This is a genomic window from Sphingobium sp. CR2-8, from assembly GCF_035818615.1.
Taxonomy (GTDB): Bacteria; Pseudomonadota; Alphaproteobacteria; order Sphingomonadales; family Sphingomonadaceae; genus Sphingobium.
Genome location: NZ_JAYKZY010000002.1, coordinates 347,879 through 462,370, shown reverse-complemented (window position 1 = coordinate 462,370; position 114,492 = coordinate 347,879). Strand labels below are relative to the sequence as shown.

Here is a 114,492-nt window from a genome sequence, read left to right as displayed (position 1 = left end):
TGCGTCGGGATTCTTCTGGTGAAGGAAGCCGGGCAGCCGCATGATGCGTGGCAGGTCGTGGATGCTCTTGTCCGACCCAAACAGGGCAATCAGGCGCTTCTGGACGGCAGTGAATTGATTCAGTGTGATGCCGATCACCCGCCAATAATAGTGGCGCTTGCCGGGCGACGTTTCCACGATAACGTGCGGCGCGATGCCAAGCCGATGCACGTTCTCCAGGGGGGTGCCGTCAAAGTCGGCAAAGAAGCAGGTGGCGGCGGTGATGTTGGCGGCGGTCACCCCCTGCCCGTCCGACGCGTTGACTTGGACGAAGATACCATAGCCCGCGTCGTTCCAGCGGCGCAGCTTCTGCATGGCCTGGTCGAACGGCGCTGTCATCTGTTCCACGCCCATGCCCTTGCGGGATTTGTCGTCCATGATGACGCGGAAGGATAGAGGGCCATTGCGGCCGATGGCAGAGAAGAAGGCGATGGCCTGCGCACTAACCTGGCGCGGCGAATCGTCCATTTCGGTGGGAGTGGTGGGCATTGGGCATAGCTCTGGCTGCGCGCGAAGCGGGGTCGCGCGGAATGAAGAGCCCCTGTTGTGCGGGGCGAGCTTGAGTCTTGGACAAGGAGAGGCCAGGCGGGCTCTGGGTCCCGCCCGATCAGGGCCGATTAGAAGTCGATCTTGTAGCTCCAGGCCAGCGGGTCGGCGCACCATTCGGCGATTTCCGAAGCGCGCCAAGCCACGCGGCCCGTGGACACGCGGACGGCGGGCGGGAAGGTGCCGGCCTTGATGCCGCGATAGATGCTGCTGCGGGAGAGCGAGCTTTCCCGGACGACCTCATCGATGTCGATCAGGCCGTCGCGGGGCTTAGGGGAAGTGGCGGACTGCATTGCGTTGGGCCTCCGTGCTATTGCTTGGTATAGCCAATGTGTAACATCCACAGATTCAGCCCGCCGGGACGAAAAATATTGAGGCTATTTATTGTCGTCAGGGGCCACGATCTCATCTGGATCGAATATGCCTCGGTTTATATCGCTAAATCTTAGGGCGCGCGTATCTTTGCTACCTTTGAGACTGCTTCCTATCGCCTTGTACATCTCATTTAGCCGCTGCTTCACACGACCGTGCTCATATTCCAGGTCCAATGCGTCGCATAACGCTTGCGCCATCTTGATAACCGGGTCGAGCTTCCGCCGGTCTCCCAGGTCTACCTGTTGCCCCTCCGGGTGGATGAAACGATAAGCTATCCCGATCAAAAGCCGGAGGTCGGCATCGTCCTTTTCCTTGGGACCGCGCCTCGTCGATTTCTCTGGCCGGATTGACCTGAAGCGCGGATCGCCCAGCGCGTCCCGGACCCTCACCCCAGCTGCACGGATCGTCGCGATCAGGTCAAGCCTCTGCTCGGCGTTTGTGTCTGGCGGCAGATCGAACATATCGTCGATGGCGGTGGTCAGGGGATCGAGATCGCGCCCTTCTGGTGGCTGTGCAGGCATGGTCGCAACGGTGCGCTCAATCCAACGGATGAAGGCTTCGCATTGAGCCACTTCGTCAAGATAGCTTGCGCGATCCACTTCATAGAAATCTTCGGCCTGGGCAGGGTGGTCAGCATCAGCGTTCATGCGCCGGGCCTCGTTGGCGCGCTTGGCCAGTTCAGCAGCCCGCCCGACATATTCATCCGCCCCGCGAGCCTTCAGCGCTTGCGCCAACCTCACAGCGTCAACATCCATCATTGTCATCTTCCCTCAAAAGAAAAAAGCCGCCGGCCTGTTGGCCGACGGCGATATAGGTGTTCACTTCACGATGCGCAGCTTGGGCGGTTCGTCCGGCTCTTCCCAGATCGCGCGATGCTCCTTGAGAAAATCCTCGCCGATGATCGGGGACGCATGCCTGGATTTCCTCGGGCCAAACCTCGTGGACGCGGGTGATGCAGTACATGATGAACTCGATGGCGGACCTCTTGACCGGCATGAGTTCGCCGTCGACCATTACGAAGTCGCATCGAAAACATTTATCCATGTATTCCAGCCACAGTTCGGCTGCGCTCACCATCATATACACGTAATCAGCTTGTGTCGCGGATCGACGGTCTCCGACACCAAGGGCGCGGCAGCTTTCGTCACCACGGTCTTGTAAGCCGTGTCGATCATGACGGCGTCACCTGCGGTGTTGATATCGAGGATGGCGGCCAGCGTATCGGTCGAGATGTGCATGCCGCGTAATTCCTCGATCACCATCAGTAGCCTTTCGGCGATGGGCCGGATGACTGCCCCGCGCGCACGAGCGATGAGGGCCTGACCTTCATCAGGCAGCGAAATGCGCTGATAGTCCTCTATCAGCTCTTTAGCGTCGTCCAGCGGAATGTCGTGCCAGTAGGCCACGGCGATCGCTTGCTCTTCCGGATCACGACGGCGCCGAATGAGGGCATCGAAATCTGTGTTCATACTGTTCTCCATGTTCGGCAGGCGCAGCTCACCCGGTCATGCCGAAGCATGTCAGGAAGGCTGCGGCTTCGGGGTGAGGTTAGGCGCGACCCACACGGCTCGGGTTCGGAACGTCGACTTTGTACGACACCTTGCTTTCGCTGCCGTCTGCGCGCACCCACAGCGTGATGATGGCCTCGCCATCATGGATCGCCATGAATTCGGTGACATGCATGACCATGTGCGGGTCAATATCGAACGGCTCGCCGCTCCAGTGCCCGGTCACGCAGTTGAAAGTGCTGCGATTCACCCAGCGAGCCTTGCGGCTGGCATAGTTGCGGGGCTTGTTGGAATCGGTAGAGCGCGAGCCGACGGTCGGCGCGATGGCGCGTGAGGGCGGGTTGGAAATGTAACGCTGCATAATATCTCCTGAAAGACAGCAATTGACGTGTTCGCCCGGGCGATTTCCGGTTCATCGTGCCCCTTCACCCGGGGGTGACGGGGCCTTTGCCCTGCTTGCTTGACTTGATGAGCGCGTCGGCCGCCGCTACTCTGCCGGCTGATCAACATCGGCGTCACCGCCGCTGTGTCTTCGAACCGGCATTCGCATCTCGAAGAAGAGCGACGTCCTTATGATCGCGCGCAATCGGCTTTCGGCTGAGAGAAAGAATTCCGCTGATTTATTTATCTCAGTCGGCGTTCAAATTTTGGATGATAGGATTGGAAGCCAATTCCATAATGTGTGCGGAGAGACGCAGCGGCGCCGCACGCTTGGCCGGCTCATGCGTGGCTCTATCGTATGTTTCGTCCAGGAAGTCGCCTGCATGACCGATGATGCGACGAGCCGTGTCGCGGTCGATGCCTATTTCAGAGAGCTTGGTGCGGGCCGTTCGCCGAAGGTCGTGCAGGGTCCAGCCCGACGTGCCGCTAGCCTCGTCCAAGGCGCGCTTGTTCTTTGCAAAGTTGCTAGCGGGCTTTTCGCCATTCGTGGTGGTGAACACAAAACCGTCTGCTCCATGATTCGGAAGGCTGGCCAATATGGCCATGGCGACCGGCGGGAGCGGCAGGACGGCCGGCAACGTTCATATGTCGCCCAACGCCTCCGACCGTCGCATCTGCGCCACTTCGTTGCGGCACTCAACTTCAACGGGCCGAATCAGCCAGCTTGACGTGCGCGGCAAGTGCGGCCTCGTCCTTGCCTCTCTTGTGCCCCGCCATCGCCGCACGCTGCGCGACCCGCGCAACGTCGTCGGCACGCGCTCCCCAAGCCGCCGCAAGCTCCGGCGCAGCCGCTATCTGATCTAAATCCGACGACCGCGCGATGACCTCACCGCTGATGCTAAAACGGAACGCTGCAATGCCCCCTGCCAAGACGACAGTTACATGCTGGTGGTGCGCGTCGAACGCGATTCCGTCGATAACGGACCGCGCCGCTTGCTGAGCCTTGAGGCGGATGGCAAGGCGCTCTGGTCCATCGCGAATTATCGACACCCTCGCTTCCCGAAGCCGATCCGCATGCTTATCGAGGGGGAGCTCGACTTGCGCCAGTCGCAGGTCTTCACGCACAACCTTCACCTTGGCTTGCTTCGCGTCCAGCTCTTCGCCTAAGTAGCGATACAGTTGTTCGGCCTGTTCGTCTGGCCCGCGAGATAACAAGTCCAGCAGTCGCGTGCGACGATCGCGCAGATCTTGTGCGCCATGTTCCAGTTGGGCCACCTGCTCGGTCAGGTGCCGCAGTTTGTCGCTAACCACGGGCCCTTCTAAATCGGCGATCAGATCTAACGCCTCATCCAATATCGTCCGCTCAAGGACATTGTAATTCCAATGTGAGCGGCGGTCGCAGCCGCGACCGCGTAGAGCGCTGTCGCAAACTAGATATTGTTCGTTTTGACGTCCTTTATCTCTGTAGGTCATGGTGCTGCCACAACCGTGACATTTGACCAGCCCAGAGAAAAGATTGGAAATGCGAGTGCCTCTCCGCCCAGGCATGTTTATCCGCTCGCGCATGGCCGACTGAGCTTGCCGATAGAGCTGGAGAGGCACAATCGGTGGATAATAATTGGAGAGGGGTTCGCCGTCTGGAATGCGTTTTCCATCCTCCAATCTATAAAGCTGCAGCTCGCCTATCACGGCTGACCCCTTCAACAGCTTCTGAATATAAGAGGGGTGCCAGCCTTTCGCACGCGGACTCGGGGACGGCACACCTGCACGATTAAGCGTCTTGGCTATCAGCCCACGTCCGTGCCCGGCCGCAGCCATTTCAAAGACGCGTCTGATGTGCGCGGCTTTTTCTTCTATAACGACGTAGCAGTGCCCATCATCGCTCTTCTCCAGCCATGCTGGGCACATAGCTGTTAATGGTACGCCTTGAGCCGCAAGACGCCGCTTCCGGGACCATGCGGCCCGAAGCCTATCACTCTTCTTTTCGGATTCCTCGTTCGCTAGCCGTGCCGTCACAACCATGTCGATCAATTGATCAAAAGGCACATCGCCGGAATAGATGCGATCATTGCTTGCCACTGCAATGGTGATGCGCGCTTCCAGAATGCTGGAAACAAAACGCACAACGGCATGGGGCGACTCGCGGCTTATGCGATCTAAACGCTCGACAACCAACACGCTGTCTGGCGGAATCTCGCCATCATGCGCCATGCGCTCGAATTGCGCCAGGGCACTTTGGCCAGCGCGATTTGACCCGTCATAAGCAGAGACGCCTTCATCGATTAGCTCCCGTGCGGCGGCATGATGCCACCCCTTTTGATCGCAATAATCGCGACAAATCTGCAATTGTCGCTCCAAGGAACTGCCCTTGGATTGCTCCGCTGAGCTGTATCGGAGGTAGAGGTAGGCTTCCATGTCAACGGCATAGCGCGCTGTGTTATGTGCTACAATATAATGAAGTTGGGCAGGCCCGGCACCAGTTGGCACTGCACCTCCACGGCGCGCGCCTCCAGCCCCAGATAGGCCACCGTCGATACCGTTGCGACCAAAAATGCCCCCGCCCTGTCCCGCTGCCCCGTCGACCCGATGCGGGCCTAATCGTCTATTTGCTCCCCGTCCCGGCCCCTCGCCGGTTCATCGGCACGCCCCTTGAACCCCTGCGCCACGACATACCATTCGACGCTGCCCTTGCGACTGGCAGGCGGCTTGGCATGTTTGATCGTCGTGAAATTCTTCTTGAGCAGGACCAGCAGTTCGCCATCGGTGCCACCTGCAAACACCTTCGCGACGAAGGTGCCGCCCTTGCGCAGATTTTCGACCGCGAACCAGGCTGCCGCCTCGACCAGCGCCATGGTGCGCAGATGGTCGGTCGCGGCATGGCCGACCGTATTGGCGGCCATGTCGGAAATCACCAGATCGGGCGCATCGCCCAGCGCGTCGCGCAGCATCTGCGGCGCCTTGTCATCCATGAAATCCATTTCGAACAGGGTGACGCCCGCAATATCGTCTGTCGGCAACAGGTCGATGCCGACCACGGCGGCCTTGGGCGCCAGCTTGCGCACCACCTGCGCCCAGCCGCCCGGCGCCACGCCTAAGTCCACGACCGCGCGCGATCCCTTCACGAAATGGAATTTCTCGTCCAGTTCGATCAGCTTGAAGGCGGCACGGCTGCGCCAGCCTTCGGCCTTCGCCTTTTTGACATAGGGATCGTTCAGATGCCGTTCGAGCCAGCGCACCGATTGCGCCGTGCGCCCCTTGGCGGTTTTGACCCGCACCTTGCCGGCGCCAGCACCCCTCACATCACTCTCCCGTCGCGGTCCATCAGGCCGCGCAATATGCCTTCTCTGATACCCCGATCGGCCACGCCCAGTCGCACGGCAGGCCAGATGTCGAGGATCGATTCCAGGATCGCACACCCCGCCACGACCAGGTCGGCGCGTTCGGTGCCGATACAGGGCAGCTTCTGCCGCTCCGCCAACGTCATGGTCGACAGCCGTTCCGAAATGGCGCGCATCGATTCGCACGGCACGATCAGCCCGTCGATCGCCTGCCGATCATAGCGCGGCAGATTGAGATGCAGGCTCGCGAGCGTCGTCACCGTGCCCGACGTGCCGAGCAGGCGAATACCCTCAGCCCCTTTGGGCAAGCGCCGCGCAAGCGGGGCGAAGGCATCGCTGACACGCGCGCGCATGCGGTCATAGGCAGCCAGGCGTTCCGCCTGGCTGCCATGGTCGAACGCCTCGCTCTCGGTCAGCGATACGACGCCCCAGGGCGCGCTGACCCAATCCACGATCCGCGGCGCGCCCGTCGTACCGTGCGAATCGACCAGCACCAACTCGGTCGACCCGCCGCCGATATCGAAGATGAGCGCCGGGCCATCGCCCGGCTCCAGCAGCGCATGGCAGCCCAGCACCGCGAGCCGCGCTTCTTCCTGCGCGCTGATGATGTCGAGGACGATGCCCGTTTCGCGATAGACGCGCTGGATGAAGTCCGCGCCATTGACCGCGCGGCGACAGGCTTCCGTCGCGACCGACCGCGCCAGCGTCACATGCCTGCGCCGCAATTTGTCGGCGCAGACGGACAGCGCCGCGATCGCGCGCTCGATCGCGGCGTCGCTGATCCGGCCGGTCGAGGCCAGTCCCTCGCCCAACCGCACGATCCGGGAAAAAGCGTCCACGACGATGAAGCCATCGGCGGACGGCTTGGCGATCAAAAGACGGCAATTATTGGTGCCCAGGTCGATCGCGGCATAGGAACGACGGTCGCGCGCGCTATGGGGCGAAAAACCCCGTTGCGTCGACGGGGGAGGAATGGCCGCAGCCTTGCTCCCATCGCCCTGGCCGGAACGGACACGCTTGCCCGCGAAACGGCCGGTCGGGCCGGAACTCTGCGGCGATGGGCGGCTCTGCTGCACCATGCCGTAACTCACTTCTATATTCGCCAGCGCCAAATGGCGCCGGAACTTGCCCTCATGCTTAAGCAGATATGCCGCGATGTGCAAGGCGTGGGCCGTCAGCCAGGCCGCAAGTGGACGATGCCGCGCGTTCGGTTTGGTAAATTTGATCTAAAGCAATTTACCGACCATGGCGTGATACGATTTGAAGATGCTGCACTGCGTCAAGACAATCGGACAAAACGGACATGCTGTGTCCTTTTTGTGACATAAAATAACTTTCGCATATCGCCCGATTGTCTTGTCGTTATTCGCCGCCTAGCCTTCCCATCGGTCTTTGGGGAGAGTTATAATATGCGCATTCGCAAGAATGGTGCACGCCTGCTGGCGCGCGCCGGTCGTCCTGGTCTTTTGACATCGGTTGCGCTGGGGGCGCTGGCGATCGCACCGGCTGCACAGGCGGTCGTTCCGAACGACACGAAGACGCCGACCCAGATTCTCGACACGGGCGTCAATGGCGTTGGCATCATGTATCGTGCCGACGGATTCGTGTGCACCGGCACACTCGTCAATCCGCGCACGGTCATCTTCGCGGCGCATTGCGTCAACGACCGCAACCCCGCCACCTATTCCACCGTCAACAATGGCGTGCCCGTCGCCTTCGCCTTCCAGGCGGACGCCCGTCCGGGCCTGGTCAACTGGCTGAACAATAATTACCGGACCAACACGGCGCTCAGCGTCTATAATGTCAACAACATCGCCTATCATCCCGACTCGCTCGATCCGCCAGCGCTCAGCTTCCTCTATGGCGACGTCGCCATGGCGACGCTCGACACCCCGGCCAAGGGCGTGCCGACCTGGACGATGCTGTTTTCCGCGCTGCCCGCGCCGTCCAGCATCAGCAACACGACCGGCACCAACTATCATGTGACGCTCACTGGCTATGGCCGCACCGGCAGCGGCACCGCAGGACAGAATATCGGCGTCGATTTCCGCCGCCGCGTGGCGGAAAATTTCCTGGGGCTGCTCGGCTCGCTCGACGATATCGACACTGTCCTGTTCGGCGAAGGCGGCGGCTACAATCAGAATCTCTACCATGTCGATTTCGACGATCCGGCAAACAGGAACCAGTACGAATTCAACGTCTTCAAGGACGAAGCCCTGCCCAATGAAGGGATCACCGCCAGCGGCGATTTGGGTGGTCCGCTCATCCTGGACCGGACGTTCGCCGAAAAGACGGTGCTGGGCGTCCTATCGGGCGGCAGTCGCTATTTCGCGGCGCAACCGCAAAGCTCCTATGGCGGCTCGTCCTTCTACCAGCCGCTCTACCTGTTCTGGGACTGGATCGCCGCCAACAACCCCTATCGCTACGCCACGGCCAAGGCGGGCGATGGCAAGTGGAGCGACGCCAGCCACTGGGTGACGGCGCTCGACCCCAATTACCGGGTCATCGACAGCGGGGGTCGACTGGTGAACGGCGTACCAACCGCAACCGGCGCGGGTGCGTTCGGCACGGACGCCGCCAGCAAATTCGGCCAGATTTGCTATCAGCCGAACGGCGCGCCGTCCGAAGGCTGCTATGACGTAGGCACGAAGAGATTTTCGGCCAATGGCGAGCCGGTAGCGACGCAGGGCATTGCCAGCGGCACCGGTCTGACCAGCACCGTGGCCAATAATCTGGGCAAGGTCGAAATCGTCGATCGCAGCCCTTCGCCCGAGCAGGTCAGCCTGACCGACGCCGATCCCAGCGCCGCCGTCCTGGCCGACGGTAGCATCAAGGAAGCCCAGGCCAGCGTCCCCGTGCCGCCCGCCAGCCTTGCCAATGGCCTATCGGGCGCGAGCAATTTCATCCCCAATAATATAGCGCCGGTCGCCTCGCGCGGGGTCGTGGGTCGCTATTATGATGTCACCTTGTCGGCAGCGGGCCGCACCACGCTGGACACCGTCGCCACCGTCGATCGCTTCGGCATCGCGGGGGCGGGCGCCACGCTGGACGTGACTTCCACCGGATCGCTGACTAGCCTCATGGAAATCGCGCAGCTGGCGGGTACGGTGAACGTCAACGGCTCCGTCAACACGCCGGGCGACTATTTCCTGATGACTGGCTTGTTGTCGGGTTCCGGCACGGTGCGCACGCCCTTCCTCACCAACATGCTGGGCGTGATCGCGCCCGGCGGCATCGGCACGATCGGCACGCTCAGCGTGGAGGGGAATGTCGTCCTGTCTTCGGCCAGCACGCTGGCCATCGACCTGGGCGCCAATGGCGTGTCCGACGTGCTGGCCGTGCGTGGCACCGGCGCGGGCGCGGCCAATGTCGGCGGGACGGTCGCCTTCGCCCCCACCAGCGGGACGCGCCTGCGCTTCGGCAATCGCTACACCTTCCTCACCGCCACGGGTGGCGTCACCGGCAGCTTCCGCACGGCCACCAACCTGACCCCGATCCTGCGCCCGGTGCTGAGCTATGCGGGTAATGCCGTGTCGGTCACGATCGACGCCGGTCGCTATGCCGACGTCGTCAACGGCGCATCGCAGACGCAGGTCTCCTTCGCCCGGCTGCTCGACCAGAATCGCGGCCTCTATGGCAGCTATGCCGGTCTCTATGGCGAAACCGATGTCATGTCCGTCGCGGGCATCCAGGCGTCGTTCGAAGCGATGGCGCCCCGCACCGAAGCCCTGCGCACGTCGATGGGCGAAACGCTCACCGACAATATGGCGCGTTTCTACCGCGATCGGCTGACCAAGCTGGACGGCGGGGCGATGGGCGGCACGCTGACCATGGTCGGCCAGCCGATCCAGCTCGCCGCATCCAGCCTCAACAATATCGACCTCGGCATGGATCAGGGGGGCGGACAGCACCACCCGTGAAGGCGTGCTGCCCGAAGATGTCAGCGCGTTCCTGGCGGGCGGCTATATCGACGGCAGCGCCGCACCGATGCGCTCGATCGCACCGCTCGGCCGCGACCAGTTCGACGGCTGGTATGCGGCGGCGGGCGTCGAAAAGGCGTTCAACGATGATGGCGTGATCGGCCTGTCGGTCGCCTTCAGCCAGTTGAAGGGCGACACGGCCGTGGGCGACACCAACCGCGCCCGCCTTTATCAGGGCACGGTCTATGGCGCCTTCAACCTGGGCGGGATAAAGCTGGACGCGGTCGGCAGCGCCGGTACGCTCGCCACCAAGGCGCGCCGGGCCTTCACGCTGGGCACCACACCCTACACCCTCTATGGCAGCGATCAGGAACTGGCGCTGTCGGGCGAACTGGGCCTCAGCAAGGCGCTGGGGGATGACGCCTTCAGCATCGTGCCGCGCGCCTCGATCCGCGGCGCCTATATCAGCGGCGGCAATATCGCCGAATATGGCGGCGACGCGGCGCTGGTGATCAAGCGGCATGCGATCCAGAGCGCACAGGGTCGACTGGGCGCGACGGCGAAGATCAATAGCGGCGGTTTCCGCCCCTATGTCACCGCCAACTTCGTCCATGAATTCCGCGATCAGCCAGCCTTCTTCCTGGCCAATCTGGTCGGCGGCAATGGCGGTCTGGCACCCTTCGCGCTGGGCGGGTCGGACAAGAATTGGGGCGAGTTGGGCGGCGGCCTGACCCTGACCACCGGCACGATCGACCTGACCCTGTCGGCCGACACCACGGCCTGGCGCAAGGACATCAAATATCAGAGCTATCGCGCCGCGGTGAAATTCCGCTTCTGATTTCCGGCTCCCAGCCGAAAGGAAAGGGCCGCCCCATCCGGGCGGCCCTTTTCGTTGCCTGCGGTATAAGGATGTCCATACGCCAGAGAGGGGGCATAATCGGCCGGTCAGGACCGGCGACGCCCCTCAAAGCGGCAGCAACGCCGCCACGATCTGCCGGTCTTCGGCGCGCAGTACACCCCAGGCCCGGGCGGCAGCGCGGCTGTCCATCGCCTCCACGCCGATCCCCAGCGCTTCGACGGCGCGGACGAAAGCGCGCGGCGGCTGGCGCAATCCAGCGCCGGTGCCCAGCAACAGAAATTCAGGCCTGGATTCGGTGGCGAACAAGTCGCCCAGCGCCGCCACCGTCAGGGCGTCGACGCCCGGTGCATCGGCCCAGGCCAACGCCCGCACCGGGCTGAGCAGTAGGCCATCGGGGAAGACATCGTCCTTCACCCGGAAACCCCGGCCCTGAAAGCCGGTGACGATCGGCCCCTGCCCGCTATCGTCACGGCGAAGCTTGATGCCCGCGTCGCTCAGGGCTTCGCCCCATTGTCACGACTCGTTTCGCGGGGACCGACACGCTCCGCCTGCCCTGCATAGTCGCCCTTCTTCTTGGACGCCTTCAATTCCGACGTCTGCGGGGTCAGGCCCAGCGAGATCAGCAGCGAGGACGACACATAGACCGACGAATAGGTACCCACGATAATGCCCAGCATCATGGCGGCGGTGAAGCCACGCAGCACATGGCCGCCCAGTAGCAGCAGCGCGCCGAGTGCCAGCAGGATCGTGACGGACGTCATCACGGTGCGCGGCAGCGTTTCGTTGACCGACAGGTCGATCAGCGACTTCATGTCCATCTTGCGATATTTGCGCATATTCTCGCGGATACGGTCGTCGATCACCATCTTGTCGTTGATCGAATAGCCCACGATCGTCAGCACGGCGGCGATGATGTTGAGGTCGAATTCCAGCTGGGTGATCGCGAAGAAGCCCAGCGTCATCAGCACGTCGTGCACGATCGCGACGAAGGTGGAGACGCCGAACTGCCATTCGTAGCGGAACCAGCTGAACACCGCGATACCCAGGATCGCCAGCACGACGGCCAGCACGCCATTCTGGATCAGTTCGCCCGACACCTTGCCCGACACCGTGTCGTAGCGGGAGAAAGTGACGCCGGGGAATTGCGCGACCATCGCCTGCCGGGTCTTTTCCACCACGGCGTTGGCCGCGCCCGCGCCGCCCTGATCGGGCAGCGGCAGGCGAATCTGCACCGTCTTGGGATCGCCGAACTGCTGGAGCGAGCTTTCGCCCACGCCCAGCGTGCCGATGGTCGCGCGCACCTTGTCGGTTTCGACCGCTTGGGGGAATTTCGCCTCGATCATCAGGCCGCCGACGAAATCGACGCCCAGATTGAGGCCCTTATGCGCGGTCGCGCCCACGGCCAGTACCGTCAGCAGCGCGGTCAGGGCGAACGCCCATTTCCGCACCGCGACGAAGCCGATATTGGTGTTGTCGGGGACGAGCTTGAGAAGTTTCATGGGTGTGTCCTCCCGCCCCTCTTAAATGTGAATGTCGGTCGGACGGGTGCGGCGCACCCAGTTCGCGACGACCATGCGGGTGAAGGTGACGGCGGTGAACACGCTGGTCGCGATGCCGATCAGCAGCACGATGGCGAAGCCCTTGACCGGACCGGAGCCGAGCGCGAGCATGATGCCCCCGGCGATGGCGTGGGTCACGTTCGCCTCGAAAATCGTGCGGCTCGCTTCCTTATAGCCATGTTCGATCGACTGGACGACATTGCGCCCGCGTCGCCGCTCCTCGCGAATACGTTCGTAGATCAGCACGTTGGCGTCGACCGCCGTACCGATCGTCAGCACGAAACCGGCGATGCCCGGCAGCGTCAGCGTCGCGCCCAATATGCCCATGACGCCCAGAATGACCGCCACGTTGATGGCGACCGCCAGGTTCGCATACATGCCGAACCGGCCATAGCTGACGAACATGAAGGCGGCGACCGCGACCACCGCGACGATCGACGCGATCAGGCCCGCCCGGATCGAATCCGCGCCCAGCCCCGGCCCGACCGTGCGTTCCTCCACCACCGTCAGCGCGACCGGCAGTTTGCCCGATCGCAGCGCGATGGCGAGCTGATTGGCGCTTTCCACGGTGAAGCTGCCGCTGACCTGTGCGCTACCGCCCAGGATCGGTTCGTTGATGTTCGGCGCGGACAGCACCTGATTGTCCAGAATGATGGCGAAGGGGCGGTTGACGTTCTGCGACGTCACCTGCCCGAATTTGCGACCGCCCGAGCTGTTGAAACGGATGTTGACGATCGCCTGGTTGCTCTGGTCATAGCCCTGCGTCGCGTCGGTCAGATCTTCGCCCGACACCATCACCTGACGCTTGACCGCGATGAAGGGGACGCCCGACGGGTTGTTGGGGTATTTCAGCACTTCGCTGCCCACCGGCGCGCGACCCTGCGCGACTTCCGACGGGTTGGCGGTCGTATCGACCAGCTTGAATTCCAGCTTGGCGGTCTGGCCCAGCAGATCCTTCAGCGCCTTGGGGTCCTGCAACCCGGGCACCTGCACGACGATGCGATTGTTGCCCTGTTGCTGGATCGTGGGTTCGCGCGTACCCATTTCGTCGATGCGCTTGCGGATGACTTCGGTCGCGACTTCCATCGCGCTCTTGACCGCGCTCTTGATCCCCGCATCGGTCGGCGTGATGACGATGGTGGAGCTATTGACCACCTCGACATTGAAATCGCGCTGCCCGGTCAGCCCCGCGCCCTGCGTCAGCGGGCGGATACGCTCGACGGCGGCATCGACCTGGGCAGGCTCGCGGACCATGAAGCTGAGCTTCCCGTCGCGGCTCGAAATGTCACCGATCGCGATCCTGGGATCACCCCGGCGCAATTCGGTGCGGACCTGCTCTTCCATATTGGTCAGGCGCTGCTTGGCGACATCCTGCGTCGATGCTTCGAGCAGCAGATGGCTGCCGCCCGACAGGTCGAGGCCCAGATTGACGCGCGTCTGCATGAAGCGCGGCAGATGCGCTACGGTCGCGTCGGGCAGGAAGCTGGGAATGGCGCACAGCACGCCGATCGCCAAAGGCAGGATGATCGCGAAGACCGCCCAGCGCGAAAAGTTCAGCATGGGGTCGCTCAGTCGTTCGCGGGCTTGGCGGTGGTCGGATCGATCACCTCGGTCAGGGTCGACTTGACCGCCTTGACCTTCAGGCCCGGCGCCAGTTCGATATCGGCGTAAATCTCGTCCACGCGCGCCACCTTGCCGACCAGGCCACCACCGGTGATGACCTGATCGCCCTTCTTCACGGCGTCGATCTTGGCCTTATGCTCCTTCATCTTCTTTTGCTGCGGACGGATCAGCAGGAAATAGAAGACGACGAAGATCAGCACCAGCGGCGCCATCTGCACCAGGATTCCGGCGCCGGAAGCTTGCCCGCCCGCGGTCTGGGCAAAGGCTGGGGTAATGAACATGGGTGGGACTGCCTTGTTGTCTGTCGTGCGCGCACGCCGTCTCGGCGTCCACGGATCAAGCGCGGGCGGCTAACACAGATGGGGGCGCAGAGGCAATATGATTAGGGATTGGGGCAAATCGTTCGAACAGCTGCGATTGAGCGCTTGCGCTTTTAATCCGCTGCTTATATTGGGCGCCCTCCGGTCGGGACGTAGCGCAGCCTGGTAGCGCATCACACTGGGGGTGTGGGGGTCGGAGGTTCGAATCCTCTCGTCCCGACCAAATTTTCGGAAGAAGAATGGGTTTAAGTAGGCGTCGCTGTATCTAGCAGCGCCACCCATTTGCGTCTTCTAGCGCATGTCTAACAGCGCCGCTGAAAGCTAGCACTTATGTGTGACGAGTCTCGGCGCTTTCGGCCCCAGCTTTTACCGTGCGACGTTTGTTCCGGCACCAGACGCCCAGAGCCGAGCTGTGAAAGTGGACTTATCGCCGGGTGGATCGCCCAAATCATCGCGTATCTCCCAGACCAAGTGAGACCATAACTGATCGTGCCTCTCCTTGGTCATGCCCGGTGAATTGGATTCCGCAATTTCATCGGTGAAGGCATGGAGCGCGCGGATCACGTTTGCCGATCCAATCAAATGCAGGTTATTGACGGCAGTGGCAAATCTGATCTTGGCGGGCACAGGCGCGTTCCCGACTATGCCGCTCGCCGCTCCAAAGAACTCTTCATAATATGCGAGCTTCTTTGCACGCCATGTTGCTTCCCGCTCCTGCCACTTGGTCAGGAGAATTGCACCAGCCGAACCTACGAGCGACTAGCGCCGTGATGATTGTAGCCCACATGAGGCCGTTTACCGTGAAGGTCTCAACACAGCAACGCCTCGCACCGGAAAGCACGAGGCGTTGCACAGCTTCACGCGCCGGGTCCGCCCGTGCGCGAGGCCGATTTTGAGCGAGCCGCGTTCAATCGACATCCTCAAGTCATCCCTGTTGACAGCACTTAATCTCATTAGTAGATTTAGTCATAAGGAACACCGAGCATGCTGCATCGACGTTCGTGTACGGGGAGAGGGAATATGAAGATCAAACACTGCGCCTGTGTCTCGGCGTCCGTAGCGGCCCTGCTGGCAGCCACGAGTGCCTATGGCCAATCAGAGACCCCTGCGGCGCAAGCGCGAAGCGACAAATCCCCTAAAACTGATGAGACCCGGCCAGTCGCCGACGCGGCGGGCCAGGCGGATATCGTCGTCACGGGCGTCACCGAAGGCACCAAGAAGCTTGATGCGACTTTCTCGATCACCACGATATCGACGAGCGACATTACGCGGCTGGCGCCGATCAGCACCGCAGACCTGCTCGCCAACATACCGGGCATCTACTCGGAAGGGAGCACGGCGGGCGAGGCCAGCAACAATATCACGGTCAGAGGCCTGCCAGTTACGGGTGGATATCGTTACGCACCGCAATTGATCGATGGGCTTCCGGTTTTCGAGGAGCCGGAAGTCCCGTTCATGAACAACGACATCTTCATTCGCGCGGATTTGATGACCGAGCGCGTCGAAGTGGTGAAGGGCGGCCCAGGCGGTATCCTCTATTCCAACGGCCTCGGCGCCACCGTCAACTATGTGACCCGCACGGGAACGCAGGAGTTCAAGGCGGGCTACAAGGTCGAGGTCGCGGATTACGGCTTCCTGCGCAACGATGCCTTCATATCAGGACCGATCAACAAGAATCTGACCTTTGCGGCCGGTGGCTTCTATCGCATTTCGGACGGTATTCGCGACACCGGCTACACCGCCGATAAAGGTGGCCAAATTCGCGCCAACATCGTCTACACCAGCGACGACGGCAGCACCGTGATCCAGGGCCAGGGGCTCTACATCAACGACCGAACGGCCTTCTATCAGAATATCCCGTTTACCGTGCCTCGGGTCGATGGTCCCGGCACTGCCGAAAACCCCATCAAGCTTGATCAGAAGACGATCGAGCCGCTTGGCATCGATTTTGGCAGCGGCACCTTTGCTTCCAAATTCAATCGCCGTTTCACGCAGACCGGCGAATATGGATCGCGCGATGTCGATTTCGCAGACGGCATTCACCCCAATTTCGGCATTTTCACCCTCAAGGGGTCCAAAGAACTGGAGTCTGGCTGGAAGTTCACGGCCGGTGCCCGCTATACGACGGGCAGCAACGGCTTCAACGGCCTGTTCACGGGCAACGACACGTCGACCGCCACGAATTTTCTGAACGTGCGGCTGCAGAATGACGTGATCAACCCGGCCTATAACGCGGCCCGCGCCTGCGATCTTGGCAACGCCAAATTGATCGGCTTCTTCAATGTGCCCGCTAATGGTTGTCAGGCGTTCGCGACTATCAGCCAGCAGGATTTCGTCAGCCGATACGCCAAATATACGCGTATCTCGGCCAACCGCACGAATGATGGTGTCGCCGTTGGTGGCTCGGACTATCTCAATTTCCTGATCCCCTTTATCGCGCGAACAGATGCGGAAAGCGCCTCGCTCGATCTGCAGGCGCAGAAGAGCTTTGAGCTCCTGGGCAAGCACCAGATCACGGCCGGCTTGTACGGCGCCCGGTATAAGTGGGACGTCAATTTCCAGCAGAGCCTGCTGGTATCGGACGTAGGTAAGGACGCGCACCTCGTCGATCTGACTTTGGTTGACGCGGCGGGCAATCAGGTAGGCCCCTCGTTGACACGCGGCGGCGCGATTCTCGAAAGCCTGGGCGGCTTCGTCACGACCTCCAAGTCGCGCAACCTTGCCGCCTATCTTCTGGATCATTGGGAAACTTTGGACGGACGGCTGAAGCTGGATATCGGTGCACGCTATGAAAGCCGGAAGATCGACCTGGTGCGTCGCGATCGCAACGTCATCACCAATCTGACGCCGGCCGGCACGATCGTGGGATCAACGCAGGACACGACTGCGGACAACGAAGCCGCCTTGCCGGGCGCGAACCGCGTTTTCAACGGCACCTATGATGCGGTCGGATGGTCGATCGGCGGCAACTATTCGATCAGCAACCCGCTGGCGGTCTATGCTCTTATATCCAGTTCCTTCCGGCTGCCGAGCCTGCAGGATGCCAACGACCTGGGCCTGAGCAACAGCGTCGTCGTGAATGGCGCAGCGGTCGATGCCAGCCCTGTCGAGCGCATCCTGCAACTGGAAGGCGGCGCGCGCTATTTTACGCGCGAACTCGATATCTCGGCTGCCTTATTCTACAATAATTTCAAGCCACGCGAGTTCGTCAACGTCTATCGCGATTTTCAAAGCGCGTCATGCGCGCCTGCCCCCGGCGCGGTGGTCCAGATCAATCAATGTCCCGAAGTGGCCGAACGCTATCGCAGGGGCATCCGCAATGTCGGCACCGAAATAGAGGTCGCATGGCGCCCGGCAGCGCTTGAAGGTCTGGAACTGCGCGGCAACGTCGTTCTCCAGAACCCCAAAATCCGCGATGCCAATTATACGCTTACCCAGGAAGTGCGCGATACCGCCAACGTCCTGACCGGATATCGCTTTGTGACCGTGGGCGAAGACGGCCGCCGTCCGCGGCGACTGCCGACCGTGATGCTCAACGTGCGCCCGTCGTTCGACTTCAAACCGACGACCGGCGTTCCCGTATCGATCTTCGCGCAGGGCTTCTATTACGGCAAGCGCTACTCGGAATCGACGGACTTTAACGTCACGCAACTCCAGTCCTACTATATCATCAACGCCGGGGCGGCCGTCGCGATCAACAAGAATGCGTTCCTGCAAATCAATGTCGCCAACCTGACCAACGAGTTGTCCTTCACGGAAAGCGATCCGGTCTTCTTCGACCTCTATTCGCCGGACGGGACACGCAACCGTGGCCTGGGTCGCCCACTATTTGGCCGAACCTTCCGCGCCAGCCTGAACGTCAGCTTCTGAGACTGCCGACCGGCAGAAAGGGTCATCTATACATGGATCAATCGGGACAACTGCTGGGCGGTATTGAAGCGGGGGGAACCAAGTTCCTGTGCGGCGTGACGGACATGGACGGCAATATCGTATCGCAGACGCGGATCAGCACGACTGATCCCGTCACCACTCTTGGATTGGTCGATGCCTTCTTTGAAAATGTCGGGGATAGGCATGGCCCCATAGCAGCCCTCTCGATCGGCAGCTTTGGCCCCTTGTCGCTTCAGCCGACGGCCAGCGATTATGGCGCGATCACATCCACGCCCAAAAAGGGGTGGCAGGACGTTCCCCTCGTCCGGCACTTTGAAAACACGCTCGATGTGCCGATCGCGATCGACACCGATGTCAATTGCGCGGCTGTCGGTGAACATCTTTTCGGCAGCGGTAAGGGTCTCGACACATTCGCCTATGTGACGGTCGGGACAGGGGTGGGCGTCGGCCTGTTCGTGAACAGCGCCCCTCATGGCGGCGCCAATCATCCCGAAGCAGGGCATATTCGCCTGCCTCGCGCGAAGGGTGACACCGATTTCGCGGGCATCTGTCCTTTCCACGGCGACTGTCTTGAAGGCATGACGAGCGGACCGGCCCTGGCCGCACGATGGGGACAGCCGGCAGAATCTCTACCCTATGATCATGACGGCTGGCGCATCGCGGCGGACTATATTGCAGGCCTCTGCGCGACGTTGACCTATGTCGTACGTCCTGATCGCATCATTCTGGGCGGCGGCGTGATGCAGTCCGCCAGCATGCATGAGCGGGTGCGACACGCTCTGATCCATCAATTGGCAGGCTATGACGCGAGCATAAGGCAAATCGATATGATGGAATATGTTGTGCCGCCGTCCGCAGGATCCTCTGCGGGACTGACGGGTGCGCTTGCGATCGCATACAGGAAGCTGACCCGGCGTTGGCCTGCCCATTGGCAGATATCGTCCTCGACGGCGTCCGCCATGGAGCATTCGGTCGATGCATGAGGCGCAGCACCCGGAAAACCGCGTCACCCTGGCGATGATCCTCACCGCTGCGGGCGCAGCGCTGGGCGGCCTGCTCTTCGGCTTCGATACGGCCGTCATCTCGGGGACCACATCCGCGCTCCAGGCGCAGTTCGCATTGAGCGATCAGGCGCTGGGTTTCACCGTCGCGTCGGCGCTGATCGGGACGGTAATCGGATCGCTCGCAGCAGGTGCGCCAGCCGACCGTTTCGGACGGAAGCCCATGCTGCTGACGGTCGCCATCGCCTATGTCGTTTCGTCGCTCGGCACGGGTCTCGCGCCTTCCTGGCCGACATTGCTTCTGTTCCGCTTCCTGGGCGGCCTGGCGATCGGTGCCGCATCCGTCGTCACCCCCATCTACATCGCGGAGGTCGCGCCAGCCCAGTATCGGGGCAGGCTCGTCGCACTCAACCAGTTGAACATCGTGCTGGGCATCGTCCTCGCATTCTTGTCCAACTATGTCATCGCTTCGCTGTTCGAACCATCTATCGCCTGGCGGTGGATGTTCGGTATCGTCACCGTTCCTTCGCTTCTTTTCCTGATCGTGACGATGCTTCTGCCAGACAGCCCCCGCTGGCTGGTGGGGCATGGGCGGGAAGAGGTCGCGCGCGCGGTCATGACGAAGCTGGGCTTTGCCGATCCCGGCCGCGAGGTCGCCCACATAAAGGCCGCATCGGTCCGTGCACCTGCATCGATCGCGCCCCGCCTGTTCCAGCCCGCCTATGCCGCGCCGGTGGGATGCGCGATCGCGATCGCCATGTTCAACCAGTTGTCGGGCATCAACGCCCTTCTCTACTATGCCCCGCGCATCTTCGAGCTTGCAGGAGCAGGCGCCGATTCCGCCATGCTACAGTCGGTGGCGGTCGGCGGCACGAACCTTGTGTTCACGATACTCGCCCTCTTCCTGATTGATCGTTTCGGGCGCAAACCGCTACTTTATATCGGCTCCATTCTGACCGCCGCCGCGCTTATTCTTGTGGGTGCACAGCTGGAAAGCCCATCGCCCGATGGCACACTCGTGCTGATGGGACTGCTTGGCTTCATCGCCGCCTTCGCCGTTTCGCAGGGCGCCGTGATCTGGGTCTTCATTTCTGAAGTCTTCCCCAGCGCCGTTCGCGGCAAGGGACAGGCCTTGGGCAGCACCACGCACTGGGTCATGGCCGCAGCCATCACCTGGGCCTTCCCCGTCTTTGCCGCGCGGCTTGGCGGATGGGTGTTCGGTTTCTTCGGCGCGATGATGCTGCTTCAGTTTATCTGGGTATGGAAATTCATGCCGGAAACGAACGGCGTCGCTCTGGAGGATATGGACCTGGGGAGGATACATTGAAACGCATCACCGCGCTCGCCATCGCCGCCGCCATAGTCCTGCCGTCCAGCGTTGCCGCCCAGCCCGGATGGAAAGCAGCACCGGCATTCCATTTCGCGCCAGCACGCAACTGGATGAACGATCCCAACGGCCTCGTTTATTATGACGGCGAATATCACCTCTTCTACCAGTATAATCCCTATGGCGATCGCTGGGGACATATGAGCTGGGGACATGCGGTCAGCCGCGATCTTGTCCGTTGGACCGAATTGCCGGTTGCCCTGGCCGAAACCGATGTGATGGCATTTTCAGGCAGTGCTGTCATCGACTGGGCCAACAGCAGCGGCTTTGGTCGAAACGGCAAGCCGCCGATGATCGCCTTCTTCACAGGCTTCGATCCCAAGACGAAGAATCAGTCCCAATATCTGGCGTACAGCAACGACAAGGGACGGACCTTTACACGCTACGGCAAGATACTCGACATAGGGTCGACCGAGTTTCGCGATCCCAAGGTCTTTTGGCATGCGCCGTCCCATCGGTGGATCATGTTGGTCGTGCGGGCGGTCGAAAACAAGCTGTCCATCTACACATCCACGGATCTCAAGGCATGGGATCATGCCAGCGATTTCGGTCCGGCGGGCGCGCGTGGAAAGAATTGGGAATGCCCGGATCTTTTCGAACTGCCGGTAAAGAACGGAACGAGCGGCGAAAAGCGCTGGGTCCTCGGGATCAATCTGGGTGACGGTGGCGTCGGGGGCGGCTCGGGCGGCCAGTATTTCGTGGGCAGTTTCGACGGGCGTCAGTTCACACCCGATCCGACGTGGGGAAGCGCGCCGCAGTGGATGGACTATGGCGCAGACTTTTATGCTGCGGTGTCATGGAACGATCTTCCCAAGGATGACGCCCGTCGTATCTGGATCGGCTGGGCGAATGACTGGCGCTATGCGAACAATATTCCGACCTATCCGTCGCGCGGACTGATGTCGTTGCCCCGGACGGTTGATCTGATCCGGACAAAGGATGGCTATCGGATCGCCCAGGCGCCGGTGCGAGAACTCACGAAGTTTCGCGGCCCCCGGCGGATCGCCAGCAATCTGTCGATAGGCCCGACTCCGGTGACGCTGCCGGTTCAGGGTGGGCGGGTTGAGGCGATCTTCGATATCGACGCGCATGCGGCCGAGCAACTGGTCATCGCCCTTACCGATGAAGCCGGATATGAAACACTGATCGGCGTCAATCCGGCGGTCAATGAAGTCTTCGTGGATCGAACCAGGTCCGGCCCGCACTTTCACGATGCGTTTCCAGACCGGCACATCGCCCCGGTCGACCTCAGTTCCGGAAAGGTCAGGCTCCACGTCATCGTCGATGAATCCATTCTCGAACTCTACATCAACGATGGGACGAAGGTGATCACCGATCGGTTCTTTCCGGCAGGGAGCAGCTTGCGGTGGTCCGCCCACGCTCGCGGCCACGCCACTATATCGTCGCTCGAAGGATGGGAGTTGTCGGTCCGCACCCCATGAGGCAGTTGGGGGTGCATCGACAGCTTCTCATCGCTTTGGCAGTGGCGAGTTTTGCCGCTGGATCAGGCTTCGCGAAGCCCGCGCCAGACCAGGATCGCGCATGGCGCCTCGACTTTGATGACAATGCCCCCGTCGACGCCACCTTCCCTGGCGCCACAATCCATAGCCAGTTCCCGCAACCCGAACGGGTGCCTGGCGTTCACGGACAGGCTTGGCGTTCCGACGGTTTTTCCAGCTGGATATCCGCGCCTCTAAAATTGTCGGCTAAGGCGGGGTTTACGGCGTCCACCTGGGTCGCACTGGAAAGCTATCCGTCCGATCGCGAAGTGCCGGCCGATCAGTTGACGCCAGCTTCGATCATCAATCAGGCAACCCGAAGTTCGGGTTTCGACATCTTCATCGATACGTTCGGCCGCTGGGGCATGCGCGTGTCCACCGACAGGGGGCAATTGACGCTTCAGGCGCCTGACGTTTTTCCACTCTCGCACTGGGTTCATGTCGCGGCCACCTATGATCCTCGCTCAGGATCGGCATCGCTATATCTCAATGGCGCATTGCAAAAGCAGGATTCGGTTGGCATGCCGGCCGCCTTTGTGTCGGCCTCAACCCCGCTACAGATTGCCCGTAGCTGGCAAGACGCCACAGCAGCGGGCTTTCGCCTGAACGGACTGAACGCCGCCTTCGACGACATCGCGGTCGTTGATCGTGCGCAGAGCGCGGACCATATCCGCAGCATAGCCTCCGACATCAAACCGCCGCCCGTATCGCAGTCACTGATCGTCCCGCCCAGCCGGTTCGCGGGCGACCCGGATCGGCCTGTCTATCATGCGATGCCAGCGGCGAACTGGACCAACGAACCGCATGGCCTCGTACGTCGAGGGCGTTGGTGGCACCTGTTCTACCAGCGTACGCCCAACGGCCCGTTCAAGACGATGATGCACTGGGGGCACATGCGCAGCCGCGACCTTGTAAACTGGACGCACATGCCGGACGCGCTCTGGCCGACGCTGGATGGCGCAACGACTGGCTCGGACATGAAGGGCATCTGGTCCGGATCGGTCGTCTTGCCGCCAACCGGACCCGCCTATGCGTTCTACACGAGCGTCAATCACGATCCCGACGGCTTCAACCCCGGAATCTCCGTCGCGACGAGCATCGATCCTGATTTGCGGACATGGCGCAAGGCTGGGCCGATACTGAACACGCAAGGCGTGCGGGATTTTCGCGATCCGGTCCTTTGGCGGGAAGGTGGGGCGTGGCACATGCTGATCGGTGCGAGCCTGCCGGACGGCACGGGCGGCCTCGTCCATTATCGCTGCCGCGCCATGGCAGACCTGCATTGCTGGCACCGGCAACCGCCTATCGCGCCTTTTGCGCAAATGGATATCGGATCGCAGATTTGGGAGATGCCCATATTCCAGTCGCTGGGTGACGGACGGTACATCCTCCTGGTTAATCCCATCGGTGGGCGGGTCAGCAAAAACGGTGATCCGGCGACACGCGCTATCTACTGGATCGGCACATGGGACGGTCGTCAGTTTCGACCCGATCACCCTCTCGCCAAGCCTCTGGATCTGCTGCCCGGCCACCTCAGCCCCACGGTTGCACGGGATGCGCAAGGGCGTCTCACCGCTATTGGCATCGTCGATGAACGGCGTTCGGCAGAGGCGCAAAAATCGGCGGGATGGGCCCATCTCTTTTCATTGCCGCGCATATGGTATGTGATGAAAGACGGCACGACGCTTGGCCAGCGTCCTTCCTCTCAATTAACGCAGCTCAGAAATGCGGCCCATAGCCGTAGGATGAAGTTCACGAATTTTGTGGGCCGACGCGAAGGCGGCGACCTTGGCCCCGCTTTCGAAATGGACGTTGATTTTGGTCGTCGCCCACCTCTGGGACGCTACGGCGTCTGGCTCGCCGGCTCCCCGACCGGCGACCGGCAGATCAAGATCGAATATGATCCCAAGAGCAGCACCATCACGCTCGATGGCCGATTGATGCAAACCGATGGTCATGATGGGGAAGCAAGCGTTCTTGAAGGGGCCTATGACGCAAAGGCGTTCGGCCCTCCGCGCCGCTTCCACGTCTTTGTCGATCATTCCGTCGCCGACGTCTTCATCAATGGCGCGGCTGCCTTTTCCTTCAGGCTATATGCAGGCCCCACGCCCGCCCATCAGTTTGGCCTGTCGTCCACGTCACCTGCGAACGCGACGTTGAAAGCCTGGGCCATGGACGGCGCCAGGTTTCGGTACGACCTCGATATGCCGCCCGTTTCCGTGACGCCGCCGACAGGCGCGGCCCGGACGGTCCCGTCGCCGCGCCAGGCGAAAGGTCATTGACCTGAAGCGGGGCTTGCTGTCGAAGACCCGGAGTTGAAGAGCGCCGTCAGGTTGGGAGAATAGGTAGCGTATAAAGGTATCAAGCCTGCCCCTCGCGCAGGCGCACTCGCACCATTTTCGCCCTCCAGCAATTGCGGGTGGAAGAAGTCGCGCGGGGCGTTCTCCTTTATCCTTTCCGTTATTTGATGCCGCAGTTGTTCAAGGTGGCTGACTGGCAGCACGCCACCCAGGATGACCGCTTCCAGGTCGAGCAGACTGTTGACGTTGATGATCGTGAACGCGAGCGAATTGACGCAAGCCGCATCCCAAATATCCTGTGGCACCGGTTGCCCGTTGCGCTTGGCGTTCACCGGATAGAGCGATGCGGTGTGAAGGAGATAATCGACTCCACCGCCAACGGGTACGGACATCGATGCCAGGGCGCCCGCGTTGCCATTCTTGCCGCGCACGATTTCACCGCCCAATATCAGCCCGCCACCCACGAAATTGCCGATATGAACATAGAGAAAATTGTTCAGACTAAGGCCTGCGCCGCACATGAGTTCTGCAAGAGCGCCGGCATTCCCATCATTTTCGAAATAGACCTGGCCGCTAAGCTGGTCTCGAAAGACGCCTTCAACATCGGCGGCGGACCACGCTTCGGCCTGCTCGGCTTTGATACCTGCTTCTTCCCGCCACTCACCGATGAACCATGGCATCGCGATACCGAAACCCAGGAAATTTTCGCGCTGCGAAGCTGAAAGACGGTGGGTGTTTTGCTCGGTAAAGGCTCGGATCGTCTGCGACGCGCCTAGCGGATCGGGAAAATCGATGTCCCAGCTTTCCTTCGCGATGATCGCTCCATCGAAGTCGAGCATGATGCAATGCAGCCTGTCACGCCCGATTTCGGCACCGATCGTGTACCCATTGCTGCCATCGATGCGATACAGGATCGAAGGCTGCCCCATGCCGCCCAGACGCTTGCCAGACTTTATCAGCATGCCGTCAGCGGCAAGGCTATCGACGATGCGGACCGTTGCCTGCGGTGAAAGGCCCGTCAGCCTGGACAAATCGGTCTTGGACGTTTCACCCCGTCTTCTGATCGTGGCAAGGATAAGCCGTTCATTGTAGCGGCGAACGCCTGTCGCATTGCTCCCAAGCTTTTCCATGCTGATCGCCGAAGAACCCTCTAGAATTTCCACGCAGTGATGGCGATCAGTAGGACCATCATACAGTTTGAAAGGCAAGCTACGCTTTCCCGTTGACATACTAAATCACATTGATAGATTTAGTTCGTGTCCTGGGTTCCGGGGCGCAGCATATCAAACGACACAGTCATCCAACTATCCAGTCTGCACGCTGGCAATTGAGGAAGGACAGAGCTTGCAGCTCCTGCCTTCCTCAATTTTTTCAAGATTGCGAACGAGCCGTTCCATGTCGTGCCGGAACCCGCGCGGCGGGTGGCACGGATCGAAGCTATCGAGGCGTTCCTTTCCAGCATCCCGGCAAAAGTGAGCCATTGCGGCGATGAGGCATAGTATGTGCCGTCAGCCGACCGCATCCAGTTCCCGTCCCTCACCGCCTTCCATAATGCCCTGCCTATGTTGAGATCGACAGCAGGATCAGCGGCTTTACATGAACGGTCACCATGACCGCGGGCAGGCTGGACAGTGACATAGCCCCTTTCTCGCGGGTGTGGATCGCGGCGCGGGATATCTCGACCCTAGCCAGTGGATGGGTTACCCACCATTTCACCCTGTCCTACAGCGAACCATATCGGATAAATGACTCGCCTCTTTACGAACCGGAGGCGGCCCATGGATATTCAAGACCTGATCGACGAAGTGATTGCGCGCGAGGGTGGCTATAGCCATCACCCGGCCGATCGCGGCGGCCCCACCAATATGGGGATCACCCACGCCGTCGCGCATGCGAACGGCTATGCCGGGGACATGAAGAAACTGCCGCGCAGCGTGGCGGAGGCCATATATCGCCGCCTCTACTGGGACCGGCCCGGCTACGCCTTCATAGCGGAAATGAGCTGGCCGATCGCCGCCGAACTGTTCGACACCGCCGTCAATATGGGTGCCGCGACATCGACCGGTTTTCTCCAGCGCGCGCTCAACGCCCTCAACCGCAATCAGACGGATTATCCCGACCTGACCGTCGACCGGGTCGTCGGCGCGCGCACGCTGGGCGCGTTGCGCGCCTTTCGCGCGCTGCGGGGCGCAGCAGGGGACAAGGTGCTGCTCAAGGCTTTGGAAGCGCTGCAGGGCGAACGCTATGTCGCGCTGGCGGAGCAACGCCCGGCCAACGAAGCCTTCCTCTATGGTTGGCTTGCCAACCGCATCGGTTAAGGGAGGATGACGATGACACAGGATGTCGACACGGAAGCCACCGACCCATGGACAGCGCGGGCGCGCCCGGCCTTTCTTTACGTCATCTATATATTGCTGCTCTGGTCGGTGCCCATGGGCCTGATCGCGGGGGTAAGGCCCGATATCGCGGCCGCGATCACGACGGGTATGCGCGCCTATTTTAACGCTCTACCCGAACCGCTCTACGCGCTCTTTGGGACGGCCTATCTGGGCTATACTGCCGCGCGTGCCTGGGGAAAGGCGAAAGGATCGGAGCGGTGACGTAGCGGACCGCAGGGCCTGCCCCGCCGGGACCATGCACAAAATGAGAGGGGCCGCCGGGACCAGCCCGACGGCCCATCATTGACATGGTCAGCGGCCAGAAGCGCCGCCCATAGGGAATATATATCGCGCTATCGCCCCGTCGACAGACAGGATCTGAGATAAGAGCCTGTGTGTCGGCGCTCAGTATCTGTGACGGAGGATCGACGCCACGGCGTCGCTCAGCGGCGTATTCCCCGAATGGACTTGACCGACCCCATTGCTGAACCATGAGACATCGGATCACCTCCTTTCGCTATGTTGAAGCCCGCGTGACCGACTTCGAAGCAACCTTTGATCGGCCACGAGATGGAATGTGAATCAGACGGGCCGCACGATCAAGACTTGTAATTTTCTTTTTTGGAATCATACTTTCGCGTCCCGGCTCGAACCGCGTCGAAGGCGCGACGATCAGCCCCGGCAATCCTCGATCACGCGCGACACTTCGGCCCAGGCCGGAACGATCAGCGCCTGCTGCCCCGCCACCTCGACCGCGAACTTGCCCCGGCTATAGGCGATCTGATCCAGCACCGTGTCGGACGCCGCGCGGAAGGCTACCAATTGCGGCACGCCGCCGCCGGATGTCGTCGCGGGCCAACTGGTCGCGCCATAATTCGTCCGCACGATGATCGCGCCCTGCCCTGCGCCTGCCTGCGCCGATACCGGACGCGCCAAGCTGATGCGCCGACTCGCCCGATCGCAGCGCAGCGTCAGACGCACATCGGCGACACTCGGCCCGAACGTCGCGACCGCGCCGGCCGCCTCCGGACGATAGCGCCACTCCCCCGGCGACGCAGGTCGATATTGCCATTCGGTCGCGACCGGGGCTGGCTGCGTGGGCGGAACGGCCGCAGGAACGGGCCGCGTCGGCGGGGCGGAGCGCGGTGGGGCCGCGCGCGGGGGAGCGGTCGCGACGGACCGCTGCTGCCCAGGCCCGACGCAGGAACCCAACAGGACCAGAAGAGGGGACAGGGCGGCAAGGGAAGAGGTAAGGCGCATCCCTCACTCATGGCCGACGCATCGACCCTGCTCAACCCGAAAAGGGGCGAGCCGCCGACAAGACGCGTCCGGCCGCTCGGCAATTGACTATTTTTCCCCGAATCGCTAAAGGCCCCCTTCCCCTGTACGTGGCGAGCGGCGGTGCTTTTGGCACTGGCCGTCTTTTTTGCGTCCAGGGGTCATGTAATTGGCCGCTTTTCCTCGCCAGGGAAATCCGGCTCGGACGCTTTGAGATAGGGCAGCGAAAGCCGCCCTGTGGAGCAGGAGATTCTATTACCATGGCACGTATTGCGGGTGTAAACATCCCGACCAACAAGCGCGTAATCATCGCGCTGACCTACATTCACGGCATCGGTCGTAAGACCGCGCTCGACCTGGCCGACAAGCTGGGCATCGACCACAGCCGCCGCGTTCAGGACCTGTCCGACGCCGAAGTGCTGCAGATCCGCGAAGCGATCGACGCCGACCTGACGGTCGAAGGCGATCTGCGTCGCGAAACCGCGATGAACATCAAGCGCCTGATGGACCTGGCCTGCTATCGCGGCCTGCGTCATCGTAAGGGCCTGCCGGTTCGCGGTCAGCGCACGCACACCAACGCGCGCACCCGCAAGGGCAAGGCGAAGGCGATCGCTGGCAAGAAGAAGTAATTCGTCCGGGGGACGAATTACTCCGCCGGAGGCAGCTCTCCCCAAGCGAGACGCCTCCAGCGCAATCAGATTTTTGTAGGATTACAGCAAAATGGCACGCGAACCCCAGCGCATTAAGCGCCGCGAACGCAAGAACATCTCGGCCGGCGTCGCGCACGTCAACGCCAGCTTCAACAACACCATGGTGACCATCACCGACGCCCAGGGCAACGCGATTTCGTGGTCCTCGGCCGGCATGATGGGCTTCAAGGGCAGCCGCAAATCGACGCCGTACGCCGCCCAGGTGTGCGCCGAAGACGCCGGCCGCAAGGCCGCCGAACATGGCGTGCGCACCCTCGAAGTCGAAGTGAAGGGTCCGGGTTCGGGCCGTGAATCGGCTCTGCGCGCTCTGCAGGCCGTCGGCTTCCACATCACCTCGATCCGCGACGTGACGCCGATCCCGCACAATGGCGTGCGTCCGTCCAAGCGTCGTCGCGTCTGATCGCAACGCCGTGTGAATGACGGGCGGCGGACGCGCCGCCCGTTCACCCGTCTGCATCGCCGTAACGTCCTGTCGGGTTCAGGATTACAAGCGTTCCGGCCTATCCCCAGGGGAAATACATGACTGTCAACATGAAGAACTGGCAGGAATTGAAGAAGCCCAACGCGCTGGAAATCAAGCCGACCAGCGACGGCAAGCGCAAGGCGACCTTCGTCGCCGAGCCGCTGGAGCGTGGTTTCGGCCTGACGCTCGGCAACGCGCTGCGCCGGGTTCTTCTGTCCTCGCTTCAGGGCGCGGCGGTCACCTCGATCAAGATCGAGAACGTCCTGCACGAATTCTCGTCGCTCGCCGGCGTGCGTGAAGACGTGACCGATATCGTCCTGAACATCAAGCAGGTCGCGCTCCGCATGGAAGGCGAAGGCCCCAAGCGGCTCCAGCTTTCCGCCACCGGCCCGGCCGTCGTCAAGGCTGGCGACATCAGCGTCGTCGGCGACATCGAAGTGATGAACCCCGACCTGGTGATCTGTCACCTGGACCAGGGCGCAACGCTGAACATGGAACTGACGGCTGACATCGGCAAGGGCTATGTCCCCGCCGTCGCCAACCGTCCAGCAGACGCCCCGATCGGCCTGATCCCGATCGACGCGCTCTACTCGCCGGTCCGTCAGGTCGCGTACAAGGTGGACAACACCCGCGTCGGCCAGGAACTGGACTATGACAAGCTGTCGCTGACCATCGAAACCGATGGCACGGTCACGCCGGAAGACGCGGTGGCTTACGCCGCCCGTATCCTGCAGGACCAGCTCCAGCTGTTCGTCCACTTCGAAGACGCGCTGCCCGCCGCCGCGCCTGCTGCGGGTCACACCGCCGCCGCCGCATCGGAAGGCGAAAGTGACACCAACCAGATCAACCGCTATCTTCTCAAGAAGGTGGACGAACTGGAACTGTCGGTCCGCTCGGCCAACTGCCTCAAGAACGACAACATCATCTATATCGGCGATCTGGTCCAGAAGACCGAAGCCGAGATGCTGCGCACCCCCAATTTCGGCCGCAAGTCGCTGAACGAAATCAAGGAAGTGCTGTCGTCCATGGGCCTGCGTCTGGGCATGGACATCCCCGGCTGGCCGCCGGAAAATATCGAGGAAATGGCCAAGAAGCTCGAACAGGAGCTGCTGGGCTAAGACCATTTATCCGTTCGGTTCGAGCAGCTTCGAGCTTGTCGAGAAGCGTCTGTCGAGAACAGTTCTCGACAAGCTCGAACCGAACGGAGGTTGGTCAAACGGGGTTATGGGCGGCGCCCCTTATCGCTGCCTGGTCTGGGATACCTTGCACGGTCCCTTAACGAACGAAGGAAAGACATATGCGTCACAGAATGGGTCAGCGTAAGCTGCAACGCGCCACCGGCCATCGTACTGCGCTGCTGCGCAACCTGGCGGCTTCGCTCATCAAGCATGAGCAGATCATGACCGGCGCGGTAAAGGCCAAGGCCCTTCGTCCCTACGTCGAAAAGCTGATCACCCTCGCCAAGAAGGGTGGCCTGTCCAACCGTCGTCTGGCCGATTCGCGCCTCAAGGACGATGCGCAGCTGGCCAAGCTGTTCGAAGTCCTGGCCGAGCGCTACAAGGATCGCAACGGCGGCTACACCCGCGTGATCAAGGCCGGCTTCCGCGCTTCGGACGCGGCGCCGATGGCGATCATCGAACTGGTCGACCGCGACGTCAGCGCCAAGGGCCAGGATAGCGGCCCGGTCTACAGCGCGGAAGACGAGCAGGAAGACGCCTGATCGGACCGGTCCTGATCGACAGGACCGATCAAGCCGAACTGGTGCTTTACCAACAGGCCGTGGCTCTTTAGGAGCCACGGCCTGTTGTCGTTTGGATAAAAGACGTTGGAAGAGAGGATGCGCGCCGCTGCCCTGACCCTGCTGCTGCTGGCGGCCACCCCCGCCCATGCCGGGCCGGACGCCGCCGCGATCGATGCGGGCAGCGCCAGGCTCGGCGGCGCGCTGCACTATCCGCTCGCGAAACGCCTGGATCTGGTGGAGGATCATTTCGGCGTCAAAGTCACCGATCCCTATCGCTGGCTGGAAAACGACCTGCGCGCCGATCCTGCGGTGCGCGACTGGGTGGCGCAGGAAAATGCCCTCACCCGCCGCTATATCGACGACCTCCCCGGCCGCGAGCCGCTCAAGGGGCGGATCACCGCGCTGCTGTCCCACGGTCGCTACACCGTGCCGCGCAAGGCCGGTGGCCGCTATTTCTACGGCTATAACAAGGGGCTGGAAAATCAGACCCCGCTCTATGTCCGCGATGGGCTGAACGGGCCGCAGCGGCTGCTGCTCGACCCCAATGACTGGGCGAAGGACGGCGCGAGCGCGCTTGCCGAATGGACGCCCTCGCCCGATGGCCGCATGCTCGCCTATGCGGTGCAGGACGCCGGCAGCGACTGGCGCACGCTCCGCCTGCTGGACGTCGACAGCGGCAGGAGCCTGGACGACCGTATCGACTGGGTGAAATTCTCCCAGATCGCCTGGGACGGCCGCAGCGAAGGCTTCTTCTACTCCCGCTTCGCCGCGCCGCAGGACGGCGAAGCCTATCAGTCCGCCAATGAAGGCCAACAGCTTTTCTACCACCGCGTAGGCACGGCGCAGACGCAGGATCAGCTCATCTACGACACGCCCGACCGGCCGACGCTCAGCCATCAGGCGCAGGTAACGAGCGACGGCCGCTGGCTGCTCATCAGTTCCTATCAGGGCATCGACCCCCGCCGCGAACTGCATGTCGCGGCCCTGACCGGCGGCCCCGTCAAGCCTCGCCTGCTGGTGAAGGGGCCGGCCCATGACTGGCGGCTGATCGGCAGCCGGGGCGACACCCTCTTCTTCCTGACGGACGATCATGCGGCCCATATGCGGGTCGTGACGCTCGACGCGTCGAAACCACGCCGGCGGCCAAAGCCGCTCGTCCCCGAACGGCCCGAGACGCTGGCCGGGGGCGCGCTGGTCGGCAACCGCATGATCCTGGCCTATATGAGCGACGCGCAGTCCGTGGCCGAACTGGTCGAGATGGACGGGCGCAAGGTCGGCGACGTGCCCCTGCCCGGCATGGGCACGGCGGCGGGCTTTGGCGGGCGGGACGGCGACCCGGAAACCTTTTTCAGCTTTTCGGGCTTCGTCACCCCGGCCAGCATCTACCGCTTCGATACCGGCACCCTGCAAAGCCAGCTGTTCGCTCAGCCCGACCTGCCCTTCAACCCCGATGATTACGGGATCGAACAGCGCCTCTATCCGTCGAAAGACGGCACGATGATCCCCATGACGATCCTGCGAAAGAAGGCGCTGGCGGATCGCGCGATTGCCGCACCGACCATCCTCTACGGCTATGGCGGCTTCAACATCAGCCTCACGCCCGGCTATTCGGCGACGCGCATGGCCTGGCTGGAACAGGGCGGCGTCTATGCCATCGCCAATCTGCGCGGCGGCGGCGAATATGGGAAGGCGTGGCACGAAGCCGGGCGCGGCGCGAACAAGCAGAATGTGTTCGACGATTTCATCGCCGCCGCCGAATATCTGAAGGCCAACGGCTTCACGCCCTCCGACGGCCTCGCGATCGAGGGCCGCTCCAATGGCGGCCTGCTGGTCGGCGCGGTCGTGAACCAGCGGCCCGACCTGTTCGCCGCCGCGCTGCCCGCCGTCGGCGTCATGGACATGCTGCGCTTCGACCGGTTCACCGCCGGGCGCTATTGGGTGGACGATTATGGATCGCCCGAAAGCGCCAGGGACTTCCCCCTGCTCTACGCCTATTCGCCCTATCATAATATATTGGGGGGCAAGGACTATCCCGCCATATTGGTGACCACGGCCGACACCGACGACCGCGTCGTCCCCGCGCACAGTTTCAAATATGCCGCCGCGCTCCAGGCCGCGGACCTGGGCGCGCGCCCCCGCCTGCTGCGCGTCGAAAGCCGGGCGGGCCATGGATCGGGGAAGCCGGTGGACAAGCTGATCGAGGAATATGCCGACAGCTACAGCTTTGCGGCCCATTTCACCGGCCTGAAGATCAAGGCCAGGCCATAGTCATTCTATTCACCCTCCCGACAGCCGATCCCGGCTATACCCCCTTTCATCGCAGGGAGACGCAGGCATGATCGGGACCAAGACACGCTGGATCGCAGGCACGCTGGTGAGCGCAGGACTGCTGCTGGGCAGCGTCAGCGCCGCCGAGGCGCGGCCCCGCTATGGCTATGATCGCGGCGGCAACTGGGATCGCGGCGGCTGGAACCGGGGTGGCTGGGATCGGCAGCATCGCCGGGGCGACGGCTTTGGCCTGGGCGATGCGATCGGCGTGGCCGCGATCGTCGGCGCCGTGGCGATCGTCGCCAACTCGATGAACAAGGACAAAAGGGTTCGCGACCCGAACACCGGCGGCGAATATGACGCCCCGCCGCCCGGCGACGGCACCGATTATGGCGCGGACGTCCGCAACGACTCGCCCGTCCGCGACGACGCCGACTTTTCCGACATCGCCGTGCAGGATGCCGCCATGACCGACGCCTGCGCCGTTGCCGCCCGTGACGAAGCGCAGAACCGCGAAGGCGGCTATGCCGAGGTTCGCCATATGGAAACGCCCCTCGCCACGGCGGACGGCTATAATATCGACGGCTATGTCGAAACCCGGACCAGTTACCGCGCCAATGACGGAACGTCGCGCCGCTTCACCTGCGCCATGAAGAACGGCCGGGTCGCCGACGTCTATCTCAGCCGCGACGTGGCGGCGCGCTGACGGCCCTCTTTCCTATCGGACTATTCTCTGCTCCCATCCGTCCGATGGACATGCTCTTGCCAACCGGCATCCCCTTATTCCCAGCCGCGCGCCTGTCGCCCGCACGGCGCGTGGATGGCGCGTCGGTGTCGCGTGACGATGACCTATCGGGCGCGTGCCTGTCGCCTTGCCGTCGCTTCGGGGACGCTTCGCGGGCGCAATTCCCGCAAATTGGCGCACGACACTGTGAACTTCGGTCCGTGACCCTTGGCAACCCCGCCCCGTCACGATAGCCATCCGCCATGGCCCTCGCCCCTCCCCGCCGCACCGCCGCGATCACCTTCATCCTCATCACGGCGCTGCTCGATGTCATGTCGATGGGGATCGTCATCCCGGTCCTGCCGCAACTGATCGAGACATTGTCCGGCTCCAACACAGCGGCCGGGATGTGGAACGGCCTGTTCGTGGCGCTATGGGCGGCGATGCAATTCCTCTGCTCGCCGATCATCGGGTCGCTTTCCGACCGCTACGGGCGGCGACCGGTGATCCTGATCTCGGTCGCGGGACTGGCGCTCGACTATGTGCTGATGGCGCTCGCGCCCAATCTCTGGTGGCTGGCGCTTGGCCGCATCCTGGCGGGCGTCACCTCGTCCAGCTTCACCGCCGCCTTCGCCTATATGGCCGACATCACGCCGCCGGAGGGCCGGGCGAAGGGCTATGGCCTGATCGGCGCGGCGTTCAGCGCGGGCTTCGTCGCCGGGCCGCTGATCGGCGGCCTGTTGGGGGAAATTTCCCACCGCGCCCCCTTCTGGGTCGCCGCCGGGCTTTCCGCCCTCGCCTTTCTCTACGGCCTCATCGTCCTGCCCGAATCCCTGTCGCCGGACAAACGCATGACTTTCAGCTGGCGGCGCGCCAATCCCTTCGGCGCGCTGCGGCTGCTGCGGTCGCATCCCGAACTGTCCAGCCTGGCGGTCGGCAATTTCCTGCTCTATTTCGCCCATCATATCTTTTCGGCCATCTTCGTCCTCTATGCGGGCGACCGCTATGGCTGGGGCGCGTGGCAGGTGGGCGCGCTGCTGGCGCTGGTCGGCCTGCTCGACATGGGGGTGCAGGGGCTGCTGGTCGGGCCGATCGTCAACCGACTGGGCGACCGCACCACCATGGTGATTGGGCTGTGCTTCGGGGCGATCGGCGTGGCGGCGATGGGGCTGGCCCCCACCGGCTGGCTGTTCGTCGCCGCCATGTTCCCCAACGCGCTATGGGGCTTGGCGATGCCGACCATCCAGTCGCTCATGACCCAGCATGTGTCGGAATCCGAACAGGGCCAGTTGCAGGGCGCGAACAACAGCGTCGGCGCGATCGCGGGCATCATCTCTCCGCTGTTCTTCGGCACCATCTATTCGCTGTCGATGGGCGCGCACCCCGTCCTGCCCTTCATCGGCAGCGCCTTCCTGATCGCGTCGGCGGTCCTGGCTGGGGCCGCGCTGATCGGCTGGCGGGCGGGGCAACAGTTCAAGCCGCAACTGGACATATCGGGGCCGGGCGACTAACCGGGCGCGAATCCCTTCCCACGCTCGACATAAAGGCGATTTCGATGACGCTGCCCCTTCAGGATTCCATCCTCATCGTGGACTTCGGCAGCCAGGTGACCCAGCTCATCGCCCGGCGCGTCCGCGAAGCCGGCGTCTATTCGGAGATCGCGCCCTTCAACACCGCTGCCGAAGCCTTTGATCGATTGAAGCCCAAGGGCGTCATCCTGTCGGGCGGCCCCTCCTCGGTCATGTGGGAAGACAGCCCCCGCGCCCCGCAGGCGATTTTCGATGCGGGCGTGCCCGTGCTGGGCATCTGCTACGGCCAGCAGACGATGATGCAGCAGCTGGGCGGCAATGTCGAAGGCGGCGAGAGCGGCGAATTCGGCCGCGCCTTCATCGAAGTCAAGCAGGGCTGCGCCCTGTTCGATGGCCTGTGGACCACTGGCGAAAAGCATCAGGTCTGGATGAGCCATGGCGACAAGGTGACGAGCCTCGCCCCCGGCTTCGAAGTCGTCGCGACCAGCGAGGGCGCGCCCTATGCCGTCACCGCCAACGAAGCCAAGCGCTTCTACGCCACCCAATTCCATCCGGAAGTCGTCCACACCCCCGACGGCGGCAAGCTGCTCGCCAATTTCGTCCGCCATGTCTGCGGCCTGGCGGGCGACTGGACCATGGCGGAGTTCCGCGCGACCAAGATCGCCGACATCCGCGCGCAGGTCGGCGAAGGCCGGGTCATTTGCGGTCTGTCCGGCGGCGTCGACTCCGCCGTGGCCGCCGTCCTCATCCATGAAGCCATCGGCGACCAGCTCACCTGCGTCTTCGTCGATCATGGCCTGATGCGCCTGGGCGAGGCCGAACAGGTGGTCAGCCTGTTCCGCGAGCATTATGGCATCAAACTGGTGCATGTGAACGCGGAAGACCGTTTCCTGGGCGGCCTTGCGGGCCTCACTGACCCGGAAAAGAAGCGCAAATTCATCGGCGGCGAATTCATCAAGGTTTTCGAGGAGGAAGCCGCGAAGATCGGCGGCGCGGATTTCCTGGCGCAGGGCACGCTCTACCCCGACGTCATCGAATCGGTCAGCTTCACCGGCGGCCCTTCGGTGACGATCAAGTCGCACCATAATGTCGGCGGCCTGCCCGAACGCATGAACATGAAGCTGGTCGAACCCTTGCGCGAACTCTTCAAGGACGAAGTGCGCGTGCTGGGCAAGGAACTGGGCCTGCCCGACATTTTCGTCGGCCGTCACCCTTTCCCCGGACCCGGCCTTGCCATCCGCATCCCCGGCGAAGTGACCAAGGAGCGCTGCGACATCTTGCGCAAGGCGGACGCCGTCTATCTGGAGGAAATCCGCAACGCCGGGCTGTATGACGCGATCTGGCAGGCCTTCGCCGTGCTGCTGCCGGTCCGCACCGTGGGCGTGATGGGCGACCACCGCACCTATGACAGCGTCTGCGCCGTGCGCGCCGTCACCTCGACCGACGGCATGACCGCCGACATCTACCCCTTCGACGCCGCCTTCCTCAGCCGCGTCGCGACCCGCATCATCAACGAGGTGAAGGGCATCAACCGCGTGGTCTACGACTATACGTCGAAGCCGCCCGGCACGATCGAGTGGGAATGATGCCTCGAACAGGGCGCAGCCGATAGAAGCTGCGTCCTGTCAGGCCAGATATCCTTGGGGGTATTTTCAGGCATTGCTGGTCGAACCCAGCCTTGGTCAGTTCGGCGTCAAACCGGCAGAATGAACTCGATGGGGGCGGTAAACTCCATCCGCTCCCCCGGCAGTTCGACCGGCGCGCGCGGGTAGGGAGAGGCGCGCCGCAGCATGGCCGCCGCCTCTTGATCCAGCGCCGCATTGCCCGACCCGTGGATGACGCTGCCTTCCAGCAACATGCCGGCACGGTCCAGGACGAAGCGCACCTGCACCCGCCCTTCTTCCCGCCGCATGCGCGCACGGCGGGGGTATATTTTATGCGCGTAAAGCCAGGATCTGACCTTGGCCGCGTAGCTGCGGCTGGTGCCGGGTGGCGCCTCGACATCCAGTCCATCGGCTGCGCCCCGTCGAGCGGTAGACGCCGCAGGTGCAGCAGCAGCGACCGAGGCCTGCCGTACGGGCTGTGACGAAGGGGCGGCGGGACTAGCAGGCAGGTCCACCGATGGGGCAGACATGGCGATGGATATGCTGCTCGGCACCGCCACGATCGGTGGGGCAGCGGCGGCGGCTACCACCGGCTGCGGCGTTGGCAACGGTTTCGATTGCGACGGCGGAGCGGTTTCGACGGGCGGATCGACAACCGCCGCCTCCGCCTTCTCCTGGCCCTGCTCCGTTCCTTTGAGCAGAGCCAGGGACATGACCGTCAGCGCCGGCGATTCCGTCCGGCGACCGACATGGCCCACGCCAAGATTGAGCAGCGCCACGATCAGCAGACCGTTGACCAAAAGCGACGCCGCTGCCGGTCCCCCGATGCGGAAAGGATGCGCTGCCCGTTCCATCGCGTCAGAATGTGTTCGCAACGGTGAACTTGAAGCTCTGCCCTTCCGCCGCGAGCGCCGAGAGGTGACGGCGATATTGCTTGTCGAAGACGTTATCCACGGCGATGCGGAACTCGAACCCCTTCGCCGCCCCGCTTTGCGGCTTGAACGCGAAGAACAGGTTATGGACGCTGTAGCCCGGGGTCGGAAGGCCCGATCCCGCAGAAGAAAAGGCGCCGGTCGTCACCTTGGCCTGTCGCTCCGCAAATTCGCCGGTCCAGCCGCCAGACAGGCCGGTGCCAGCATCGGCATAGCCCAGCGTCAGGCGATAGTCGTTGGCGGGAATGGTGTTGAGATAATCGCCCGACAGCCAATTCTTGCCGTCGATGAAGGACGCGTTGCCGCGTGCGAAGAAGCCCGCGATGCCATATTCCGCCTCGACCTCCAGCCCCTTGAAACGCGATCGGTTGACGTTCTGGAAATAGGGTGTGCCGGTCGGCGCCGCCACATTGACGATCAGATCCTTCACGTCGTTCTGAAACAGGGTCGTCTTGGCGCGAAACCGGTCACCATGTCCGATCGCATCGTCGAAGGAGACGGTGAAGCCGACTTCATAATTGTCGGATTTTTCCGGCCTCAGGTCGGGATTATTGGGCCGGGTCGCGGAGCGGGTGAAGATTTCGTCGATGTTGGGCATGCGCACCGTGCGCGCGACCGATCCGAACAGGCCGAACCACGGCGTCAGATTGTACAGCGCAGCCACCTTGGGCGACACCCCGCTATCCTTGACATTGTCGGTCAGGCGCGTGCCGCCGACGACCGTCGCGCCGGGCTTGAGGTCGGTCCAATCGACGCGGACCCCCGGCATGATGGTCAGCTTGTCGGACCAGACGATTTCCAACTGACCGTACAGGCCGTAGCGGGTCATGTCGCCTTCGGGATGGGTGCCCGCACCCGGCGTCACCGTGCCGTCAAAGGCGACGCGCGGGTTGCGCCGCTGCTGCTTGCTCCACTGCCCTCCCAGGATCAGGAAGGTGGTCCAGTCGCCGCCCATTTCGAACTCGCTGGTGTTCTGGACCTTCGCCTGCCAGCTTTCATAGGAAAAATCGGAATATTCGAGGTTGGCGCCTAGAAAGGGGGTCTCGGTCTGATGCACTTTCGACAGCGAATAGGCGGCCTGCGCCTCGACATTGAAGATCTTGCTGCCGTTGAAGTCGTTCACATAGCCCAGAACCGCGGTCTTGTCGTGGACGCGACGCCGCATCAGGCTCGCGCCGGTGGCGGCGGACACCTGATCATAGACTTGCGGCGCGTCGCTGATCCAATCCTGGTAGCTCGCCCAGATCGCATGCTTCTTGTTGCCGCCGATGGCGACGCGCCCCTTCACCAGCCAGCTGTCCGACAGGGTGGCGGAGGCCGCGACGGTGTCGCCATTGCCGCTCTTATAATCGTCGCTGCGGCGGTAGTTGTAGCTCCCCAGCAGTTCAACGCCGTCGACCGGCTGCACGGCCACGATGCCCGACAGGGTGCGCGCCTCCGCATTGGTTTCGGTCGCCGCTTTCAGCCGCACGGCGAGCGGATCGCCGTCGCTCAGAAAGTCGGACGCGTCCTTGGTCGTGAAATTGATGACGCCCGCCAGCGCGCCCGCGCCATAGAGGGTTGACGATGCCGGGCCGCGCAGCACTTCGACCCGCTTGTAGAGCTCCGGTTCGCTGAAGAGCGCGCCCATGCGATATTGTTCGTAGAATTTGGTGACGCCATCGACGGTCAGCAGAATGCGATTGTCGCTATCGCCGATCGCCGTGCCCATGCCGCGAATGTTGAAGCCCTGCCCCAACTGGCCGACGCCGCCCTGCACGTTGACGCCCGGCATGCCTTCCAGCAGGTCGCCGATCGTCGTTGCCTGGGTCTGGTCGATGTCGTCCTGATCCAGGGTGCTGACCGCCTGCGGCGTGTCGATCGCAACCTTCTCCGTACCTGCGGAAATGACCATGCGGTCGAGCGTCATGCGTGTGGTTTCAGGCGCATCGGCATCGTCCTGCGCCCGGCCCTGGGTCGGTGCGATGATCAGTGCGGTTCCCAAAAGCAGCGATAATCTGGTCTTCATCATGATGTGCGGCCCCCATTGGCAATGTGATGTGAGGCCTGGATCGCCTCGAACGCCGTCGCCCCTAACAGCAATAAATGATATTGCAAGTGAGTATCATTACATATAACTGCTAGTCCAGAAAGGGGTATTCATGACATCATTTCAACTTCGCTCCGCTGCCCTGCTGCTGATGCTGACAGGCGCCAGCGCGGGTCAGGCGCATATGCCCTATGTGCTGCCGACCCTCTTCGATGTGGGCAAGGGCGACCATATCACCGTTCAGTCGGCCTTCGCCGAGGACGCCTTCCTGCCCGAAGTCGCCATGCGCGACGCGCCCTTCCATCTGATCGGGCCGGACGGAAAGGATCTGCCGACCGGCCCCGTCACCCATTTGCGCGACCTGAGCGTCTTCGAAGCGGCGATCCCGGCCGACGGCACCTATCGCGTGACGAGCGGTCAACGCGCCGGGCGCAAGGGCAAGATGTTCCGGCAAGGCGATACATGGGCCATGCGCGGCGAAGGCGGCGAAACGCCTGCCAACGCGCAGCAGGTCGATGTGCAGAGCATGACGCTCGCCGACGCCTATGTGACGCGTGGCCAGCCTGGCGACGCAGCGCTCAAACCATTGGGCAAGGCACTCGAAATCCAGGCGATCACCCATCCCAACGGCATCGTCGCAGGATCGGAGGCCCGCTTCATGCTGCTGTTCGACGGCAAGCCTTTGGCCAATAGCGACATCACCCTGTTTCGGAGCGCGGGCCTCTATGACGGGCGCAAGGTGGTGGCCCAGGTGAAGAGCGCCACCGATGGCCGGTTCACCCTGAAGCCGCAGGATGCCGGCACATATCTGATCCTGGTGCGGCATCGCGGCGCAGCCCCGGCCGGGTCGGAAACACCCTATCGCAGCTATACCTACACGCTGACATTCGACGCGGCCTGAGCCGTGTTCTTCCCTCGCTCGGAGACGTTATGAAATACCAATTTCCCCTGACCATTGCCCTGCTGGCGCTGACCAGCCCCGCCCTCGCCGCGCCGCATGAAGGGTCGGCCTTCATCCATGATTATGATGCCGATCATGACGGCCAGGTCACCCGCGCCGAGTTCGACGCCGGGCGCATTACCCGTTTCAAGGCGACCGACGCCAACAAGGATGGCTGGGTTTCGGAAGCGGAATATGTGAAGGAATATAGCGCGCGGCTGGAGCAGCAGCTCGCCGCGTCCGACCGGAGCGAAGGCAAGAAGGCGGAAGAACGGCAGCGGCAGATTCGCCAGACTCATGTGCGCTTCGGCGTGCTCGACACGGACAAGGACAGCCAGATGACCCAGGCCGAATATGACGTATCGGGCAGCCGCGCTTTTGCAGAGCAGGATAACGACAAGAACGGCATCATAACCGCCGCCGACGCTGCCGCCACGGCCGCGCGGCAATTGGCCGCGCGACAGGCGGCGGACAAGGCGGATCGCTGAGATCGCCTGAAACGGGCGGGGCAGATTAACGCCCCGCCCGTTCATCCACGATAGCGGGCTTCCGCCAGATCGAGTTCGCGCGTCAGCTTACGGGCGACCTCGCTCCCCAACCTACGATCGCGGATGAGCGTGGCCAATGCCGCGCGCTCCGCCTTGACCCCGACCAGGCTCAATTCGCTGACCAGGCGATTGCCCGCGCGCATCTCATCGGCCTGTTGGCCACTCAATCCTTCGATACGTTCGCGATAACGGTCCATGACCCTGCCGCCTGCCGTGGCATAGATGTCGGCTTCGCCATGATCCTCCGCCAGAGCATGCTGCCGCCGTTCGATCGCGCGGATCGCCGCTTGGGCTGTGGCGATCCTGGCGCGATCCTCCTCGGCCTGCTTCGATGGCTCCGGTGGCATGGTCAGGCCGTTGAGCAGCACGGGCAAGCTGATGCTGGCGACGATCAGAGACACCACGATCACGCCGGCAGCCAGAAAGATGGCCAGATCACGCGCCGGGAAATCCGTGCCGTCGTTCATCACCAGCGGCAGGGTGAGAACGCCCGCCAGCGTGATCGCGCCGCGCACGCCTGCGACCGATGTCGCAGCCACCAGCCGCCAGTTGGGGCCTTGCATGCCGACACCGCGTTCCGCCTTGCGCAAGATGGTCAGGTGGAGCGAAGCCCAGACCCAGCCGAACCGCAGAAGGGCGAGGCCCGCAACAATCGCGCCTGTATAGATGGCCAGCCACCAGGGTGAGGCATGGCCGGTCAAGGATACCGTATTGCGTGCGCCCTCCAGAATGGCGGGCAATTGTTCGCCCAGCAGCACAAAGATGATGCCGTTGAGCGTGAACTGGATCGTGTCCCACACCGAATTGCGCCGCATCCGGGTGACGGCCATGGCCTGACGCGAAATTTCCGCGAAGGTCATCGTGACGCCGGCCGCCACCGCCGCCAGGATGCCCGATGCATGGACATGTTCAGCCAGCATGTAGGAACCAAACGGGATGAGGAGGCTGACGAGGATCTGCGATCCGATATCCTCGCCCCAGCGCTTCGTCACCCAGGCCTTGACGCGCGAAACGACGAGCGTGACCGCCACGCCGATTGCGATGCCTGCTCCCGCCACCCAAAGGAAATTCAGCGCAGCCGTTCCGGCGGAGAAGCTGCCGGTCAGGGCGGCCGTGATCGCAAAGCGCAGGCAGACGAGGCCGGACGCATCGTTCAGCAACGATTCGCCCTCCAATATATGCATCATGCGTTTGGGGATGGGCACGCGCGCGGCGATGGCGGACACGGCGATCGGATCGGTCGGGGACACCACCGCGGCCAGCGCGAAGGCGACGGCGAGCGGCATGGCAGGGATCATCCAGTGGATGAAGAAGCCCATGCCGACGACGGTAAGAAGAACCAGGCCTAGCGCCAGTTCAACCACGGTCGAAACGTCCTTGAGCAGTTCGTCCTTGGGAATGCGCCAACCATCCAGAAACAGGAGTGGCGGCAGGAACAGGAACAGGAACAGTTCGGGATTGAGATCGACACGATGCGAGGTCGACAGGCCGATGACCGCGCCCAGCAGGATCTGCACCAATGGCGTTGGAATGGATATGGGCAGCATTCGGGAAATCGCCCCGCTGACGACCACTGCCAGCAGAAGAAAAAGCACGATAGAAACTGTTTCCAAACCAACCCTCCGTTTCAGAATGAGGGGAGCCTAAAGCATTTTTGGACCCAGGGGGAAATGAAGTTCGGGTCTTCGCCGCGCCCTATTGCTGGCTATCGGCCGCAAAAATGACCGTAATGCGGGTGCCCGGGCCGGGCGACGCGATCATGACGCGGGCGCCCATGCGCGACGCGGCGGACTGGACGATGGCAAGGCCCAGCCCTGTTCCCTCCGCACCATGGGGGCCCGTCGCGCGGAAGAATCGCTCGAACACCTTGTCATGAAATTCGGGTGCAATGCCGGGTCCATCGTCGCTCACAGTCAGGGATATCCGGCCCGCATCATGCGACAGGGAAACTGTCACCGCACCGCCACGCCGATTATAGCGGATGCCGTTGTCGATGAGGTTCGCCACGATCTCGAACACCAAAGTGCGGTGGGCCTGGACCAGATAGCGCCGTTCGTCCGCATCCAGATTGAGTTCCACATCCGCCTGGATCGCCTGGTTGATGAGGCGGCTGATGACGGCGCTGCTGACCTCCTTCAGGTCGACCGCTTCGAGCGGCGGGGACACGCCGCCTTCTTCGGCGCGGGCGAGCGCCAGCAACTGCGTCACCAGCCGTTCCAGCCGCTGGACCGCGTCGGCAATTTCGTCCAGCGCAGCCGACGACCCGCGCCGCGCCAATTCGACCTGAACCTTGAGCACCGACAGGGGCGTGCGCATCTGATGCGAGGCGTCGGCGGTAAAGCGGCGCACGCCACCGGTCGCCTTGTCGAGCTGCGCCAGCAGGTGGTCGAAAGCGGTGGCGAGCGGACGCAATTCATTGGGCAGCGGCCCCGCATCGAGCGGCGAAAAGTCGGGTCGCGCGCTCGAATCCCGCGCCTCGACCGACCGGCGCAGGCGCGCCAGCGGCCGCAGGCTCCATCCCAAAGCGGGGCGCAGCAGCAGTACCGCGACGCCGACCAGCGCGACTTCGCCGAGCAGCAACGCGATGGTCAACTGCCCGGCGAGCGTCTTGCGATTGTCCAGCGTCTCGGCAACCTGGATGATGACGGGCCGTTCGATCCGGGGCAGCATGCGTTTGACTTCCGCGATACGGATGCCCTGGTCGCGATAGCGCGCGAAGCGGAAGCGCGGCTGGTCCACGCTCATCGTCGCGGGATCGGGCGCAGGCAGATCGGCATAGCCGGTCAGCAATTCAGCGCCGACCGCGATGCGATAATAGACATTGTCCCGCTCGCTATTTTCCAGCATGCCGAAAGCGGCCGGCGGCAGGTCCAGCGTCACTTCGCCCCGTTCCACCTGCACCGTTTCGGCAATCGCGCCCAGCGCGCCGCCCAGCACCCGGTCGTTGGTCCGGCGCACCACGTCCGAAATAAGGGTCGCCCCGCCGATACCGATGATCGTGGCCGCCCCCAGCAACGGCCCCAGCATAGCCGCGAGCAACCGGGTCCGCAGCGCGATCGCGCGCGCCTTACCCGCGCCTCTAACCGGCATCGAGCATATAGCCTACGCCGCGTATCGTGCGGATTCCCGGTCCGTCGGGGGCCAGCTTCCCGCGCAGCCGGGTCACATGCACTTCGATCGCGTTGCCGCCGACCGGCTCGTCGAAACCGAAGACTTCGCCGATCAGCAATTCGCGCGGCACCACCTGCCCGGCCCGTGTCGCCAGCGCTTCCAGCACCGCCAGTTCGCGGCGGCGCAGGTCCAGCGACCGGCCCGCCACCTCCACCACCCCTGTCGAACGATTGATCGTGAGCGGACCCACGCTCAGTTCCGGCGTCGGATCGCCGCCGCGCCGCCGCCCGAGCGCCCGCACACGCGCCTCCAGTTCCTCGGGGTCGAAGGGCTTGCGGAGATAATCGTCCGCACCCAGGTCCAGCCCGCGCACCCGGTCGTCCAGCGCATCGCGCGCGGTCAGCATCAGGACGGGCACCTTCTCACCGCGCCGCCGCAGTTCCGCCAGCACGGCAAAGCCATCCATGTCAGGCAGACCCACGTCCAGGATGACCAGCGCATAGGGTTCGCTGCCGACCACCGACAGCGCATCTTCGCCGGTCGAGACATGGTCGACCGCATGCCCCCCTGCGCGGAGCAGGGCGGAAATGCTGCGGGCCAGCGCCGCGTCATCCTCGATCATCAAAATCCGAATAGGGCACCCGATGCTGAAAGGTTGATGACAGCTTGGCTTCGTAACTGACCCTCAGATTTATCCGGCACAGAAACGGAAGAACATGGAGCAGTCGATGCGAAGGGTTATTCAGATAGTGGCCGCCTTGGCAAGTCTGGGCGCGCCAGCCGCCACGGCGGTGGCGGAAAGGCCGACGGGCTATCCGCGATCCTACGATCAACTGATCGCGGACGCGCAGGCGGAGCGGCAGGTCATCGTCTACGCCAATGCCGACACGTCGGAAATGGCCCCGGTCATCGTCGCCTTTCAGCGGCGCTATCCCGGCGTAACCGTGCGCTATGCCGATCTGGGTTCCAATGCGATGTACGCCCGATTCGTGGCGGAATCGCGGGGCCGCAAGCCATCGGCCGATCTCGTCTGGTCGTCTGCCATGGACCAGCAGGTGAAGCTGATCAACGACGGCTTCGCCCAGGCCTATGCCAGCCCGGAGAAGCCCGCTCTGCCCCCGTCGGCCGTGTGGAAGAATATGGGTTTTGGCGTCACCGCCGAACCGATCGCCTATGTCTACAACAAGAAGGCGATTCCCAATCCGCCGCGCAGCCATGCCGCGCTGGAAGCGATGCTGCGCAAGGACCGCAGGGCGTTGACGGGCAAGGTCGCGACCTTCGACCCCGCCCGGTCCAACACCGGCTATCTCTATCTGACGCAGGATTATGCGATCACCGGCGACACGAAATCGCTGGTGGAGGCGATGGCGGCGACCAAGCCCGTCTTGTCGATCACCACCGAACCGATGTTGCGCGGCGTGGCCGAAGGAAAGCTCTCGATCGCCTATAATGTCATCGGCTCCTATGCGCTGGAGCGCGCACGCCGCGACCCGCGCATCGGTGTGATCTTCCCGCAGGATTACACCATCGTGATGTCCCGCATCGCTTTCATCGCCCGCGAGGCGCGGCACCCCGCCGCCGCCAAGCTGTTCCTCGACTTCCTGCTGTCGCGCCAGGGTCAGTCCCTGCTCGCCCAGCACAGCCTCTGGCCGGTGCGTAGCGACATTCGCGGCCGCCGCCTTCCCGCTGCTCAGGCCCGCCCCGTGCGCGTCGGCCCGCAGCTTCTCGCCAATCTCGATCGCCTCAAGCAGCAGCGCTTCCTGCGCGAATGGAACGCGATCCTTGCTTCTGGAGCACAACGCAAATGACCCCTTCGTTTCTGCGCACCGGCTGCGCCGCTCTGGCGCTGATCGTCGCCACCCCCGCCCTGGCCCAAACGCCCAGCGCCGAAGAACTGGCCGCACTGGTCAAGGCGCAGGCCGCCGAAATCGCGGCGCTCAAATCGCGGCTCGACAGGCTGGAAGGACAGGGTGGCGCACAAGCCGCCGCCACCGCGCCGACACCGCAGCCCGCGCCGCAGATGGCGCAGCAGGAGGCCACGCCGCCGCTGGTCGTCACGCCCTTCGCGCCCCAGATCGTGCCGCCCGGCCCGGCCGATATCGACGTGGCGCAGGCGCGCGCCATCGCCAGGGAAGTCGGCGTGAAGACCGAATGGGGCGCGGGCCTGCCCGTGTTCCGATCCGCCGACGGCGTCTTCACCTACAAGCCACGTGGGCGCATCCTGGTCGATGTCAGTTCGACCTTCGGCTCCGACTATGCGGGTCGCAACACCACCACGACCGGCATGCGCGCATTGCGCCTAGGTCTGGAAGGCGGCGTGGGTCCGCATTTCTTCTACCAGTTCGAAAGCGACTTTTCGGAGAATGAAGTCGATATCGTGACCGCCTTCCTGGGCTGGCGCAACCGGCTCAGCGGCAAGGTCGATTACGACATCCGCGCCGGGCATCTGTTCAACGACCGCGCGTTCGAAGGCAGTACCGGGTCCGATTCCACACCGTTTCTGGAGCGCAGCACGGTGTCCACCGCGATCATTCCGCAGCGTGGCTTTTACGGCATCGGTATCATGGGCCGCCTGTTCGGCCCCAACTGGCATGCCTCGGTCAGCGTGACCGGCGACCGCATCGACGGCGAGCAGGCGACCAACGACAGCCGGACGGTGTCCGCCCGCGCGCATTGGAATCCCATCAAGACTGACCGGTCGCTGCTGCATGTCGGCGCCTGGGGCTTTGACGAGGCGCTGTCCGCCGCCGCGACCACGTTGACGCGCAGCACCGTCATCGGCGGGCGCTTCAACGGCGCGGTGCGGGTGTCCACCGGCGACTTGCTCGGCGGGCGCTCCACCACCGGCTATGGCGTCGAACTGGGCGGTTACACCGGCCGCCTGTGGGTCATGGGCGAAGCGGGCCGCCGTGTCGCGCGCCTGACCGGTGATCGCCCCGATTTCGAAAGCAAGGCGTGGAGCCTGTCGACCGGCTTCTTCCTGACCGGCGAACTGCCGCCCTACAACCCGCGCCTCGGCAGCTTCGGCCAGCCCAATGTGCTCAACCCCACCTTCGACGGCGGGCCGGGCGCGATCGAGCTGACAGCTCGCTACGAAAATCTGGACTATACCGATCTGGTGCTGGGCGGCGACGGCTGGGCCGCGACGGTGGGCGTCAACTGGTATCTCAACAGCTTCACCCGGCTTCAGCTCAACGGCATCCACTGGCGCACCGACAATCGCGCCGGTGCCTTCACCGGCAGCGACGACGGCCAGACCGTCAGCGCCCGCGTCGGCGTGACCTTCTGATGCCCCCCTTTCCCGTTTATCCAAGGACGCAGCGATGAACCTTGCCCTGCTCGGCTTCCTGATGGTCGCCACCTTCATGACGCTGATCATGACGAAAAAGATGACGCCGCTGGTCGCGCTCATCATCATCCCCTCGCTCTTCGGCGTAATCGCCGGCCAGGCCGCCGGCCTTGGCGACATGATGATCGAAGGCATCAAGAATCTCGCGCCCACAGGCGTGATGCTGCTGTTTGCCATCCTCTTCTTTTCCACGATGACCGACACCGGGCTGTTCGACCCGTTGGTCGGGCGACTGGTGAAGCTGGTCCATGGCGACCCGCTGCTGATCCTGCTGGGTTCGGTCGTGCTGTGCGCGGTCGTCAGCCTGGATGGCGACGGGTCCACCACCTACATCATCACGATCGCCGCGCTGCTGCCGCTCTACAAACGGTTCGACATGAAGCGCATCTACCTCGTCTGCCTGCTGATGGTGACGAGCGGGATCATGAACCTGACCCCGTGGGGCGGCCCCACCGCCCGCGCCGCAAGCGCGCTCAAACTGGACCCCGCCACCTTGTTTCTGCCGCTCATCCCCGGCATGATCGCAGGCCTCGCCTTCCTGCTCGCCCTCGCCTTCTGGTTCGGAATCAAGGAGCGCCGTCGGCTGGGCCATGTCCATATGCCGCAACGCGAAGCGGTCGACATCGCCGACCTTGGCGTGTCGCAATATCCCGAAGCGCGCCGCCCCCATCTGCGCTGGTTTAATGGCGTGCTGGTCGTCGCGCTGCTCGGCCTGCTGGTCTGGGGCATCCTGCCGCTATCGGTGCTGATGATGATCGCCTTCGCCATCGCCATGATCGTCAACTATCCCGGCGTCGCCCAGCAAAAGGAGCGGATCGCCGCCCATGCCGGCAATGTCCTGTCGGTCGTGTCGCTGATCTTTGCCGCCGGTATCTTCACCGGCATATTGGGCGGCACCGGCATGGTGGAGGCGATGAGCAAGGAAGTGGTGGGCTTCATCCCGCCTGCACTTGGCCCCTATATGGCGCCGATCACGGCCTTGCTGTCCATGCCCTTCACCTTCTTCATCTCCAACGACGCCTTCTATTTCGGGATGCTGCCGATCCTGGCCGAAGCGGGCGCCCATTATGGCGTCGAGCCGATGGCGATCGCCCGCGCGTCACTGATGGGCCAGCCCGTCCATCTGCTCAGCCCGCTGGTGCCGTCCACCTATCTGCTGGTCAGCCTGGCGGGCATCGACCTGGCCGATCACCAGCGCTTCACGCTGCTGCCCGCCGCCGCCGTCTGCATCGTCATGACGCTGGTGGGCATGATCGCGCTGGCCTTCCCCTTCGTGGCCTGAGCATGTAAATAATCCAACAAACCTTATGATTACAAGGAATTAGACCATGATCCGTTCCGTCCCGATCGGATCATGGTCTAATGCCACGGGGGTTACCCTCCGCTTCTTCGCGGCGCTGGCCGTGGGGGCTGCGGGCGGCGCGCTGTTCCGGTGGATCGGCGCACCCCTGCCCTGGGTGCTCGGCTCCATGGCCGCTTGCGCCATGGCCAGCATCATGGGGCTGCCGATCCAGGCTTCCTCCGCCACCCGTCGCCCGATGGCGGCCGTGATCGGCGTGGTTCTGGGCAGCAGCTTCGGCCCGCATCTCTTTGTCCAGGCGCGCGACTGGATCATTCCGCTCATTGCCCTCCCCTTCTTCCTGGCAAGCGCGGCGCTGCTGTGCGTCACCTATTTTCGCAAGATTGCGAAGTTCGATCCGGCCACCGCCTATTTCGCGGGCATGCCCGGCGGCATCGCCGAAATGGTGGTCATGGGGGCGGAGCGTGGCGCGGACGAGCGCGCCATCGGCCTCATCCATGGCGCACGCATCTTCCTGGTCGTCTTCATCCTGCCCTTTCTGATCCGCCTGGACCATGCGCCGGTCGCCATTAGCCCAACGGCCGCGGTGACGGGCGAGGTGGCGGACTGGTCGCTGCTGCTCTGGGCCGGGGGCTGCGTCACGTTGGGGTTGCTGGTCGGCAGATTGCTGCGCCTGCCCGCCTGGCATCTCGTCGGACCGCTGGCCGTCAGCGCAGCCGTCCATATGAGCGGTCTGGCGGATTTCCGCATTCCCGGTTGGGCGCTCGCCGCAGCACAAGTAGGGCTGGGCGCGACTATCGGCTGTCGCTTCACCGGGCTGACGCTCAGGACGTTGCTGCGCACCGTGGCGCTGGCGGCCGGATCGACGGCGATCCTGCTCGCCGTCACCTTCGCCTGGGCGACGGGGATCGGGAAGCTGACCGGCCTCGATCCCATCCTGCTGACGCTCGCCTACTCACCCGGCGGCCTGGCTGAAATGAGCATGGTGGCGCTCAGCCTGGCGCTGGAACCGGGCGTGGTCATCGTCCACCATCTGACCCGGGTAGTGCTGGTCCTGATCGGCGCACCACTCGGGTTCACATGCATGGACGTCAGAAAAGCGTGATCAGCCCCGTCGCCGGATCGATCGCGCCTTCGTAGATCATCTTGCCCGCGACGTAGAGGATCACGACCAGCCCGAAATAAGCGATCGCGCGATAGCGTTCGATGACACGCGCCAGCAGGTTCGCCGCCACGCCCATTAACGCGACCGATAGCACCAAGCCAATCACCAATATGCCCGGATGCTCGCGCGCCGCGCCCGCGACCGCCAGCACATTGTCCAGGCTCATGCTGACGTCTGCGATGGCGACCGCCCAGGCGGCCTGCGCGAAGCTGCGCGGTGCGGCCTTGCCCGCAACATCGGCAGCGTCTTCCGCTTCGCCACCCGACCGCAGTTCGCGCCACATCTTCCACGCAACCCACACCAGCAGCAGACCGCCCGCAAAGACGAGACCGACCAGCTGCATCAACTGGGTCACCAGCAGGGCAAAGGCGATGCGCAGTACCAAAGCCGCGATTACGCCGATCGCGATCACCTTGCGCCGCGACGCAGGCGGCAGCCCGGCGGCCAGCGCGCCGACGACGATCGCATTGTCAGCCGCCAGCATGATGTCGATCAGCACGACCTGACCAAAGGCGGCCAGCGCGGACGGGGAGCCGAGATTGGAAAAATCGGCGACGATATGGGTCCAGATGTCGTTCATATATCCTCTCGCCGTGCCGAAGCAGGCGACGTCTGGCATCGCCGCCTCGCCGAACGGTCTTCTCGATCAGCAAGTCCTGGCGCGACGCCGATACGCCGAACCGTCGCCGCCCTAGGAAAGGAAGCTGTCACCGACCTTTCAGCAGTGGTGAAGGCTGCGACGGTGGCAGCTGTTGCCGCTCTACCGCGCCAGGGCGGTCGGCGGTCGCCGCCCCGCAAGCAAGGCATCGACATTGGCGAGCACCAAGTCGGCCATGGCGATCCGGGTTTCCACCGTAGCGCTGGCGATATGCGGCGTCAGGAGCGTCCGGTCGTTGCCCAACAGCGCCGCAGGGACGGCGGGTTCGTCCGCGAACACGTCGAGCGCCGCGCCTGCGATCCCGCCGCTGTCCAGCGCCGCTATAAGAGCGTCCTCATCCACCACCGATCCACGGGCGACATTCACCAGATAGCCGTCCGCGCCCAATGCCTTGAGGATGTCGGCATCGATCAGCTTATAGGTCGCGTCATTCGCCGCACAGGCCAGGACCAGTATGTCGCTTGCGCGCGCCAGGGCCGCCAGTTCGGGTTCGAAACGATAGGGTACGTCCTTCGCGGACCGTCCATAATAAGCGACATCGCCGAACGCACTGAGCCGATGCGCGATCGCCTGGCCGATCCGGCCCAGCCCGACGATACCGAACCGCCGTCCGCTGACCTTGCGCCCCAAGGGAAAGGTCCTGTCGGTCCAGCCGCCCGTGCGCACGAAGCGGTCGGCCCGTGGCAGGCCGCGCAGCAAGCCGATGACCAGACCCACAGCCAGATCGGCGACATCGTCGGTCAGGACATTCGGCGTGGTACTGACATCGACGCCTCTGCTCTGGGCGAGGGCGACATCGACCTTGTCATAGCCCACGCCGTTGATGGCGATCAGCCGCAGAGACGGCAGCGCAGCGATGAGGTCATTGTCGCATCCCAATTGTCCCCCCGTCACGACCAGCCCGACCGATGAGGCTTTGTCCGCCAGCCATGCGCGCTGCGCCGCATCGTCCATTTCGAACCACCGCTGCACATGACAACGGCTCGCCAGTTGCACCTCCAGATGGTCGGACAAGGGGCACAGTTGCAAAGCGATCATGGTGTCCATTTCGGTGTCTCTTATGATCGGCAATCCTGCGCTACCGCTATCCTGCACGTCATAACTTTCGATTTTGACGGCCGTCCCGCTGCCAAATGACGACTTTTAACCGATAGTGCCCATCCATTCACAGTCAGGCGAACAGCAGGAGAGTGGATCGACCCATGGCCTCACCGTCCGCTTTGCTGGGTCACGTTATCGGCATTCACCTGATCGGCGCCCGACTGATCCGTCTGGAAGAAGCCGAATCCCAGCGCGATCGCCAGAACGGCGACGATCAGTATCAAGCTGATGACGAGCATATTGCGCGTCACGCGCGTCCGCGATCCGCTGCGCGCTTCGACCTCCGAAACATGGGTTACGGTGTCGCCATTTTCCTGTTCCTTGTGCATCCCGAATTCTCCTTCGGAGAGACAACAGGAGGCGACGGCACGAGTTCCGCGCCATCTGTCGAGGCCTATCTTTTCCGCCTATGTCAGCCGGTCAGGCACCGACGACGCTTCATCCACAATCGCCTGTTGCGGGTCCCGCGCGTCCCATGGAAAGACGAACCAGCGCTCGCCGGTCTTGCGATCATGCATGACGGGATAGAGTGGGGCTATCGTTGCGCATGCGTGATCTGTTGAACCAGTCCGATCCGTCACGGCAATATCAGCCTTTTGGGCAGGGTTTCGATGAGCCTCGCCCACTTATCGAGCATTGAATCCAACCGATAGGCCTCTATCCTGTTGCCGGGGCAAAGAGCGGTCCCAGGATCGACCTGCTGCGCCAGCGCCTGCGCCATGGCGACGGGGTCCGACGGATCGACCAACAGGCCATAGCGCCCCTGGTCCAGCACCGACGCGGCATTCCCCGCGCTGAGGGACGCGACCACCGGCACGTCGAGCGCCATGGCTTCCAGCAGGACGTTGGCCGATCCTTCCCACCAGGACGGCAGGATGAAGGCGTCGGCGTGGGCGAGCCACGGGAAGACATTGTCGACCGTGCCGGGCAGCAAAAGCGCGTCGCCGATCCCCAGCGCATCGGCCTGATCGCGCAGCGCCTGCCGCGCGCCGTCACGGCTGTTGCCCAGGATGATCAGCCGGGCGGGCACGCCGTCCCGCCGCAACCGGGCGATGGCCGTCAACAACGTGCCGAAATTCTTTTGCGGCGCCAGGCGGCCGATGGCGATGACGATCGGTCCGCCTTCGTCATACCAGCCATGGGGGGACGATCCGACAGCGCAGGCTCGCGCCACCGACGGATCGATCGCATTTTCGATGATCGAAGCCCGGCCATCAAGCAAGGCGCGACCGAGGGCGGGCGTGTCGGTGGCTAATGTGGGTGATACCAGCACCAGATGATCGGCGTCTGCCGACAGCCAATGCGCGAACAGGGATCGGCCGACCGTTCCGATCCTGGTGCGGGGTGTCCCTTGCGCGGCGCGTATGAGGTCGTTGCTGATGCGGTAGATCCGGCGCAGCCCCGGCATCGCCCGGCTGCCGAGCAACACCGTCAGATGGCCATGATTGCCCGCCGACAGGATGATATCGGGCCGGGTTCGCCGCAGATAGGCATGAAGACGCGGGATAGCCCGCCATTTTTGCAGCATGCGTGATCCATGCTTATGCGGTAGCAGCGCATGATGGGTGGCGCCTTGCGCAGCTTCGCCGCCCGGCAATGCCGTGACGATTTCCACCGCGTGCCCGCGTTTCTGAAAATCGCTGGCGAGCAGGCGCACGTTGCGTACGACGCCGGTCGCCGCAAGCGCATGGACATACAGGATGATTTTCATCGCCGGTCCCGCTGCACCACCCGAGCCTGACGCCAGTCCGCACCTGTCAGCTTGTCCAGGGCGTGACGATAGAGGATGCCCAGACGCGTGTCCCCCACCCCCAGGCCGTTGACCAGTTGGACGATATCGGTGCCGGGGTTCCAATTGCCTTCGACCAGCACCGGTCCTTGCGGAGTCAGGCCGATGTCCCAGCCGATCACGGTGAAACCCGGCCGAAATCGTTCATGCGCCCGGATCGCCACGCTCCTGGCTGCGGCGATATAGGGCAGCACGACGCCTTCGATCTGCGCGCCGGTGGTCGGGTGGCGGCTGTGGCTGGAAGGTGGCCGCTTGCCGCCGCTGCGCCAAGCCACGCCGCAACGCCCATGCGGATCGACCGCCAGCACCAGATTGCCGGCGTTGAAATTATCGACCGGTCGCGGTCCTCCGGCGGACAGGCGCAATGCCATGTCGCAAATTTCCGGCTTGTCCTGCTCGTTCATGCAGGTGACGATGCGCAAGGTGGGCAGCGCGCCCGGCGACAGGTCAGCCAGCGCGCCATGGGTCTGCAGGCATGTCTGGATGACCCCGCCCTGCCCCCACACGCGCCGTAAATGCGTGGTGAGCCGGACGGTGGTCAGCGCGTGCGCACCGTCTCGCCAAAGGTCGCCTTCGCGGACGAAGCGCTCCACCCCCTGCCCCTTCGACCGATAGCTGGGCTTTGCGATGATCGCATCCTGTCCGGCGAGCCAGGCGTCCAGATCGTCCACGTCGAGGTTGCACGCGCCGGGCAGCGGCAATCCGGCGGCCGCCTGCGCGAAGAGTTGCTTGTTCTTGAGCGGGTTCGCGCCAAGCGGGAAGGCTGCGGGGTTCAGCAGCCGATGCACCCCCTTGCGATCGCGCATGCTGATACCCTGCCCTCGCACGGCATCATCCAGATAGCGGCGTTCGGCCCGCGACCAGCCATCACGACCAAGAATGGACAACATATGCGCGGCCAGCCGCTGCGCCGGCGTCCAGTGCCGCATCAGGCCGTCATGATAGGTGCGCAACAGCACATTGTCGCCCTCGCCCCGTACAGGCAGCGCACGCAGGGTGAGCAATGGCGGCTACTCCGCCGCCTGCGCCAGGGACAGGCGCTGATCCAGCAAGGTCGTGGCGATGCCGTGCGACCGGTCATTGTCGACATCGATCGCCACCGCCCCGTCGGTCAGGATCACCGGGCTGATCGTCAGGCGGAAACGGCGGGAGAAGCGGGTGAAGGCCTCATCAAGCGTGCCGATGCCGAAGCGAAAGCGGATGAGATTGACAAGACCGAAGGCCCCGACAATCCGGCCGGGATGTTTGACGAACTGGCCACCGGAACGAAATGCTTCCGCCGCCTTCAGCGCGGCGCGGTCCCGCAGCCAATAGGTGTTGCAATTGGAATAGGCGTCGTCTGCGAAGCTGTAGAATTTGCGCTGCCCTTGCGGATGGGCGGCCAGCACCGACGCGCGGCGGGTAAAGGCGACGGCGGCGTCCGCCGCCTGGATCGCGCATCCGTCCAGCATCTCGTCCACCGTATCGGGCGTCAGCATCACATTATCGGCCGTGGTGATGAGCAGCGGAAAAGCCGCGCCGTCCGCGCCAGCCATTATGCTGTCGACCAGATTGGGCCGCGCCGCCACGCCGATCAGTCGGCCGCTGTGCAGCAGGCCACGGAGCGAAGGCATATAGGCGAGCAAAGCCGGATCCTCGATCACCACCCGGATTTCGCCGATCCGGCGATTGGCCACCAGCGCGTCGATCACATGGAGCAGCATCGGCTGACCAGCGACCGGGACCAGGCATTTATGGGTGACGCCAGCCGCCATCGCCAGCGGATCGGTTGTGCCGTCGCGTCGCCCGGCGAGCAGGATCGCGGTCGTCCGCCCGCTCCTCATGCCGCCACCTGCACGATCGCCTCGTCCAACAACCCCTGGCGGGCCAGGCTATGGCCAACGATGGTTTCGACCAGCGCCGCATGATCCAGGCCGATGGACGCAGCGGAGCGGGCAATCGTCTTCTTCGACCATAGATTGCAGGACAGGTTCACCTCCATGAACAGTGCCTGCCCGGTCATCGGATCGTAGCGAAACTCGAACCGGCCATAGTCGAACGGCCAGAGTTCGGGCAGCAAGGCCGCAGTCATCGCTTCCAGCCGCGCGCGCAGATCGGCGTCTTCGACCAATATCAGCGGGTCGTCGCCCGCATCGATCAGGCCGCGCTTCTCTTCATAACTACGTTCGCGATGCGGATCGGCCGGGACGTACATCATCGGCGGCAATATCCAGGGTCGGCCGCCGCTGCCACCGATCACCGGCACCGCGACGTCCAGCAACGGCGCCCATTGCTCCATCAGCACGTCGTGCCCCAGCGCGAACAGGCTGGCGGCATGATCCTGCGCGTCGGCCCAGCTATCCACCATCTTCACGCCCCATGATGCGGAGGAGGCATTGGGCTTCACCACCAGCCGATCCGCCGCAAAGATCGGCGCTTCCAACAGACCGCCCCGGCGGAAGAGTTGCGCCGCCATGGTCGGCACGCCCCGCGCCCGCGCGATCATCTTGCTGAGATATTTGTCGTCTGACAGGCCCCGCACGATCGGGCTGGCCCCGAGATAGGGCATGGCGCGGCGACTGAGCAGCAGCGGCGCCAGCATCTCGCTATTCTGGAACCCGCCCCTATTGAGCAGGGTGACGACGAAATCGGCATCCGGTCGTTCAAACAATGCGTCATAGCTGTCGGCGACCGCGACGTTCAGGCCGATCGCTTCCAATGTCGACCGCATTTCATGATGATAGACGGCATGGTTGCCATCCTGCGGGTCAGGGCGTCCGTCGGCGCAGGCATGTTTGGCAAGAAATAGCATGCGCAGCCGTGCCTTGTCGGCGGCGGGAATGCGGATCTGGCGGGAATCGATCGCTGTCATGCCTTGTCACTAGCGATCCAGCATGACGCGCCGTTTACCGCGCTGTTGCAGCCGCATAACGGTCATCGGTCAGGATGATGACCGTTCAGGCGCAAATTTATGACGACGGACCGCCATTCGTTTCGAGCGTGTCGGGATGCCGTCCCCACATCGCCCGAAACGAAGGGCAAGTCGTCCCTTCAGAAGCCAGCCTTCAGCGTCGCGAAGAACTGCTGCGGCGCACCGACCAGCAGTGTCTGCGCGTCGCCGCTATTGCCGAAGCCGCCCGACCCGATGGTGCTGACATATTTCTTGTCGAACAGGTTGGTGACGTTCATCTGGATTTCGATCTTGTCGGTGAAGCGATAGCCAAGCGAGGCATCGACGATCACCCGCTCAGGGACCGACGCATCATTGGTATAGCTGTAGAAGCGGCGCGACATATAGTTGGCGCCGACGCGGAAGAAGCGTTGGCCGTCGTCATAGTTGAGTTCGCCCCGCGCCATATGCTTGGGGCTGTCGACCACCATCTTGTCCTTGATCGCGGCGACCAGCGAGCCGTCCGAGCTGTTGAGCACATCGTCGCGATAGGTCGCGTCGGTGTAGCTGTAGCTGGCATAAAGACCAAAGCCGCTGCCCAGCTTCAGGTCGCCCGCCGCTTCGACGCCGATCGCGCGGACGCCGCCGACATTTTGCAATGCCGACGCCAGACCCTGGATCGGACTGCCCACCTGGACCGACAGCAGGCGGTTCTTGAAGTTGACCAGATAGGCGCCCAGCGTGCCGTTGAAGATCGGGTTGTGATAGCGCAGGCCCAGTTCGTAGGTGTCCGACGATTCAGGCTTCAGATCGTTCCTGATGGCGTTGAAGCCCGCCTGGTTGGTCGAGAAAGGCCCGGTGGTGGTGGCGCTGGCGAAGGCACGCGTCACCTGGGTGAAGCCGCCGAAAATTTCCGCTTCAGGGCTGAATTCGACCGCGAAACCGGCATGGGGCTGGAACCAGTCCTCCGCCTTGATCTTGCCCTGCGGGAAGGTGGAGGCGACGATCGCTTCGGCCTTGTTCTTGACGCTGAATCCCTTCCAGCCGAGGTTGATCGTCACCATGCCCAGGTCGATCTTGTCCTGCACATGATATTGGATCGTGTCGGTGGTGAAGTCGAACTCCCACTGGGTGGCGAAGGGATTTTTGGGATAGTCGCGGAAGGACAGGCCCGGATCGGTGCGGCTGGCCAAGGCGTAGAAGCGGCGCGCCTGATGGAATTTGTTGTTTTCATACCAGGCGCCGACGCTGAAATTCTGGATACCCAATATATAGTCGACGCTGCCGAACACGCCGATCCGGTCCATGTCATACTCCGTCGTGCGCACGGAGATCGGCACGCCATTGGGGCTGGCGGTGTAGGGGGTCGCCCACAGACCCATGCCGCTATTATTGTGATAATAGCCCTTGATCTTGAAGCTCGCCTGCTCACCCAGCGGCGTGGTGAGACCGACCGCGCCCAGCCAGTCCTTGCGCAGGCCGGCGGCATCATAATAGGCGTCGTCGGCGCTGGTCACATTGCCGGGATAGACCTGTCCACCAGCAACCGGCGCGCCACTATAGTCGAAACGGCCATCCGGAAAGGGCGAGCCGCCGCTGTTGCTGACGCGGTCGACATCGTTCAGGCGGCTGGCATAGTCGATCGCGCGAGCATAGTCGGGATAGGTGTTGTCCCATTTCCAGCCCAGGCGACGGATCATGCCCATCGACATGTCCTGATAATCCTGTTCGCGGCGATCCGAATAGCTGAGCCAGCCATCGATCTTCGCGTCGCCGACCGGGATCACGACCTTGGCGTTGCCCATATGCTGGTCCTGCACGCCCTGCCCCTTCCACTTGTCGGTGGAACCGTACCCGTACGATATGTAGCCGCGAATGCCATCCGGACTGCCCATGTTGAAACGGCCGAATGCGCGCAACGTATCATTGCTGCCGTACGTCAGATTGGCGTCCACGCCGAGCGCTTCCGCCGGGTCCATCGAAAAGGTTTCGACCGTGCCGCCCAGATTGCCGGTCGCCTGCGTGCCGAGCGACCCAGCGCCCTGCGACACCCGCACGCTGCCGATATTCTCGCTGCTGACGGCGCGGGTGATGTGCAGGCCATTATGATTGCCATAGCTCATATCACCCAGCGGAATGCCGTCGAAGGTGAAGCCAAGCTGGTTCTGGTTGAAGCTGCGGATGGTGACGCGCTGCGACCATTCATAATTGCCAAACGGATCGGACGACTGGAAATTGACGCTGGGCAGCTTTTCGATGGCCTTGAGCGCATTGGTGCCAGGCGTCAGGGTCTGGATTTCCTTGGCCGAAATCTCCTGCACCTGGCGGGTTTCGCCCCGGCCGAAAACGATGATCTCCGCGCCGCTGTCAACTGCGGCGTCGGCGGGCGCGCCGGCCTGCGCGAAGGCGGGCACGGAAATGACGGCGGTCGACGCCATCAGCAGAGCGGTGGTGATGCGCATGGTCGGATAATCCCCCTTTTGAAACCTTTTGGTCGGGGGCGGCCTATCCGCACGATGTTGCAGCGCGATGTGCTAAGCTTGACGGCGCGAAGTCAGTCTCATGACATGGCTGTCATATTGGGATGCCGGGGAAGGACGGATGCCCTCCCCCGATCCGATCAATCGTTCACGAAGCTGAGCGTCGCGATGTGATAGAGGGTCGCGACCTTCTGGTTCGCCAGGGTCAGGTCGCCCTTTTCCTCCTGCGTCGCGGTCAGGATATAGCGTCCCTTGTCCTTGATCGGCAAGGCGACCCGGCCCTGCGCGTCGGTCGTGAAAGCCTTGGTCCATTTGTCAGGCGAGATGACGGTCAGCTTGGTGGCGGGCACCGGCTTGCCGTCGCGGACAAGCGTAAAGCTATCCGCATGGGCCGCTGTCGGCACGATCTCCAGCGGCAAGGCAGCCTTGGCTTCGGCGCGGCCGGCGCGGGCATAATAGATTACGCCCTCCTTCTTGCCCTCTTCACCCCAGGGGGCGAAAACGCTGTCGTCGATCACACGCACGTCGCCAGCCGGGGCCGCGACCTCGATGTAGCCGACCTTGCGCGTCTGCGCCGCCTTCGATCCCGGCACCAGTCGCGGCGCCTTGAGCTTCTCGAACTCAGGATCGCCGCCTTCCGGCAGGACTTCGCCCGGTTCGCCCAGATAGATGCGCGCGGGGCCCACGCCGTCGCGCTCGACCCACACTTCATGCGCCTGCGCCGTGGAAGACAGGCCGACAAAGGCCAGCAGGGCCATGGACAATCTCTTCATGCTCTCTCCTCTTGGGATCGTCAGAAACGGAAACCGACCGTGCCCATCACGTTACGCGGCGCGCCGACGAAGCAGTCGCCACGCGCCAGGCAGGACGCATAATATTGGTTGTTGAGCAGGTTGGTCGCATTGAGCGCAAAGCGCCAGCTATGCCAGTTGATCTCCGCCAGCGCGTCGACCGTGGTGCGCGACGGCGTGACGATCGACCAGATGGCGCTGGTCGATATGCTTTTGCCGCTATAGACCACGCCCGCCCCCAGGCGCAGCTGCGCGTCGTCGGCGACGCCGAAGCTCTTGCTCGACCAGATCGACGCGGTGTGGCGTGGCATATAGTCCAGGCTGGTGTTCACTTCGGACTTCAGCTTGTTGTAGCCATAATTGACCAGCAGCTCGAAATCGCCCGGCATGGTGTGGCTTGCCTCGACCTCGATACCCTTGGTCGTCAACTCGCCGGACTGCGTCGTCGCATTGTTGGCGAGATAAAGAACGCGGTTGCGCTCCTTGATGTGGAAGGCCGTGACCGTGACCAGGGTGCTGGGTTCCGGCTGCCACTTCATGCCCGCCTCGAACTGTGTGCCGGTCTGCGGCCGGTAGGGATCGCCGATGACGCCCCCCGGCCCCATGAGCGAACCGGCGACCGGCAGGAAGCTTTCGGTATAGCTGAAAAAGGGCGAGAAGCCTGCGCCCAGTTCACCGATGATGCCCGCGCGGAAGGTGGTGGCGTTGTCGTCCTGTCCACGTGACCCAGTGACATGATCGCGACGCGCGCCAAGCACAACCGAAACTCGATCGAAGAAGCGGATCTGGTCCTGCATATAAACGCCGAGCTGCTTCTGCGATTCATATGTAAAGGGGCCGGAAGAATTATAGGTATTGAGCGCGTCATAATCGATATCGTACAGATCGACCACTTCAAGCGCGGTCGTGGCATAGCGCTTGCCAACCTTGTTCCAGCTGTAATCAACACCGACAAGAAACTTATGTTCGATATTAGCGCCGGTGTTGAAGGTGAACTGCAGATTATTGTCGGTCGAAAACACGTTCATCCGCGCGTCGCTGGAATCGGCATAAAGGCCGATGGTGCGGCCGTTGGTGCCATATACCGCAAACGGATCGGTCGGGTTGGTATAGCTGTCGGCATAATGGGTGTTGTAGGCTAAGTCGCTATCGATATAGCGCGCCTTCAAGCTGATCCGAACATTGTCGGAGAAGCTGTGTGTTATGGAGCCGCCACCCTGGAGCGAGCGGCCGTCATAGCGGTCCCAACCCGCCTTGCCGACGAACATATAGGGATCGAGCTTGCCACCCGGATTGGCGGGGTTCGGACGGAAGGTGCCGACGATCGGCAGGAATTGCGAGGTCGATCCGGTGTCGTCCTCCTGATAGAGGCCGGTCAGCACAACATCGGTGTCAGGCGTAGGCTGCCAGCGGATCGACGGCGCGAACATCACCCGGTCGTCAGGCACATGATCGACATAGGTGTCGGCGTCGCGGGCGCGGCCGACGAAGCGCACCGCCAGATTATCGGCCAGCGCGACATTGACGTCGCCCAGCACTTCCTTGCGGTCGTAGCTGCCATAGACGAGGTTCACTTCGCCGCGCGTGCGGAAGTCCGGCGTCTTGGAGACGAGGTTGACGAGGCCGCCGATCGATCCCTGACCATAGAGCACGGACGCCGGGCCGCGGACGATTTCAACGCGGTCGAAATTATAGGGGTCCGACGTGATGCTGGCATAGTAGGAAAAGATGTCGCGCATGCCGTCGCGGAACTGAAGCGCGTCGATCCCGCGAATGTTGAAGCCATCGACGCGGGTATCGCGGCCATAGGGATTGGCGAGGACGCTGGCGCCATATTTCACCGTATCGCTGATGCTGATCGCGCCCTGCGACAGATATTGGTCCGCTGTGATGACGGTGATGGGCTGGGGCGTTTCGATCAGGGGTGTTTCGGTCTTTGTGCCCGCAAATTGCGATGCGGTGACGACAATCGAATCCTGCGCCTGGTCCGCGTCCGCAGCTACAGAGTCCTCGGCGGCATAGGCCGGGTGACACAAAGCCATTGCCGCTGCGCTGCCAAGCGCGATCCATTTTACGTTCATCATCTGCCTCTGATTTGATTCGATGGACGGCCCCTTACGGATAATGCGACATATTCGCAATTGCATTGGATCAGGCCGATCGAAAAACGGGCTCCATGTGGCCATTTTAGCGCATCGGACGCGGCCTGTGAGTTTTGCGACAAGACGCCATGAACTCAATGGCTTGATGTGCGTTTATAGGGGACGAACAGCGGGGATGGAGGCAGGTGATGGTGATTTCTGTGCGATTCCCCGATGGCAGTTGGCGTGAAGTGCCCAGCGAATTGCGCGCCGTCGATCCCGCAACGACCGGCGACCAGGCGTGTTTTCGCCATGTTCCGATCAATTGCGACGCCCAATGGCGCTATATGTGCGTGGGATCGGTATGGCTTGCCCGCCCGCGCCGGGGAAAATTGTCGATCCTGACTCCGACGGTGGATGATTGGTGGCAGGGGATTACGGCCATGGGCGAAGCGCCTGCATCATCGGACGACAAGGCTCGCTCGCCCCGCGCTGCCTGACCACACCCGCAATCAGGGGCAGGGATCGGGGATAGCCCGATGGATGTATTCGATCGCCGCCAGTTGCTCTTGGGAGAGGTGGACATCCACACTGGCGATGTCTGTCCTAAGCTGTTCCAGGCTGGTCGCGCCGATGATCGTTGATGTCACGAACGGTTGCGCATGGACGAAGGCGAGCGCGAGGTGCGCAGGGTCCAACCCGAAAGCATGGGCGATCGCGACATAGCGCGCGCTGGCGATCGCCTGGTTGGGCAGGTCGTACCGCACGAATTGTTTGGACACATCGCGACGCGAACCCTGGGGAATGACGCCACCCAGATATTTGCCGGTCAGGTTCCCGCCCGCCAATGGCGAGTAAGCGAGCAGCCCGACATCTTCGCGCAGCGCATATTCGGACAGGCCGATCTCGAATATACGGTTGAGCAGATTATAGGCGTTCTGGATCGACGCGATACGCGGCAGGCCATGATCGCGCGCCAGACGGAGATATTCGCCCACGCCCCATGGCGTTTCGTTGGAAACGCCGACATGGCGGATCTTGCCCGCCTGGACCAGGTCGGCCAAGGCCTCCAGAGTTTCCTGGATCGCGACGGTTTCGGCCGTGTCCTCCAGCGCTGCGATACCGCGTCAGCCAAAGGACGGGACCGGCCGGTCAGGCCAATGGACCTGATAAAGATCGATATAATCGGTCTTCAACCGGGCAAGGCTGTCGTCAACCGCCAAAAGGATGTTGCGACGGTCGAGCCTGTTGCCGCCGCCGCGAAATTTCCGGATGGGATCGCGCGACGGCCCGGACACCTTGGTAGCCACTATGATGTCGTCCCGCTTTCCCCGCGCCGCAAGCCAGTTGCCGATATAGGTTTCGGTCAGGAACTGCGTATCCGCGCTGACCGGCGTGACCGGATAGCCTTCCGCCGTGTCGATGAAATTGACGCCCTCGCCTACGGCATAGTCCAATTGGGCATGCGCCTCCGCCTCGCTATTCTGCGACCCCCAGGTCATGGTGCCGAGGCAGATCAGGCTGACCTTCAGGTCCGTGCGGCCGAGCGTGCGATAGTCCATCCGATCCTCCCATGAGTGCGGCTGCCTCTCTTAGCCTTTCGCAAGGCGAGGGAAAGAGGGGCAGACATGATTGATTAAGACGCATCGATCGATGAGCGCCACATATGACGATGACTTAGCCCTCGTCCGTCAGGTCCATGAAATTGCGGGCAGCGTCCCGATCCGCCGCATTGTCGAACGCCACCTCCAGATCGGGCGCAGCGCCCAGCAGGAACAGCAGCGACCATAAGGCGAAGCGGCGACCGCGATCCTCCTCCAGGCCCAGATCGACCTGCATGCGCTCCATGCCCGCCTCGACCGTCGAGGCGGGCAAGCTGTCGAGGTCCGTGGTCCCGAAATAGCGCTGAAGCTGGTCATCGAAATGCATCGGCCCGCCCTACAGCAGCGGGCCGTGCGCAGGCAAGGCGACAGCGTCAGTCCACAAGGGCGCAGGGGACGATGCTGGCCGGATCGGGGCGCGACGTGATACGTCGGAACCGCGCCAGATAGCCGCCTGCGGTCGGTTTGGGGATAAGCTGTTCCATGCGAAACCCCATGGCGGCCAGTTCGCAGGCCAGCAGGCGCGGCGGCGTGCCGTGCTGGTCGGTCGGGCGGTCGGCATCGACGACGATCAGTTCGCCGTCCTTCTTGAGCGCAGGGCTGAGGTGCCACAGGAAGGCGTAAGGCTCGGCGATCTCATGATACATGTGCACCATCAGGATGCGATCGAAACTGTTTTCCGGCAGTTTGGGATCTTCTGCCGCGCCCAGCTTGACGCTGACATTGTCCCATTTTTCGCGCGTGATGCGGCGCGACAAAGCCTCGATCACTTCGGGCATGATGTCTTCTGCCAGCACCCGCCCCTTGTCGCCCACCCGCTTGGCAAGGCGGACCGTATAATAGCCTTCGCCAGCGCCGATGTCCGCCACCGTCATGCCCGCGCGGATGCCCGCCCGGTCCATGATATCCTCCGCCTCATTCACTCGGTCGCGCGCTTCCTCGCTCGACCAGCGGGTCGATACGATCGGGGCAACCGGCCGGTCGGCCTGCGGGAAAGGCGCGGCGGCGGCAGGCCGATGCGTCTCCTTGCTCCCGCCCAGCTGATCACAAGCGGCCAGCAGGGCAAGCGCGCCCGCCAATGCCGCCCGGATCATCAGTCCACATCCTCCACATCGACCTTCTCGCCCGTCACCTTCTGGCTGAGCGCGGCGGCCATGAAAGGATCGAGTGCGCCGTCCAGCACGTCGTCGGGCGCGGTGGAGGTGACGCCGGTCCGCAGGTCCTTCACCAGCTGATAGGGCTGGAGGACATAGGAGCGGATCTGATGGCCCCAGCCGATCTCCGTCTTAGCCTGATAGTCGGTATTGGCCGCTTCCTCGCGCTTGCGCAGTTCCGCCTCATAGAGGCGGGCCTTTAGCATGTTCATCGCGGTGGCGCGGTTCTTGTGCTGCGACCGGTCGTTCTGCGACGCGACGATGATGCCGGAGGGGACGTGGGTGATGCGGACCGCCGAGTCGGTCGTGTTGACGTGCTGCCCGCCCGCACCCGATGCGCGATAGGTATCGATCTTGAGGTCGCTTTCCTTGACTTCGATATCGATATTGTCGTCGATCACCGGATAGACCCACACCGACGAGAAGCTGGTGTGCCGACGCGCCGCGCTGTCATAAGGGCTGATTCGGACCAGGCGGTGGACGCCGCTTTCGGTCTTGGCATAGCCATAGGCATTCTCGCCCTTGATCAGGAAAGTCGCCGACTTGATGCCTGCGGTTTCGCCCGCCTGATAGTCGACCAGTTCCACCTTGTAGCCGCGCCGTTCGGCCCAGCGGCGATACATGCGGGACAGGATTTCGGCCCAGTCCTGGCTTTCGGTGCCGCCCGCGCCCGCGTGGATTTCCAGATAGGTGTCGCTGGCGTCGGCTTCGCCCGCCAGCAGCGCCTTGATCTTGTCCTCGTCCGCCCGCTCGGCCAGCGCCTTCAGCGAAGCGATGGCCTCGGACACCATTTCCTCGTCACCTTCGGCCTCGGCCATGTCGATCAGCTCGGCATTGTCGCTCTTGCCGCCCTCGATCGCGCGGGTGGCGCCGATCGCGCTTTCCAGCCGGGTGCGCTCACGCATGACCTCTTGCGCCAGCTTGGCGTTGTCCCAAAGGGTCGGATCTTCGACGCGCGCGTTCAGCTCGTCCAGACGGCGCAGCGCACGGTCCCAGTCGAGGAAGCGGCGCAACAGGTCCAGCGCGGCGTCGATACGGTCGATATATTGCTGCGCTTCGGCGCGCATGATCTGTTCTCCATATGCCACATAGTCGGGGCGAAAGCTGGCGGGGCGAACGCTGTCGATGCGCTCCTTTCTTGCGCCACGGCCCGCGCGTCAAGAGAGACAGGACCGTATAGTGCCATGCCACCATGACTGGACAACATAAAATCGCCCAGTTCCGATCCATAAGAGTAACCTTAATAACCATCCTGCGCTAAAAAGACGGAAAAGCGGGATTGAGCCAGGAGAGGGATGCCATGTTCAGCTTTTCCTACGATGCGAATCGACGGCTGCTCCACATCGTCCAGCAGGGTTATTGGACGATCGAGGAGTTTCGCGATTTCGAACAGGCATTTCTGGCGCATCACCGGACGATCGAACTGACGCATAACAGCTACCGGGTTCTGGCGGACTGTCGCGACTATCCCGTGCAGTCGCCGGAGGTGGGAGAAGCGTTCGCCACGCTGTTCCGCATGTTGATGGACCAAAATCATGGTCATTATGCCATCGTCATCGCATCGATGCTCAACAAGGTGCAGGCGCGACGCGTGATCCCGCAGAGCAATGTCGGCCTGTTCGCCGCAGACGAATGGGACAGGGCGATGGCCTGGCTGTTCGAGGATGGCAGCCTGCCCGGATAGGGCGAAATCAGTAGATGCCGCCCTGCCCCTCCAGAAAATCGGCGTCGTTGCGCTGACGGCGCTGGCCGGACGCGGCGCGGCTTTCGGCGACCTTGGCCTGCGCCTCCGCCTCTTCCTTGCGGATCGTGCGGCGGGGTTCGGATTCGGGTTTGAACGCTTCCCAGATCACGGCGGCTTTCGGCTCGCTGGTCGGCCAGGCGCCATAGACGCGCTTGCCCGACCGTCGGTCGATCGCGACCATGCGGATACCCGCCGGGGCGACGAAGGGCGTCTTGGGCATGGTTTCCAGCACCGGCGCCATCGCCGCTTTCCAGATCGGCGCGGCGATGCGGCCACCCTGCGCCCAGCCGCCAAGGCTTCGTGGCTGGTCGTAGCCGATATAGACGCCCGCCACGATGTCGGGCGATCCGCCCACGAACCAGACGTTGGTCGGGCCATTGGTGGTGCCGGTCTTGCCGAACAGCGGTCGTTTGAGGTCGGCCAGCACCGTGGCGGTGCCGCGCTGGACGACGCCTTCGGCGATATGGACGACCTGATAGGCGGTCATGGGGTTCATGACCTGCTTACCCTCCATGCCGAAGCGGGGCATCGGCTTGCCGTCCCAGTTCGCCATGTTGCAGCCATCGCACGGCCGCCAGCGTTCGGGCCAGATCACCTTGCCGCGCCGGTCCTGGACATAATCCATCACCTTGGACGGGAATTGGCGCCCCTGGTTGGCGAGCGTGGCATAGGCGTTGACCATCCGTTCCACCGTCGTCTCGCCCGCGCCCAGCGCGAAGGAGAGATAGGGTTTATAGTCGCCGATGCCCATCGCCTTGATCGTGCGCACGACGCGATCCATGCCGGTCTGGCTGGCGGCGCGCACGGTCATCAGGTTGCGCGACTGTTCGACGCCCCAGCGCATCGTCTGCGGCCCCGCGCTGCCGCCCGAGAAGTTGCGGAAGCATTTCTGGCCCAGGCCCGCGCCCTGATAGACGCACAAGGGGCCATCGACGATGATCGACGCAGGCGTCATGCCATTGTCGAGCGCGGCGGCATAGACGAACGGCTTGATGGTCGAACCGGGCTGGCGCATCGCCTGCGTCGCGCGGTTGTAGGAGGACAGGCGCGAATCGAAGCCGCCCTGCATTGCGCGGATGCGGCCCGAATGGACATCCTGCGCGACCATGCCGCCGGACACCGAGGGGATATTGCGCAGCGCCCAGCTCGATCCGTTGCGCGCCACGACGATCAGGTCGCCGGGCTGCATCGCGGAGAAGGCGGGGCCGCCTGTCTTGCGATAGGGCAGTTGTGCGGAGCCTGCCGGCAGCGTGCCGGTCGACCCGTCGGCAAAGCCGATCTGCGCGTCCGACGATGTGCGGCTGATGATGATCGCGACGCGCCATTGCGCATAATCGACGTCGATATAGCTGGCCGCCAGTTCGCGTTCCCAGCCCTTGTCGATATCGAGATGACCGACCGGCCCGGACCAGCCGCGCCCGGCGTCGAAGCGGAGCAGGCCGTTGCGCAGCGCGGTCGCGACATGGTCCTGCACCACCGCGTCATAGGGGCTGCGAACCCACAGGCCGCCGGCATAGACGCTGTTGGGGCCGTCCTCCGCCTTTTCGCCGAACAGCCCGATCAGGCGGCGGCGCACTTCCTCCATATAATAGCCACCAGCGCGCGCATCGAAGCTGGAGCCATGCGCGGCGACGGTGCCCAGTGGCAAGGCGGCGGCGGCATCCCGCTGCGCCTGTGTGATCCATCCGCTCTTGACCATTTCGCTCAGCGCCCAGTTGCGACGGTCGAGCGCGCGGGCCATGCCGCTCTCGCTTTCGGGGCGGTAATTGGCCGGCCCCTTGGGCAGAATGGCGAGATAGGCCATTTCGTGCAGCTGGAGATCGGCGACATCCTTGTCGAAATAGGCGCGCGCGGCGGCCTGGACGCCATAGGCGTTGCGGCCGAGGAATATCTGGTTGAGGTAGAGTTCGAGGATCTGCTGCTTGGACAGCACGCCTTCCATGCGATAGGCCAGGATCATCTCCTTCACCTTGCGCGTGGGCGAATATTCGTCGCCGATCAGCAGATTCTTGGCGACCTGCTGGGTGATGGTGGAGCCGCCGCGCGCGCGCTGGCCCGACCCCAGCTTGCTGGCATAATCGACCACCGCGCCGGCAAAGCCGGGGATGTCGACGCCATGATGTTCGAAAAACGTCTTGTCCTCCGCCGCCAGATAGGCGTGGATCAACTGCTGGGGATAATCGCTATATTGCAGCTGGACGCGGCGTTCGCGGGCATAGCTGTGCACCGGCTGGCCATTGATGTCGCGCACGATGGTCGGCAGCGGCGGTTCATATTCCAGCAGCGTCGCGGCGTCGGGCAGCCCCCGCGCGAAGATCAGCCAGAACAGCCCGAGGCCAAGCAGCACCGCGCCGAGCGCAATCGCGACCCAACGGATGAACCGACGGCCCCAGAGCGGACGCAGCCGACTGAAAAAGCCCCCCGCGTCGCGGCGCAGGCGATAGGCGAAGGACGACGGGGCGGTATCGGAACGGGCCTCTTCCATGGGAAAGAGGCTCTAGGGTCAAATTGCGGCCAAGGCCAGTGGGCATGACGCGATCCGACGCATCTGTCGATACGCCCTGCCCCTTTGCGTGACGCTCACCCCTTAACTTCCCACATTTCCCGCAGATTTCGACATAATGTTACGCACCGTTGATCCTATCGGAAAGTTACCCCGATAATAGCGAACGCGCGCGTGGTAGGACAGATTAGCCGCCCACCGCGCCGTTTCGCATCGCCAGCTTGCGGGCGAAATGCACCTCGATCGCGCGGGCGACGCCACGGGCGATCTTCCCCTGCCCCTCGCGCGACGACAGGAAGGCCGCATCGTCGGCATTGCTGATATAGCCGGTTTCGAACAATACCGACGGCGTGTCGGGCGCCTTCAGCACCATCAGCGAGGCGAAGCGATGATAGGCGCTGCGGAAGGACATATAGGGCGCGGCCTCGCGCTGGAGCAATCGGGCGAAATTGGCCGAGATGTTCATCGATTCGCGTTGCGTCAGGTCGATGAGGATCGAGGACACGTCGCCCGACTGGCCGCCCAGATTGACGCCGTTGATGATGTCGACCTTGTTTTCGCGCGCCGCCAGACGGGCGGCCTCCCGGTCGGACGCGGTTTCCGACAGCGTATAGACGGTGGCGCCATGCGCTTCGGTATTTTCCGCTGCGTCCGCGTGGACGGATATGAACAGGTCCGCGCCCAGCTTGCGCGCGATGCCATAGCGTTCCTGCAACACCAGATATTTGTCGTCGTCGCGGGTCAGCGCCACGCGCACCCGGCCGGATTTGACCAGCTGGTCGCGAATCGCCTGGGCGATGGCCAGCGTCACATCCTTTTCGCGCTTCCCATTTTCCCGGTTGATCGCGCCGGGATCATGGCCGCCATGGCCTGCGTCGATCACCACCAGGGGCCGCGCGCCGTCATGCGCGCCCTCCACCGGCGGCAAAGACACGCCGCGCGCGGCGGCCGGTATCGGGACGCTGATCGAATGGAGGCGCTTTTGCGGGCGCGCCGCCATGTCGACCGGCGCATCGAACCGCATCCGCCCCTTGCCCAGTTCGGTGCGGAAGCGGGCGTCGCTGACGCCCTGGAGCGAGAAGCTAAGCGATTTGCCGTCCTGCGCCATTTGCGGATTGCCGAGCGTCGCGGGTACGGACAGGTCCAGCACCACGCGCGCCGTGCCGTCGCTCAATTGCCCCTGCCGCACCGCGGCGATCGCGCCGTTGCCGGGGGAAAAGCTGCCCCGGCTCATCTGTGCGCCCGGGATGTCGAGGGCGATACGGCGGGGCGAATCCAGCAGGAATGCCGACGCACCGTCGATGCGATCGTCGAAGCGCACGACAACCCGGTCGTCCTGCACGTCCACGCCGGAAATACCACCGGCGCTGCCAGGTACCGCCATCAATATCGTGCCTGCCAGGGCAAGGCTTTGGAACATGCGCCGCTTGTGCAACGCGTTCCGATCGGCCGTCCAGCCAAATGTCATCCGGGTTAATCCGTTCAGCGTCCCCACGCTAAACCCCGGATTAAGCATCGCCCCTTTTGACCCGGTAAAATGAGACGGTTAACTCGCCCTTCACGACAAATATGCGATCGGTCACAGCCATCGGATGGCGCGGCATTATATTTCAGGCGACCGTTGCTCCGTCGCTATTTGACTGCTACCCATTCATATTCCTGCAAGACTTGTCGATAGTACGGCGACTTGGGGGAGGACAAGACAGGCACCGACGGACGCACTCCTTGCGTTTATGGCGCTTCAACCAGGTTGACGCTGCATGAGGCATGATTTCCATTCCACGCTAGCCCCGGTCACGGGCGATGCGGCGTGGATGGTCCGGCCCGGCGATATGTCCGGCCCTGCCGACGCAGCAGACGCGCACAATCACCTTCAAACCCGGACGATGCCGATATCCGCGCCCATCATGGTGCGCGCCCGGCCGTCCCTTCACTATCGCGTGGCGGCGCGGCCCTGTGCCGCAGCCCGCCCACGCCGGAGACATTTACATGACAATGCGTATGCTGATCGATGCGCGCCACCGGGAAGAGACCCGGGTCGCGGTCGTCAAGGGTAACCGGATCGAGGAGTTCGACTTCGAGTCCGCAGAGCACAAGCAGCTCAAGGGCAATATTTACCTGGCCAAGGTCACCCGCGTGGAGCCATCGCTCCAGGCGGCGTTCGTGGATTATGGCGGCAACCGCCACGGCTTCCTGGCATTCAGCGAAATCCACCCCGATTACTACCAGATCCCGCGTGAGGACCGCGAAGCGCTGCTGCGCGAAGAGCGCGCCCATGCCGAGGAAGAGGCCGCGCTGCGCGCCGATTTCGACGATGACGACGATCATGAGCTGGACCACGACCCGATCGCGCCCGAGGGCGGCGTCGAATATGTCGAGGCGACCCATCATCATGACGATGACGAAGGCGGCGAAGAAGGCGAGCAGCCCGAAGGCGAAGGCAGCAACGACGGGGCCAATGGCGCGCCGAACGGCCGCCGTGGTGGCGGACGCGGTCGCGGCCGAGGTGGCGACGACGCCGCCGACGAACTGCGCCGCAAGCGCATGGCGCTGCGCCGTCGCTACAAGATCCAGGACGTCATCAAGCGCCGCCAGGTGCTGCTGGTTCAGGTCGTCAAGGAAGAACGCGGCAACAAGGGCGCGGCGCTGACCACCTATTTGTCGCTGGCCGGTCGCTATTGCGTACTGATGCCCAACACCAGCCATGGCGGCGGCATTTCGCGCAAGATCAGCAATGCGGCCGACCGCAAGCGGTTGAAGTCGATCATCGCCGAAATGGCGCTGCCCTCGTCCATGGGCTGCATCGTGCGCACCGCTGGCCTTCAGCGCACCAAGCCGGAGATCAAGCGCGACTTCGACTATCTGGCCCGCCTGTGGGACGAGATTCGCGAAAAGACGCTGAGCGCCGCCGCGCCCGCACTGATCCACAATGACAGCGACCTCATCAAGCGGGCGATCCGCGATATCTACAACAAGGATATTGAGGAAGTCATCGTCGAGGGCGAGCATGGCTATCGCGCGGCCAAGGATTTCATGCGCCTCCTGATGCCCAGCCATGTGCGCCGCGTGAAGCAATATGCCGACCCGGTATCGCTGTTCCAGCGCGCCAGCGTCGAAGAACAGCTGGCGGCCATGTATAATCCGGTCGTGCAGCTGAAATCAGGCGGCTATCTGGTCATCAACCCGACCGAAGCCTTGGTGTCGATCGACATCAACTCCGGCCGGTCGACCCGCGAACATGGGATCGAACAGACCGCCGTCGCCACCAACCTGGAAGCCGCGCGCGAAATCGCGCGTCAGTTGCGCCTGCGCGACATGGCGGGCCTGGTCGTGATTGACTTCATCGACATGGAGGTGAACTCCAACATCCGCAAGGTCGAGAAGGCGATGAAGGAAGCGCTGCGCGACGATCGCGCGCGCATCCAGGTCGGCCGCATCTCGGGCTTTGGCCTGATGGAAATGAGCCGCCAGCGCCTGCGCACCGGCGTGCTGGAAGCGTCCACCCGCCAGTGCCCGCATTGCGAAGGCACCGGCCTGGTCCGTACCGCATCGTCGGCGGGCCTGGGCGCGCTGCGCATGCTGGAAGAGGAAGCGGCGCGCGGTCGCGGCAACCTCATCACCCTGCGCGCCAGCCAGGAAGCGGCCTTCTACGTGCTGAACAACAAGCGCGCCGAACTGGACGAGATCGAGCAGCGCTATGGCGTGCGGATCGAAATCCTGCCCGATGGCGAAGTCGAAGGCGCGCGCATGTCGGTCGAGGCCAGCGGGCCGCGCCCCGAGCGTGTCGTGAGCTACGCGCCCCTGCCGGAAGAGGATGACGATCTGGACGTCATCGAGGAGGAAGAAGAGGAAGAGGTCGAGGAGGCCGAAGCCGAAGTCGAATCCGAGCGCGAAGAACGCAGCGATCGTGGCGAACGCGGGGACGAAGATCGCGACGGTGGTCGCCGTCGTCGTCGCCGCCGTCGCCGTCGTGGCGGACAGCGCGAGGAGAATCGCGGCGAAGGCGGCGAGGAAGAGGCTGGCGACACCGCCGATGCGGATGCCGAGGGTGATGCCGAATTGGACGAGGAAGCCACCAGCGAGGCGGTCGACGCGCCGGTGGAAGCCGCAGCCGGTGACGACGAGGAAGGCGGCGCCCGCCGTCGTGGTCGTCGTGGTCGTCGTGGTGGTCGTCGCCGTCGCGAGGGTGGCGAAGACGCCACGACGGTCGAAGCGGATGCTGGCGAAGCCGAGCAGGCCGAGCCCGTGGCTGAAGCCGCTGAACCGGTGGTCGAAGCCGTGGTCGAGGACGCGCCCGCCGAGGACGCGCCCAAGACCCGTCGTCGCCCCCGCGCTCGTAAGCCCAAGGCGGATGCCGAGCCGGTAGCGCAAGCGCCCGTCGAACCTGTCGCAGCCGCCGAGCCGGTCGAAGCCGTCGCCGAGGAAGCGCCCGCTAAGCCCAAGCGCACCCGTCGCAAGAAGGCGGATGTCGCTGCAGAGGACGCAGCGCCTGCCGCCCCGTCGATCGCCGACGAAGCGACGGCGGAACCCGTGGCCGAAGAGGCCCCGGCCAAGCCCAAGCGTACGCGCCGGAAGAAGGTTGTCGCCGAAGCCGACGTAGAGGACGCAGCACCCGCCGCCGAACCGGTAGCGCAGGACGCCGCGCCGCAAGCGCCCACTCCCGAAACCGCCGACAACAATGCCGGCGATGAGGGCGAAGGCGACAATGGCGAGCCGCGTCGTGGCTGGTGGCAGCGCACCTTCGGTCAGTAAGACCGGGCGAACGTCAGAATGAACAAGCGCCGCTGCTCTTCCGGTCACGACCGGCGCGCAGCGGCGCTTTTCCTATGGTGCGCCTTCAGGGCAGGTTCAGCCCGGTTCGTGCAACAGGCGCGCGTGACTTTCTGCCTTCTTTGCTCGCAAGGCCGCCCCTGATGCGGCGGTCTTTCCAACTCTGCATCCTGGCCCTCGCCGCGCTCGCTTTCATGGCGCGGCCCGCCATGGCGCAACAGATATTGCGCGACGCTGAAACCGAAGCCTTCATGGCCGACATGTCGGGGCCGCTGGTCAAGGCGGCGGGCATGGACCCGCGCAACGTCCAGGTGATGGTGATCAACGATCCGGAGATCAACGCCTTCGTCGCGGGCGGGCAGATCGTCTGGGTGCATAGCGGCCTGATCGCGCAGGCCGACAATGTGAACCAGTTGCAGGGCGTGGTCGCGCACGAACTGGGCCATATCGAGGGCGGCCATATCATCCGCTCGGGCGAAGGGATCAAGGAAGCGACCAGCGTCACGCTGCTCAGCCTGGTGCTGGGGGCGGCCGCCATCGCGGCAGGCGGCGCGGAAGCGGGCATGGGCATTATGGGTCTGGGCCAGCAGGCGGCGATGAGCAAGTTCCTGGCCTTTTCGCGCGGACAGGAAAGCTCCGCCGACCTGGCCGGCGCGCGCTATTTGTCGAAGGCGGGGCTAAGCGGCAAGGGCAGCCTGGAATTCTTCAAGAAGCTGCAAAATCAGGAATATCGCCTCGCGATCCCGCAGGACAATAGTTATGGGCGCACCCATCCGCTGTCGGGCGAGCGCATCAATGTGCTGCGCGAAGTCTATAGCGTCGATCCCGCCTGGGACCGGCCGGTGGACAAGGCGTTGGAGGCGCGGTTCGAACGGATCAAGGCCAAGCTGATCGGCTTCGTGTCCGAACCCACGCAAACGCTGCGCAAATATCCCGAGACCGACCAGTCGCTGCCCGCTCATTATGCGCGCGCCTATGCCTGGCATAAGAGCGCCTATCCGCAAAAGGCGCTGGAGGAAGCCGACGCCCTGCTCGCCGCCGCGCCGCACGACCCCTATTTTCTGGAATTGAAGGGGCAGATATTGCTGGAAAGCGGCCGCCCCAAGGACGCCATAGCGCCCCTGCGCGAAGCGGTGAAGATCACCAGCCAGCCGCTCATTTCCGTGCTGTTGTCCCACGCGCTGATCGCGACCGAGGATGAGAGCAATTTCGCCGAAGCCGAACAGGTGTTGCGCCTGGCCGTCCAGCGCGACCGGGAAAATCCCTTCGCCTGGTATCAGTTGGGCGTCGTATACGCGCGGCGCGGCGATACGCCGCGCGCCGCGTTGGCGACGGCGGAACGCTATGCGATGATGGGGCAGCATCCCATGGCGCTGCGCAGCGCGGACGCCGCGATGCAGGGATTGCCAGCCGGGACGGTTGACTATCTGCGGGCGCAGGATATCGCGATGACATCCCGCGCGGCGATCGAGCAGCAGCGCAAGAAAAGATAGATATGACAGCCCAGACCCGGCCCAGCTTTCGCGCGGCCCTTTCCAACAGGACGATCCAGATGACCCTTGGCGCCTTCGCCCTCCTAGCGGCCGCCGCCGGCACCGCGTTCGCGGTGCAGGCACCCGCCAGCGTCAATGCTACCGATAAAGCCGCGATCGAAAAGATCGTGCACGACTATATATTGGAGCATCCCGAAATCATCCCGCAGGCGGTGGAGAAGCTTCAGGCCAAGCGGATGTCGGGCACGATCGACGCCAGCCGCAGCGCATTGGAAACCCCTTATGCGGGTGCTTGGGAAGGCGCGGCCAATGCCGACGTCACCGTGGTCGAATTTTTCGACTATGCGTGCGGCTATTGCCGCGCCTCGTTGCCTGACCTGGCCAAGCTGGTCGCGGGCGACGCGAAGGTAAAGGTCGTCTATCGCGAACTGCCGATCCTGTCGGAACAGAGCGGCGAGGCGGCCAAGGTGTCGCTGCTGGCGGCCGAGCACGGGCAATATATGGCCTATCACAAGGCGCTGTACGGGGCGGGCAAGGTCACGCACGACACGATCGTGGCGGCGGCGGCCAAGGCCGGGATTAGCAAGTCGGAAGCCGAATCGGCGATCGCATCGACCAAATATGACGCCGAAATCCAGTCCAACATCGCGCTTGCCCAGAAATTGCAGGCCAGCGGCACCCCGACCTTCGTGATCGGCGGCCAGGTGCTGAACGGCGCGGTGGGTTATGACGCGCTCAAGGCAGGCGTGGCGAGCGCGCGGGGGAAATAACCCGCTTCCGTTCGGTTCGAGCCTGTCGAGAACCCTTCCGCTTGGGTTCTCGACAGGCTCGAACCGAACGGAGCTATGGCGTGCTTCCACCATTGACTTGCCCCCCCTTTTGCCTATCGGACGCCCCCTGACCATGCGGCCGCTGCTTTGGCGGCCCTTTTTTGTCACGCCCGATTCTCTAGTTGTTTTTTGAGGAATGAACGATGAAGCGCACTTTTCAGCCGAGCAATCTGGTTCGGAAGCGCCGTCACGGTTTTCGCGCTCGCATGGCGACCCCCGGTGGCCGCAATGTGATTCGCGCCCGCCGTTCGCGCGGTCGCAAGAGCCTGAGCGCCTGATCGAAACGCCGCGAGAGACCGTCGCGCCTGCCATTATGAGCAGGCGTGCGGATTTTCTGGCGGCCAATCGTGGACGTCGCGCGCCGATGCCGGGATTCGTCCTGCTGGTGCGCGAACGCGGCGACGGCGATCCGGCCATGCGGATCGGCATTACAGTTACCAAGAAGATCGGCGGCGCCGTCATCCGCAACAGGATGAAGCGCCGCTTTCGCGTTCTGGCGCGCGAACTGCTGCCAACCCACGGCATCGCCGGGGCGGACCATGTGCTGATCGGCCGCGAAGGCGGGATCGAGCGTGACTTCGCCCTGTTGCACGCCGAGCTGGGCAAGGCGCTGGGCAAGATCATGACGCGGCCGATCGATCCGCCGCGCGGGCCGTCACGCGGAAAATCCGGGTCTGTTGCCAAAAGGCCTGCCGCCAGAAAGAGCGACGCGCTCCCGCGAAAGCGTGAGTCCAGTCCCGATGGCGCGACGATAGGCGATGGCGGAACTGGGTTCCCGCCTGCGCGGGAACATGAAGCACCCGAATCGTGATTGCCCGGCTGCTTATCCTGATCGCGCGCTTCTGGCAGATCGGCCCTTCGCGCATCCTGCCCCCCACTTGCCGCTACTCCCCGTCCTGCTCGGAATATGCAATTGTCGCGATCGGCAAATATGGCGCGATCAAGGGTAGCTGGTTGGGGTTCAAGCGGCTAATGCGATGCCACCCATGGGGCGGGTCGGGCTACGACCCGGTCCCCTGACACAGATATAAGACGGCGGAGCCGAACACGTGGACGACAAGAAGAATATCATTCTGGCGGTGTTGCTGACCGCGGCGATCCTGTTCGGCTGGCCCTATGTCTCGCATTATTTCTTTCCGGCGGCCAATCCGCCCGCGACTAAGATCGAAGGCGGAAAACAAACGCCCGTCGCCAATCCCAACGCCGATCCGGCAGCGGACAGCATCGGCGCGATTCGCGACCGCGCCATCGTGCTCAAGGAAAGCCCGCGTGTGCCGATCCGCACGCCTAAACTCACCGGATCGATCAACCTGAAGGGCGCGCGCATCGACGATATCGTGCTGCCGACCTATCGCGAAACGATCGCCAAGGATTCGCCCGCCGTCCGCCTCTACAGCCCCAGCGGCACGCAGGACGCTTATTTCGCAGGCTTCGGCTGGCAGGGCGAGGGTCTGAAGACCCCGAACAAGGATACGCTCTGGACCGCGCAGGGCAGCGAACTGACGCCGACCAGCCCGGTGACGCTGACCTGGAATAACGGCGCGGGGCAGCTGTTCGAAATCCGCCTGAGCGTTGATCAGAATTACATGATTTCCGCCGCGCAGAAGGTGTCGAACAGCGGCACGGGCGCAGTGGCGGTCAAGCCCTACAGCTATATCAGCCGCAACGGCATACCCAAGGACCCCGACACCTGGACCATCCATGTGGGGCCAATGGGCGTTTTCAACGGCGCAGCCAATTACGACGTCAACTACAAGGATCTGGACAAGGGGCCGTCGACCCAGAGCTTCCAGTCCAAGGGCGGCTGGATCGGCTTTACCGACAAATATTGGCTCTCCGCGCTGGTGCCCGGAACCGACGCCGATTTCGCGGGTCAGTTCCGCAAGGGCGCCGGTACGCAATATCAGGCGGACGCGGCGCTGGGTTCGACCATGCTCGCGCCCGGCAAGGCCGCGACGCAGACCATCCGCCTCTATGTCGGCGCGAAGGAAGTGAAGACGCTCCAGGCCTATGAGCGCGACGGCGTGAAGCTGTTCGACCGCGCGATCGACTGGGGCTGGTTCTACTGGTTCGAACAGCCGATCTTCGCGCTGCTCCACTGGCTGTTCGAAACGCTCGGCAATTTCGGTGTGGCCATCATCTGCCTGACCTTCGTGGTCCGCGCGCTGATGTTCCCCGTCGCCCAGCGCCAGTTCGCCAGCATGGCGGCGATGCGCGCGGTGCAGCCCAAGATGAAGGCGCTGCAAGAGAAGTATAAGGACGACAAGCCACGCCTCCAGCAGGAGATGATGGCGCTCTACAAGACGGAAAAGGTCAATCCGCTGGCGGGCTGCCTGCCCATCTTCATCCAGATCCCGATCTTCTTCGCACTCTACAAGGTGCTGATGCTGACGATCGAAATGCGCCACCAGCCCTTCGTGCTGTGGATCAAGGATCTGTCCGCGCCCGACCCGCTGCATATCCTGAACCTGTTCGGCCTGCTGCCCTTCACCCCGCCGTCCTTCCTGGCGATCGGTGTGCTGGCGCTGCTGCTGGGCATCAGCATGTATTTCCAGTTCAAGCTGAACCCCGCACAGATGGACCCGATGCAGCAGCAGATTTTTTCGATCATGCCGTGGATGATGATGTTCATCATGGCGCCGTTCGCGGCGGGCCTGCTGGTCTACTGGATCACCAACAACTGCCTGTCGATGGCGCAGCAATGGTGGCTGTATCGCCGCCATCCGGTGCTGAGCACCGCAACGGCGACGAAGTAATTCAGGCACCACACCCGTTCGTTTCGAGCTTGTCGAGAAACGGGTGCCTACGGTTCTCGACAAGCTCGAACCGAACGGAGTGTGGAATGATGGACCAAGACAATAACGACCTGATCGAGGACGCGCGCAAGCTCTTCGCAGGGCCGATAGCCTTTCTCAAATCCGCGCCGACGCTGGAATTCCTGCCCGACATGGACGTGAATGAGGTCGCCTTTGCGGGCCGGTCCAATGTCGGCAAATCCTCGCTGCTGAATGCGCTGACCAATCGCAACAGCCTGGCCCGGACGTCCAACACGCCGGGCCGGACGCAGGAACTGAACTTCTTCGACGTGGGCGAACCGCTCCAGTTCCGGCTGGTCGACATGCCGGGCTATGGCTATGCCAAGGCGCCCAAGGATATCGTGCGCAAATGGAAGTTCCTGGTGAACGACTATCTGCGCGGGCGCGCGGCGTTGAAGCGGGCGCTGGTGCTGATCGACAGCCGCCATGGCATCAAGGATGTCGATACCGACATGCTGGACATGCTGGACGGCGCGGCGGTCAGCTATCGCATCGTCCTGACCAAGAGCGACAAGATCAAGGCGAGCGAACTGGCCGCCGTGACGCAAGCCACCGCCGACGCGATCCGCAAACGCCCGGCGGCGCACCCCGACATCATCGCCACGTCGAGCGAAAAGGGCATGGGCATAGCCGAACTGCGCGCCGCGGTTCTGGAAAGCGTGACGCAGGGATAGATCGCCATGGCCGACGACGATTATGTCTATGACGAAGCCAGCGGCGAATGGATCAGCGCCAGCGACGCCACGCCGCAATCCGATGCGACCGACACTGTCGAGGTGCGCGATTCGGTGGGCAATCTGCTGGCCGATGGCGATCAGGTCACGCTGATCAAGGACCTGACGGTCAAGGGCGCGGGTCAGACGTTGAAGCGGGGCACATTGATCAAATCGATCCGCCTGACCGGCGACGCGCAGGAAATCGACTGCCGCTATGACGGGATCAAGGGACTGGTGCTGCGCGCGGAGTTCGTGCGCAAGCGCTGACCGGCCTCCCGACGTCGACCTGCTCGCTCTAAAACAAACTATATTGTGCGCTGCCCTGCAACGGCCAGGTTCCGACGATATCGTGCCGGGTCCGCCCGACATGACTGCATATCAGCACGACATCCTCCACTCGCCACCCAAAGCCGTCGATCCGCCGTTGCGCTGGCGGGCCGTCGCGGTAGAAAAGCGTCTGGTGTGGGCTGAAGGTCCAGTCTTTGCGCGGCAGCGCCCCGGCCCGCTTCATGGCGTCGGCCACCTGGCGCTGAAGGCGCGCCAAGGACGCATTGCTGCGCGATGGTCGCAGCGCCGCCGACCGACCACCATAGCTGAGCCGATCGAGTCGCAGGTCGAAGGGATCGGCCATGACGTCCGCCGCCGCCATCCGTAGTGTGTCGATCAGCGCCTGGGGATAGGCCTCCATGTCATTCGCGATGCTGAGCGTCACATGCTGATGCGCGGACGCTATGCGCGCCTCCCCGCCCGCCAATATCGCTGCATAATGATCGATCTGGCGCGCGACCGGTGGTGGCGGCTTTACCGCAAAGAACAGACGATAGGATGGGCCAGCCCGACGTCCCATGATGATGCTATCCCGAATCAGATGATTTGTTCGTTATATGTTCTCAATTCCGCGCTGTCGATGGGCGGAGGGAACCCGACTCGCCCCCTGCTGCGTTGGACCATGATCGAGCAAAGGAGAGACATATGGTGGAGCATACGATCGCCAGTCTGGCCGAGAAAATGCAGCAAATCGATTTTGCGATGCTGTCGACCCATACCGAGGACGGCCATATCGGCGCCCGTCCCATGAGCAATAATCACGATGTCGCCCATGGTGGCGACAGCTATTATTTCACGACCGAAGACACGCTGATGGTGAGGGACATCGAACGCGACCCCCGCGTCAGCCTGTCCTTTCACGGCAAGAGCGGCCTGTTCGGCCAGCGTCCCCTGTTCATCGCGCTGGAGGGCCGCGCCGACCTGATCCGCGACCGCGAACAGTTCGTGGAACATTGGAATCCCGACCTGGAAATCTGGTTCACGCAGGGCGCGGATACGCCCGGGCTGGTAATGATCCGGGTCCATGCCGAACGCGCCCATTATTGGGATGGCGAGGATGAAGGCGAGCTTGAAATCGACGTGATGCACTAAGTGGCGCGCGGCCGGATAATCGCCCGGATCGTGCTGGCCGCCGCCTATGGCTTTGCGGGCGTTGCGCATCTGACGCGGCCCGGTGGCTTCGTCGCGATCACGCCGCACTGGGTGCCGATGCCCGACCTGGTGGTGGCGCTGACCGGCATCGCCGAACTGGCTGGCGCGGTCGGATTGATGCTGCCCCGCCTGCGACGGGCGGCTGGGATGGGTTTTGCCCTCTATGCGCTGTGCGTCTGGCCCGCGAACATCAACCATGCGATCAACGATATTCCGCTGGGCGGCACGCATCTGAGCTGGTGGTATCACGGCCCGCGCCTGGCGTTGCAACCCGTCATCATCTGGTGGGCGCTGTGGGCCAGCGGCGTTGTGGACTGGCCCTTCCGCCGTGCTCGACGTTAACGGCGATCCGGGGATAGGGACGCCCGAACTATCTCGACACTAGGAATTGTGCGGGGGTAGAACGCGGGTATTTTGCGCGGCGCCTTCCCTTCGAACAGGCCGCGATGGGCATGGCGGGCTACCTTCGTTGGCATTGCCAAGGGGATGGGTGGAGGGGCGCTTCCGTTCCGCAAAGCTTGACGGTTGTCTTTCAGGTCCAGCAGCTTAGGGTGCCCCCGATATTTCGATCATAGCGGCGAGGCGGCATGACCCGGCACATACCCTGGATTCTGACAGCCATCGTCGGCGCGATCGCCCTGACCGTCGTGGCGGTGTCGCGCGGCGAGGCTGTCAATGCCCTGTGGATCGTGGTCGCGGCGGTCTGCTGTTTCCTGGTCGCCTATCGCTATTATGCCCTGTTCATCGCGCGCCATGTGATGCGGCTCGACCCGGCGCGGCCGACGCCTGCGATCCGCCGCGCCGACGGACTGGACTATGTCGCGACCGACAAGAGCGTGTTGTTCGGCCATCATTTCGCGGCGATCGCGGGCGCGGGTCCGCTGGTGGGGCCGGTGCTGGCGGCGCAGATGGGATATTTGCCCGGCACGCTGTGGATCATCGCGGGCGTCGTGCTGGCGGGGGCGGTGCAGGATTTCATGGTCCTGTTCATTTCCATGCGCCGCGACGGCAAGTCGCTGGGCGAACTCATCCGCATGGAAATGGGGCAGGCTGCCGGGACGATCGCACTGTTCGGCGCGTTCATGATAATGGTCATCATCCTGGCCGTGCTGGCGCTGATCGTGGTCAAGGCGCTGGCGGAAAGCCCGTGGGGTATGTTCACCGTCGCCGCGACCGTGCCGCTCGCCATGGCGATGGGCGCCTATACGCGCTGGATCAGGCCCGGCCGGATCGGCGAAGTGTCGCTGCTGGGCCTTGTCGGCCTGCTCGCCGCGATCGTCTATGGTCAGGCGATCGCGGCATCACCGGTATGGGGGCCGCTATTCACCTTCACGCCGGTGCAGCTGTGCTGGATCCTGATCGGCTATGGCGCGGTCGCCTCTGTCCTGCCGGTGTGGCTGCTGCTCGCGCCGCGCGATTATCTCTCGACCTTCCTGAAGATCGGGGCGATCGCCGCGCTCGCCATCGGCATCGTCATCATGGCTCCGCCGCTCAAGATGCCCGCGCTCACGCAATTCGTCGATGGCGGTGGACCGGTCTGGTCAGGCGGCCTCTTCCCCTTCCTGTTCATCACCATCGCCTGCGGCGCGGTGTCGGGTTTCCATGCGCTCATTTCCAGCGGCACCACGCCCAAGCTGATCGCCAGCGAAGCCCATGCGCCGATGATCGGCTATGGCGCGATGCTGATGGAGGCGTTCGTGGCGATCATGGCGCTGGTCGGTGCGTCGATCCTGGACCCCGGCATCTATTTCACGATGAACAGCCCGGCCGCGCTTATCGGCACCGATGCGGCGAGTGCGTCGGCCGCCGTCACCGCCATGGGCTTTCCGATCTCGCCCGACTTCATCACCCAGACGGCCAAGGATGTGGGCGAACATAGCATCATCAGTCGCGCAGGCGGCGCACCGACGCTGGCGGTGGCGATGGCGGAAATCTTCAGCCATGTCGTCGGCGGGCCAGCGATGAAGGCCTTCTGGTATCATTTCGCGATCCTGTTCGAGGCGCTGTTCATCCTGACCGCCGTCGATGCGGGCACCCGCGCCGGGCGGTTCATGCTACAGGATCTGATCGCGCTGGCTGTGCCGTCCTTCAAGGACAGCACGGGCCAAGCGCCCGGCATCATCGCCACGGCGCTCACCGTGGCGGCCTGGGGCTTCTTTCTTTATCAGGGCGTCACCGATCCGCTGGGCGGGGTGAATACCCTCTGGCCGGTGTTCGGCATTTCCAACCAGATGCTGGCGGCGATCGCGCTGATGCTGAGCACCGCCGTGCTTTTCCGCATGAAGCAGGACAAGTTCGCGTGGGTGACGATGGTGCCGACGGCCTGGCTGCTGATCTGCACCCTGTCGGCAGGCTGGCTCAAACTGTTTTCCGCCGATGCCAAGGTCGGCTTCCTGGCCCATGCGGCGAAGTTCAGCGCGGCGGCGGACGCTGGCGAGATAATCGGCCCCGCCAAATCGATGGCGGAGATGCAGCGCATCATCTTCAACGATCGGGTCGACGCCGCGCTGGTGGCGCTGTTCCTGGCGGTGGTGCTGGCGCTGTTCGGCTTTACGGTGAAGACCTGCATCGCCGCGCGCCGGGCAACCGCTCCCACCGCGCGCGAAATTCCCTCAAAGCTGGCGCCAGCGCAATGAGAGGCGTGTTCGATACCCTGCGCCGCACCGCGCGGTTGATGGTCGGCCTGCCCGATTATGACGCCTATCTGCGCCATATGGCCGCGCATCATCCCGATCGACCGGCGATGGACCGCATCCAGTATTTTCGCGACCGGCAGGAAGCGCGCTATGGCGGCAAGAATGGCGGACGCTGCTGCTGAGTTGAACGGCAGAATGAGGCGTTGCAGCCAAAGGCTGCCTTTCGCAATTGTGTAATATTACATTTGTAAAATCGACATATGCGACAATAAATTTCAACTTTATGCCATTTGGGGTATTGAACCTTCCAGTGACTTTGTTAACGCGCGCCGGTCCTTTGTGCCCGACAGCGTGAGGGATGTGCCCCCTGCCCGTCCCTTGCGGCGGGGGGCACTCATTAACCGTCCTTTTCTCGCCATATCTGCCGACGGCTGAGATTAACGCTGGGCGTTGAACCCCGCGATCATGCCCGCGCTGATCGACAGCGCGATTTCCGCCGCGCCGATCGCGCCGATATCGATGCCTGCGGGACCGTCGATGCGGCGCAGATCGTCCGGCGCGAATCCCATCGCGCCCAGTCGCTCCAGCCGCGCCGCGTGGCTTTTGCGCGAACCCAGCGCCGCGATATAGCCGGTCGGCGCGCGCAACGCGGCGACCAGGGCAGGATCGTCGATCTTGATGTCGTGGCTCAGCGTCACCACCGCCGTCGATTCCCCCGGGACATGCGCCGCGATCGCCTCGTCCGGCCAGCGGTCGTCCAGTTCGACGCCCGGAAAGCGCTCAGGCGTCAGGAAGCGGCCGCGCGGGTCGATCACCACCGGCGTCACGCCGATCGCCTGCGCCAGCGGCACCAGGCTCTGGGCGATCTGCACCGCGCCGACGATCAGCAGGCGGCGTGGCGGATCATAGCGATTGAGGAAATCGCCCGCATCGCCCGCCTCTCGGGTCACGCCGCTGTCCAGGTCGGTCGCCAGCGTCAGGGGGCGGCCGCGCGCGCTTTGCGCTTCGATCCGGTCGAACAGCGCTGGCGAAAAGCCCGCCTCGCCGATCGGCTGGACCAAAACCGCAATCTCTCCGCCGCACGGCAGGCCGACGTCCCAGGCATCGCCATCGGCCACGCCATAGCGCGCCACATGAGGCGCGCGTCCCGCGATCACCTCGGCCGCGCGCTGCAACACGTCGCTTTCCACGCAGCCGCCCGACACGCTGCCTTCGAACCGGCCATCGGCATGGACGATCATATGGCTGCCGCGCGGTCGCGGGGCCGACCCCCATGTCGACACCACCGTCGCCAGCGCCAGCGGCGCACCGCGCCACTCGATCGCCTTGCGGATCACCGCGCCATTATCGTTCAATCGAAGCTCCTCCTGGCGTCGTTGCGCCGATCGCCTGTTCGGCAACACAACGCCACGTCCGGCTTGGCTATCCCGACCCGGCGACAAAAGATCCACTTGGCGGATATCAGGCGCACTTACGCCTAGAGCATAATCAGAGCCAGCAGATGATGCCATCTGCTTCGAAAATGCTCTAGTGCAAGCGCCTGCCGCTCCAGACGACCCGGCCGACAATATCCACCAAGGCCGGATCGATGTCGGTCCAATCGGGATAATGGGGATTGTCGCTGACCACGCTGAACCAGCCGCGCCGCGGCCCCATGGCGATACGCTTGACCATCAGCACACCGTCCAGCCTCAACACATAGACGCCATCGCGCAACCGGCCGGCGTCGTCGTCATGATCGACCATGATGTCGTCGCCATCGTTCAGCGTCGGCGCCATCAATTCGCCATCCACCCGGATGATCGACACGCGCTGCGGCCGAACGCCCAGATGGCGCAACCAGCGCGCATCGAACGCCATCACGCCCGCCGCCCGTTCATCGTCATCCAGCGACCCCTGTCCCGCCGATGCGCCGAGCGCCAATCGGGGCACGGCCACGACCGCCGGCACGCCCCGCATCGGGGCGGCGGTCGTGACGGCCACCGTCCCTCCACCCAGCATCTGTTCGGGCACGCCGAAATAGCGCGCCAGGACGCGGCGGTCCTCCTCGTCCAGTTTGCGCGGGGTGCCGCGTTTGATGAACTGCTGGATATAGGCCGGATTGCGCCCGATCAGCCGGGAAAGATCGGCATAATTCTCCCCGCGTTCGACGATCAGTCGATCGAGCGCGATCCGGGCATGCTGCGATTCATCCATATTCCATCCATAATGATAGGAATTTTCCTAGACAAGTAGGAAATTGGGTTTGAGATAGGAATATACCTATCGGCTCGCAGCGGGCGAGTCGCATTGAAAGGGGACAAGAAAGCCCATGTTGCTGCGAACGATCGAGCGATTTCTTCAGGACCATAATATCCCGCCGACTCGGTTCGGGCGCGATTGCGCGCGCGATCCGCGCCTGGTCTTCGACCTGCGCCTGGGGCGGGAACCCGGCGATCGGGTACGGAGAAGAATAGAACATTTCATGAACACATATCGCAGGAGCATCGGCCAATGACAAGCGCAGATCATCATTTCGGCCCATCCAACCTCATCCGAAATCAAGGAATAGGAAATCGGCAGGACGATCCTCTGCCGCGCCTGCTCTCCCAATTGCTCGACAAGGCGGGGCAACCCGCCATGATCGAGCGGGCGGTGAGCCGTCCCTGGGCCAGCGCCCTGTTCGAAGGTCGCCGCCACATCATCCGCCTGCGCATGAGCGGCGACGATTTCCCGAATCGCGGCACAGCTTTCATGCGTGACGTGGAGGATGCCGAATGGTCGCTGCCGGGGCATTTCGTCGCCGACGTCCATATCGACGATGGCGACGCCAATGACGAGGGCGTCTGGTTGGAACTGTCCGTTCTGACGATCAGGGACTGGTAGAATCATAAGCGGCGAACGACGGGGGGTCGTTCGCCGCTTCGATTATCCTTCGGGGATGCGTGGCTTAACGTCGCCCGGCCATGGCGCGCAGCGTTCCCAATGCGGCGCGCAGCGCTTCGTCGGCATCCCGCTCCACCGATGCCCGCACCGGCACGGCCGACGCGACCGGCATGTCGGCGATCACGCCATCTGGGGCGACAGCCGGAACCACCGTCCGCGTCCGGTGCGACAGGCCGCGTTCCAGACGGGCCGTCAGTTCGGCGATCGACAGGCCGTGGGTCGATCCCATCGGCAGGGGCGCGGGGCGCATGGGTTCGGCCGACGGGGTCGGCGCGGGCGCAACCTCGGGCGGCGTCCCTTCGACCTCGGCCGTCGGTGCTGCGGCTTCGCTCGCACCATCGTCCTGCATCGCATAGGTTTCGACCAGGGTCGGGGCAGTGAACGGACCGGCCGGGCGCAGGAAGGCAGGCTGCGGCAGATCCGCTTCCGCCAGCGGCTCCGGCGCGCTGGGCATGGGCAGATTGCTCAGCGGCACAACCGTGTCGCGTTCGGGCTGCCGATTCGCAACGAGCGGCCGACGGACCGATTCCGTGCGCGGAAAGATGTCGATCCCGTCGAAGTCGCGGCTGGCAAAGATCGGCGGGCGCGACGGCGCATCGGGATGCGCGTCTGCACGGCGCAAAACCGGCGCGTCCTGATCGATGTCCGATCCGGCGCGGCCCCGCGCCAGCGCGGTCAGCTTGGAGAATGCGAAACCCATTTTATGTGCTCCCTGGACGCGATGGGCGCGCCCTTTCCCATCTTCTATCGCCAAAAGGCCCGTATCGCGGCGTGTCAGACCGACCACACCCACCGCCATCAACCCGGCGAAACCCGCCATGATCAACCGGGCCTTGAGCCCCAGCGGCGGCGCGGCGGCAGGCAGCGCTTCGCTGAGGCCGCTCGACGCGACGACCATCTCGACCAGCCCGACCGGCATCCACAGGATCAGCAACGCCACCGCCAGGCCAGCCAATGCCGCCATCGCGAAGCCTCGCCTGCTGTCGACGCCTGCCGCCACCTGTCTGTTCAATCCTTGCTCATGCAGCGACTCGCGCGCCCATCGGACGCACCAGCAACCGCTGGTAAACGGGTTCATAACGTAAAATGTTTGACGACCAGTTACGCTCCCGCTCGACAAAAGCGCGCGCCACGGCGCGGCGTTCGTCCCATATCGTGCGATCGGCAAACAGGTCGGCCAGCGCCGTGGCGATCGCGGCCGGATCGTCCGGCGCAAACAATGTGCCGGTGACGCCATGCTCGATCAGCTCGCGATGCCCGCCAACGCTGGACGCCGCGACCAGCCGCCCCTGCGCCATCGCCTCCAGCGGCTTCAAGGGCGTCACCAGATCGGTCAACCGCATCGCCTTGCGCGGATAGGCCAATATGTCGACCTGCGCATAATAATGTTCGACCTGATCGTGCGGCACCCGACCAACGAAGACGATATGGTCGGCAAAGGGCGATGCCAGCGCCTGGTCGCGCAGCGCCTGTTCCATCGGGCCGCCACCGACCAGCAGCAGCTTGGCCCGGGGCCGCGCGCGCACGAGTCGCGGCATCGCCGCGATCAGATCGTCCAGCCCCTCATAATCATAGAAGCTGCCGATGAAGCCGACGATGTCCGCGCCCTCCAGCCCCAACTTCGCAGTCAGCGCCGGATCACGATCGACGGGCGCGCCGAACTGGTCCATGTCGACGCCATTGGGCGACACGACGATCTTGTCCGCCGCCACGCCCCGCGCGATCAGGTCGCCGCGCAACCCTTCGCAGATAACCGCGACGGCATCGGCGTTCCGCACCGCATGGCTTTCCAGCTGCCGCGTCAGCCAATAGCGCGGGCTGCCTTCCACCCCGGTGCCGTTGCCGACCGCCGCATCCTCCCAAAAGGCGCGGATTTCGTAGATTAGCGGCAGGCCATGACGCCTGGCCACACGCTGCGCGGCGATGGCGTTCAGCACCGGCGAATGGGCATGGATGACGTCCGGCTTCCACTGGCGCACCAGCGCGTCGATCGCATCGGCATGGGCCGCGATGTCGCGCCATTCGCGAATCAGCGGATTGCCGCTCGCCGCCTGTCCGGGTGTACGGTGGAAGGTCAGGCCGTCCACCACCTCCTGCAGCGGCCCTTCGGCCACATGACGATAGCCCGTGATGCCGCGCACATCCCAGCCGCGCGCCATTTGCGCGCGCAGGATCGCCCGGGTGCGAAAAGTGTAGCCGCTATGCAGCGGCAGACTGTGGTCCAGCACGTGGAGAATACGAGTCATAGCCCGACCTGTCTGCCGAAAAAGGTTTAACGGCCCGTCAACTCTGTCTCGCTAGTGGAGGCAAGTGCCGAACGGAATCATGCAACGCCTATGATCGACGCCCTCTCCCTGCTCATCAGCCATGGCGTGATCCTGCTCGCCGCCTGGCGGCTGTTGTCGCGCCCCGATCTGGACCGCGATCCGCCCCCACAGCGTCCTTCAGGCTCGGAGCCGCAGTCCGATGCGTGACCTGTTCTTCATCGCTTTTCTGGGCCTCTTCGGCCTCATGGGTCTGCGCCGTCCGTTTCTGCTGGTCGCGGTCTATGCCTATATCGACATCGTCTCGCCCCAGCGTCTGTCCTATTTCCTGCTCAACACCATTCCCATTTCCGCCATGGCCTTCGCCGCCATGGTGGGGGCATGGCTTGTCTTGGACGACAAGAAAGACTGCCGGTTCTCGGTACGACAGGGACTGATGCTCGTCCTTGTCGCCTGGTGCGGCTACACTACCTTGACCGCCGACTTCCCGGTCGAGGCGCTCACCAAATGGAACTGGGTGTGGAAGGCGATCATCGCGGGCATCTTCCTGCCGCTCGTCCTGCGCACGCGGCTGCGAATCGAGGCGCTCACCGTCTTCATGATCCTGTGCGCCAGCACCATCATCATCAATGGCGGCATGAAGACGGCGCTGTCGGGCGGCGGCTATGGCGTGCTCAACCTGATGGTCGAAAATAACAGCGGCCTGTATGAAGGCAGCATCATCAGTTGCGTCGCCATATCGTTGATGCCGCTGATCCTGTGGCTGTCCAGACATGGCACCATCTTCCCGCCCGACTGGAAGGTAAAGGGCTTCTGCTACGCACTGTGCCTGGCCTGCATGCTGATGCCGATCGGCACCGAAGCGCGCACGGGCCTGGTCTGCATCGTCATCCTGGCAGGCATGATGCTGATGCGGTCGAAACGGAAATTCGTCTATGGGCCGTTGCTGGCGGTCGCGGCGCTGGCCGCCATTCCCTTCCTGCCCGCCAGCTTCACCCAGCGGATGGAGACGATCGAGAATCATCAGGGCGACGAAAGCGCGTCGACCCGCGTCGCGGTGTGGATGTGGACGCTCGATTATGTGAAATCCCACCCGGGCGGCGGCGGCTTCGACAATTATCTTCAGAACAGCTTCACCTATGTCGCCCAAAGCACCGTCAGCGACAGCGGCGGCAGCCGCATCGAGCGGCGCGTCGTCACCGACCGGGGCCGCGCCTATCACAGCGCCTATTTCGAGATGCTGGGCGAGCAGGGTTATTTCGGCTTCTTCATCTGGGCACTGATCCACGGCATCTGCTTCATCCGCACCGAAAGAATACGCCGCCTCTATCGCCATAGAGACGGACCGGACGAAGGCTGGATCGCGCCCTTCGCCGTGGCGCTGCAACAGGGCCATGTCATCTACATGATCGGATCGCTGTTCGTGGGGATCGCCTATCAACCCTTCATCTTCATGATGCTGGCGCTTCAGATCGGGCTGGACACCTATATCAGCCGCCTGCGCAAGGATACCGCGAAGCGCGAGCTGGCCGCCGCCCTCATCCGGCGTCAGGGCGTTCCGGCATGACGGGGAAATTGGGCGCGTTCGGCGTTATCCACGGCCTCTTGCTGGGCCTGCTGCTCGCCTGCCCACTGGTCGCGCCGGGCCTGCTGCCGTGGGGGATCGACGCCCTGCTGCTGGTCGGCGGATTTCATCTGAGGCTGGCGGATCGGCGCTTCACCCTGCGCCCCGGCGTGGGAGAGTGGGTCAGCCATATCATGATGGCTCCGTCCCGCCTGATCGGCTGGATCGCCGTTGCAGCCGTCGCCATGCTGGCCGGGGACGAGAAGAGAGCGCTGGCGATCCTGCTGGCGGCGCTGGCCTGCGAATTGCTGGCTTACCCGCTTGCCACCCTGCTGCTTGGCCGTCGCGGCCTGGCCTGGGCGGCTTGCGTGTTGGGGCTGTTGATCATTGCAACCGGCCTGGCGGATCAGGTGGTCGTCCGGCTTATCCTGTGCTTCCTGATCGGCGTGGCGGGCTGCATGGTCTGGCTGCGGGGGCCGGATGGGGAGCCGCGCGCGCTGGCATGGGCATTGGGCGGCAGCCTCGCGGCGATCGTCGCCCCGTGGCTCTTTCCCCACTCGATGCCCTTCGCCGTGCCGACCTTCCTGGTCTGCACGGCGTGGGCGCTGGCGCATCTGTCGGTGCTGCGTCGTCAGGTCATGCCATGGCGACGCGACACCGCGCCGGTCAGGCTTCGACCGGCTGGGCTTCGGTCACCGCTTTCCTGAACGCCTCGACGAAGGCGGGGATATCGTCCGGATTCCGGCTGGTGATGATGTTGCCGTCTATCGCCACTTGCTGATCCACCACCTGCGCGCCGGCATTGGCCAAGTCGGTGCGCAGCGATGGCCAGGACGTCATCGTACGGCCGGACACCACCCCCGCCTCGATCAGCAGCCAAGGGCCGTGGCAGATCGCCGCGACGGGCTTGCCGGACTGGGCGAAGTCGCGGATGATCGCGATCGCCTGATCGTTCATGCGCAGCGTGTCAGGATTGGCGACGCCGCCCGGCAGGATCAGCCCGTCATATTCGGCGATCTTCACCGCCTCCAGCGTGATTTCGGGCGTGATCGTGTCGCCCTTCTTATCATGTTTCATGCCCTGGATGGGCTTGGTATCGGGCGAGGCGAGAACGACCTCCGCCCCGGCGTCGATCAGCGCCTGACGCGGATCGAACAGTTCGGACTGTTCGAAACCGTCGGTCGCGATGATCAGGATGCGGCTTTCCTCGATGGCGGGCATGACTATCTCCTTATGTGGGGCAGGCATGCTTAACGGGCGTCGGTGGCGGAAGTTGCGGAACGAAGCGATGAACGGCGGGTTTTCGGGCATGAGAAGGATAAGATGGCCCATAACCCGATCGTCCATGCAGACGACTCCATTCCCGGCATCACGCGACGTGCGCTCAAGCATGGCTGGGCCTATTATGATGCGGACGGCGCGCGCATCGTCGACCGGGACGAGATCGACCGGCTGAATGCCATCGCTCTGCCCCCCGCCTATGTGCAATGCTGGTATTGCCCGTCGCCCTATGGGCATGTGCAGGCGATCGGCTATGACGATCGCGGCCGCAAACAATATCGCTATCACCCCGATTTCCGCGCCGCGCGCGAAGCGGAGAAATATGCCGGCTGCCCCGAATTCGGCCGCGCCCTGCCCAAATTGCGGGAACGGCTGGAGGCGGACCTGTCGCGGCGCGGCCTGCGGAAGGATCGCACGCTGGCCGCCGTCATCCGCTTGCTCGACCTCGCCAAGCTGCGCGTGGGCAACGAGCAATATGCCACGACCAACAAGAGCTTCGGCGCCACCACGCTGCGCCGTCGCCATGTCGACCTGACCGGCAAGTCGCTGACGCTGCGCTATCGCGCCAAGTCGGGCAAGCAGCAGTTGCTGACCATCACCGACACGCGCCTGCTGCGCTTCGTGCGCCAGGTGCAGGATCTGCCGGGTCAGCATCTGTTCCAATATCTGGATGAGGATGGCGACGCGCGGCCGATTACGTCCAGCGACGTCAACGCCTATATCGCCGACGCCATGGGCGCGCCCTTCACCGCCAAGCATTTTTGCACCTGGGGGGCGTCCACCATCGCGTTCGAAACGCTGGCGCAGGGGCATGTCTCCTTGAAGGAGATGATCGACCCCGTCGCGCTGGCGCTGGGCAACACGCCTGCGATCAGCCGCAAAAGCTATATCCACCCCGCCCTGCTCGCCCTGTGCAAGGATGGGCAGGACGAATGGCGCGAAGGGCTTCGCTTGCCGCGCAGGACGCGCTATCTGACGCGCGGGGAACGCGGCCTTATTGCATTCCTGGATGCGATCGCGGATTGCACCCCGCTTGCAGCGGCGGCCTGATCCGCCTTTTTCGACCCGACAGGACAGCATGGCCGACAAGAAAGACACGCCCCTCGATATCAATATGCCCGCGCCCAACCTGCGCGAAATGTGGCATTCGACCATCGCCTGGTTCCAGGTTCATTATCTCCAGATCCTGATCGCGGTGGGGATAGGCGTCCTCATCTATCTGGCGCTGGCGGCGCTGCGTACCCTGGGCAAGCGGCACAAGGGGCATCGTGGCGATCCGCTGGGCTATACCAATGTGCTGGGCCGGGCAGCGGCGCGCACCAGCCATTATTTCATGGTGCTGGTCGCCGCCCAGCTTGTGGTGGGCTATGCCGACGCACCACTGGCGCTGGGCAAGACCGTCTCCTTCCTCTTCACCATCGCCGCCGTGTTGCAGGCCGCGCTCTGGGCGCGGGAAATCATCCTGGGCCTCATCGAGCGCAAGACGCTGGCGGAAGATGGCGGCGGCGAGACGCTGGCGAACGCGATGGGCCTCATCCGTGTGCTGGTCAGCTTCGCGCTGTTCGCGATCGCGGCGATCGTGGTGCTCGACAATCTGGGGGTCAACGTCACCGGGCTTGTCGCGGGCCTGGGTATCGGCGGCATCGCCATCGGCCTGGCGGCGCAGGGCATCTTCTCCGACCTGTTCGCCGCCTTGTCGATCATCTTCGACAAGCCGTTCCGTCGGGGCGAGATCATCCAGTTCGACCAGACAACCGCGCGCGTCGAGCGGATCGGCCTGAAAAGCACGCGGCTGCGCGCCATGTCGGGCGAACGCAAGGTCGTGTCCAACGCGAACCTGCTGCAAAAGGAGATCACCAGCCTCCAGACGCTGATCCAGCGCCGCGTCACCTACGCCATCGGCATCATCTACCAGACGGACGAGGCCAAGGCCGAGGCCATCCCCGACATGCTCAAGGACATCGTCGAGGCAGAAGGGCTGATCTTCGTCAATGCGGGTATCATCGCGTTCGGCGCGAGTTCGCTGGATTATCAGCTGAATTTCGACGTGCCCGATCCCGACCATCGCGACTATTTCCACATGCGCCACCGCATCGGCCTCGCCATCTGGAAACGGTTCAATGCCGAGGGGATCGAGTTCGCCTATCCCACCCAGACCAGTTTCACCGCGGCGCCGGACGGTCGGGCGGTCATGCCCTATCCCGACATGCATATCGTGCATCATGAGGTGGAAAAGGGCTGACGGCCTGCTGCGTCCATCGCTTCGCCCCGCCGCGCCAGCGACTCACCTCGTCCCCTCGCATCTTGCAGGGAAGGGTACGGCACCCTAGCCGGGCGGCATGAAGATCATTGCCCTTGCCGCCACCGCCGCCATGCTCGCCATGGCCCTGCCCGCCACCGCCCATGCCGAGGGATTGGGGGCGGAGGTCAATTATGGTCGCGCCGACGGCCATTGGGGGACGGAGATCGGCGCTGGCTATGCTTTGGGCTTTGCCGGATTCAGCCTGACGCCGGGCGCGGGCGTCTATGTCGGCAATGGCGACACCAAGCTCTATGGCCGGGTCGAGGCGGCCTATAGCATTCCCCTGTTCGCCACGATCGGCGCGGGCGTGCGCGTGAGCGGCGACAATACGCGCCCTTATGCGACGCTGGCTCTGCCAGTTTTCCCGAAGCTGCGGGCGAAGGCCAATGTCGGTCCCAAATATTATGCGGTCGGCCTGACGCTGGGCTATTGATCCAGGGCGCTAGGGCGGGCCGTCAGCCCCCGCCCCAAAGCGTGCCGGGTTGCAGCAGCCCGCCGCGCAACGGCCATCCGCCGTCCCGATCTTCCGCCAGCAGCAGCGCGCCGTCCAGGTCGATCCAGTCCGCGCCCTGCGCCACCAGCGCGGCGGGCGCGATGCCCAGCGACGTGCCCAGCATGCAGCCGACCATGATGCGGAATCCCCGGGCCTGCGCCTCATGTTTCAGCGCCAGGGCTTCGGTCAGGCCACCGGCCTTGTCCAGCTTGATATTGACCGCGTCGAAAGCGCCCAGCCGATCGAGATCGACGCGGGTATGGCAGCTTTCGTCGGCGCAGAGCGGCAGCGGCGCGTCCACGCCAATCAACCTGTCTTCCTGCCCATGGACCATGGGCTGTTCGACCATCTCGACACCCAGCGCGGCGAGCGCAACCGCTTCGGCGGCGATATCCCGATCGTGCCAGCTTTCATTGGCGTCCACGATCAGCCGCGCGTCGGGCGCACCCGCCCGCACCGCCGCGATCCGCGCCCGGTCGCCCTCGCCGGTCAGCTTGCACTTCAGCAGCGTGAATCCCCAGCCTGCGGCGACACGCGCATCCGCCTCCATCCGGGCGGGGTCGCCCAGGCTGATGGTGAAGGCGCTCGGCAAAGGCTCCGGCGCGCTCAGTCCGGCCAGTTGCCAGACCGGCACCCCGGCCTGCTTCGCCTCCAGATCCCACAGCGCACAGTCCAGCGCATTGCGCGCCGCGCCGCGCGGCATGTGCGTCAGCAGCGCCGCCCGGTCCATCGGCCCGGCATAGGCGCGCAGCGCCGCGACGCAGCCCTGCGCGCTTTCGCCCTCATAATAGATGGCCGTGCCTTCGCCGCGCCCTTCATGCACGCCATCGCTTACGGTACAGACGACGACGTCGACATGGGTCTTGGCCCCGCGACTGATGACGAAGGCGCCCGCGACCGGCCAGCGTTCGACCGTCGCGGAAATTATACGGGTCATCGGCATTCCCTGCGTCTTTAATTGACGATTTTCCGCGCTGTCATATGCGCGAAACAGGCAAGGCCGCATAGTCCCGCGACGATAAGAGGAGCGTGTTTTCCAGTGACATCCCGTGACATGACCGGCTTTCTTTCTTTGACGGAGGCGCATGATACGCCAAGCGGCCTGCCCCGTCGCCTGTCCGACTTGGCCTGGCGCATCGGTTTCGGCGCGATCGGCTGGCCCTGGCTGCTCGCCAGCCTGTCGGGCGGGAGACCGGCGGACAAGAGGGCGCTGCTGGACGAACTCCGCCTGCCGCACGATGCGCTGCCGCATCTGGGCAGTTGGAAGGCGGATGTCGGTTTCCTGCGCCATATCGTGCGGGAAATCGCGCGACTGCGGCCCACCCATGTGGTGGAACTGGGTGCCGGCGCGTCGTCCCTGATCGCCGCGCGCGCGCTGCAATTGCATGGCGACGGTCGTCTCCACAGTTTCGACCAGCATGGCGGGTTCGTGGATGCGACCCGGCAGTGGCTCGCGGATCATGCGCTGGACGTCGACATCCGGCACGCGCCGCTGACGCAGGAGAGCGCGGACTGGCCGGGCCGCTGGTATGCGATCGACCATCTGCCCGACCAGATCGACCTGCTGATCATCGACGGCCCGCCATGGAGCGTCCATCCGCTGGTCCGGGGCGCGGCCGACAGCCTGTTCGCGCGTCTCTCGCCAAACGGCGTGGTGTTGCTGGACGATGCGGCCCGCCCCGGCGAGCGACTGGTCGCGCGACGCTGGCGCAAGCGCTGGCCGCATATCGACTTCCGCCTGGTCAAGGACGGAACGAAGGGAACGCTGGTCGGCCGCCGCCGCGACATCAGCCTGCCGGTCGCCAACGACAATGATCGGGGCACAAGCTGGCGGCATATGGGCCGGGCCGCCGCCATCGCCGCGCTGATCGCCACTGGATGGATCGCGCGCGGCGCACTGGGGGAATTTCCGCAAAGCGCCCAGGCCAGCAGCTTTCTGGACGAAGCCGCCGCGTCCCGCCGCGCGGGCCTGCTGCGGCAGGCCATGGCGTCGCAGGTGGAAAGCGTCACGCTCGATGCCCCCGAAATCGAACGATCCACCGGCATCACCTTGCCCGCCCTGCCGACCGGATGGCGTGTGACCGATGTGCAGCTTTTCCCGACCGCCGACAGCCCGGCCATCGCCATGTCGATGGTGACCCCGCAGGGCGAACATCTGTCCTTCTTCGCCGATCGCGCCGAAACCCCGGCAGAAGCCACGCCGCGCATCGCGCGGCGGCAGAGCGAGGTCGTCGCCTATTGGGAAGCGGGCGACATGGCCTACGCCCTGACCGGGGACGCCGACGCCCGGCGGGTCATGCAACTGGCGGGGCAGATCATAGGGGACAGCTAAGCGCACCGAGGACGGGGGAGAAGCGTTCGGACGAAGCGATTTCGGTCCTTTCCCGAACGTCAGATGTTCCATCCGGCCTGAAATCGCTTTAAGCGCCGCATCCATGGAGGATGCCACGCAACCCACCGCCCGCGCCGACGCGCGCCCCGCCCTTGGCAGCCTGGCGATGCTGTGGGGGTTCGCCCGTCGCTATCCCGGCCGCATCTTCGGCGCGATGGTGGCGCTGATCGTGTCCTCGGCAGCGACTTTGGGCATTCCCAGCGGTTTCCGCCTCGTCATCGATCGCGGCTTCATGGGCGGGGGCGACATCAGCCGCTGGTTCGAATATCTGTTGCTGATCGTGATCGTCCTGGCGATCGCCAGCGCGCTGCGCTTCTACTTCGTTTCCTGGCTGGGCGAACGTGTCGTCGCCGACATCCGCAGCGCCACACAGGCCAATCTGCTGCGGCAGGCGCCCCGTTTCTTCGAAGAAAACCGCCCTTCCGAAATCGCGTCCCGGATGACCGCCGATACCGCCATCGTCGAACAGGTGGTGGGATCGACCGTGTCGGTCGCGCTGCGCAACCTGGTCACCGGCATCGGTGGCTTGATCTACCTCTTCGCGCTCGCGCCCAAGCTGGCGGCGATGCTGCTGTTTGGCATACCCTTCATCCTGCTGGTGTTGATCGGGCTGGGCCGCCGCGTACGCGGCCTGTCGCGCGCCAGTCAGGACCGGCTGGCCGATATCGGCAGCGTCACCAGCGAAGTGCTGGGCGCGATGAAGATCGTCCAGGCCTTTGGCCAGGAAGGGCGGGAGGCCGCCCGCTTCGATGCGACGGTGGAAAGCGGCTTTGCCACGGCCCGGCGGCGCATAGCGCTACGCGCGATGATGACCGCCGTGGTGATCGCCCTGGTCTTCGGGTCGATCACCGCCGTGATGTGGCAGGGGGCGCTCGATGTCGCGGCCGGACGCCTGTCGGGGGGCAGCATCGCCGCCTTCGTATTGACAGGCGGTCTGGTCGCGGGTGCGTTCGGCTCCCTATCCGAAAGCTGGGGCGACCTGTTGCGCGGGGCCGGGGCGGCCAGCCGCCTGCACGAATTGATGACGGCGCAGCCCGACATCGTGCCGCCCAGCCACCCTTCGCCCCTCCCCGCCACCAGCCATGGTGCGCGGCTGAGCTTCGAGGATGTCCATTTCCACTATCCCACCCGGCCCGACCAGGCAGCGCTCCATGGTGTCTCCTTCGCTGTCGCACCGGGCGAAACGGTCGCAGTCGTCGGCCCTTCGGGCGCGGGAAAATCGACGCTGATCCAGTTGGCGCTGCGCTTCTACGACCCGGCGTCCGGCACGATCCGGTTGAACGACGTCGCCCTGCCCGACGCCGACCCCGCCGCGCTGCGCGCCATGATGGCGATGGTGCCGCAGGACAGCGTGATCTTCGCCGCGTCGGCGCGCGACAATCTGCGCTATGGCCGCTGGGACGCGACCGAAGAGCAGATATGGGCCGCCGCCCGCGCCGCCAATGCCGAGGCTTTTCTGCGCGCGCTTCCGCAAGGATTGGACAGTCAGCTGGGCGAAGGCGGCGCGCGCCTGTCGGGGGGGCAGCGCCAGCGCCTGTCGATCGCCCGGGCGCTGCTGCGCGATGCGCCGATCCTGTTGCTGGACGAAGCCACCTCCGCGCTGGATGCTGAATCGGAACGGCTGGTGCAGGACGCGCTGGGCGTGTTGATGCAGGGGCGCACCACGATCGTCATCGCCCACAGGCTGGCAACGGTGCGCGCCGCCGACCGCATCATCGTGATGGACGAAGGGCGTATCGTGGAGCAGGGCGACCATGCGACGCTGGTCGCCAGGGACGGGCTTTACGCGCGACTGGCGAGTCTGCAGTTTCAGGACGTGTCGAGCGCCTGATCGGGTTGGGAAAGGGCCGATGGGACAGGCCGGATGGTGATCGGCCAGGACCGGTGGCCGATCTTATCCTCTCATCCTTACGCCGCACTGATTGTCACCACCGTAAATGGTGCCAAGCCGCACATGAGCGGACGACGGCAATCGTGGCATACTGGTCGTCCGATTTCCGGCATGATCCTTGTCGCGATCGTACCAGACGCAGCTTCAACCAGTTCGGTTTGTTGGACCTTGCAGCCACAAACTCTCAGCCGCCGCTCTGGGGCGCTAATACTATAATTCGATGATGCTGACCCGTAAGGCGGTTCCCCGGCGTAGGCCGGGGTCCAGTTCTGAGCGCGGGGCTGGACCCCAGCCTACGCCGGGGAACAACTGGATATAGGTTCCTATCAATGCAACTTGGTATTACCCTATCCATTTGGCGGAAAGACCTGAGACGGATGACTTCGGTTCGATCCATCCCGTCATTGCGAACATAGCGAAGCAATCCATATGCGGGACAGCGAATTGCCGCGCTGCGCTCGCGATGATGATTGGAACGCCTTGGGTTCTACAGCATGCCCAAGGGCCTTGCTTTCATGCCGTCTTCGTCAATCGAGCGTCGGGAAGAGAGCGAATTTGCTGAATATCATTATCCCGCCAATCCAGACGCGTCACCGCGAAGGCGACGCCTGACTTAGCTGGACGATATGGTCGAGTATCGCCGGGTGCAGCGGTCGTTCGAAGGCGCAGCCCGAATCCGGCCCGCGCGTCCATAGGACGCTGGCGCGACGCCCTTCAAAGCCAGGGAGCATGATCCACAGCTCGCTGCCGACCCGCAATTTCATGAAACTTTGCAGGCGAAATCCGGTGACTGACACATCGGTGATGCGGCTCGTGAACCAGGTTTCGCCCGGTCGACGTACCTTGACGCCGATCTGCACGTTGCGCCGTTCAGCCGCCCGTCCCTTTCGCTCTAGGTCTGTCTGTCGTTCCGCGCCCATATGCCGATACCGCACCGCCTTTGCGTCCTTATCGGTGATCAGGGTAAGTAAAGCGTTAAGTCCGCCGTTCGATGAGAGCGACCATCGATCTTGCCGTAAGATCGAGGGTGGCCTGTTTCAACGACCTGGACGACGGGATTGAACTTGCCCCATGCGATCCAACTGGCCGCCAATGCTTATAACGTCAGCGCGATACCGCGCCACCACGTCGGCCACGGACATAAAAAAGGGCCACCCGAAGGCAGCCCTTGATCATCGACAATCTTCTGCCGCCCGTTCAGCAAGCCCTATCCGGAAAAACCGGGAAGTCTTGTGTGGAGCGAACGATGCTGAAAAATCAGCGATCAGAAGCTGCCATATTGTTCATTGCCGACGAAGCCCAGCTTCGTCACGCCCGCACGCTTGATCTCCGCCAGCACTTCGTCAACGGTCACATAGCGGGTCTGCGCGTTCGGCTGGAACTGGAGTTCCGGCTCCACTGGCAGGCGCAGCGACTGTTGCAGATACTGACGCAGGGTCAGCAGGTCGATCGGCGCGCCGTTCCAGGTGATGATACCGGCCGGGTCGATGGCGACCTTGTTCTTGACCGGGTCGATCACGCTGTCGGTGGGCGGCGCGTTCTGCGGCAGATCGATCTTAACCGCGTGGGTCTGGATCGGGATGGTGATGATGAACATGATGAGGAGAACGAGCATGACGTCGATCAACGGCGTCGTGTTCATTTCCATCATCGGTTCGCCTTCATCGGAACCCATGCTCATGGCCATAGCGATATCTCCTTAATCAGCCGGTCAGAGGCGGGTCGTCGACGTGCCGGGTTCCGGCTCGGAGATGAAGCCCACCTTCGGGAAACCGGCGCGCTGCATCGTATAGATGGTCCCGCCGATGCAACGATAGGGGGTGTTGATGTCGCCGCGGATATGCACTTCGGGCAGATCCTCGGGCGTCATATTCTCAACGCCACCAGCCTTTTTGATGTCCGCTTCCAGCTTTGCGACCGCCCGGTTGAGCAGTTCGCTGGAATCGACCGGGGTCATGCCCCAGAACACGGCACATTTGCCATCTGCGGCCGACGTGACCGAGAGGGACACATTTTCCGGCTTCGTCGTGGTCGGCTCGAACGCAACTTTGGGAAGCTGCAGATCGACCGTCTGGACGACGACCGGGACCGCGATGAGAAAGATGATGAGCAACACCAGCATGACGTCGACGAGCGGCGTCGTGTTGATGTCGGACAAGGGCTTGTCGTCACCGCCGCCGGGGCCAACACTCATTGCCATTGATACTATCCTAACCTTGGTGTCGATGGTGCCCCGTCAAACGAGGCCCACGTCCGGCGGGAAATCGGGCGGTCGCAGCCGCCACCCGATCCCCGGACCGGAGTCTTAAGGCAATCAGGCCTTGGTCGGTGCGGCAGCGGGCTTGGCGATCGGCGCGGCAGGAGCCGGACCAACGGCAGGCTTCACGGCGCCGTCCGAAACCAGATAGGCCAGCAGGTCGACGGTGAAACCGTTCAGCTGCTCGGCGATCGACTTGTTGCGGCGCTGCAGGAAGTTGTAGGCAAGCACCGCGGGAACGGCCACGGCCAGACCCAGGGCGGTCATGATGAGCGCTTCACCGACCGGGCCGGCAACGGCGTCGATCGAAGCCTGACCGGCAGCGCCGATCTTGATGAGCGCGCGGTAGATGCCGATAACCGTACCGAACAGACCGATGAACGGCGAGGTCGAACCAACGGTCGCGAGGAAGGCGAGACCGCCACCGAGCGACGAGTTGATCGCGGCTTCCGAACGGGCCAGCGAACCGTGCAGCCAGTCATGCGCTTCGACCGGGTCCTTCAGCTTGCCATGCTCTTCCTGAGCCTTGATGCCGTCGTCGACGATCTGCTTGTAGGCCGAGTTCTTTTCCAGCTTGGCCGACGCTTCCTTCAGCGAAGCCGAACGCCAGAAGGTCGCACGGACCTTCTTGCCCTGGCTGATCACCTTCTGCTGTTCGATCAGCTTGGTGAACAGGATGTAGAAAGTGCCGACCGACATGGCGCACAGGATAAGGAACACGGTCCAGGCAATGGTGCCGCCCTGTTCAAGGGCTTCCATCAGACCATAGGGGTTTTCCGGCTTGGGCGCCGCAGCTGCGAGATACATCAACATGTTCAAGACTTCCCTCTCAATGAGATCAAGCTAGGGACAGGCGGCGCCGGGCGCACGCCTTCCCGATAGGATTATTCCGGCAGACGCCAGGTGATACGCCCATTGTAGGTATCGGGCATATCCTGACCATCAGAACCCTTGGCCGGCTTGAAGCGCGCACGGCGCGGAAGCAGGCGGCAGGTCGCCTCGTCGAGGTCGGGATGACCGGTCGACTGAGTGATGGTGCAGTTCGTCACACGGCCGTCGGCGCCGATTTCCAGCCGGAAACCGGCTGTACCCGAACGTTCTTCACGCTGCGCGCGGCTCGGATAGTCGGCATCGCTGAGCCAGCTGCCCGGTGCGCCACGCGGCGAAGCGCGCGTTGCAGCCTGAGGCGGTGGCGGCGGTGCGGCCGGGGGTGGCGGCGGCGCGGCGACCGGGACCGGATTGAACACCGGAGGGGGTGTCCGAACCGTCTGGATCGGCGGCGCTGGCGCCGGTGTCTGCACAATCGGCGGAGGCGCGACAACCGGCGGCGGCTCGATCGGCTGATCTGGCGGCGGCGGCGGCGGCTCCTCGTCCGGTGGTGGCGGTTCCTCCTTCACGTCGATCACATTCAGCTGTTCTGCCGCCTTTTTGACATATTTCATGCCAAGACCGGTGACAAAGGCATAGCCAAGAACAGCGTGAATCAGGGCGACGATGACGATCGAGACAGTCCGACTCGATCCTTGCGAGTGGTCAGCATAGGCCATTCGGCAACGACACTCCTTAACTCATCTTACCAGTGGTTTATACAAAATCAGCCAAAAACGACCCAAGCCGACCGGGCTATCCCAGTCGCCTTTGGCCCCCGTCCGTTCATTTGCTACCGCGCAAACTCCTATCGCGACGCATCGTGGCACGCAAACGCTTTATCGATTTGTTCATTTGCGGTTACCATTTCATATCGGAATGACTTGCCTGTGACATCCTTGCCACGGGCCAATAACATAGGACGAAGCAGACGATGAAATCCGCCACCCGCCTGAACCAGCTGGCGCTCATATGCCTCATTTCCGCCGCATCTTCCGCGGTTTTCCCGGCCTTTGCGCAAAGTGGCGGAATGATAACGCAATCATCAGCGGGCCGATCGGGGCTGTCCTATGCCGACATTGTAGACCTGGCGGACAAAGCGCCTCTCGTGGCCAATGTGCGCATCCGCAACATCATCGTGCTGAAAGCCGAACAGGCCGGAAACGTCCCCGCAGGACATAAAAGGCTGTTTGTGGAGGCCGATGTGACGGGTTTGATTCGCGGCGAAGCGGGGATCAGCCCGATCATAACCTATCTGTACGACGCACCGACCGACGCACGCGGGAAGATCGCCAAGTTCAAAAAGGCTGAGGTCATCATCTTCGCCCGTCCCGGGACACGGCCCGGCGAAGTCCAGCTCATCGCCCCCGATGCGCAGATCCCTGCGACGACCGCCGAACTGGATCGCGTAAAGAATGTTCTGTCCGCCTTGGTGGCCCCCAATTCCGCGCCGCGAATCCTGGATCTGGGCGATGCCTTCCATGTCGCGGGCACGGTGGCGGGCGAAGGCGAGACGCAGATTTTCCTGCGCACCGAAAAGGGCGATCCGGTGTCGCTCTCCATCCTCCGCCGCCCCGGACAGCCGCCCCATTGGGCGGTCGCACTCGGCGAAATCGTGGATGAAGCGGCCCGGCCGCCAGAGCCGGGCAGCCTGCTCTGGTATCGCCTGGCCTGCACCCTGCCCGCCAGCCTGCCGTCCCGCACGGTGCGCACCCTGTCCGCGCAGGACGCCGAAGCCGCCCGGGCCGATTATGCGGTGGTGATGGCAGCGCTCGGCCCCTGCGGCCGGACCCGCGCCACGCCATAACCAGGCAGCCGGTCAACGAACGCCCGCTTTTTCTTGGACAGATACGCGCAGGCGGCTATCAGCGCGGCGTTCATCAGCCACATAAGGACGATACGCCGCCATGACCAATCTGCACCGCCATGCCCCGCTGCGCGTCGCGCTTGTCGGTCTGGGTACGGTGGGCGGCGGGGTGATTCGGCTGCTGGAAACCAACGGCGACCTGATCGCACGCCGCGCCGGTTGCCCGATCCAGATCGTCGCCATTTCCGCGCGCGACCGCAACAAGGATCGCGGCGTCGACCTGACCCCCTATGAATGGGTGGATGACATGACGACGCTGGCGACGCGCGACGATGTCGATGTCGTGGTCGAATTGATTGGCGGCGCGGATGGGCCTGCACTGACGCTGGCGCGCCAGTGCCTGACGCTGGGCAAGCCCTTCGTCACCGCCAACAAGGCGATGCTGGCCCATCATGGCCTGGACCTGGCCCGTCTGGCCGAACAGGGCGGAACGGCGCTCAAATATGAAGCCGCTGTCGCGGGCGGCATACCGGTCATAAAGGGGATGCGTGAAGGCGCGGCGGCCAACGAGATCAGCCGCGTCTATGGCATCCTCAACGGCACCTGCAATTACATCCTGACGACGATGGAGAAGGAAGGCCGCGCCTTCGACGCCGTGCTGAAGGAAGCGCAGGAACTGGGCTATGCAGAAGCCGATCCGAGCTTCGACATCGATGGCGTGGACGCCGCGCACAAGCTGACCATCCTCGCCAGCCTGGCGTTCGGCACCGAACTGGATTTCGACGCGGTCGCCACCACCGGCATCCGCCATGTGATCGCCGCCGACATCGCCGAAGCCGCTGCGCTGGGCTTTCGCATTCGCCTGGTCGGCATGGCGCAGAATAGCAGCGAAGGCCTGTTCCAGCGCGTCCACCCGATGTTGGTGCCGCTCGACCATCCGCTCGCCCATGTCGACGGGTCGCTCAACGCCGTCGTGGCGGAGGGCAATTTCGTCGGCCGCCTCTTCTTCCAGGGGCGCGGCGCGGGCGATGGCCCGACCGCTTCGGCCGTGGTCGCCGACCTGATCGACGTGGCGCGCGACGAATATGGCGATGCGTTCGCGATGCCGGTCGCTGCCCTCACCCCGCAGAAGACGGCCGATGCAGGCGAGCGGGTGGGCCGCGCCTATCTGCGCTTCAAGGTGCAGGACCGCCCCGGCGTACTGGCGGAGATCGCCGCTGCAACCCGCGACGCGGGTGTGTCGATCGAAAGCATGATCCAGCGCGGCGCGAATCAGGAAGATGGCGTGCTGGTCGCGATCGTCACCCATGCCAGCGCGGAACGCACCGTGCGCGATACGCTCGAACGCCTGTCCGGATCGGACAGCCTGCTCGACACGCCGATGGTCATGCACATATTGGACTGAGTGCGCGCGATACGCAGGGAAGGTGGAGGAAATGGAGGCGCACTGTGCGCCGCTGTTTGACTAACTAACGCCCGGCGCGGTGGTTGAGGTCGTGGCCCAGCGCCAAGATGCCGACGCCGATCAGCGTGTAGACGCTTTCCTGCAAGCCATGGTCCATAGTCAGTGCGCCCGCCATAACGCCCAGGCCCAGCGATCCGATCGCCGCAGGCATCATATAGCCATGGACGAGCGCCCCATGGCCCAGCGCTACCGCACCCAGCAGAATCGCCACCACCAATCCAGCTTCATGGAAGAGCGGGCTTTCGAAAATGCCCCCCGCCGACGCCAACAGGCCCAATATCACCGCCGTGGCGAAACAATGAGCCACGCACAGTCCCGACAGCGCGATTGCGATGCGATCGATACGGCCGCTCATCAGGGCATGGCGCAAGGTCAACTTCATGGTAGCCGACACATAGGCCAAGCCATCATAAGTTACAACATAACATCGCGATTTTTACCTCATCACTGCTACTATGTCAGGTCACAAGGCATAGGCTTGCCGCTATGTCAGGCGGCCAGACGCAGGCAGTTTCGGCCACCATGTTTGGCCTGATAGAGCGCCTTGTCCGCCGCCTCCAGCAGCGCAGAACGATCGGACGTGGCGTCCAGCTCGACCAGCCCGGCGCTGAACGTCACGCCGATCGCCAGCGTCGCGTCGACCACGATCGGCTCTGCCGACAGCAGGCGCAAGCGTTCGCAGAGCACGCTCGCCCGGACGATGTCGCTGTCGATCAGCAGCAGGGCGAACTCCTCTCCGCCCAGACGGCCGATACTGTCTTCCACGCTCAACCCCTGTCGCAACCGTTCGACAAGGGCGGTCAGCACCCGATCGCCTGCGCCATGACCATGGAGATCGTTGACCGCCTTGAAATGGTCTATGTCGATCAGCAGCAGCGAGGAACGCGCGCCGAAGCGCGCGCGCGCGATTTCCCGATCCAGCTTGTCCAGAAAAGCGCGGCGGCTGTCGGCGCCGGTCAGCGAATCGCGCGCGGCCGCCTGCTGCAGGGCGCGTTGCCGGGCCTTGTGCCGCGACATGTCGCGAATCATGCTGACGACACCGCTGGGCAGACCGCGTTCGTCGATCATCGCGCGGCTTACCATCTCGCACCACGCCCACTCGTCCGCCGATACCAGCGGACGAAATTCGGCTTTGTGGATGGACCCCGGCTGGGCCAAGGCGCGGCGATGGGTGTCGATAACGAGCGCGCGATCATGCGGATCGACCAGATTGGCCGCCGCCTGCCCGATCAGCAGTTCGGGCGCGCAGCCGATATGTTCGCTGGCCGATGGCGAGGCATATTGGATCGTGCCGTCGATGCCGATGTCCAACACCACGTCGCCGCTATATTCCGCCATCGCGCGATAGCGCGCTTCGCTTTGTTGCAGCATCTGGAACAGCCGCTTTCGCATGGCCAGTTCGACCGCGATCGGCGTGCACAGCAGGACGCTGAGCGCGATATAGAGCTGAAAAAACTGGATGCGCTCGCCGGTTCCGTCTGCAATCCAGGCCAGCGGGCCGATGCCCATCATCGTGGCGCGGCCGCCGATCGCGGCCAGCACGATGATCGCTGCGGCCGATCCCATATGGCCGACGCGAAAAGCGATCAACACCAATGGCAGCAACGGCGCGAATAAGAGCGGATAGCGCGCCCAGTAGAAAACGTGGACGGAGACCAGCGCGAACAGCGCCAGCAGCAGCACCGCTTCCGCCTTGTTCCGCGCCGACGCTTCGTCCAGCCAGCGGCGAAATTCCCCCTGCAACGCCATGATCAATATGGGCGCGCAGGTGAGCCCGCCCAGGACATGGCCCGTATACCATTGTACGAAACTATCGCCGAACGGCACCGACGTGAGGGTCGATGCGACCAGCGCGGCCGCAACCCCCGCGACGATATTGGCGACCCCGCAGAGCGCGATGACAAAAACCATCAATGGGCAAATCGCCCCCGTGACCAGCCGATCCGCCACGAACCAGCGGCAGACGACGGCGACGATGAACGATTCCAGGATGTTGATCGCCGCCATCGGCAGCGCCGCGGCTGGCCCCATGCCGACCCATGCGGTCGCCGCCGCGCTCGCGATGCCGCAGGCGATGATGGCGCGCGGCCAATAGGCGGTGCGCGACGTCAGCAGTTCCGCCATCAACAGCGCATTGGCGCCCCAGATGAACGCCAGCCCGCCTTCAAACCGCGACAGCATCAGCGCCAGAGCCGCAGCCACGAAATAACAGCCGCCGGTGGCGAACGGCGCGGTCCAGGATGACGGATGACGAAGGGCGATGAGCGGCATGTTGACGGCGGTGCTACCCGCTCAAGATTAATATTTGCTCACGCACCCTGGAAGGTAAAACGCATCGATACCGGACGCCGTCACTGAGGCAGCAGCGCGCGCCACCCCGCCATCCGCGTTTCACGTGTCGGTGCATCCATGGCGGGCGTGAAGCGCATATGGTCCGCCGCCATGCCGGTCGCCGCCGCCAGCGATGGAAACAGGCCGCAGCCCAGACCCGCCAGCATCGCTGCGCCCCGCGCCGTCGTTTCCACGTCGGACGGCCGCTCAACGGGCAGGTCCAGCATATCGGCCATATCCTGCGCGATCCAGTCGTTGGCGCTCATCCCGCCATCGATCCGCAGCATGCGCCAGGGCGCGCCATCGGCGGCAAAGGCAGCGGACAGGTCGTGGACCTGATGGGCCATCGATTCGAGCGCGGCGCGTACGATATGCGCCCGCCCCGTCCCGTGCGTCAGCCCGCTGATCGTCCCGGTCGCTTCCGGCCGCCAATGCGGCGCGCCCAACCCCGACAGGGCAGGCAGCAGGAACACGCCGCCATTGTCGGGCACAGATCGCGCCAGGGCTTCGCTATCGGCGGCGGTGGCGATCAGCCCCATCCGATCGCGCAGCCACTGGATCAGGCTGCCCGCAACGAAGATCGACCCCTCTAGCGCATAATGGCGCTGGCCGTCGATCTGACATAATATGGTGCCGAGCAATCGATGGGCGGAGGTCGGCACCCCCTGCCCCACCGACGCCAGCACGAAGGCGCCGGTGCCCAGCGTCGCCTTCACCGCGCCGGGCGCCAGGCACCCCTGCCCGATGGTTGCGGCCTGCTGATCGCCCGCCAGCCCGCAGATGCGGATCGGGCCGCCCAGCCATTCGGGCAGGGTCGCGCCGAAATCGCCGGCATTGTCGACGATCTGGGGCAAGGCCGCTTGCGGCACGCCGAACTGCGCGCACAAGGCGTCATCCCATCCCGCGCCGTCCAGGGCCGTCAACTGGGTGCGGCTGGCATTGCTCGCGTCGCTCACATGCAGGCCGCCGGTCAGCTTCCACACCAGCCAGCTCTCGACGGTGCCAAAGGCGAGCCGATCGCCAGCCGATGCGATCTCAGGTCGATGGTCGATCATCCAGCGCATCTTGGTCGCGGAAAAATAGGGGTCGAGGACGAGGCCGGTGCGTCGCTGGATCGCCGCTTCATGGCCGCCCTCGCGCAGGGCCGCGCACTGGTCGGCGGTACGCCGATCCTGCCAGACGATCGCCCGGCCGATCGGATCGCCGCTGCGCCGGTCCCATGCGACCACCGTCTCGCGCTGGTTGGTGATGCCGATCGCGGCGATCCGGTCGGCACCGCCTGCCTGCTCCACCATCTGTCGCGCGCAATCGAGCGTTTGGGTCCAGATGTCCGCCGCATCATGTTCGACCCAGCCGGGCTGCGGATAATATTGGGTCAGGTCCGCCTGCGCCGTGGCGATCCGTGCGCCATCCGGCGTGAAGAGCATCGCCCGCGTCGATGTCGTGCCCGCGTCCAGCACCAGCAGATGGCGTTCGCTCATGTTGTCCCCTTCAACCATCGCGCCAGCCGTTCGACCTGCATGGCATCGAACCGCAAGCCCAGCTTGCTGCGCCGCCAGAGAATGTCCTCGCCGGTCTGCGCCCATTCGCGCGTCATCATGTGGCGCACCTCCGCCTCGCTCAGGCCATGGCCGAAATCCTGCCCCAGATCGGCGTGATGCTTTGCGGCACCCAGCCACACCCGCGCCTGCGTGCCATAGGCGCGGGCGATCCGATCGACCGTGATCGGGTCCAGGAAAGGATAATCGCGCGCCAGTTCATCGGTCAGTGCCGCCAGGCCGGTCATCGCGAAATCGCCGCCGGGCAGGGGTTCGTCCGCGGTCCAGTCCCCGCCTTGCAGCACTGGCAGATGGGACTGGAGTCGATCGACCGCTTCGGCCGCCAGATGGCGATAGGTGGTGATCTTGCCCCCCAGCACGCTAAGCAGCACCGGTTCGCCCGGCGCGCCATCCACGTCCAGCCGATAGCCTCGCGTCGCCGCTTCCGGTCGGCCCGATCCGTCGTCGACCAGCGGGCGCACCCCGGCATAGGACCAGACGACATCGCCCGGCGTGATCGCACGGGTGAAATAGCGATTGGCGGCCTCGCACAGATAGGCGATTTCCTCCTCGCTCGCCACGACATGCGCCAGTCCGCCCTCATGATCGCGGTCCGTCGTACCGATCAGCGTGAAATCACGCTCATAGGGAATGGCGAAGAAGATGCGGCCGTCGGGCAGCTGTAAGAAATACGCGAAGCCGTGGTCGAACAGGCGCGGCACGACGATATGCGATCCGCGCACCAGCCGCATATGGCGATCGGTCGGTCGATGCGCGCGGTTGAGAAGGTCGAGTACCGCCGGGCCGGTCGCGTTGACGATCGCGCGGGCATGGAAGGTCTGCGCTTCGCCATGCGCTGATTGCGTCGTGATCCGCCAATGCGTCTGGGCGCGTTCCAGTTGGACGACGCGGGTGCGGGTGTGGACCTGCGCGCCGCGATCGGCGGCATCGCGGGCGTTGAGCAGGACCAGGCGGGCATCATCGACCCAGCCGTCCGAATAGCAATAGCCCGCGCCGAATCCGGGCTTCAGCGCCGCGCCCGCGACATGACGGCGCAGGTCGATCGCCTCGGTCGGGGGCAGGGCCCGGCGACCGCCGATATGATCGTAGAGGAACAGGCCCAGCCGCAACAGCCAGCGCGGCCGCAACCCCTTCGTCCAGGGCAGCACGAAGCGCATCGGATGGATGATGTGCGGCGCGATACCCCAGAGCCGCTCCCGCTCGATCAGAGATTCGCGCACCAGCCCGAAGGCGCGATGTTCCAGATAGCGCAGCCCGCCATGGATCAATTTGGTGGACGCGGACGATGTGCCGCTGCCCAGATCGCCCTGCTCCAGCAGCAGCACCTGCGCGCCACGCCCGGCCGCGTCGCGCGCGATGCCACAGCCGTTCACGCCGCCGCCGATGACGGCCAGATCATATATATCGACTGCTCTGTGCGTCTCGCTCACCCTTGAGGATGTAGGGTGACCCGGCGCGCGAGGGAAGCCGGGAAAAGCGAGTCGTCCAGCGAAGAACGGCGCAATTGCGACTTTCGTCGGTGTTCCGACAGAGGGATTCTAGCCAACTATCGAGAGACGTCCGGATCTCTGCCGTTCAGCCGACCTGTATCAGGCTTTTTCCAGCGTGCATTGCAACGGATGCTGGTTCTGCCGCGCGAAGTCCATCACCTGGTTGACCTTCGTCTCGGCCACTTCGTAGCTGAAGATCCCGCATACACCGACGCCGCGCTGATGCACGTGCAGCATGACGCGTGTCGCTTCCTCCATATCCATGCGGAAGAAGCTTTGCAGCACATGCACGACGAACTCCATCGGCGTGTAATCGTCGTTCAGCAACAGCACTTTGTAGAGCGACGGCTTTTTGGTGCGGGTACGGGTGCGGGTGGCGACACCGACGCTGGGACCGCCCGGACCTTCGCCCTGATCGTCCGGATGCTGACCGGCCATCGCGACGGGGCCTGCAGGGCATGTGTTTAGGCTGTTCATGATGGCCAAGGATATGGCGATTTACCGGCCCATGGCAAGGGGCCGGACCGTCGATCTGCGCAAGGGCGACGATAATTCAGCGTTAACGCGAAGGGGCGCCGCTTTCCCAACGGAAAGCGACGCCCCTTCATTTTCTTGACGGGAAAGCGCGGCCGATCAGGCGGCCAGCGACTTGACCTTGTCCGTCACCACCGTCACGCGGGCGGTCAGCGGCTGGGCAACGTCGCCCGCCAGCTTCATCATCGCTTCACTGTGCTTGGCGGCTTCCTTGGCGAATTCGTCAAAGCTGCTGGACAGCATTTGGCTTTGCAGCTGGAAGAATTCGGTCGGCGTCTTGACGGTCGAGAAGGTCTTGAACGACGCGGTCGCCTTTTCGAAATTCTTGCGGCTGTAATCGACGGCTTCCTGGCCGAGCGTTTCCATGGCCTTGGCAGCGATCTTGCCGGATTCGACCATCGCTTCGACATTGCCCTTGGCGATATCGCTCAATTCTTCCATCGCCTTGGTCGATTTTTCGACGCCGACCTTCGCCTTTTCGTTGAAATCGGCATAGGCGGTTTCGAACTTGGCCTTGGTGTCCTCGGCGAACTTCTTTCCGGTTTCGATGACTTCGGTCATGGTCTTGGTTCCTTCTGCGGGCAGCGGCTGGGTGATGATGGTTTCGGCCTTTGCGATCAGGCTCTCTGTGGATTGGGGTTCGGGCGCAACGGCCTTGGCGGCCGTCTCGACGGGAACTGGTGCGGGCGCGACCGGCTTGGGCGCGGCCGCTGCGTTCGGCGCGCTTGCAGGCTTCACGCTTGCGGGGGCGGATGGCGGCGCTGGCTTGGGCGGCGTCGCCTTGGGCGGTGCGGGCTTTTTCGCGGGCGCGGCGATCGCCGCCTCAGCCGCCTTCAGGGCCTCGCTCGCCGACAGGGTCGTCGAACCGCTCTTACCGCGCACGTTGCTCTTGGGTGTCCTTGGTGTAACAGCCATAGCCATCCTCCATTTGTTGCGCTGCACAATAATCTTTTGGCCAGTGGCTGGCAAGCATTATTGTGCAGTGCAGCAAAATTATAATCGGCGGCTGGTCTTCCTTTCAGCACCATTGGTCGCAGGACGTAAAACTGGCTGATTAGCGCCCTTTTACATACCGGCCGGGCGCATCTTCGATCGCTTTCAACCGTCCTTTTCCAGGCTGGCGCGCGCCCTTTGCGGGCACGACACGCGAATCACGTTCTTCGATCCAGGCGCGCCAGTCCGGCCACCAGCTGCCCTTGGTTTCCTTCGCCACTGCCAGGAAGTCCGACAGCGTCGGCTGCGGATCGTCGGACGTCCAATATTGATATTTGTTCGCCGCCGGGGGATTGACCACACCGGCGATATGCCCCGATCCCGCCAGCAGAAAGCGCATCGGCCCCGACAGATTCTCTGTCAGCTTCCACACGCTGTCCAACGGCGCGATATGGTCCTCACGCCCCGCCTGCACATAGGCCGGGGTCTTGATCGTCGTCAGGTCGATCGGCGTGCCGTCCACGCTGATCGCGCCGGGCACCACCAGCAGATTGTCGCGATAGAGGCGGGTCAGATAATCCTTGTGCCAGCGCGCGGGCAGGTTGGTCGTGTCGCCATTCCAGTAGAGGAGGTCGAAGGGCGGATAATCCATGCCCAGCAGATAATTATTGACCACATAATTCCAGATGAGGTCGCGCCCGCGCAGCAGGTTGAAGGTCGCGGCCATATAGCGCCCGTCCAGAAACCCCTTGGACGACAGCTGATCGACCAGCTTCATCTGCTCGTCGTCCACGAACAGGGTCAGGTCGCCCGCTGCGCTGAAATCGACCTGCGCGGTGAAGAAGGTCGCGCTCGCCACCTTGTCGGCCTGTCCCCGCGCCGCCAGCAGCGCCAGCGTGGCGGCCAGCGTCGTGCCCGCGACGCAATAGCCGATCGTGTGCACGCTCTCCACCTTCAGCAGGTCGCGCACCGTGTCGATCGCATCGACCTGGCCGCGCAGGATATAATCGTCCCACTCCAGATCCTTCATCGACGCGTCGGCCGACTTCCACGACACCAGAAAGACGCTGATCCCCTGATCCACCGCCCATTTGACGAAGCTTTTTTCGGGCGACAGGTCGAGAATGTAGAAGCGGTTGATCCAGGGCGGGAAGATGATGAGCGGCGTTTCCAGCACCATTTCCGTCGACGGGGCATAATGGATCAGCTGGTAGAGCGGGGTTTCGTGGATCACCTTTCCCGGCGTCGCGGCGATGTTGCGCCCCAGTTCGAACTGCGTGCCGTCGGTATGGGTCAGCTGGCCCTTCTCCATGTCGGCCAGCATGTGCTTGAGGCCCTTGACCAGATTTTCGCCGCCGCTCTCGATCGTCTTTTGCACCACCGTCGGGTTGGTCAGCGGAAAGTTGGAGGGCGACAGCGCGTCGAGCATGCCGCTGGTTGCAAAGCGCAGCTTGGCCTTCGCCTTGGGATCGACCCCGTCGACCGCGTCGGCCAGGCGGGTCAGATAGTCCGACACGAGCAGATAGCTTTGCCGGATCAGGTCGTAAAAGGGATGCTCGGTCCAGGCCGGGTCGGAAAAGCGCCGGTCCTTGCGCGCGGCCGGACTGTCTGCGGGCGCGGGATCGGGCTGGTCGCGCAACAGGCCGCCCGAATCGAGGAAACGCTGCCACAGGGCCAGCCCTTCGTCGGCGAAGCTTGTCTGGATGCGCGCCACGATTTCGGGATCGAAGGGCAGCACCCGGCCGGTCGCGCCCGCCGCCTGTTCCAGCATCAATTGCTGAGCGCGGCCGATCACCTGCGTCCATTGCTGCATCTGCTGGAGCGTGGGGATGTGCGGTTCCATGACGTCGATTGTATCCATGGCCACCTTGCTCCTCCTGGCATCCTGCGCAAGCGCCGCTTTTTCTGGCGCGTCGCAATCGGGCGGGTTATAGCCAGATTGTGACACGTCCACGGCGTGCCGCGCACTATTCCCTACAGAGAGCTTTCAGGAAAGCCCCTATAATGTCCG

106 protein-coding genes, 1 tRNA gene and 3 pseudogenes (2 of these 110 only partly in view) are annotated in these 114,492 nt (G+C 63.7%); 52 read left to right on the top strand and 58 right to left on the bottom strand.

Annotated elements, in window-relative coordinates; all coding sequences use genetic code 11:
- From U5A82_RS06040 to U5A82_RS05990, 11 genes and pseudogenes are all read right to left on the bottom strand, one after another.
- On the bottom strand, positions 1–507 hold the start of the coding sequence (locus tag U5A82_RS06040; RefSeq protein ID WP_326289438.1) for a PriCT-2 domain-containing protein. It extends 2,022 nt beyond the left edge of the window; the window shows 507 of its 2,529 coding nt (coding positions 1–507); it begins with the start codon at positions 505–507; its stop codon lies beyond the left edge, outside the window.
- Between the two features lie 149 nt (positions 508–656).
- On the bottom strand, positions 657–878 hold the full coding sequence (locus U5A82_RS06035; RefSeq protein ID WP_326289436.1) for a helix-turn-helix transcriptional regulator: 222 nt from the start codon (positions 876–878) through the stop codon (positions 657–659).
- An 84-nt stretch (positions 879–962) separates the two neighbouring features.
- Positions 963–1,718 carry a hypothetical protein gene (locus U5A82_RS06030; RefSeq protein WP_326289434.1) on the bottom strand — a complete coding sequence of 252 codons (756 nt, stop codon included), beginning with the start codon at positions 1,716–1,718 and terminating at the stop codon, positions 963–965.
- Entirely contained in the window at positions 1,705–2,040 is a 336-nt protein-coding gene (locus U5A82_RS06025) for a hypothetical protein (RefSeq protein ID WP_326289432.1), read from the bottom strand. Before U5A82_RS06025 ends, U5A82_RS06030 begins: the two co-directional genes overlap by 14 nt.
- The gene (locus U5A82_RS06020) at positions 2,037–2,429 is read right to left on the bottom strand and encodes a hypothetical protein (RefSeq protein WP_326289430.1); all 393 of its coding nucleotides are present in this window, start codon (positions 2,427–2,429) and stop codon (positions 2,037–2,039) included. Before U5A82_RS06020 ends, U5A82_RS06025 begins: the two co-directional genes overlap by 4 nt.
- A gap of 79 nt (positions 2,430–2,508) precedes the next feature.
- Positions 2,509–2,829, bottom strand: a complete 321-nt coding sequence (locus U5A82_RS06015) for a hypothetical protein (protein WP_326289429.1) — start codon at positions 2,827–2,829, stop codon at positions 2,509–2,511.
- Between the two features lie 268 nt (positions 2,830–3,097).
- The gene (locus U5A82_RS06010; protein ID WP_326289428.1) at positions 3,098–3,409 is read right to left on the bottom strand and encodes a site-specific integrase; all 312 of its coding nucleotides are present in this window, start codon (positions 3,407–3,409) and stop codon (positions 3,098–3,100) included.
- A gap of 142 nt (positions 3,410–3,551) precedes the next feature.
- Positions 3,552–5,264, bottom strand: a complete 1,713-nt coding sequence (locus tag U5A82_RS06005) for a recombinase family protein (RefSeq protein ID WP_326289427.1) — start codon at positions 5,262–5,264, stop codon at positions 3,552–3,554.
- Positions 5,265–5,296: 32 nt separating this feature from the next.
- Positions 5,297–5,398 (bottom strand): annotated as a pseudogene (locus U5A82_RS06000) (ATP-binding protein); the annotation flags it as partial.
- Positions 5,399–5,443: 45 nt separating this feature from the next.
- Entirely contained in the window at positions 5,444–6,148 is a 705-nt protein-coding gene (locus U5A82_RS05995; RefSeq protein WP_326289426.1) for an RlmE family RNA methyltransferase, read from the bottom strand.
- Positions 6,145–7,266 (bottom strand): Ppx/GppA phosphatase family protein, encoded by a 1,122-nt coding sequence (locus U5A82_RS05990; protein ID WP_326292861.1) that lies wholly within the window; start codon positions 7,264–7,266, stop codon positions 6,145–6,147. The genes U5A82_RS05995 and U5A82_RS05990 overlap by 4 nt, the downstream gene beginning before the upstream one ends.
- 330 nt (positions 7,267–7,596) lie before the next feature.
- On the opposite strand from U5A82_RS05990, the gene U5A82_RS05985 reads away from it, so the two are divergent.
- Complete coding sequence (locus U5A82_RS05985; RefSeq protein ID WP_326289424.1) at positions 7,597–10,107, top strand: autotransporter domain-containing protein; 2,511 nt, start codon at positions 7,597–7,599, stop codon at positions 10,105–10,107.
- A gap of 4 nt (positions 10,108–10,111) precedes the next feature.
- Complete coding sequence (locus U5A82_RS05980) at positions 10,112–10,945, top strand: autotransporter outer membrane beta-barrel domain-containing protein (RefSeq protein ID WP_326289423.1); 834 nt, start codon at positions 10,112–10,114, stop codon at positions 10,943–10,945.
- 126 nt (positions 10,946–11,071) lie between these two features.
- Here the strand turns inward: U5A82_RS05980 and U5A82_RS05975 are convergent, their stop codons facing one another.
- Genes U5A82_RS05975 through yajC form a run of 4 tightly spaced genes read right to left on the bottom strand, consistent with a single transcriptional unit; the run spans position 11,072 to position 14,429 of the window.
- Entirely contained in the window at positions 11,072–11,413 is a 342-nt protein-coding gene (locus tag U5A82_RS05975; protein ID WP_442802204.1) for an Mth938-like domain-containing protein, read from the bottom strand.
- Between the two features lie 47 nt (positions 11,414–11,460).
- Entirely contained in the window at positions 11,461–12,465 is a 1,005-nt protein-coding gene (gene secF, locus U5A82_RS05970; RefSeq protein WP_326289421.1) for a protein translocase subunit SecF, read from the bottom strand.
- Between the two features lie 21 nt (positions 12,466–12,486).
- Positions 12,487–14,085, bottom strand: coding sequence for a protein translocase subunit SecD (gene secD, locus U5A82_RS05965; protein WP_326289420.1), 1,599 nt, complete (start codon positions 14,083–14,085; stop codon positions 12,487–12,489).
- An 8-nt stretch (positions 14,086–14,093) separates the two neighbouring features.
- A complete protein-coding gene (gene yajC / locus U5A82_RS05960) occupies positions 14,094–14,429 on the bottom strand; it encodes a preprotein translocase subunit YajC (protein WP_326289419.1) in 336 nt (111 codons plus the stop codon).
- A 185-nt stretch (positions 14,430–14,614) separates the two neighbouring features.
- On the opposite strand from yajC, the gene U5A82_RS05955 reads away from it, so the two are divergent.
- Positions 14,615–14,691 (top strand) — tRNA-Pro (locus tag U5A82_RS05955).
- A gap of 143 nt (positions 14,692–14,834) precedes the next feature.
- Here the strand turns inward: U5A82_RS05955 and U5A82_RS05950 are convergent.
- The gene (locus tag U5A82_RS05950) at positions 14,835–15,095 is read right to left on the bottom strand and encodes a hypothetical protein (protein ID WP_326289417.1); all 261 of its coding nucleotides are present in this window, start codon (positions 15,093–15,095) and stop codon (positions 14,835–14,837) included.
- 393 nt (positions 15,096–15,488) lie between these two features.
- Here U5A82_RS05950 and U5A82_RS05945 point away from each other — a divergent pair, with 393 nt between their 5' ends.
- The 5 genes from U5A82_RS05945 to U5A82_RS05925 are packed head-to-tail and all read left to right on the top strand — an operon-like array spanning position 15,489 to position 24,528.
- On the top strand, positions 15,489–18,338 hold the full coding sequence (locus U5A82_RS05945; protein WP_326289415.1) for a TonB-dependent receptor: 2,850 nt from the start codon (positions 15,489–15,491) through the stop codon (positions 18,336–18,338).
- Positions 18,339–18,370: 32 nt separating this feature from the next.
- A complete protein-coding gene (locus U5A82_RS05940) occupies positions 18,371–19,342 on the top strand; it encodes an ROK family protein (RefSeq protein ID WP_326289414.1) in 972 nt (323 codons plus the stop codon).
- The gene (locus U5A82_RS05935; protein ID WP_326289413.1) at positions 19,335–20,687 is read left to right on the top strand and encodes a sugar porter family MFS transporter; all 1,353 of its coding nucleotides are present in this window, start codon (positions 19,335–19,337) and stop codon (positions 20,685–20,687) included. The genes U5A82_RS05940 and U5A82_RS05935 overlap by 8 nt, the downstream gene beginning before the upstream one ends.
- Positions 20,684–22,189, top strand: a complete 1,506-nt coding sequence (locus U5A82_RS05930; RefSeq protein WP_326289411.1) for a glycoside hydrolase family 32 protein — start codon at positions 20,684–20,686, stop codon at positions 22,187–22,189. Before U5A82_RS05935 ends, U5A82_RS05930 begins: the two co-directional genes overlap by 4 nt.
- 11 nt (positions 22,190–22,200) lie before the next feature.
- The gene (locus tag U5A82_RS05925) at positions 22,201–24,528 is read left to right on the top strand and encodes a LamG-like jellyroll fold domain-containing protein (RefSeq protein ID WP_326289409.1); all 2,328 of its coding nucleotides are present in this window, start codon (positions 22,201–22,203) and stop codon (positions 24,526–24,528) included.
- Here the strand turns inward: U5A82_RS05925 and U5A82_RS05920 are convergent.
- A complete protein-coding gene (locus U5A82_RS05920; protein WP_326289407.1) occupies positions 24,522–25,754 on the bottom strand; it encodes an ROK family transcriptional regulator in 1,233 nt (410 codons plus the stop codon). The two genes, U5A82_RS05925 and U5A82_RS05920, sit on opposite strands and share 7 nt — an antisense overlap.
- A 570-nt stretch (positions 25,755–26,324) precedes the next feature.
- Here U5A82_RS05920 and U5A82_RS05915 point away from each other — a divergent pair.
- Both U5A82_RS05915 and U5A82_RS05910 read left to right on the top strand, forming a co-directional pair.
- Complete coding sequence (locus U5A82_RS05915) at positions 26,325–26,864, top strand: glycoside hydrolase family 108 protein (protein ID WP_326289405.1); 540 nt, start codon at positions 26,325–26,327, stop codon at positions 26,862–26,864.
- Between the two features lie 12 nt (positions 26,865–26,876).
- A complete protein-coding gene (locus tag U5A82_RS05910) occupies positions 26,877–27,146 on the top strand; it encodes a 3TM-type holin (protein WP_442802158.1) in 270 nt (89 codons plus the stop codon).
- A gap of 450 nt (positions 27,147–27,596) precedes the next feature.
- On the opposite strand, the gene U5A82_RS05905 is transcribed toward U5A82_RS05910, so the two are convergent.
- The gene (locus tag U5A82_RS05905) at positions 27,597–28,184 is read right to left on the bottom strand and encodes a hypothetical protein (protein WP_326289403.1); all 588 of its coding nucleotides are present in this window, start codon (positions 28,182–28,184) and stop codon (positions 27,597–27,599) included.
- A gap of 278 nt (positions 28,185–28,462) precedes the next feature.
- Between U5A82_RS05905 and rpsM the strand changes: the two genes are divergently transcribed.
- The 8 genes from rpsM to guaA all read left to right on the top strand — a co-directional run bounded on the left by rpsM (position 28,463) and on the right by guaA (position 37,223).
- The gene (rpsM, locus tag U5A82_RS05900; RefSeq protein WP_326289402.1) at positions 28,463–28,831 is read left to right on the top strand and encodes a 30S ribosomal protein S13; all 369 of its coding nucleotides are present in this window, start codon (positions 28,463–28,465) and stop codon (positions 28,829–28,831) included.
- A 91-nt stretch (positions 28,832–28,922) separates the two neighbouring features.
- Positions 28,923–29,312: a 30S ribosomal protein S11 gene (gene rpsK, locus U5A82_RS05895; RefSeq protein ID WP_004208752.1), complete on the top strand. Its 390-nt coding sequence runs from the start codon at positions 28,923–28,925 to the stop codon at positions 29,310–29,312.
- Positions 29,313–29,431: 119 nt separating this feature from the next.
- Positions 29,432–30,493 carry a DNA-directed RNA polymerase subunit alpha gene (locus U5A82_RS05890; RefSeq protein WP_326289400.1) on the top strand — a complete coding sequence of 354 codons (1,062 nt, stop codon included), beginning with the start codon at positions 29,432–29,434 and terminating at the stop codon, positions 30,491–30,493.
- Positions 30,494–30,672: 179 nt separating this feature from the next.
- Positions 30,673–31,095 carry a 50S ribosomal protein L17 gene (gene rplQ, locus U5A82_RS05885; protein WP_326289399.1) on the top strand — a complete coding sequence of 141 codons (423 nt, stop codon included), beginning with the start codon at positions 30,673–30,675 and terminating at the stop codon, positions 31,093–31,095.
- A 117-nt stretch (positions 31,096–31,212) separates the two neighbouring features.
- A complete protein-coding gene (locus U5A82_RS05880) occupies positions 31,213–33,384 on the top strand; it encodes a prolyl oligopeptidase family serine peptidase (RefSeq protein WP_326289398.1) in 2,172 nt (723 codons plus the stop codon).
- Between the two features lie 67 nt (positions 33,385–33,451).
- Positions 33,452–34,090 carry a hypothetical protein gene (locus U5A82_RS05875; RefSeq protein WP_326289397.1) on the top strand — a complete coding sequence of 213 codons (639 nt, stop codon included), beginning with the start codon at positions 33,452–33,454 and terminating at the stop codon, positions 34,088–34,090.
- Positions 34,091–34,371: 281 nt separating this feature from the next.
- On the top strand, positions 34,372–35,619 hold the full coding sequence (locus U5A82_RS05870; RefSeq protein ID WP_326289396.1) for a TCR/Tet family MFS transporter: 1,248 nt from the start codon (positions 34,372–34,374) through the stop codon (positions 35,617–35,619).
- A gap of 44 nt (positions 35,620–35,663) precedes the next feature.
- Positions 35,664–37,223 (top strand): glutamine-hydrolyzing GMP synthase, encoded by a 1,560-nt coding sequence (gene guaA, locus U5A82_RS05865; protein ID WP_326289395.1) that lies wholly within the window; start codon positions 35,664–35,666, stop codon positions 37,221–37,223.
- Between the two features lie 107 nt (positions 37,224–37,330).
- On the opposite strand, the gene U5A82_RS05860 is transcribed toward guaA, so the two are convergent.
- Both U5A82_RS05860 and U5A82_RS05855 read right to left on the bottom strand, forming a co-directional pair.
- Positions 37,331–38,116 (bottom strand): energy transducer TonB, encoded by a 786-nt coding sequence (locus U5A82_RS05860; protein WP_326289393.1) that lies wholly within the window; start codon positions 38,114–38,116, stop codon positions 37,331–37,333.
- Positions 38,100–40,184, bottom strand: a complete 2,085-nt coding sequence (locus tag U5A82_RS05855; RefSeq protein ID WP_326289391.1) for a TonB-dependent receptor domain-containing protein — start codon at positions 40,182–40,184, stop codon at positions 38,100–38,102. The genes U5A82_RS05860 and U5A82_RS05855 overlap by 17 nt, the downstream gene beginning before the upstream one ends.
- Before the next feature lie 130 nt (positions 40,185–40,314).
- On the opposite strand from U5A82_RS05855, the gene U5A82_RS05850 reads away from it, so the two are divergent.
- On the top strand, positions 40,315–41,103 hold the full coding sequence (locus U5A82_RS05850; RefSeq protein ID WP_326289390.1) for a DUF4198 domain-containing protein: 789 nt from the start codon (positions 40,315–40,317) through the stop codon (positions 41,101–41,103).
- Between the two features lie 29 nt (positions 41,104–41,132).
- Entirely contained in the window at positions 41,133–41,630 is a 498-nt protein-coding gene (locus tag U5A82_RS05845) for an EF-hand domain-containing protein (RefSeq protein ID WP_326289389.1), read from the top strand.
- Positions 41,631–41,671: 41 nt separating this feature from the next.
- On the opposite strand, the gene U5A82_RS05840 is transcribed toward U5A82_RS05845, so the two are convergent.
- The 3 genes from U5A82_RS05840 to U5A82_RS05830 all read right to left on the bottom strand — a co-directional run bounded on the left by U5A82_RS05840 (position 41,672) and on the right by U5A82_RS05830 (position 45,423).
- Entirely contained in the window at positions 41,672–43,303 is a 1,632-nt protein-coding gene (locus tag U5A82_RS05840) for a Na+/H+ antiporter (RefSeq protein ID WP_326289388.1), read from the bottom strand.
- A gap of 82 nt (positions 43,304–43,385) precedes the next feature.
- Positions 43,386–44,780 (bottom strand): sensor histidine kinase, encoded by a 1,395-nt coding sequence (locus tag U5A82_RS05835; protein ID WP_326289387.1) that lies wholly within the window; start codon positions 44,778–44,780, stop codon positions 43,386–43,388.
- Positions 44,770–45,423 (bottom strand): response regulator transcription factor, encoded by a 654-nt coding sequence (locus tag U5A82_RS05830; protein ID WP_326289385.1) that lies wholly within the window; start codon positions 45,421–45,423, stop codon positions 44,770–44,772. Before U5A82_RS05830 ends, U5A82_RS05835 begins: the two co-directional genes overlap by 11 nt.
- Before the next feature lie 106 nt (positions 45,424–45,529).
- On the opposite strand from U5A82_RS05830, the gene U5A82_RS05825 reads away from it, so the two are divergent.
- From U5A82_RS05825 to U5A82_RS05810, 4 genes are read left to right on the top strand one after another with little or no spacing between them, the layout of a single operon-like run.
- Entirely contained in the window at positions 45,530–46,609 is a 1,080-nt protein-coding gene (locus U5A82_RS05825; RefSeq protein WP_326289383.1) for an ABC transporter substrate-binding protein, read from the top strand.
- Positions 46,606–48,090: an OprO/OprP family phosphate-selective porin gene (locus tag U5A82_RS05820; protein ID WP_326289381.1), complete on the top strand. Its 1,485-nt coding sequence runs from the start codon at positions 46,606–46,608 to the stop codon at positions 48,088–48,090. Before U5A82_RS05825 ends, U5A82_RS05820 begins: the two co-directional genes overlap by 4 nt.
- Positions 48,091–48,124: 34 nt before the next feature.
- A complete protein-coding gene (locus tag U5A82_RS05815) occupies positions 48,125–49,432 on the top strand; it encodes a CitMHS family transporter (RefSeq protein ID WP_326289378.1) in 1,308 nt (435 codons plus the stop codon).
- Between the two features lie 46 nt (positions 49,433–49,478).
- On the top strand, positions 49,479–50,555 hold the full coding sequence (locus U5A82_RS05810) for an AbrB family transcriptional regulator (RefSeq protein WP_326289376.1): 1,077 nt from the start codon (positions 49,479–49,481) through the stop codon (positions 50,553–50,555).
- On the opposite strand, the gene U5A82_RS05805 is transcribed toward U5A82_RS05810, so the two are convergent.
- From U5A82_RS05805 to U5A82_RS05760, 10 genes are all read right to left on the bottom strand, one after another.
- Positions 50,542–51,195 (bottom strand): YjbE family putative metal transport protein, encoded by a 654-nt coding sequence (locus tag U5A82_RS05805; protein ID WP_326289374.1) that lies wholly within the window; start codon positions 51,193–51,195, stop codon positions 50,542–50,544. The genes U5A82_RS05810 and U5A82_RS05805 overlap by 14 nt on opposite strands.
- Before the next feature lie 180 nt (positions 51,196–51,375).
- The gene (locus tag U5A82_RS05800) at positions 51,376–52,320 is read right to left on the bottom strand and encodes a 2-hydroxyacid dehydrogenase (RefSeq protein ID WP_326289373.1); all 945 of its coding nucleotides are present in this window, start codon (positions 52,318–52,320) and stop codon (positions 51,376–51,378) included.
- A gap of 161 nt (positions 52,321–52,481) precedes the next feature.
- The gene (locus U5A82_RS05795; RefSeq protein WP_326289371.1) at positions 52,482–52,703 is read right to left on the bottom strand and encodes a hypothetical protein; all 222 of its coding nucleotides are present in this window, start codon (positions 52,701–52,703) and stop codon (positions 52,482–52,484) included.
- Between the two features lie 248 nt (positions 52,704–52,951).
- Positions 52,952–54,085, bottom strand: coding sequence for a glycosyltransferase (locus tag U5A82_RS05790; RefSeq protein WP_326289370.1), 1,134 nt, complete (start codon positions 54,083–54,085; stop codon positions 52,952–52,954).
- Positions 54,082–55,167, bottom strand: coding sequence for a sugar-transfer associated ATP-grasp domain-containing protein (locus U5A82_RS05785; RefSeq protein ID WP_326289368.1), 1,086 nt, complete (start codon positions 55,165–55,167; stop codon positions 54,082–54,084). Before U5A82_RS05785 ends, U5A82_RS05790 begins: the two co-directional genes overlap by 4 nt.
- A gap of 6 nt (positions 55,168–55,173) precedes the next feature.
- Positions 55,174–55,986, bottom strand: coding sequence for an NTP transferase domain-containing protein (locus tag U5A82_RS05780; protein WP_326289367.1), 813 nt, complete (start codon positions 55,984–55,986; stop codon positions 55,174–55,176).
- Entirely contained in the window at positions 55,983–57,014 is a 1,032-nt protein-coding gene (locus U5A82_RS05775; protein WP_326289366.1) for a D-alanine--D-alanine ligase family protein, read from the bottom strand. The genes U5A82_RS05780 and U5A82_RS05775 overlap by 4 nt, the downstream gene beginning before the upstream one ends.
- A gap of 179 nt (positions 57,015–57,193) precedes the next feature.
- The gene (locus U5A82_RS05770) at positions 57,194–59,494 is read right to left on the bottom strand and encodes a TonB-dependent receptor (RefSeq protein WP_326289365.1); all 2,301 of its coding nucleotides are present in this window, start codon (positions 59,492–59,494) and stop codon (positions 57,194–57,196) included.
- 158 nt (positions 59,495–59,652) lie between these two features.
- On the bottom strand, positions 59,653–60,285 hold the full coding sequence (locus tag U5A82_RS05765) for a DUF4198 domain-containing protein (protein WP_326289364.1): 633 nt from the start codon (positions 60,283–60,285) through the stop codon (positions 59,653–59,655).
- Between the two features lie 20 nt (positions 60,286–60,305).
- On the bottom strand, positions 60,306–62,387 hold the full coding sequence (locus U5A82_RS05760) for a TonB-dependent siderophore receptor (protein ID WP_326289363.1): 2,082 nt from the start codon (positions 62,385–62,387) through the stop codon (positions 60,306–60,308).
- 206 nt (positions 62,388–62,593) lie between these two features.
- On the opposite strand from U5A82_RS05760, the gene U5A82_RS05755 reads away from it, so the two are divergent.
- Positions 62,594–62,884, top strand: a complete 291-nt coding sequence (locus tag U5A82_RS05755; RefSeq protein WP_326289362.1) for a hypothetical protein — start codon at positions 62,594–62,596, stop codon at positions 62,882–62,884.
- Between the two features lie 12 nt (positions 62,885–62,896).
- Here U5A82_RS05755 and U5A82_RS05750 read toward each other — a convergent pair.
- From U5A82_RS05750 to prfB, 4 genes and pseudogenes are all read right to left on the bottom strand, one after another.
- A pseudogene (locus U5A82_RS05750) lies at positions 62,897–63,946 on the bottom strand (NADP(H)-dependent aldo-keto reductase).
- A gap of 115 nt (positions 63,947–64,061) precedes the next feature.
- Positions 64,062–64,313: a hypothetical protein gene (locus U5A82_RS05745; protein ID WP_326289361.1), complete on the bottom strand. Its 252-nt coding sequence runs from the start codon at positions 64,311–64,313 to the stop codon at positions 64,062–64,064.
- 46 nt (positions 64,314–64,359) lie between these two features.
- Positions 64,360–65,079 (bottom strand): class I SAM-dependent methyltransferase, encoded by a 720-nt coding sequence (locus U5A82_RS05740; RefSeq protein WP_326289360.1) that lies wholly within the window; start codon positions 65,077–65,079, stop codon positions 64,360–64,362.
- Positions 65,079–66,206 carry a peptide chain release factor 2 gene (gene prfB, locus U5A82_RS05735; RefSeq protein ID WP_326289358.1) on the bottom strand — a complete coding sequence of 376 codons (1,128 nt, stop codon included), beginning with the start codon at positions 66,204–66,206 and terminating at the stop codon, positions 65,079–65,081. The genes U5A82_RS05740 and prfB overlap by 1 nt, the downstream gene beginning before the upstream one ends.
- A 233-nt stretch (positions 66,207–66,439) precedes the next feature.
- Here prfB and U5A82_RS05730 point away from each other — a divergent pair, with 233 nt between their 5' ends.
- Positions 66,440–66,823 (top strand): hypothetical protein, encoded by a 384-nt coding sequence (locus tag U5A82_RS05730; protein ID WP_326289357.1) that lies wholly within the window; start codon positions 66,440–66,442, stop codon positions 66,821–66,823.
- Positions 66,824–66,830: 7 nt separating this feature from the next.
- On the opposite strand, the gene U5A82_RS05725 is transcribed toward U5A82_RS05730, so the two are convergent.
- Both U5A82_RS05725 and U5A82_RS05720 read right to left on the bottom strand, forming a co-directional pair.
- The gene (locus tag U5A82_RS05725; protein WP_326289355.1) at positions 66,831–69,368 is read right to left on the bottom strand and encodes a penicillin-binding protein 1A; all 2,538 of its coding nucleotides are present in this window, start codon (positions 69,366–69,368) and stop codon (positions 66,831–66,833) included.
- A gap of 205 nt (positions 69,369–69,573) precedes the next feature.
- A complete protein-coding gene (locus tag U5A82_RS05720; protein ID WP_326289353.1) occupies positions 69,574–70,854 on the bottom strand; it encodes an N-acetylmuramoyl-L-alanine amidase in 1,281 nt (426 codons plus the stop codon).
- A gap of 533 nt (positions 70,855–71,387) precedes the next feature.
- On the opposite strand from U5A82_RS05720, the gene U5A82_RS05715 reads away from it, so the two are divergent.
- From U5A82_RS05715 to U5A82_RS05675, 9 genes and pseudogenes are all read left to right on the top strand, one after another.
- Positions 71,388–74,138 carry an Rne/Rng family ribonuclease gene (locus U5A82_RS05715; RefSeq protein ID WP_442802203.1) on the top strand — a complete coding sequence of 917 codons (2,751 nt, stop codon included), beginning with the start codon at positions 71,388–71,390 and terminating at the stop codon, positions 74,136–74,138.
- Between the two features lie 161 nt (positions 74,139–74,299).
- Positions 74,300–75,649, top strand: a complete 1,350-nt coding sequence (locus U5A82_RS05710) for a M48 family metalloprotease (RefSeq protein ID WP_326289350.1) — start codon at positions 74,300–74,302, stop codon at positions 75,647–75,649.
- A 2-nt stretch (positions 75,650–75,651) separates the two neighbouring features.
- Positions 75,652–76,419, top strand: a complete 768-nt coding sequence (locus U5A82_RS05705) for a DsbA family protein (protein WP_326289349.1) — start codon at positions 75,652–75,654, stop codon at positions 76,417–76,419.
- Positions 76,420–76,622: 203 nt separating this feature from the next.
- Entirely contained in the window at positions 76,623–76,757 is a 135-nt protein-coding gene (gene rpmH / locus U5A82_RS05700; RefSeq protein ID WP_021317369.1) for a 50S ribosomal protein L34, read from the top strand.
- A 35-nt stretch (positions 76,758–76,792) separates the two neighbouring features.
- A pseudogene (gene rnpA, locus U5A82_RS05695) lies at positions 76,793–77,179 on the top strand (ribonuclease P protein component); the annotation flags it as partial.
- Positions 77,180–77,286: 107 nt separating this feature from the next.
- Entirely contained in the window at positions 77,287–77,499 is a 213-nt protein-coding gene (yidD, locus tag U5A82_RS05690) for a membrane protein insertion efficiency factor YidD (protein WP_326289341.1), read from the top strand.
- A gap of 29 nt (positions 77,500–77,528) precedes the next feature.
- Positions 77,529–79,235 (top strand): membrane protein insertase YidC, encoded by a 1,707-nt coding sequence (yidC, locus tag U5A82_RS05685; protein ID WP_326289339.1) that lies wholly within the window; start codon positions 77,529–77,531, stop codon positions 79,233–79,235.
- Positions 79,236–79,321: 86 nt separating this feature from the next.
- Positions 79,322–79,969: a ribosome biogenesis GTP-binding protein YihA/YsxC gene (gene yihA / locus U5A82_RS05680; protein ID WP_326289338.1), complete on the top strand. Its 648-nt coding sequence runs from the start codon at positions 79,322–79,324 to the stop codon at positions 79,967–79,969.
- Positions 79,970–79,975: 6 nt separating this feature from the next.
- Positions 79,976–80,278, top strand: a complete 303-nt coding sequence (locus U5A82_RS05675) for an alkylphosphonate utilization protein (protein WP_326289337.1) — start codon at positions 79,976–79,978, stop codon at positions 80,276–80,278.
- A 28-nt stretch (positions 80,279–80,306) separates the two neighbouring features.
- Here the strand turns inward: U5A82_RS05675 and U5A82_RS05670 are convergent, their stop codons facing one another.
- The gene (locus tag U5A82_RS05670; RefSeq protein WP_326289335.1) at positions 80,307–80,858 is read right to left on the bottom strand and encodes a 2'-5' RNA ligase family protein; all 552 of its coding nucleotides are present in this window, start codon (positions 80,856–80,858) and stop codon (positions 80,307–80,309) included.
- A 125-nt stretch (positions 80,859–80,983) separates the two neighbouring features.
- Between U5A82_RS05670 and U5A82_RS05665 the strand changes: the two genes are divergently transcribed.
- The 4 genes from U5A82_RS05665 to U5A82_RS05650 all read left to right on the top strand — a co-directional run bounded on the left by U5A82_RS05665 (position 80,984) and on the right by U5A82_RS05650 (position 84,308).
- Positions 80,984–81,430 carry a pyridoxamine 5'-phosphate oxidase family protein gene (locus U5A82_RS05665; RefSeq protein ID WP_326289333.1) on the top strand — a complete coding sequence of 149 codons (447 nt, stop codon included), beginning with the start codon at positions 80,984–80,986 and terminating at the stop codon, positions 81,428–81,430.
- Positions 81,431–81,832, top strand: coding sequence for a DoxX family protein (locus tag U5A82_RS05660; RefSeq protein ID WP_326289331.1), 402 nt, complete (start codon positions 81,431–81,433; stop codon positions 81,830–81,832).
- Positions 81,833–82,077: 245 nt separating this feature from the next.
- Positions 82,078–84,126 carry a carbon starvation CstA family protein gene (locus tag U5A82_RS05655; protein WP_326289330.1) on the top strand — a complete coding sequence of 683 codons (2,049 nt, stop codon included), beginning with the start codon at positions 82,078–82,080 and terminating at the stop codon, positions 84,124–84,126.
- Positions 84,123–84,308 (top strand): YbdD/YjiX family protein, encoded by a 186-nt coding sequence (locus U5A82_RS05650; RefSeq protein ID WP_326289328.1) that lies wholly within the window; start codon positions 84,123–84,125, stop codon positions 84,306–84,308. Before U5A82_RS05655 ends, U5A82_RS05650 begins: the two co-directional genes overlap by 4 nt.
- A gap of 255 nt (positions 84,309–84,563) precedes the next feature.
- On the opposite strand, the gene U5A82_RS05645 is transcribed toward U5A82_RS05650, so the two are convergent.
- Together U5A82_RS05645 and U5A82_RS05640 are read right to left on the bottom strand one after the other, a co-directional pair.
- Positions 84,564–85,481, bottom strand: coding sequence for an XdhC family protein (locus U5A82_RS05645; RefSeq protein ID WP_326289325.1), 918 nt, complete (start codon positions 85,479–85,481; stop codon positions 84,564–84,566).
- A gap of 172 nt (positions 85,482–85,653) precedes the next feature.
- Positions 85,654–86,322, bottom strand: coding sequence for a S24 family peptidase (locus U5A82_RS05640; RefSeq protein WP_326289324.1), 669 nt, complete (start codon positions 86,320–86,322; stop codon positions 85,654–85,656).
- A gap of 115 nt (positions 86,323–86,437) precedes the next feature.
- Here U5A82_RS05640 and U5A82_RS05635 point away from each other — a divergent pair, with 115 nt between their 5' ends.
- Together U5A82_RS05635 and U5A82_RS05630 are read left to right on the top strand one after the other, a co-directional pair.
- Complete coding sequence (locus U5A82_RS05635) at positions 86,438–86,623, top strand: hypothetical protein (protein ID WP_326289322.1); 186 nt, start codon at positions 86,438–86,440, stop codon at positions 86,621–86,623.
- Positions 86,620–86,991, top strand: a complete 372-nt coding sequence (locus U5A82_RS05630; RefSeq protein ID WP_326289320.1) for a hypothetical protein — start codon at positions 86,620–86,622, stop codon at positions 86,989–86,991. The genes U5A82_RS05635 and U5A82_RS05630 overlap by 4 nt, the downstream gene beginning before the upstream one ends.
- 64 nt (positions 86,992–87,055) lie before the next feature.
- Here the strand turns inward: U5A82_RS05630 and U5A82_RS05625 are convergent, their stop codons facing one another.
- Positions 87,056–88,015 (bottom strand): hypothetical protein, encoded by a 960-nt coding sequence (locus tag U5A82_RS05625; RefSeq protein ID WP_442802202.1) that lies wholly within the window; start codon positions 88,013–88,015, stop codon positions 87,056–87,058.
- Positions 88,016–88,070: 55 nt separating this feature from the next.
- Positions 88,071–89,297, bottom strand: coding sequence for a TIGR04063 family PEP-CTERM/XrtA system glycosyltransferase (locus U5A82_RS05620; protein WP_326289317.1), 1,227 nt, complete (start codon positions 89,295–89,297; stop codon positions 88,071–88,073).
- A 90-nt stretch (positions 89,298–89,387) separates the two neighbouring features.
- Here U5A82_RS05620 and U5A82_RS05615 point away from each other — a divergent pair, with 90 nt between their 5' ends.
- Genes U5A82_RS05615 through U5A82_RS05605 form a run of 3 tightly spaced genes read left to right on the top strand, consistent with a single transcriptional unit; the run spans position 89,388 to position 91,586 of the window.
- Complete coding sequence (locus U5A82_RS05615) at positions 89,388–89,525, top strand: hypothetical protein (RefSeq protein ID WP_326289315.1); 138 nt, start codon at positions 89,388–89,390, stop codon at positions 89,523–89,525.
- Positions 89,518–90,882, top strand: a complete 1,365-nt coding sequence (locus U5A82_RS05610; RefSeq protein ID WP_326289313.1) for a DUF5935 domain-containing protein — start codon at positions 89,518–89,520, stop codon at positions 90,880–90,882. The genes U5A82_RS05615 and U5A82_RS05610 overlap by 8 nt, the downstream gene beginning before the upstream one ends.
- Positions 90,879–91,586 carry a hypothetical protein gene (locus U5A82_RS05605; protein WP_326289311.1) on the top strand — a complete coding sequence of 236 codons (708 nt, stop codon included), beginning with the start codon at positions 90,879–90,881 and terminating at the stop codon, positions 91,584–91,586. The genes U5A82_RS05610 and U5A82_RS05605 overlap by 4 nt, the downstream gene beginning before the upstream one ends.
- On the opposite strand, the gene U5A82_RS05600 is transcribed toward U5A82_RS05605, so the two are convergent.
- Positions 91,546–92,100 carry a type 1 glutamine amidotransferase domain-containing protein gene (locus U5A82_RS05600; RefSeq protein WP_326289309.1) on the bottom strand — a complete coding sequence of 185 codons (555 nt, stop codon included), beginning with the start codon at positions 92,098–92,100 and terminating at the stop codon, positions 91,546–91,548. The genes U5A82_RS05605 and U5A82_RS05600 overlap by 41 nt on opposite strands.
- Positions 92,101–92,202: 102 nt before the next feature.
- On the opposite strand from U5A82_RS05600, the gene U5A82_RS05595 reads away from it, so the two are divergent.
- The 3 genes from U5A82_RS05595 (at position 92,203) to U5A82_RS05585 (ending at position 94,895) form a co-directional block, all read left to right on the top strand.
- Positions 92,203–93,210, top strand: a complete 1,008-nt coding sequence (locus tag U5A82_RS05595) for a DNA topoisomerase IB (protein WP_326289307.1) — start codon at positions 92,203–92,205, stop codon at positions 93,208–93,210.
- 28 nt (positions 93,211–93,238) lie between these two features.
- Positions 93,239–94,402 (top strand): mechanosensitive ion channel family protein, encoded by a 1,164-nt coding sequence (locus U5A82_RS05590; RefSeq protein WP_326289306.1) that lies wholly within the window; start codon positions 93,239–93,241, stop codon positions 94,400–94,402.
- 97 nt (positions 94,403–94,499) lie between these two features.
- Positions 94,500–94,895, top strand: a complete 396-nt coding sequence (locus tag U5A82_RS05585; protein WP_326289305.1) for a hypothetical protein — start codon at positions 94,500–94,502, stop codon at positions 94,893–94,895.
- Positions 94,896–94,917: 22 nt separating this feature from the next.
- Here the strand turns inward: U5A82_RS05585 and dgcA are convergent, their stop codons facing one another.
- Entirely contained in the window at positions 94,918–95,892 is a 975-nt protein-coding gene (dgcA, locus tag U5A82_RS05580) for an N-acetyl-D-Glu racemase DgcA (protein ID WP_326289304.1), read from the bottom strand.
- Between the two features lie 102 nt (positions 95,893–95,994).
- On the opposite strand from dgcA, the gene U5A82_RS05575 reads away from it, so the two are divergent.
- Entirely contained in the window at positions 95,995–97,287 is a 1,293-nt protein-coding gene (locus U5A82_RS05575; RefSeq protein WP_326289303.1) for a class I SAM-dependent methyltransferase, read from the top strand.
- A gap of 103 nt (positions 97,288–97,390) precedes the next feature.
- Entirely contained in the window at positions 97,391–99,178 is a 1,788-nt protein-coding gene (locus U5A82_RS05570) for an ABC transporter transmembrane domain-containing protein (RefSeq protein WP_326289302.1), read from the top strand.
- Between the two features lie 650 nt (positions 99,179–99,828).
- Here U5A82_RS05570 and U5A82_RS05565 read toward each other — a convergent pair.
- The 5 genes from U5A82_RS05565 to U5A82_RS05545 form a co-directional block, all read right to left on the bottom strand.
- Positions 99,829–100,158 carry a PilZ domain-containing protein gene (locus tag U5A82_RS05565; protein WP_326292860.1) on the bottom strand — a complete coding sequence of 110 codons (330 nt, stop codon included), beginning with the start codon at positions 100,156–100,158 and terminating at the stop codon, positions 99,829–99,831.
- 344 nt (positions 100,159–100,502) lie between these two features.
- A complete protein-coding gene (locus U5A82_RS05560) occupies positions 100,503–100,925 on the bottom strand; it encodes an ExbD/TolR family protein (protein WP_326289301.1) in 423 nt (140 codons plus the stop codon).
- Between the two features lie 24 nt (positions 100,926–100,949).
- Entirely contained in the window at positions 100,950–101,438 is a 489-nt protein-coding gene (locus U5A82_RS05555; protein ID WP_326289299.1) for an ExbD/TolR family protein, read from the bottom strand.
- A gap of 114 nt (positions 101,439–101,552) precedes the next feature.
- Positions 101,553–102,308, bottom strand: coding sequence for a MotA/TolQ/ExbB proton channel family protein (locus U5A82_RS05550; RefSeq protein ID WP_326289298.1), 756 nt, complete (start codon positions 102,306–102,308; stop codon positions 101,553–101,555).
- Positions 102,309–102,379: 71 nt separating this feature from the next.
- Positions 102,380–103,042, bottom strand: a complete 663-nt coding sequence (locus tag U5A82_RS05545) for an energy transducer TonB (RefSeq protein WP_326289296.1) — start codon at positions 103,040–103,042, stop codon at positions 102,380–102,382.
- Positions 103,043–103,296: 254 nt separating this feature from the next.
- Here U5A82_RS05545 and U5A82_RS05540 point away from each other — a divergent pair, with 254 nt between their 5' ends.
- Positions 103,297–104,169, top strand: a complete 873-nt coding sequence (locus U5A82_RS05540) for a hypothetical protein (RefSeq protein ID WP_326289295.1) — start codon at positions 103,297–103,299, stop codon at positions 104,167–104,169.
- Between the two features lie 100 nt (positions 104,170–104,269).
- Positions 104,270–105,574: a homoserine dehydrogenase gene (locus U5A82_RS05535; protein WP_326289293.1), complete on the top strand. Its 1,305-nt coding sequence runs from the start codon at positions 104,270–104,272 to the stop codon at positions 105,572–105,574.
- A 64-nt stretch (positions 105,575–105,638) separates the two neighbouring features.
- Here U5A82_RS05535 and U5A82_RS05530 read toward each other — a convergent pair whose 3' ends face one another.
- The 7 genes from U5A82_RS05530 to U5A82_RS05500 all read right to left on the bottom strand — a co-directional run bounded on the left by U5A82_RS05530 (position 105,639) and on the right by U5A82_RS05500 (position 114,342).
- The gene (locus U5A82_RS05530; RefSeq protein ID WP_326292859.1) at positions 105,639–106,016 is read right to left on the bottom strand and encodes a MerC domain-containing protein; all 378 of its coding nucleotides are present in this window, start codon (positions 106,014–106,016) and stop codon (positions 105,639–105,641) included.
- Between the two features lie 107 nt (positions 106,017–106,123).
- Complete coding sequence (locus U5A82_RS05525; RefSeq protein ID WP_326289291.1) at positions 106,124–107,905, bottom strand: sensor domain-containing diguanylate cyclase; 1,782 nt, start codon at positions 107,903–107,905, stop codon at positions 106,124–106,126.
- 80 nt (positions 107,906–107,985) lie between these two features.
- Positions 107,986–109,446: a glycerol kinase gene (locus U5A82_RS05520; protein ID WP_326289289.1), complete on the bottom strand. Its 1,461-nt coding sequence runs from the start codon at positions 109,444–109,446 to the stop codon at positions 107,986–107,988.
- Entirely contained in the window at positions 109,443–110,954 is a 1,512-nt protein-coding gene (locus tag U5A82_RS05515; protein ID WP_326289287.1) for a glycerol-3-phosphate dehydrogenase, read from the bottom strand. Before U5A82_RS05515 ends, U5A82_RS05520 begins: the two co-directional genes overlap by 4 nt.
- Before the next feature lie 159 nt (positions 110,955–111,113).
- Positions 111,114–111,452 (bottom strand): ATP-dependent Clp protease adapter ClpS, encoded by a 339-nt coding sequence (gene clpS / locus U5A82_RS05510; RefSeq protein WP_326289285.1) that lies wholly within the window; start codon positions 111,450–111,452, stop codon positions 111,114–111,116.
- Positions 111,453–111,647: 195 nt separating this feature from the next.
- Positions 111,648–112,463 (bottom strand): phasin family protein, encoded by an 816-nt coding sequence (locus U5A82_RS05505; RefSeq protein WP_326289284.1) that lies wholly within the window; start codon positions 112,461–112,463, stop codon positions 111,648–111,650.
- 139 nt (positions 112,464–112,602) lie between these two features.
- Positions 112,603–114,342 (bottom strand): PHA/PHB synthase family protein, encoded by a 1,740-nt coding sequence (locus tag U5A82_RS05500; RefSeq protein ID WP_326292858.1) that lies wholly within the window; start codon positions 114,340–114,342, stop codon positions 112,603–112,605.
- A gap of 143 nt (positions 114,343–114,485) precedes the next feature.
- On the opposite strand from U5A82_RS05500, the gene U5A82_RS05495 reads away from it, so the two are divergent.
- Positions 114,486–114,492: the beginning of an LL-diaminopimelate aminotransferase gene (locus tag U5A82_RS05495; RefSeq protein WP_326289282.1), read on the top strand. The gene runs 1,202 nt beyond the window's last position; the window shows 7 of its 1,209 coding nt (coding positions 1–7); it begins with the start codon at positions 114,486–114,488; its stop codon lies beyond the right edge, outside the window.

What these genes read in the sequence shown, in the direction of transcription:
- U5A82_RS06035 (WP_326289436.1), bottom strand. Translation starts at nt 878, where the DNA reads ATGCAGTCCGCCACTTCCCCTAAGCCCCGCGACGGCCTGATCGACATC.
- U5A82_RS06030 (WP_326289434.1), bottom strand. Translation starts at nt 1,718, where the DNA reads ATGATGGATGTTGACGCTGTGAGGTTGGCGCAAGCGCTGAAGGCTCGC.
- U5A82_RS06025 (WP_326289432.1), bottom strand. Translation starts at nt 2,040, where the DNA reads ATGATGGTGAGCGCAGCCGAACTGTGGCTGGAATACATGGATAAATGT.
- U5A82_RS06020 (WP_326289430.1), bottom strand. Translation starts at nt 2,429, where the DNA reads ATGAACACAGATTTCGATGCCCTCATTCGGCGCCGTCGTGATCCGGAA.
- U5A82_RS06015 (WP_326289429.1), bottom strand. Translation starts at nt 2,829, where the DNA reads ATGCAGCGTTACATTTCCAACCCGCCCTCACGCGCCATCGCGCCGACC.
- U5A82_RS06005 (WP_326289427.1), bottom strand. Translation starts at nt 5,264, where the DNA reads ATGGAAGCCTACCTCTACCTCCGATACAGCTCAGCGGAGCAATCCAAG.
- U5A82_RS05990 (WP_326292861.1), bottom strand. Translation starts at nt 7,266, where the DNA reads ATGGTGCAGCAGAGCCGCCCATCGCCGCAGAGTTCCGGCCCGACCGGC.
- U5A82_RS05985 (WP_326289424.1), top strand. Translation starts at nt 7,597, where the DNA reads ATGCGCATTCGCAAGAATGGTGCACGCCTGCTGGCGCGCGCCGGTCGT.
- secF (WP_326289421.1), bottom strand. Translation starts at nt 12,465, where the DNA reads ATGAAACTTCTCAAGCTCGTCCCCGACAACACCAATATCGGCTTCGTC.
- secD (WP_326289420.1), bottom strand. Translation starts at nt 14,085, where the DNA reads ATGCTGAACTTTTCGCGCTGGGCGGTCTTCGCGATCATCCTGCCTTTG.
- yajC (WP_326289419.1), bottom strand. Translation starts at nt 14,429, where the DNA reads ATGTTCATTACCCCAGCCTTTGCCCAGACCGCGGGCGGGCAAGCTTCC.
- U5A82_RS05945 (WP_326289415.1), top strand. Translation starts at nt 15,489, where the DNA reads ATGAAGATCAAACACTGCGCCTGTGTCTCGGCGTCCGTAGCGGCCCTG.
- U5A82_RS05940 (WP_326289414.1), top strand. Translation starts at nt 18,371, where the DNA reads ATGGATCAATCGGGACAACTGCTGGGCGGTATTGAAGCGGGGGGAACC.
- U5A82_RS05935 (WP_326289413.1), top strand. Translation starts at nt 19,335, where the DNA reads ATGCATGAGGCGCAGCACCCGGAAAACCGCGTCACCCTGGCGATGATC.
- U5A82_RS05915 (WP_326289405.1), top strand. Translation starts at nt 26,325, where the DNA reads ATGGATATTCAAGACCTGATCGACGAAGTGATTGCGCGCGAGGGTGGC.
- U5A82_RS05910 (WP_442802158.1), top strand. Translation starts at nt 26,877, where the DNA reads ATGACACAGGATGTCGACACGGAAGCCACCGACCCATGGACAGCGCGG.
- U5A82_RS05905 (WP_326289403.1), bottom strand. Translation starts at nt 28,184, where the DNA reads ATGCGCCTTACCTCTTCCCTTGCCGCCCTGTCCCCTCTTCTGGTCCTG.
- rpsM (WP_326289402.1), top strand. Translation starts at nt 28,463, where the DNA reads ATGGCACGTATTGCGGGTGTAAACATCCCGACCAACAAGCGCGTAATC.
- rpsK (WP_004208752.1), top strand. Translation starts at nt 28,923, where the DNA reads ATGGCACGCGAACCCCAGCGCATTAAGCGCCGCGAACGCAAGAACATC.
- U5A82_RS05890 (WP_326289400.1), top strand. Translation starts at nt 29,432, where the DNA reads ATGACTGTCAACATGAAGAACTGGCAGGAATTGAAGAAGCCCAACGCG.
- rplQ (WP_326289399.1), top strand. Translation starts at nt 30,673, where the DNA reads ATGCGTCACAGAATGGGTCAGCGTAAGCTGCAACGCGCCACCGGCCAT.
- U5A82_RS05880 (WP_326289398.1), top strand. Translation starts at nt 31,213, where the DNA reads ATGCGCGCCGCTGCCCTGACCCTGCTGCTGCTGGCGGCCACCCCCGCC.
- U5A82_RS05875 (WP_326289397.1), top strand. Translation starts at nt 33,452, where the DNA reads ATGATCGGGACCAAGACACGCTGGATCGCAGGCACGCTGGTGAGCGCA.
- U5A82_RS05870 (WP_326289396.1), top strand. Translation starts at nt 34,372, where the DNA reads ATGGCCCTCGCCCCTCCCCGCCGCACCGCCGCGATCACCTTCATCCTC.
- guaA (WP_326289395.1), top strand. Translation starts at nt 35,664, where the DNA reads ATGACGCTGCCCCTTCAGGATTCCATCCTCATCGTGGACTTCGGCAGC.
- U5A82_RS05855 (WP_326289391.1), bottom strand. Translation starts at nt 40,184, where the DNA reads ATGATGAAGACCAGATTATCGCTGCTTTTGGGAACCGCACTGATCATC.
- U5A82_RS05850 (WP_326289390.1), top strand. Translation starts at nt 40,315, where the DNA reads ATGACATCATTTCAACTTCGCTCCGCTGCCCTGCTGCTGATGCTGACA.
- U5A82_RS05845 (WP_326289389.1), top strand. Translation starts at nt 41,133, where the DNA reads ATGAAATACCAATTTCCCCTGACCATTGCCCTGCTGGCGCTGACCAGC.
- U5A82_RS05835 (WP_326289387.1), bottom strand. Translation starts at nt 44,780, where the DNA reads ATGCCGGTTAGAGGCGCGGGTAAGGCGCGCGCGATCGCGCTGCGGACC.
- U5A82_RS05830 (WP_326289385.1), bottom strand. Translation starts at nt 45,423, where the DNA reads ATGATCGAGGATGACGCGGCGCTGGCCCGCAGCATTTCCGCCCTGCTC.
- U5A82_RS05825 (WP_326289383.1), top strand. Translation starts at nt 45,530, where the DNA reads ATGCGAAGGGTTATTCAGATAGTGGCCGCCTTGGCAAGTCTGGGCGCG.
- U5A82_RS05820 (WP_326289381.1), top strand. Translation starts at nt 46,606, where the DNA reads ATGACCCCTTCGTTTCTGCGCACCGGCTGCGCCGCTCTGGCGCTGATC.
- U5A82_RS05815 (WP_326289378.1), top strand. Translation starts at nt 48,125, where the DNA reads ATGAACCTTGCCCTGCTCGGCTTCCTGATGGTCGCCACCTTCATGACG.
- U5A82_RS05810 (WP_326289376.1), top strand. Translation starts at nt 49,479, where the DNA reads ATGATCCGTTCCGTCCCGATCGGATCATGGTCTAATGCCACGGGGGTT.
- U5A82_RS05805 (WP_326289374.1), bottom strand. Translation starts at nt 51,195, where the DNA reads ATGAACGACATCTGGACCCATATCGTCGCCGATTTTTCCAATCTCGGC.
- U5A82_RS05800 (WP_326289373.1), bottom strand. Translation starts at nt 52,320, where the DNA reads ATGGACACCATGATCGCTTTGCAACTGTGCCCCTTGTCCGACCATCTG.
- U5A82_RS05795 (WP_326289371.1), bottom strand. Translation starts at nt 52,703, where the DNA reads ATGCACAAGGAACAGGAAAATGGCGACACCGTAACCCATGTTTCGGAG.
- U5A82_RS05790 (WP_326289370.1), bottom strand. Translation starts at nt 54,085, where the DNA reads ATGAAAATCATCCTGTATGTCCATGCGCTTGCGGCGACCGGCGTCGTA.
- U5A82_RS05780 (WP_326289367.1), bottom strand. Translation starts at nt 55,986, where the DNA reads ATGAGGAGCGGGCGGACGACCGCGATCCTGCTCGCCGGGCGACGCGAC.
- U5A82_RS05775 (WP_326289366.1), bottom strand. Translation starts at nt 57,014, where the DNA reads ATGACAGCGATCGATTCCCGCCAGATCCGCATTCCCGCCGCCGACAAG.
- U5A82_RS05770 (WP_326289365.1), bottom strand. Translation starts at nt 59,494, where the DNA reads ATGCGCATCACCACCGCTCTGCTGATGGCGTCGACCGCCGTCATTTCC.
- U5A82_RS05765 (WP_326289364.1), bottom strand. Translation starts at nt 60,285, where the DNA reads ATGAAGAGATTGTCCATGGCCCTGCTGGCCTTTGTCGGCCTGTCTTCC.
- U5A82_RS05760 (WP_326289363.1), bottom strand. Translation starts at nt 62,387, where the DNA reads ATGATGAACGTAAAATGGATCGCGCTTGGCAGCGCAGCGGCAATGGCT.
- U5A82_RS05755 (WP_326289362.1), top strand. Translation starts at nt 62,594, where the DNA reads ATGGTGATTTCTGTGCGATTCCCCGATGGCAGTTGGCGTGAAGTGCCC.
- U5A82_RS05745 (WP_326289361.1), bottom strand. Translation starts at nt 64,313, where the DNA reads ATGCATTTCGATGACCAGCTTCAGCGCTATTTCGGGACCACGGACCTC.
- U5A82_RS05740 (WP_326289360.1), bottom strand. Translation starts at nt 65,079, where the DNA reads ATGATCCGGGCGGCATTGGCGGGCGCGCTTGCCCTGCTGGCCGCTTGT.
- prfB (WP_326289358.1), bottom strand. Translation starts at nt 66,206, where the DNA reads ATGCGCGCCGAAGCGCAGCAATATATCGACCGTATCGACGCCGCGCTG.
- U5A82_RS05730 (WP_326289357.1), top strand. Translation starts at nt 66,440, where the DNA reads ATGTTCAGCTTTTCCTACGATGCGAATCGACGGCTGCTCCACATCGTC.
- U5A82_RS05725 (WP_326289355.1), bottom strand. Translation starts at nt 69,368, where the DNA reads ATGGAAGAGGCCCGTTCCGATACCGCCCCGTCGTCCTTCGCCTATCGC.
- U5A82_RS05720 (WP_326289353.1), bottom strand. Translation starts at nt 70,854, where the DNA reads ATGACATTTGGCTGGACGGCCGATCGGAACGCGTTGCACAAGCGGCGC.
- U5A82_RS05715 (WP_442802203.1), top strand. Translation starts at nt 71,388, where the DNA reads ATGCTGATCGATGCGCGCCACCGGGAAGAGACCCGGGTCGCGGTCGTC.
- U5A82_RS05710 (WP_326289350.1), top strand. Translation starts at nt 74,300, where the DNA reads ATGCGGCGGTCTTTCCAACTCTGCATCCTGGCCCTCGCCGCGCTCGCT.
- U5A82_RS05705 (WP_326289349.1), top strand. Translation starts at nt 75,652, where the DNA reads ATGACAGCCCAGACCCGGCCCAGCTTTCGCGCGGCCCTTTCCAACAGG.
- rpmH (WP_021317369.1), top strand. Translation starts at nt 76,623, where the DNA reads ATGAAGCGCACTTTTCAGCCGAGCAATCTGGTTCGGAAGCGCCGTCAC.
- yihA (WP_326289338.1), top strand. Translation starts at nt 79,322, where the DNA reads ATGATGGACCAAGACAATAACGACCTGATCGAGGACGCGCGCAAGCTC.
- U5A82_RS05675 (WP_326289337.1), top strand. Translation starts at nt 79,976, where the DNA reads ATGGCCGACGACGATTATGTCTATGACGAAGCCAGCGGCGAATGGATC.
- U5A82_RS05670 (WP_326289335.1), bottom strand. Translation starts at nt 80,858, where the DNA reads ATGGGACGTCGGGCTGGCCCATCCTATCGTCTGTTCTTTGCGGTAAAG.
- U5A82_RS05665 (WP_326289333.1), top strand. Translation starts at nt 80,984, where the DNA reads ATGGTGGAGCATACGATCGCCAGTCTGGCCGAGAAAATGCAGCAAATC.
- U5A82_RS05655 (WP_326289330.1), top strand. Translation starts at nt 82,078, where the DNA reads ATGACCCGGCACATACCCTGGATTCTGACAGCCATCGTCGGCGCGATC.
- U5A82_RS05650 (WP_326289328.1), top strand. Translation starts at nt 84,123, where the DNA reads ATGAGAGGCGTGTTCGATACCCTGCGCCGCACCGCGCGGTTGATGGTC.
- U5A82_RS05640 (WP_326289324.1), bottom strand. Translation starts at nt 86,322, where the DNA reads ATGGATGAATCGCAGCATGCCCGGATCGCGCTCGATCGACTGATCGTC.
- U5A82_RS05635 (WP_326289322.1), top strand. Translation starts at nt 86,438, where the DNA reads ATGTTGCTGCGAACGATCGAGCGATTTCTTCAGGACCATAATATCCCG.
- U5A82_RS05630 (WP_326289320.1), top strand. Translation starts at nt 86,620, where the DNA reads ATGACAAGCGCAGATCATCATTTCGGCCCATCCAACCTCATCCGAAAT.
- U5A82_RS05625 (WP_442802202.1), bottom strand. Translation starts at nt 88,015, where the DNA reads ATGGCGGCATTGGCTGGCCTGGCGGTGGCGTTGCTGATCCTGTGGATG.
- U5A82_RS05620 (WP_326289317.1), bottom strand. Translation starts at nt 89,297, where the DNA reads ATGACTCGTATTCTCCACGTGCTGGACCACAGTCTGCCGCTGCATAGC.
- U5A82_RS05615 (WP_326289315.1), top strand. Translation starts at nt 89,388, where the DNA reads ATGATCGACGCCCTCTCCCTGCTCATCAGCCATGGCGTGATCCTGCTC.
- U5A82_RS05610 (WP_326289313.1), top strand. Translation starts at nt 89,518, where the DNA reads ATGCGTGACCTGTTCTTCATCGCTTTTCTGGGCCTCTTCGGCCTCATG.
- U5A82_RS05605 (WP_326289311.1), top strand. Translation starts at nt 90,879, where the DNA reads ATGACGGGGAAATTGGGCGCGTTCGGCGTTATCCACGGCCTCTTGCTG.
- U5A82_RS05600 (WP_326289309.1), bottom strand. Translation starts at nt 92,100, where the DNA reads ATGCCCGCCATCGAGGAAAGCCGCATCCTGATCATCGCGACCGACGGT.
- U5A82_RS05595 (WP_326289307.1), top strand. Translation starts at nt 92,203, where the DNA reads ATGGCCCATAACCCGATCGTCCATGCAGACGACTCCATTCCCGGCATC.
- U5A82_RS05590 (WP_326289306.1), top strand. Translation starts at nt 93,239, where the DNA reads ATGGCCGACAAGAAAGACACGCCCCTCGATATCAATATGCCCGCGCCC.
- U5A82_RS05585 (WP_326289305.1), top strand. Translation starts at nt 94,500, where the DNA reads ATGAAGATCATTGCCCTTGCCGCCACCGCCGCCATGCTCGCCATGGCC.
- dgcA (WP_326289304.1), bottom strand. Translation starts at nt 95,892, where the DNA reads ATGACCCGTATAATTTCCGCGACGGTCGAACGCTGGCCGGTCGCGGGC.
- U5A82_RS05570 (WP_326289302.1), top strand. Translation starts at nt 97,391, where the DNA reads ATGGAGGATGCCACGCAACCCACCGCCCGCGCCGACGCGCGCCCCGCC.
- U5A82_RS05565 (WP_326292860.1), bottom strand. Translation starts at nt 100,158, where the DNA reads ATGGGCGCGGAACGACAGACAGACCTAGAGCGAAAGGGACGGGCGGCT.
- U5A82_RS05560 (WP_326289301.1), bottom strand. Translation starts at nt 100,925, where the DNA reads ATGGCCATGAGCATGGGTTCCGATGAAGGCGAACCGATGATGGAAATG.
- U5A82_RS05555 (WP_326289299.1), bottom strand. Translation starts at nt 101,438, where the DNA reads ATGGCAATGAGTGTTGGCCCCGGCGGCGGTGACGACAAGCCCTTGTCC.
- U5A82_RS05550 (WP_326289298.1), bottom strand. Translation starts at nt 102,308, where the DNA reads ATGTTGATGTATCTCGCAGCTGCGGCGCCCAAGCCGGAAAACCCCTAT.
- U5A82_RS05545 (WP_326289296.1), bottom strand. Translation starts at nt 103,042, where the DNA reads ATGGCCTATGCTGACCACTCGCAAGGATCGAGTCGGACTGTCTCGATC.
- U5A82_RS05540 (WP_326289295.1), top strand. Translation starts at nt 103,297, where the DNA reads ATGAAATCCGCCACCCGCCTGAACCAGCTGGCGCTCATATGCCTCATT.
- U5A82_RS05535 (WP_326289293.1), top strand. Translation starts at nt 104,270, where the DNA reads ATGACCAATCTGCACCGCCATGCCCCGCTGCGCGTCGCGCTTGTCGGT.
- U5A82_RS05530 (WP_326292859.1), bottom strand. Translation starts at nt 106,016, where the DNA reads ATGAAGTTGACCTTGCGCCATGCCCTGATGAGCGGCCGTATCGATCGC.
- U5A82_RS05525 (WP_326289291.1), bottom strand. Translation starts at nt 107,905, where the DNA reads ATGCCGCTCATCGCCCTTCGTCATCCGTCATCCTGGACCGCGCCGTTC.
- U5A82_RS05520 (WP_326289289.1), bottom strand. Translation starts at nt 109,446, where the DNA reads ATGAGCGAACGCCATCTGCTGGTGCTGGACGCGGGCACGACATCGACG.
- clpS (WP_326289285.1), bottom strand. Translation starts at nt 111,452, where the DNA reads ATGGCCGGTCAGCATCCGGACGATCAGGGCGAAGGTCCGGGCGGTCCC.
- U5A82_RS05505 (WP_326289284.1), bottom strand. Translation starts at nt 112,463, where the DNA reads ATGGCTGTTACACCAAGGACACCCAAGAGCAACGTGCGCGGTAAGAGC.
- U5A82_RS05500 (WP_326292858.1), bottom strand. Translation starts at nt 114,342, where the DNA reads ATGGATACAATCGACGTCATGGAACCGCACATCCCCACGCTCCAGCAG.